This window comes from Myxococcus xanthus (assembly GCF_006402735.1).
Taxonomy (GTDB): domain Bacteria; phylum Myxococcota; class Myxococcia; order Myxococcales; family Myxococcaceae; genus Myxococcus; species Myxococcus xanthus_A.
On the sequence record NZ_CP017174.1, the window covers coordinates 5,464,443 to 5,579,785 of the forward strand.

At 66.8% G+C, this 115,343-nt stretch carries 97 protein-coding genes, 1 tRNA gene and 1 pseudogene (2 of these 99 cut by a window edge); 39 read left to right on the forward strand and 60 right to left on the reverse strand.

Features of this window, described 5'->3' with window-relative positions:
• The 6 genes from BHS09_RS22330 to BHS09_RS22355 all read right to left on the reverse strand — a co-directional run.
• Positions 1-1,578, reverse strand: the start of a protein-coding gene (locus BHS09_RS22330; RefSeq protein ID WP_140798896.1) for a flagellar motor protein. The gene continues 2,019 nt to the left of window position 1, outside the view; 1,578 of the gene's 3,597 nt are visible here — the first part of the coding sequence; the start codon lies at positions 1,576-1,578; its stop codon lies beyond the left edge, outside the window.
• A complete protein-coding gene (locus BHS09_RS22335) occupies positions 1,575-3,476 on the reverse strand; it encodes a hypothetical protein (protein ID WP_140798898.1) in 1,902 nt (633 codons plus the stop codon). The genes BHS09_RS22330 and BHS09_RS22335 overlap by 4 nt, the downstream gene beginning before the upstream one ends.
• 36 nt (positions 3,477-3,512) lie before the next feature.
• Positions 3,513-5,174: a TolB family protein gene (locus tag BHS09_RS22340; protein WP_237079763.1), complete on the reverse strand. Its 1,662-nt coding sequence runs from the start codon at positions 5,172-5,174 to the stop codon at positions 3,513-3,515.
• Between the two features lie 248 nt (positions 5,175-5,422).
• Entirely contained in the window at positions 5,423-6,385 is a 963-nt protein-coding gene (locus BHS09_RS22345; protein ID WP_140798900.1) for a FecR domain-containing protein, read from the reverse strand.
• Between the two features lie 39 nt (positions 6,386-6,424).
• Positions 6,425-8,272 carry a sensor histidine kinase gene (locus BHS09_RS22350; RefSeq protein WP_140793043.1) on the reverse strand — a complete coding sequence of 616 codons (1,848 nt, stop codon included), beginning with the start codon at positions 8,270-8,272 and terminating at the stop codon, positions 6,425-6,427.
• The gene (locus BHS09_RS22355; RefSeq protein ID WP_140798902.1) at positions 8,269-11,598 is read right to left on the reverse strand and encodes a response regulator; all 3,330 of its coding nucleotides are present in this window, start codon (positions 11,596-11,598) and stop codon (positions 8,269-8,271) included. The genes BHS09_RS22350 and BHS09_RS22355 overlap by 4 nt, the downstream gene beginning before the upstream one ends.
• 196 nt (positions 11,599-11,794) lie before the next feature.
• Here BHS09_RS22355 and lexA point away from each other — a divergent pair, with 196 nt between their 5' ends.
• On the forward strand, positions 11,795-12,463 hold the full coding sequence (gene lexA, locus BHS09_RS22360; protein ID WP_090490846.1) for a transcriptional repressor LexA: 669 nt from the start codon (positions 11,795-11,797) through the stop codon (positions 12,461-12,463).
• 43 nt (positions 12,464-12,506) lie between these two features.
• Here the strand turns inward: lexA and BHS09_RS22365 are convergent, their stop codons facing one another.
• The 5 genes from BHS09_RS22365 to eno form a co-directional block, all read right to left on the reverse strand.
• Positions 12,507-13,649: a tetratricopeptide repeat protein gene (locus BHS09_RS22365; protein ID WP_140793047.1), complete on the reverse strand. Its 1,143-nt coding sequence runs from the start codon at positions 13,647-13,649 to the stop codon at positions 12,507-12,509.
• A gap of 15 nt (positions 13,650-13,664) precedes the next feature.
• Complete coding sequence (locus BHS09_RS22370; protein ID WP_140798903.1) at positions 13,665-14,786, reverse strand: hypothetical protein; 1,122 nt, start codon at positions 14,784-14,786, stop codon at positions 13,665-13,667.
• Positions 14,787-14,848: 62 nt separating this feature from the next.
• A complete protein-coding gene (locus BHS09_RS22375) occupies positions 14,849-15,784 on the reverse strand; it encodes a LysM peptidoglycan-binding domain-containing M23 family metallopeptidase (protein ID WP_140793051.1) in 936 nt (311 codons plus the stop codon).
• Positions 15,785-15,786: 2 nt separating this feature from the next.
• Complete coding sequence (surE, locus tag BHS09_RS22380; protein WP_140798905.1) at positions 15,787-16,575, reverse strand: 5'/3'-nucleotidase SurE; 789 nt, start codon at positions 16,573-16,575, stop codon at positions 15,787-15,789.
• A gap of 4 nt (positions 16,576-16,579) precedes the next feature.
• Positions 16,580-17,878 (reverse strand): phosphopyruvate hydratase, encoded by a 1,299-nt coding sequence (gene eno / locus BHS09_RS22385; protein WP_011554450.1) that lies wholly within the window; start codon positions 17,876-17,878, stop codon positions 16,580-16,582.
• A gap of 106 nt (positions 17,879-17,984) precedes the next feature.
• On the opposite strand from eno, the gene BHS09_RS22390 reads away from it, so the two are divergent.
• Positions 17,985-19,028, forward strand: coding sequence for an ADP-ribosylglycohydrolase family protein (locus BHS09_RS22390; protein WP_140800740.1), 1,044 nt, complete (start codon positions 17,985-17,987; stop codon positions 19,026-19,028).
• 99 nt (positions 19,029-19,127) lie between these two features.
• Here the strand turns inward: BHS09_RS22390 and BHS09_RS38905 are convergent, their stop codons facing one another.
• From BHS09_RS38905 to BHS09_RS22405, 4 genes are all read right to left on the reverse strand, one after another.
• Positions 19,128-19,304 carry a hypothetical protein gene (locus BHS09_RS38905; RefSeq protein WP_174258865.1) on the reverse strand — a complete coding sequence of 59 codons (177 nt, stop codon included), beginning with the start codon at positions 19,302-19,304 and terminating at the stop codon, positions 19,128-19,130.
• A gap of 413 nt (positions 19,305-19,717) precedes the next feature.
• Positions 19,718-20,143 (reverse strand): type II toxin-antitoxin system RatA family toxin, encoded by a 426-nt coding sequence (locus BHS09_RS22395; protein ID WP_140793056.1) that lies wholly within the window; start codon positions 20,141-20,143, stop codon positions 19,718-19,720.
• A gap of 41 nt (positions 20,144-20,184) precedes the next feature.
• Positions 20,185-21,150 carry a class II fructose-bisphosphatase gene (glpX, locus tag BHS09_RS22400; RefSeq protein WP_140793058.1) on the reverse strand — a complete coding sequence of 322 codons (966 nt, stop codon included), beginning with the start codon at positions 21,148-21,150 and terminating at the stop codon, positions 20,185-20,187.
• Between the two features lie 32 nt (positions 21,151-21,182).
• Positions 21,183-21,611 (reverse strand): acyl-CoA thioesterase, encoded by a 429-nt coding sequence (locus BHS09_RS22405; RefSeq protein WP_140798907.1) that lies wholly within the window; start codon positions 21,609-21,611, stop codon positions 21,183-21,185.
• Positions 21,612-21,709: 98 nt separating this feature from the next.
• Between BHS09_RS22405 and BHS09_RS22410 the strand changes: the two genes are divergently transcribed.
• On the forward strand, positions 21,710-23,323 hold the full coding sequence (locus tag BHS09_RS22410) for an alkaline phosphatase family protein (RefSeq protein ID WP_174260574.1): 1,614 nt from the start codon (positions 21,710-21,712) through the stop codon (positions 23,321-23,323).
• 157 nt (positions 23,324-23,480) lie between these two features.
• On the opposite strand, the gene nadC is transcribed toward BHS09_RS22410, so the two are convergent.
• The 4 genes from nadC to BHS09_RS22430 form a co-directional block, all read right to left on the reverse strand.
• Positions 23,481-24,365 (reverse strand): carboxylating nicotinate-nucleotide diphosphorylase, encoded by an 885-nt coding sequence (gene nadC, locus BHS09_RS22415; protein ID WP_140798910.1) that lies wholly within the window; start codon positions 24,363-24,365, stop codon positions 23,481-23,483.
• Positions 24,366-24,376: 11 nt separating this feature from the next.
• A complete protein-coding gene (locus BHS09_RS22420; RefSeq protein WP_140798912.1) occupies positions 24,377-28,285 on the reverse strand; it encodes a valine--tRNA ligase in 3,909 nt (1,302 codons plus the stop codon).
• 64 nt (positions 28,286-28,349) lie between these two features.
• On the reverse strand, positions 28,350-29,615 hold the full coding sequence (romR, locus tag BHS09_RS22425) for a motility regulator RomR (protein WP_140793067.1): 1,266 nt from the start codon (positions 29,613-29,615) through the stop codon (positions 28,350-28,352).
• 116 nt (positions 29,616-29,731) lie between these two features.
• Positions 29,732-30,547, reverse strand: coding sequence for a chemotaxis protein CheW (locus BHS09_RS22430; RefSeq protein WP_140793068.1), 816 nt, complete (start codon positions 30,545-30,547; stop codon positions 29,732-29,734).
• A 50-nt stretch (positions 30,548-30,597) separates the two neighbouring features.
• On the opposite strand from BHS09_RS22430, the gene BHS09_RS22435 reads away from it, so the two are divergent.
• Positions 30,598-31,971 carry a GGDEF domain-containing response regulator gene (locus tag BHS09_RS22435; protein ID WP_140798914.1) on the forward strand — a complete coding sequence of 458 codons (1,374 nt, stop codon included), beginning with the start codon at positions 30,598-30,600 and terminating at the stop codon, positions 31,969-31,971.
• 3 nt (positions 31,972-31,974) lie between these two features.
• Here the strand turns inward: BHS09_RS22435 and encC are convergent, their stop codons facing one another.
• Positions 31,975-32,367: an encapsulin nanocompartment cargo protein EncC gene (encC, locus tag BHS09_RS22440; protein WP_140793072.1), complete on the reverse strand. Its 393-nt coding sequence runs from the start codon at positions 32,365-32,367 to the stop codon at positions 31,975-31,977.
• A gap of 149 nt (positions 32,368-32,516) precedes the next feature.
• Here encC and sinK point away from each other — a divergent pair, with 149 nt between their 5' ends.
• Positions 32,517-34,034, forward strand: coding sequence for a hybrid histidine protein kinase/response regulator SinK (gene sinK / locus BHS09_RS22445; protein ID WP_161605166.1), 1,518 nt, complete (start codon positions 32,517-32,519; stop codon positions 34,032-34,034).
• Positions 34,031-35,134 (forward strand): signal integration modulator SinM, encoded by a 1,104-nt coding sequence (sinM, locus tag BHS09_RS22450; protein WP_140798919.1) that lies wholly within the window; start codon positions 34,031-34,033, stop codon positions 35,132-35,134. The genes sinK and sinM overlap by 4 nt, the downstream gene beginning before the upstream one ends.
• 176 nt (positions 35,135-35,310) lie before the next feature.
• On the opposite strand, the gene groL is transcribed toward sinM, so the two are convergent.
• Positions 35,311-36,954 carry a chaperonin GroEL gene (groL, locus tag BHS09_RS22455; RefSeq protein WP_140798920.1) on the reverse strand — a complete coding sequence of 548 codons (1,644 nt, stop codon included), beginning with the start codon at positions 36,952-36,954 and terminating at the stop codon, positions 35,311-35,313.
• 168 nt (positions 36,955-37,122) lie between these two features.
• Positions 37,123-37,479: a response regulator gene (locus BHS09_RS22460; protein WP_002639463.1), complete on the reverse strand. Its 357-nt coding sequence runs from the start codon at positions 37,477-37,479 to the stop codon at positions 37,123-37,125.
• A gap of 92 nt (positions 37,480-37,571) precedes the next feature.
• Between BHS09_RS22460 and BHS09_RS22465 the strand changes: the two genes are divergently transcribed.
• Positions 37,572-38,642 (forward strand): metallopeptidase family protein, encoded by a 1,071-nt coding sequence (locus BHS09_RS22465; protein WP_174260575.1) that lies wholly within the window; start codon positions 37,572-37,574, stop codon positions 38,640-38,642.
• On the opposite strand, the gene BHS09_RS22470 is transcribed toward BHS09_RS22465, so the two are convergent.
• Entirely contained in the window at positions 38,596-39,573 is a 978-nt protein-coding gene (locus BHS09_RS22470) for an NAD-dependent epimerase/dehydratase family protein (RefSeq protein WP_140798922.1), read from the reverse strand. The genes BHS09_RS22465 and BHS09_RS22470 overlap by 47 nt on opposite strands.
• A 46-nt stretch (positions 39,574-39,619) precedes the next feature.
• Between BHS09_RS22470 and BHS09_RS22475 the strand changes: the two genes are divergently transcribed.
• The gene (locus BHS09_RS22475) at positions 39,620-40,318 is read left to right on the forward strand and encodes a TetR/AcrR family transcriptional regulator (protein WP_140798924.1); all 699 of its coding nucleotides are present in this window, start codon (positions 39,620-39,622) and stop codon (positions 40,316-40,318) included.
• Positions 40,319-40,369: 51 nt separating this feature from the next.
• Positions 40,370-40,468: transfer RNA gene (locus BHS09_RS22480), tRNA-Sec, on the forward strand.
• Positions 40,469-40,746: 278 nt separating this feature from the next.
• Here BHS09_RS22480 and BHS09_RS22485 read toward each other — a convergent pair.
• The 10 genes from BHS09_RS22485 to BHS09_RS22530 form a co-directional block, all read right to left on the reverse strand.
• Complete coding sequence (locus BHS09_RS22485; protein ID WP_140798925.1) at positions 40,747-41,100, reverse strand: DUF2019 domain-containing protein; 354 nt, start codon at positions 41,098-41,100, stop codon at positions 40,747-40,749.
• On the reverse strand, positions 41,100-42,221 hold the full coding sequence (locus tag BHS09_RS22490) for a hypothetical protein (RefSeq protein WP_237079765.1): 1,122 nt from the start codon (positions 42,219-42,221) through the stop codon (positions 41,100-41,102). Before BHS09_RS22490 ends, BHS09_RS22485 begins: the two co-directional genes overlap by 1 nt.
• Positions 42,222-42,612: 391 nt before the next feature.
• A complete protein-coding gene (locus tag BHS09_RS22495; RefSeq protein ID WP_140798926.1) occupies positions 42,613-43,959 on the reverse strand; it encodes a hypothetical protein in 1,347 nt (448 codons plus the stop codon).
• A gap of 120 nt (positions 43,960-44,079) precedes the next feature.
• Entirely contained in the window at positions 44,080-45,339 is a 1,260-nt protein-coding gene (locus BHS09_RS22500) for a serine/threonine protein kinase (protein WP_140798927.1), read from the reverse strand.
• Positions 45,340-45,501: 162 nt separating this feature from the next.
• Positions 45,502-47,313 carry a serine/threonine protein kinase gene (locus tag BHS09_RS22505; RefSeq protein ID WP_237079766.1) on the reverse strand — a complete coding sequence of 604 codons (1,812 nt, stop codon included), beginning with the start codon at positions 47,311-47,313 and terminating at the stop codon, positions 45,502-45,504.
• A 10-nt stretch (positions 47,314-47,323) separates the two neighbouring features.
• A complete protein-coding gene (locus BHS09_RS40325; protein WP_140798928.1) occupies positions 47,324-48,286 on the reverse strand; it encodes a DUF2381 family protein in 963 nt (320 codons plus the stop codon).
• Between the two features lie 178 nt (positions 48,287-48,464).
• Positions 48,465-48,767 (reverse strand): hypothetical protein, encoded by a 303-nt coding sequence (locus BHS09_RS22515; RefSeq protein WP_140798930.1) that lies wholly within the window; start codon positions 48,765-48,767, stop codon positions 48,465-48,467.
• A complete protein-coding gene (locus BHS09_RS22520) occupies positions 48,764-49,216 on the reverse strand; it encodes a hypothetical protein (protein ID WP_140798931.1) in 453 nt (150 codons plus the stop codon). The genes BHS09_RS22515 and BHS09_RS22520 overlap by 4 nt, the downstream gene beginning before the upstream one ends.
• Before the next feature lie 12 nt (positions 49,217-49,228).
• Positions 49,229-49,762 (reverse strand): M15 family metallopeptidase, encoded by a 534-nt coding sequence (locus BHS09_RS22525; RefSeq protein ID WP_140800742.1) that lies wholly within the window; start codon positions 49,760-49,762, stop codon positions 49,229-49,231.
• Positions 49,762-50,046, reverse strand: coding sequence for a hypothetical protein (locus BHS09_RS22530; protein WP_140798932.1), 285 nt, complete (start codon positions 50,044-50,046; stop codon positions 49,762-49,764). Before BHS09_RS22530 ends, BHS09_RS22525 begins: the two co-directional genes overlap by 1 nt.
• Before the next feature lie 256 nt (positions 50,047-50,302).
• Here BHS09_RS22530 and BHS09_RS22535 point away from each other — a divergent pair, with 256 nt between their 5' ends.
• Entirely contained in the window at positions 50,303-51,502 is a 1,200-nt protein-coding gene (locus tag BHS09_RS22535; protein WP_140798933.1) for a hypothetical protein, read from the forward strand.
• Positions 51,503-51,590: 88 nt separating this feature from the next.
• Here the strand turns inward: BHS09_RS22535 and BHS09_RS22540 are convergent, their stop codons facing one another.
• The 17 genes from BHS09_RS22540 to BHS09_RS22620 all read right to left on the reverse strand — a co-directional run bounded on the left by BHS09_RS22540 (position 51,591) and on the right by BHS09_RS22620 (position 68,470).
• Positions 51,591-54,821 carry a hypothetical protein gene (locus BHS09_RS22540; RefSeq protein ID WP_237079768.1) on the reverse strand — a complete coding sequence of 1,077 codons (3,231 nt, stop codon included), beginning with the start codon at positions 54,819-54,821 and terminating at the stop codon, positions 51,591-51,593.
• A gap of 15 nt (positions 54,822-54,836) precedes the next feature.
• A complete protein-coding gene (locus BHS09_RS22545; protein ID WP_140798936.1) occupies positions 54,837-55,598 on the reverse strand; it encodes a hypothetical protein in 762 nt (253 codons plus the stop codon).
• Between the two features lies 1 nt (position 55,599).
• A complete protein-coding gene (locus tag BHS09_RS22550) occupies positions 55,600-57,978 on the reverse strand; it encodes a phage tail family protein (RefSeq protein WP_174260576.1) in 2,379 nt (792 codons plus the stop codon).
• A gap of 221 nt (positions 57,979-58,199) precedes the next feature.
• Positions 58,200-58,553 (reverse strand): phage tail protein, encoded by a 354-nt coding sequence (locus tag BHS09_RS22555; protein WP_140793746.1) that lies wholly within the window; start codon positions 58,551-58,553, stop codon positions 58,200-58,202.
• Between the two features lie 31 nt (positions 58,554-58,584).
• The gene (locus BHS09_RS22560) at positions 58,585-59,247 is read right to left on the reverse strand and encodes a hypothetical protein (protein WP_140798937.1); all 663 of its coding nucleotides are present in this window, start codon (positions 59,245-59,247) and stop codon (positions 58,585-58,587) included.
• Positions 59,247-59,672, reverse strand: coding sequence for a phage tail tube protein (locus BHS09_RS22565; RefSeq protein WP_140798938.1), 426 nt, complete (start codon positions 59,670-59,672; stop codon positions 59,247-59,249). The genes BHS09_RS22560 and BHS09_RS22565 overlap by 1 nt, the downstream gene beginning before the upstream one ends.
• An 8-nt stretch (positions 59,673-59,680) precedes the next feature.
• Positions 59,681-60,097: a hypothetical protein gene (locus tag BHS09_RS22570; protein WP_140798939.1), complete on the reverse strand. Its 417-nt coding sequence runs from the start codon at positions 60,095-60,097 to the stop codon at positions 59,681-59,683.
• A 36-nt stretch (positions 60,098-60,133) separates the two neighbouring features.
• Complete coding sequence (locus BHS09_RS22575; protein ID WP_140798941.1) at positions 60,134-60,553, reverse strand: minor capsid protein; 420 nt, start codon at positions 60,551-60,553, stop codon at positions 60,134-60,136.
• Positions 60,553-60,876, reverse strand: a complete 324-nt coding sequence (locus tag BHS09_RS22580; protein WP_140798942.1) for a hypothetical protein — start codon at positions 60,874-60,876, stop codon at positions 60,553-60,555. Before BHS09_RS22580 ends, BHS09_RS22575 begins: the two co-directional genes overlap by 1 nt.
• A complete protein-coding gene (locus BHS09_RS22585) occupies positions 60,876-61,532 on the reverse strand; it encodes a hypothetical protein (protein WP_140798944.1) in 657 nt (218 codons plus the stop codon). The genes BHS09_RS22580 and BHS09_RS22585 overlap by 1 nt, the downstream gene beginning before the upstream one ends.
• Before the next feature lie 90 nt (positions 61,533-61,622).
• Positions 61,623-62,036 carry a hypothetical protein gene (locus tag BHS09_RS22590; RefSeq protein WP_140793760.1) on the reverse strand — a complete coding sequence of 138 codons (414 nt, stop codon included), beginning with the start codon at positions 62,034-62,036 and terminating at the stop codon, positions 61,623-61,625.
• A gap of 11 nt (positions 62,037-62,047) precedes the next feature.
• Positions 62,048-63,136, reverse strand: a complete 1,089-nt coding sequence (locus BHS09_RS22595) for a phage major capsid protein (protein ID WP_140793762.1) — start codon at positions 63,134-63,136, stop codon at positions 62,048-62,050.
• On the reverse strand, positions 63,133-63,906 hold the full coding sequence (locus BHS09_RS22600; protein WP_237077393.1) for an HK97 family phage prohead protease: 774 nt from the start codon (positions 63,904-63,906) through the stop codon (positions 63,133-63,135). Before BHS09_RS22600 ends, BHS09_RS22595 begins: the two co-directional genes overlap by 4 nt.
• A gap of 95 nt (positions 63,907-64,001) precedes the next feature.
• Positions 64,002-65,330 carry a phage portal protein gene (locus BHS09_RS22605; RefSeq protein ID WP_140798947.1) on the reverse strand — a complete coding sequence of 443 codons (1,329 nt, stop codon included), beginning with the start codon at positions 65,328-65,330 and terminating at the stop codon, positions 64,002-64,004.
• A 26-nt stretch (positions 65,331-65,356) separates the two neighbouring features.
• Positions 65,357-66,772, reverse strand: a complete 1,416-nt coding sequence (locus BHS09_RS22610) for a terminase large subunit domain-containing protein (RefSeq protein WP_140798948.1) — start codon at positions 66,770-66,772, stop codon at positions 65,357-65,359.
• Complete coding sequence (locus tag BHS09_RS22615; RefSeq protein ID WP_237079769.1) at positions 66,765-67,148, reverse strand: hypothetical protein; 384 nt, start codon at positions 67,146-67,148, stop codon at positions 66,765-66,767. Before BHS09_RS22615 ends, BHS09_RS22610 begins: the two co-directional genes overlap by 8 nt.
• 608 nt (positions 67,149-67,756) lie before the next feature.
• Entirely contained in the window at positions 67,757-68,470 is a 714-nt protein-coding gene (locus BHS09_RS22620; protein ID WP_140798952.1) for a sigma-70 family RNA polymerase sigma factor, read from the reverse strand.
• 551 nt (positions 68,471-69,021) lie between these two features.
• Between BHS09_RS22620 and BHS09_RS22625 the strand changes: the two genes are divergently transcribed.
• Both BHS09_RS22625 and BHS09_RS22630 read left to right on the forward strand, forming a co-directional pair.
• Positions 69,022-71,322, forward strand: a complete 2,301-nt coding sequence (locus BHS09_RS22625; protein ID WP_140798954.1) for a virulence-associated E family protein — start codon at positions 69,022-69,024, stop codon at positions 71,320-71,322.
• A 33-nt stretch (positions 71,323-71,355) separates the two neighbouring features.
• Positions 71,356-72,669: a PD-(D/E)XK nuclease family protein gene (locus BHS09_RS22630; protein WP_140798955.1), complete on the forward strand. Its 1,314-nt coding sequence runs from the start codon at positions 71,356-71,358 to the stop codon at positions 72,667-72,669.
• 3 nt (positions 72,670-72,672) lie between these two features.
• Here BHS09_RS22630 and BHS09_RS22635 read toward each other — a convergent pair whose 3' ends face one another.
• On the reverse strand, positions 72,673-73,044 hold the full coding sequence (locus BHS09_RS22635) for a hypothetical protein (protein WP_140798956.1): 372 nt from the start codon (positions 73,042-73,044) through the stop codon (positions 72,673-72,675).
• A 284-nt stretch (positions 73,045-73,328) separates the two neighbouring features.
• Here BHS09_RS22635 and BHS09_RS22640 point away from each other — a divergent pair, with 284 nt between their 5' ends.
• The gene (locus tag BHS09_RS22640) at positions 73,329-75,164 is read left to right on the forward strand and encodes a DEAD/DEAH box helicase family protein (protein ID WP_237079770.1); all 1,836 of its coding nucleotides are present in this window, start codon (positions 73,329-73,331) and stop codon (positions 75,162-75,164) included.
• Between the two features lie 164 nt (positions 75,165-75,328).
• On the opposite strand, the gene BHS09_RS22645 is transcribed toward BHS09_RS22640, so the two are convergent.
• Positions 75,329-77,176, reverse strand: a complete 1,848-nt coding sequence (locus BHS09_RS22645) for a DEAD/DEAH box helicase (RefSeq protein WP_140798958.1) — start codon at positions 77,174-77,176, stop codon at positions 75,329-75,331.
• A gap of 724 nt (positions 77,177-77,900) precedes the next feature.
• Between BHS09_RS22645 and BHS09_RS22650 the strand changes: the two genes are divergently transcribed.
• From BHS09_RS22650 to BHS09_RS22660, 3 genes are all read left to right on the forward strand, one after another.
• Entirely contained in the window at positions 77,901-78,431 is a 531-nt protein-coding gene (locus BHS09_RS22650; RefSeq protein WP_140798959.1) for a hypothetical protein, read from the forward strand.
• Positions 78,432-78,580: 149 nt separating this feature from the next.
• Entirely contained in the window at positions 78,581-80,524 is a 1,944-nt protein-coding gene (locus BHS09_RS22655; protein WP_237079771.1) for a DNA polymerase I, read from the forward strand.
• A gap of 93 nt (positions 80,525-80,617) precedes the next feature.
• Positions 80,618-81,154, forward strand: coding sequence for a hypothetical protein (locus tag BHS09_RS22660; protein ID WP_237079772.1), 537 nt, complete (start codon positions 80,618-80,620; stop codon positions 81,152-81,154).
• A gap of 360 nt (positions 81,155-81,514) precedes the next feature.
• Here the strand turns inward: BHS09_RS22660 and BHS09_RS22665 are convergent, their stop codons facing one another.
• On the reverse strand, positions 81,515-82,576 hold the full coding sequence (locus BHS09_RS22665; protein ID WP_140798962.1) for a site-specific integrase: 1,062 nt from the start codon (positions 82,574-82,576) through the stop codon (positions 81,515-81,517).
• Between the two features lie 754 nt (positions 82,577-83,330).
• On the opposite strand from BHS09_RS22665, the gene BHS09_RS22670 reads away from it, so the two are divergent.
• The 3 genes from BHS09_RS22670 (at position 83,331) to BHS09_RS22680 (ending at position 86,276) form a co-directional block, all read left to right on the forward strand.
• Positions 83,331-84,251 carry a nucleotidyltransferase domain-containing protein gene (locus tag BHS09_RS22670; RefSeq protein WP_201800537.1) on the forward strand — a complete coding sequence of 307 codons (921 nt, stop codon included), beginning with the start codon at positions 83,331-83,333 and terminating at the stop codon, positions 84,249-84,251.
• Positions 84,252-84,253: 2 nt separating this feature from the next.
• Positions 84,254-84,907 carry a Cap15 family cyclic dinucleotide receptor domain-containing protein gene (locus tag BHS09_RS22675; RefSeq protein ID WP_140798963.1) on the forward strand — a complete coding sequence of 218 codons (654 nt, stop codon included), beginning with the start codon at positions 84,254-84,256 and terminating at the stop codon, positions 84,905-84,907.
• A gap of 808 nt (positions 84,908-85,715) precedes the next feature.
• On the forward strand, positions 85,716-86,276 hold the full coding sequence (locus BHS09_RS22680) for an ATP-binding protein (protein ID WP_269467612.1): 561 nt from the start codon (positions 85,716-85,718) through the stop codon (positions 86,274-86,276).
• Between the two features lie 62 nt (positions 86,277-86,338).
• On the opposite strand, the gene tnpB is transcribed toward BHS09_RS22680, so the two are convergent.
• The 3 genes from tnpB to BHS09_RS22695 form a co-directional block, all read right to left on the reverse strand.
• The gene (tnpB, locus tag BHS09_RS22685; protein ID WP_201800538.1) at positions 86,339-86,704 is read right to left on the reverse strand and encodes an IS66 family insertion sequence element accessory protein TnpB; all 366 of its coding nucleotides are present in this window, start codon (positions 86,702-86,704) and stop codon (positions 86,339-86,341) included.
• A gap of 4 nt (positions 86,705-86,708) precedes the next feature.
• Positions 86,709-87,023, reverse strand: a complete 315-nt coding sequence (gene tnpA, locus BHS09_RS22690; protein ID WP_140798964.1) for an IS66 family insertion sequence element accessory protein TnpA — start codon at positions 87,021-87,023, stop codon at positions 86,709-86,711.
• Between the two features lie 205 nt (positions 87,024-87,228).
• Entirely contained in the window at positions 87,229-88,656 is a 1,428-nt protein-coding gene (locus tag BHS09_RS22695) for a P-loop ATPase, Sll1717 family (protein WP_140798966.1), read from the reverse strand.
• A 1,062-nt stretch (positions 88,657-89,718) separates the two neighbouring features.
• Between BHS09_RS22695 and BHS09_RS22700 the strand changes: the two genes are divergently transcribed.
• Complete coding sequence (locus BHS09_RS22700) at positions 89,719-90,885, forward strand: serine/threonine-protein kinase (protein ID WP_140798967.1); 1,167 nt, start codon at positions 89,719-89,721, stop codon at positions 90,883-90,885.
• A gap of 22 nt (positions 90,886-90,907) precedes the next feature.
• Here BHS09_RS22700 and BHS09_RS22705 read toward each other — a convergent pair whose 3' ends face one another.
• Together BHS09_RS22705 and BHS09_RS22710 are read right to left on the reverse strand one after the other, a co-directional pair.
• Positions 90,908-91,255: a helix-turn-helix transcriptional regulator gene (locus BHS09_RS22705; protein WP_020479164.1), complete on the reverse strand. Its 348-nt coding sequence runs from the start codon at positions 91,253-91,255 to the stop codon at positions 90,908-90,910.
• Positions 91,256-91,391: 136 nt separating this feature from the next.
• A complete protein-coding gene (locus BHS09_RS22710) occupies positions 91,392-91,643 on the reverse strand; it encodes a helix-turn-helix domain-containing protein (RefSeq protein ID WP_225887801.1) in 252 nt (83 codons plus the stop codon).
• Positions 91,644-91,843: 200 nt separating this feature from the next.
• Here BHS09_RS22710 and BHS09_RS22715 point away from each other — a divergent pair, with 200 nt between their 5' ends.
• The 4 genes and pseudogenes from BHS09_RS22715 to BHS09_RS39935 all read left to right on the forward strand — a co-directional run bounded on the left by BHS09_RS22715 (position 91,844) and on the right by BHS09_RS39935 (position 95,620).
• On the forward strand, positions 91,844-93,796 hold the full coding sequence (locus BHS09_RS22715; RefSeq protein ID WP_140798970.1) for a serine/threonine protein kinase: 1,953 nt from the start codon (positions 91,844-91,846) through the stop codon (positions 93,794-93,796).
• Between the two features lie 39 nt (positions 93,797-93,835).
• A complete protein-coding gene (locus BHS09_RS22720; protein ID WP_257792158.1) occupies positions 93,836-94,732 on the forward strand; it encodes a DUF2381 family protein in 897 nt (298 codons plus the stop codon).
• Between the two features lie 87 nt (positions 94,733-94,819).
• Positions 94,820-95,033 (forward strand): annotated as a pseudogene (locus tag BHS09_RS22725) (DUF2019 domain-containing protein); the annotation flags it as partial.
• Between the two features lie 455 nt (positions 95,034-95,488).
• On the forward strand, positions 95,489-95,620 hold the full coding sequence (locus BHS09_RS39935) for a hypothetical protein (RefSeq protein WP_257792112.1): 132 nt from the start codon (positions 95,489-95,491) through the stop codon (positions 95,618-95,620).
• Positions 95,621-95,709: 89 nt separating this feature from the next.
• On the opposite strand, the gene BHS09_RS22730 is transcribed toward BHS09_RS39935, so the two are convergent.
• Positions 95,710-95,946: an NADAR domain-containing protein gene (locus tag BHS09_RS22730; RefSeq protein ID WP_201799734.1), complete on the reverse strand. Its 237-nt coding sequence runs from the start codon at positions 95,944-95,946 to the stop codon at positions 95,710-95,712.
• 22 nt (positions 95,947-95,968) lie between these two features.
• Positions 95,969-96,427, reverse strand: a complete 459-nt coding sequence (locus BHS09_RS22735) for a hypothetical protein (RefSeq protein ID WP_237079774.1) — start codon at positions 96,425-96,427, stop codon at positions 95,969-95,971.
• 961 nt (positions 96,428-97,388) lie between these two features.
• Between BHS09_RS22735 and BHS09_RS22740 the strand changes: the two genes are divergently transcribed.
• The 15 genes from BHS09_RS22740 to BHS09_RS22805 all read left to right on the forward strand — a co-directional run.
• Positions 97,389-102,293: an eCIS core domain-containing protein gene (locus BHS09_RS22740; protein WP_418763960.1), complete on the forward strand. Its 4,905-nt coding sequence runs from the start codon at positions 97,389-97,391 to the stop codon at positions 102,291-102,293.
• Positions 102,294-102,296: 3 nt separating this feature from the next.
• Positions 102,297-103,046 (forward strand): hypothetical protein, encoded by a 750-nt coding sequence (locus BHS09_RS22745; protein ID WP_140798975.1) that lies wholly within the window; start codon positions 102,297-102,299, stop codon positions 103,044-103,046.
• Positions 103,043-104,053, forward strand: a complete 1,011-nt coding sequence (locus tag BHS09_RS22750; RefSeq protein WP_140793165.1) for a pentapeptide repeat-containing protein — start codon at positions 103,043-103,045, stop codon at positions 104,051-104,053. The genes BHS09_RS22745 and BHS09_RS22750 overlap by 4 nt, the downstream gene beginning before the upstream one ends.
• A gap of 151 nt (positions 104,054-104,204) precedes the next feature.
• A complete protein-coding gene (locus BHS09_RS22755; protein WP_140793168.1) occupies positions 104,205-104,798 on the forward strand; it encodes a Pvc16 family protein in 594 nt (197 codons plus the stop codon).
• Positions 104,795-105,526, forward strand: a complete 732-nt coding sequence (locus tag BHS09_RS22760; RefSeq protein WP_140798976.1) for a carboxypeptidase-like regulatory domain-containing protein — start codon at positions 104,795-104,797, stop codon at positions 105,524-105,526. The genes BHS09_RS22755 and BHS09_RS22760 overlap by 4 nt, the downstream gene beginning before the upstream one ends.
• 56 nt (positions 105,527-105,582) lie before the next feature.
• Positions 105,583-107,955, forward strand: coding sequence for a phage tail sheath family protein (locus BHS09_RS22765; RefSeq protein ID WP_237077349.1), 2,373 nt, complete (start codon positions 105,583-105,585; stop codon positions 107,953-107,955).
• Between the two features lie 18 nt (positions 107,956-107,973).
• Positions 107,974-108,429: a phage tail protein gene (locus BHS09_RS22770; protein ID WP_140793174.1), complete on the forward strand. Its 456-nt coding sequence runs from the start codon at positions 107,974-107,976 to the stop codon at positions 108,427-108,429.
• Positions 108,430-108,457: 28 nt separating this feature from the next.
• Positions 108,458-110,029: a phage tail sheath protein gene (locus tag BHS09_RS22775; protein ID WP_140798977.1), complete on the forward strand. Its 1,572-nt coding sequence runs from the start codon at positions 108,458-108,460 to the stop codon at positions 110,027-110,029.
• Complete coding sequence (locus BHS09_RS22780) at positions 110,026-110,505, forward strand: phage tail protein (RefSeq protein WP_140793178.1); 480 nt, start codon at positions 110,026-110,028, stop codon at positions 110,503-110,505. Before BHS09_RS22775 ends, BHS09_RS22780 begins: the two co-directional genes overlap by 4 nt.
• Positions 110,506-110,511: 6 nt before the next feature.
• Positions 110,512-111,633 carry a CIS tube protein gene (locus BHS09_RS22785; RefSeq protein ID WP_140798978.1) on the forward strand — a complete coding sequence of 374 codons (1,122 nt, stop codon included), beginning with the start codon at positions 110,512-110,514 and terminating at the stop codon, positions 111,631-111,633.
• A gap of 3 nt (positions 111,634-111,636) precedes the next feature.
• Complete coding sequence (locus BHS09_RS38910; protein WP_174258868.1) at positions 111,637-111,810, forward strand: hypothetical protein; 174 nt, start codon at positions 111,637-111,639, stop codon at positions 111,808-111,810.
• Positions 111,811-111,921: 111 nt separating this feature from the next.
• The gene (locus BHS09_RS22790) at positions 111,922-112,905 is read left to right on the forward strand and encodes a phage late control D family protein (RefSeq protein ID WP_237079775.1); all 984 of its coding nucleotides are present in this window, start codon (positions 111,922-111,924) and stop codon (positions 112,903-112,905) included.
• On the forward strand, positions 112,902-113,600 hold the full coding sequence (locus tag BHS09_RS22795) for a phage baseplate assembly protein V (protein WP_140798981.1): 699 nt from the start codon (positions 112,902-112,904) through the stop codon (positions 113,598-113,600). The genes BHS09_RS22790 and BHS09_RS22795 overlap by 4 nt, the downstream gene beginning before the upstream one ends.
• Positions 113,594-115,138: a hypothetical protein gene (locus tag BHS09_RS22800; RefSeq protein ID WP_237079776.1), complete on the forward strand. Its 1,545-nt coding sequence runs from the start codon at positions 113,594-113,596 to the stop codon at positions 115,136-115,138. The genes BHS09_RS22795 and BHS09_RS22800 overlap by 7 nt, the downstream gene beginning before the upstream one ends.
• A gap of 7 nt (positions 115,139-115,145) precedes the next feature.
• A protein-coding gene (locus tag BHS09_RS22805) for a GPW/gp25 family protein (protein WP_140793188.1) crosses the window boundary here: on the forward strand, positions 115,146-115,343 show its beginning. Its footprint extends 204 nt past the window's final position; only the first 198 of its 402 coding nucleotides appear in the window; it begins with the start codon at positions 115,146-115,148; its stop codon lies off the right edge, out of view.

Below are 115,343 nucleotides of genomic sequence, written 5' to 3' on the forward strand. Positions count from 1 at the left end.
CCGCAGCTCCACGCGCACCAACTCGGAGCCCTCCGCCACCGATGCCGCGCCCAGGTAGTAAAGGCTTCCGCCCGTGGCGCGCAGTTCCTCGTGCGCGGGCACCGCGGACACCTGCCGCACCGGGTCCGTCAGGCTCCCGCCAAACGCCTTCACGCCCACGCGCGCCGCCTCCTCGCCGGCATGAACCTCCGCGTAGGGGCCGAAGAGCGGACGGTGATAACGGCCCACCTCACGGTCGTGAAGCTGCGCGCGATAGGTGCCCAGGCCCGCGCGGCCGTGCTCCGCGTGGCGCGCCTCAAACCGAAGACGTGCCTCCGAGGCATTGGGCGTCAGTGACACCGAGTCGTCGCCCCACTCCGCGGGCGCGAGGTCCGGGTCGGCGGCGCGGTCGAAGCGCTCCGGCATGCGCGGGCGGAGCCAGTCCGGCAGGCTGGCACCGTTCAGCGTGCGGCCATCCGTGTCGCGCAGGTCCAGCTCGCCCACCAGGTCCACCGCGCCCAGCCGGAGCTCCGCGTGAGCAGAGCCTCGTCCCCGCAGCTGCACGTCGCCATTTCGCGGCGCATAGGTGGCCTCCAGGTCCAGCAGGCCCACGGCGAAGGGGCGTACCGCGGCGGCAATCTCCAGCGTCTCGTCACGAGGCGGAGCATCCGGCAGCGACAACCGCACGGGCACCTGGTTGCGCCCCGGGGACAGCACCACCAGGACATCCACACGGCCTTCGGGCCCCACCACGACTTCGCCCTCGGGCGTGCGGACGCGCGTACCCACGGGCGCCTCGACCTGCACGCGGGAGGCGCCACTGGCCGCGGGCGCGTCACGGCCCGCGGGCATCTGGAGCGTGGCGAGGGGCAGCATCGGTCTGGGGGCCACCAGCCAGCCGCCGTCACGCGGCACCACGTCCACGCGCTGGCGGTACAGGCGCACCGTGCCCTGGGCCCCCGTGGCGGTGATGGAGAGTTGGTTCTCTCCCGCGACGAGCGGCACCTGCGCCTGCCATGCGCCCTTCGCATCCACCTGGGCCGCCACACCCGACACGGTGACGGCGTCGCCCGCGGAGGCCTGTCCTGCGACACGGAAGCGCACGACGCCCTGCCCTGGCGCGACTTCCGCCATGGGCGGTGCCTCGGTAAAGGAGAGCCGCACGGGCGCGGCTTCCACCGGGATGCTGCGCACGGCGAAGTCCTGGAGGACGACGGCGCCCCAGGGAACCTCGACCGTCGCCGCCTCCGGGCTGACCCGGCTGGAGACCGGCAACGAGCGCGTATCCACCTTCAACCGCTGACGCCCTGGCCGCAAGTGCAGCCCACCCACCGCATCCGGCACGCGGGCATCGACGCCGGTGATGTGGAAGCGGCCCCGCGCGTCCGTGCGGACATCGCGGCCGGTGGTGAGCACCAACCGCACGTCTGGCAGGCCCGGCTCCTCTGCGCCGCACAGCCCATCGCCGTCCACGTCCTGGCACACCCGGCCCGCGATGGTGGAGGCCTGCGACGGTGTGTCCTGCGACAGCGCCTGCGCCCAGGTGCTCAGCGGCACCAGCATCGCGGCGGCGAACAGGCAGGCCAACATGCGCATCATGGGCGCACCTCGGCCAACGCCGTGACGCCCGTGGCGACATCCGCGACGGAGACACTCACCGGTCCCAGCGCTCGCACGGTGAAGGATGTGCGCCCCTCTTCCACCCGCTCTTCGGCTCGCTCACCACCTGTCAGCGAGACGAACACCTCGCGCCCGGTCAGCACCTTCCCGTTCGCGTCCTCCACCCAGTACGTCACCCGAGTCCCGCTCACCGTGAGCCGCACGTTCACTGGAATCTCAGGTGCCAGTCGCACGCGCTGGGACGCGGCGGACGACACCAGCGGGCGCTCCAACGGAAACACAGGCCCCTCCGAGCCCAACACGTGAACCGTCCGCGTCAGGCCCGTCCACACGCCGTGCGAAATCTCCAGCGTCCCCGGGCGCGCGGGCCCCAAGCGCACCGCGCCGTCCGTGCCCGTCGTCACCTCGCGGCCATCCACACGCAGCGGCTGTCCCGGCACCGGCAGACCCGCCAGGTCGGACACGCCCGCGTACAGCTCGCCCTCGGCCCGCCACACAGTGATGCGCGCCGGCTCATTGCCCGAAGGCCCCCACGCGCGGGCACGCAGGTCCACGTCCGTCGCTTCACCCGTGGCCGGCGGCGCCCAGGCGCTGACAAAGGTCCCCGGCCGCGGCTCCTCCACCGGAGCGAAGGTCCCCACCGGTGCGCTCAGCTCCACCGTCGCACCCGGCCGGGGACGGTCGAAGGCATCCCGCGCCGTCACTTCCACACGCGTGCGAGCCCCGTGGTGAACCAGCGCTTCACCCAGTTCGAGGCGGGTCGTCGCGACGGGCCCCTGCACCAACTCCAGCGCCGGAGACTCGCGCGAGCCAGGTCCTCGCTGGGGCCACGCGACTTCGATGTGCTCGTCGCTCACCAACTTCCGCGGCGCGGTGTAGCGCCACTCCAGCAATCCTCCCGGCGCGCGCGCGGGGCCGCGCAAGGTGCCGTGGCGGACCTGCGTCGTGACGCGTGCATCGTCCACGGGCTGGCCCATGGCATCACTCGTCGCGCAGACCAGCCGGGCCTGGGACACGCCGTCCGCGGGGAGGCGCTGCGGCTGAAGCACACAGGCCAGGCCATCGGTGGGCGGCAACCGCAAGTCAATGGGCATCCGTCGCACGTTGCCCACCTTGTCCACCACCCGCCCCTGCCCGATGCGATGTCCGGGCGGCACGATGATGGGCACCCGGAAGCGGCCGTCATGCCCGGCCACCGCCGGACCGAACGTCTGGCCCGCGATGTCGATGGCAATCTCGGCGTCGGGCTCCGTCGTTCCCGGAAGATTCACGGACGCGGCCAGCGGAACGAGCACGCGCCCGTAGGCCCCATGCACCGACTGCGGACTGGGCCACGCGGAGAAGGCCACCAGGATGGCCACTTCGGGGTAACGCGTGTCCGGCAGGACGTAGCGCGCGCGATACGTGCCCGGCCCCGTCCGCTCCAGCCCTTCCACACGGCCCACGCTGACCCGCACCACGGGGGGCGCGCCGCTGTCATCCGGAGTGCCATCCGGCCGGACCAACCGGACGGTGAGCTGCGCTTCCGTGTCCTTGCCCTTCACGGGCGCGGGAGGCTCCAGCGCCAACCGCACCTCGGCGGCCGGTGGCCCCAGCACGTAACGCGCTTGGGCCGCCAGTCCATCCACGCTCGCGCGGACCACGACGTCACGCGCGCCCGGACGCGGCGTCACCATGAACGTGCGCAGCGGCGGCTCCGCGGTGTCCTCGCGCAGCTCCGCGCCGTCTGCCTGCACCGAAGGCTTCCCCATCGGAACCGGACGGCCCGCCGAATCCTTGCGCACGAGTGCCACGGGGAATCCATCCGGCGCCACGGCGGACGAAGGCCCGAGAATCTCGAGCGTGTCCGCCCAGGCCGGGGCACACAGCAGCAACAATCCGAAGAGGAGAAACCGGTTCAGGGCCGAGCCAGTCTACAGGGCGCGGTGGCTGTGCCGAAGCCCCTTCCGTATCCGCGCGCTCGGACGCAGCCAGCACGCCAACAACAGGATCACCCCGGAAAGCGTCAACGGCCCGCCGCCCGTGCTACAGCCCCGAAGCCCTGTGTCACGCACTGGCCCCTCGGGCACGAAGGTCACCGGCGACACCGTCGAGGACGAAGATGACACCGGCTTCAACGCATGCCCCGGAATGACGCGGGCCCCCGTGGATGTGTCCGCCACGGGCTGACACACGGAGGGGGGACCGTAGACGCGAAGCCGGAAGGCACTGCCGGGCTTGCCAGAGATGAGCGCCGCCAGCGAGTTGTGCCCATCCAGCGGCGCGCGCGTGGCCACCAGCGGCACCCCCTGCTTGAAGCGGGACGGGTCCACCAGCTCGCGGCCGTTGATCCACACCCAGCCCGCGGTGGTGTCCTCGCCGTTGTAGCCGTTGTCCACGCACAACACGCCCTCACCCGTGCCAGCGAACCCGAGCGCCACACCGTTGGGCTGGCCACTGGTGCGCGCCACCTCCAGTGCCGCCAGCAGCGGCCAGGTACCGGGCCGCGCGCAGACCTCCGCCGGGGATGGCGTGTCCACCGCCGCGAGCTTGCAGCCAGGCTTGTCATCCAACTTGAAGGTGAAGGCATGGACGTTGAAGTCGCCGTTCTCCGAGACGGTCCACACCACGCGCACCGAGCCATCCGCGTCCACGCTCAGGTCAGTGAGGCTCTCGTTCTCCGGTGTCTCGGTGATGGCGTAGAGCGTCTCGGTGCTCAAGTCGTAGAGCACGATGTCGAAGTCGTTCTTCACCGGGTCCCTGCGCTCGAAGGCAATCAGCGAACCGCTGATGCTGGGATTCGCGTCCATGCCCGGCAGCGCCAGCCGCTGCTCCGTGCCGCCATTGAGTGGCTTCCAGTAGATGTCCCGGTCCGTCACGCCATCGAGGGTCCGCGTGCTGGCGTAGACGGCGATGTCCCCGTTGGTGTCCGGCTGCGACTCCTCGCCCTCGCTTCCCGTCAGCGCTTGCGAGCTGAAGCCGTTGGCACTCCGCCGCGCCTGCCAGATGTCGCAACGCAGGCCCTGCTCATCGCACTTGGCCCAGACCACTGTTGAGCCATCCGGCGACACCGCGGGCATGCGGTCCTGGAACGTGTCATCCGTGAGCCGGGTGAGCGAGCCCTGGTCCAGGTCATACACAGCGATCTCCGGCTGCGACGTCACGCCGGTGTAGCCGAAGTCCTGCCACGCCACCGTGCGGCCGCCAATCACCGCGGAGCGCCGGCTGCTGCCCGCCTCCGGTGCCAGCTCACGAGGCGCCGCGTCCACGCCCACGTCGAACGTGTAGATGGCGCTCGAAGTACTCACGCGCGTGAAGACGATGGTGCCGTCCGAGATGTCCGACACGAAGTCGAACGCGCCCCCATTGGGGATGGCCGCGTCCACGGAGGTCCGCAGGTCGTGGTAGCGAATCTCGCTCGTGCCGCGGGACTCGTTCGTATAGGCGACCAGCGGTCCGCTGACGTGCGGGTCCGTCTGGTCACCCGGGCCGCCGGCCACCACGTGCAGGGTGCCCGTCAGGGTGCGGAGCTCCGGTGTGGAGGCGAAGGCGAGCGGGGAAAACAGGCAGCAACTCAGGGCCAGTGTCCGCAGCATCGGATAGGACCTCCCGGGGGTTCCGAAATGAAGACCCATGCCCCGCCCAAGGCGCAGTGGGCCCGGAACCCGTCCGGTGCTGACTTCCCACGGCGGTCACGGCCGGCCGTACTTCAGGCCCCGCGGCTTTGCGCACCTGGGCTTTCGCCCGGGATTGCCCTTGAACAGGAATGACTCCTCCCGGAAGTGTAGGGAGGCCCCTCGCTGTGGGTCAAGGCGAACACCCGCTCGCACCCACGGCTGCTGGGTCAGTCGTCGCCCGCCTGATTCCAGATGTTCTCGGTATCCGTCTTGAGCGGCGGCGGCGTGGTGTCAACGACGACGTCCTTGCTGTCCTTCTGTCGCATCCGCCCCACGCCATAGGCCTGGACATCGACGGTGTTGCGGCCTTCGCGAAGAACCACCTTTCGCTGGAAGTTTCCCTCCGCATCGGACTTGACGCTGACGCCATCCACCTCCACGCGGCTGCCCGGTGACGTCTGCCCGCGCACGACAAGCTCACGCTCGCGGCGGGTGCGCTCGCTGGGCCAGTCCACCTTGAGCAGGAGACTGGTGGGGATGGGCGACGGTTCCGACGGCGCCTGCCCCGGGCGGACGACGGCCTGCTGTCCCGCGCGGACGATGACGACCTTGCCCTGACCGAGCAGCGTCACCTCACCATCCCGCGTACCCACCGCCACGGTGCCGTCGCCGTTGTTGCTCATGGTGAAGGCACCGGCCTGCTGCAACGTGGCCTTGGCGTCCGCGTTCGCCGCCTTCACCTCGAAGGTGTGACGCTGCCCCGGCCGCACGACGGCGGTGGCCATACCGCGCGACAGGAGGATGCGGGAAAGCGACTCGGTCAGCTCGTCCACGGAAATCTCCGTGCCCGGGTCCATGTGCACTTCCACCGCCTCGCCGCCAATCAGCATGGCGTACGAACCGTCATCGGTGCGCACGCGCTCATCCCGGCGCAGCGCCATGCCCACCGTGGCCTCGCGCCATGAGCCGTCCGTGTTCTGCACCTCCACCTTGCCGGACACCTGCGTGAGCTCCAGCACCAGCGGCTTCTGCACCACGGGCGCCTCGACGACGGGCGGCGCGGCGGGAGGAGGCGGCGGCGGAGGTGGCGGGCGCAGGAAGACGAACCACCCCACTGGCAACGCCGCGAGAATCAGCACGAGGCCAATGAAGAAAGGCGCCTGACGGCGCGATGGGCGGGAATCAGCCATGGGCAGCCTCGTTAGCTATCACAGGCCCCCCGAGGGGCCTCACGCCTTCGGCAGCTTCACGGTGAAGCAACTGCCCTGCTCGACTTCCGAGCGGACTTCGATGCTCCCGCCCGCTTCCGTCACCACACGCCAGGCCACGCTGAGTCCCAACCCCACGTTGGACCACACGTCCTTCGTCGTGAAGAAGGGCTCGAAGATGCGCGGGCGGACGTCGGGGGCAATCCCCTTCCCCGTGTCCTCCACCTCCAGGAAGCCGAAGCCGTCGACTTCGCCCGTGCGCAGGGTGAGCCGCTTCTGGGGTGAGTTCAGCATCGCGGTGCGCGCGTTGGACACCAGCGCCAGCACCACCTGCGACAAGTGCCCCGGGTCGGCACGCACTCGCGCGAGCCCGTCTCCCAGCACGCTGGTGAGCGCCACGCCATCGCCGCGAAGCTGGTGCTCAGTGAGGCTGAGCGCGTCGCGCACCACCGCGTTGAGGTCCACCGGCCGCAGCTCCGCGCGCTCGCGCTGCTGGGAGAAGCGCAGCAGGTTCTGGGTGATTTCCTTGCAGCGCTTGGCGCTCTGCTCGATTTTCCGCAGCGACTCCAGATCCGGGTCGGCGGCGCCTCGGTCGAGCATCAGCAACTGCACGTTGCCGAGGATGCCCGCCAGCGGGTTGTTGATTTCGTGCGCCACGCCCGCGCCGAGCTGCCCCACCGCGGCAAGCTTCTGCGCCTCCACCAACTGCGCCTGGGCCGCCTTCAGGTCCGCGGTGGCCTCTTCCACGCGAACGCGCAAGTCGTCGTTCCAGCGCAGCATCCGGGCACGCGCCGCCTCCAGCTCCTCGCCCATGCGGTTGAAGGTGGTGGCCAGCTCGCTCAGTTCGTCCTGGCCGGAGACCTTCAAGCGCGTGTCCAGCTCGCCACGCCCGTAGGCCTCCGCGCCGCGCACCACCTCCGCCAGCCGCACGTTGAGGCGGCGCGTGAAGAGGGCTCCCAGCCCGAGCAGCACCAGGAAGGTGGCGCCAATGGACAGCAGCACCGTGCGCCGCATGCCGTGCACGGGCGCCAGCGCGGTGGACTCATCCACTTCCACCAGCACGTCGAAGCGCATGCCATGGGGCACGCGCGCCACGCTGACCCGCCGGGCCGGTGACTCCACGCGGAAGCTGCGCACCCGCTCTGTCAGCGGCACCGCCGGGGCCAACAGGTGCGCGCTCAGCGCTGGCGCCAGTGCCTGGCCCCGACGCTCCGGCGCGGTGCTGGCGAGCACGCGCCGCTCCTCGTCCACCAGGTCGATGCGCCCCAGCCCTTCGCCCAGGCGCCTGCGCAGCACCGCCTCCAACGGATGGAGCACGACCTCCGCGACAGCGAAAGGCGCGCCGTCGCCTTCCGCCAGCTTCACCGCCACGGCGACCGCCGAGCGCCCCTCGTCCGAGTGCACGTACGCGCTGCCCAGCGCCGCCTGGCCCTTGCCGCCGCCTCGCAGCGTCTGCACGGGTATGGAGCGCACCAGCCGGTCCAGGGACTCCGGAGCGAAGGCCGGGTGCCCGTCGATGGCCTGCGCACGGAAGACGGGCGCGCCCAGGGGACGGCCCTCCGCGTCCAGCTTGAGCACCGCGCTCACCGCGGGAGACTGGCCGTAAAGCAGCCGCAGCGCGCCCTGCGTCTCCGCGTCGCTCGCGGCCTGCCAGTCGATGAGCTCCGCCGAGCGGGCCAGCGCGTCCACCACCTCCATCATGGTGGCGCCCACGGACTCGGCGGTGGCGACCGCCTGCGCGCGCTGCTCCGCGTCGATTCGGGCGGCCAGCTCGGCCTCGGCGCGCGAAAGCAACAGGAAGCCGACCGCGGCCAGGGGAAGCACCGTCGCGGCGAGCATGAACAGGACGAGTTGCTGGTAGAGCCTCATCCGGCCACGGAGCGTACCACCCGCTCCTGGTCACTGCGCAGGAAGACGGAGCCCGCAATCGCCTTGGCGCGCTTCTTCATGTCCGCGGCGCGCCGCGCCAACTCCGCGTGGTCCTGCGTTCCGTCCGTCATCACCGCCACCACGGACACGCTCATGATGGGGAACTGCCGCTTCTCCCCGTAGCGGTCCTCCGCCTCGATGTGGCCGCGCTCCCGGTCCTGCCGGTCGTAATAGAGCGGGATGATGCGGTCGAACGTCTCGATGGCCTTCTGGCAGATGCGGTCCACCGACTCCGGCGAGGTGATGAAGACGAAGTCGTCACCGGCCACGTGTCCCAGGAAGTCACCGGGCGCGCCGTCCTGCGCGAACACCTCGCGCATCAGGTCGCCCGTCTGGCGCACCACGCCGTCCGCCTTCGCGAAGCCGTAGTAGTCGTTGTAGGCCTTGAGGTTGTCCAGGTCCAGGTAGCAGAAGGCGAAGGGCCGGCGCGTGGAGAGGCGCCGCTGCACCTCGCGCTCGATGGCGGTGGAGCCCGGCAGCTGCGTGGTGGGAGAGGCCGACAGCTCCTGCTCCTTGCGCCGCATCACGCTCTCCACGCGCGCCCCCAGCTCCAGCGCGTCGAAGGGCTTGGTGAGGTAGTCGTCACCGCCCAGCTTGAGCGCGCGCACCTTGGAGGACGTCTCCGCGCGGGCGGAGATGAAGATGACGGAGATGTGGCCACCGGCGCTCTCCGCCTTGATCTCCTCCAGGAAGACGAAGCCGTCGCCGTCCGGCAGCGTCACGTCCAGCAGCACGACGTCCGGCCGGCGCTCGCGCAGGGAGCGGCGGCCCTCCTCGATGGAGCCCGCCAGCGCCACGTCGAAGCCGATGTTCTCCAGCACCTCGCGGCAGATGGCGGCGATCTTCGTGTCGTCGTCCACCACCAGCACGCGGCCGTGCGCCGGGCCCTGGCGGCCGCGCACCAGCGAGTCCACCGTGGCCAGCAGCTTGTCCGGCGCCAACGGGCGCACCAGGAAGGCATCCGCGCCCGCGCGGAAGGCGCGCTGACGCTCGTCGAAGGCGGACGACACCAGCAGCGGCGCGCGGCGCGTCTCCGGGTCGTGCCGCAGGATTTCCGCCAGCCGCAGCCCGTCCACGTCCGGCAGGCGCACGGACACCATCACCGTGTCGGGGTCATACCGGCGCGCGGCGGACAGGCCGTCCTCCGCGTTGAAGGCCAGCCGCACGTCGTAGCCACGCCCGGTCATCAGCGCCTTCGCGATGAAGGCCACCTCGGGCTCACCATCGATGACCAGCACCCGGCCCCGGCTGTCCTGCCGGCGCGGGAGCTGGATGGCGTCCGCCACGTCGTCTCCCCGGCGCAGCTCCGGCGGCGGCTCGGTGGGCAGCACCACCATGAAGCGCACGCCGTCCGTACACGGCTCACACCAGATGCGGCCGCCGTGGGCCTCCACGATGTTGCGGCAGATGGCCAGGCCCAAACCGGTGCCTCGCACGGTGCGGTTGGCCTTGGTGCGAGCCTGCTCGAAGCGGTCGAAGATGCGCTCCAGGCTCTCCTCGGCGATGGGGTCTCCGCTGTTCCAGCAGGACACCACCACGTAGCCCGGCAGGCTGGAGGTGGCGTGGATCTCCACCCGCACTTCCCCGCCCTCCGGGGTGAACTTCACCGCGTTGTTGAGCAGGTTGTTGAGCACCTGGTCCAAGCGGTTCGGATCCGCCAGGACGCGCAGCGGATGGCGCGGCAGCACCGGCTTCACCATCACGCGCTTCTCGCCGAACGCCGGGCCGTACTTCTCCACCACGCGCTGGACCAACTCGTCGAGGTACGACACCTCGAAGTTCATCCGCAGCCGGCCCTTGGCGAACTTCGACAGGTCCAGCAGGTCGTCCACGATGGCGTTGAGCTTCTCCGTGGAGTCCCGCGCCAGCGACAGGTAGCGGCGCTGCCGCTCGTTGATGTCGCCGGCCATGAAGTTGAGCACCAGGTCCAGCGCGCCGGAGATGGACGTCAGCGGCGTGCGCAGCTCGTGGCTCACCATGGAGACGAACTCGTCCTTGCGCTCCTCCAGGCGCTTCTGCTCGGTGATGTCGCGCAGCACCACGCACACGCCACGCAGCGTGTTCCGCGCGTCCGTCACCGGCGTCACCGTGGTCTGGACGTGCCGGTCGAAGAGCTTCACCTCCTCGCGCAGCACCTGCCCGCCGCCGTACTCCCAGCCGCGCACCAGGTGGAAGGGCTGGAAGCCCAGGCGCTCCTCCATCAGCCGCGTCGTCTGCTCCTCGGGGTTCTCCCCCGCGTGCAGCAGCCGCCGCGCCGCCGGGTTCATCACCACGATGTCGTTCTTCTCGTCGGTGAGGACCACGCCGTCGGCCATGGACTCCACCATCCGCTCCATGCGGTGGCGGGCTTCCTCCTCCGCCGAGCGCAGGGACTGGATGGCGTCCGCCGTCTGGTTGGCGAGCACGTCCAGCAACACGCCGTCGTCCTCGGAGAAGGCGTCCGGCTTCTGGCTGAACAGCGACAGCATGCCCACCGGGCGCCCACCGGCGACCAGGTTCACCGTGAGCTGGCTGGGGTAGACGGACGGCGCCGCCGCGTCCTGGGTGGTGGTGCCCGCCACGCGGGTGATGACGCGGTCCTCGGGCAGCAGGAGGCCGCTGCTCTTGCGGTACGCGCCGAGCATGGACTCCTTCACGCCCAGCAGCGCCTTCTCCCCCACCATGCCCTGACAGCGCAGCCGCAGCGTCGCGCTGCGCGCCTCGTCCGGAGCGATGAGCGCCGCGCCGCAGTCGTACGGCAGCACGCGCGCCACGGCGATGAGCACTCGGTCGATGATGTTGTCGTAGCTGGCCGGATCATTCGCGCTGGCGCGGCTGACCTCGTACAGGACGAAGAGCGCCTCCACGCGCTGGTGGAGCTGGCGGATCAGCCGCTCCTTGTCCTTGCGCAGCTGCGTGTACTCCACCGCGTTCTTCACGGTGATGAGCAGGTCGTTCACGTCCCAGGGCTTGGTGATGTACCGGTACACCTGCCCCTGGTTGATGGCCGCGATGATGTCGTCCGGGTGCGTGTACCCCGTGAGCAGCAGCGCGGTGACGTCGAAGCCCTCCGCGCGCGCGGTGGCCACCAGCTCGATGCCCGTCATCTCGGGCATCCGCTGGTCGGTGATGAGGACGTCCACCGACTCCTTTCTCAGGATTTCCAGCGCGGCGGAACCGCTTCGGGCCGTGAGGACGCGGTACCGGCGCTGGAACATCCGCGTGAGGATGTCCAGGACGTCGGCCTCGTCGTCGACGAAGAGCAGCGTGTGGCGGAGCTCGGACAAAGCGGAGGAAGTGTACGTCGAGTTCGTCCCCCCACCTCAAGAAGTGAGAAACAGGACGGAACGGGACACACCGCGAGTGTGCAGGGTGACACCGGACGAGTTGACTCTACACGTCTGTTCAGGGAGAGTGACACTGAAAGCCTGTTGCCTGGGGGGAACGACTCCCCGGCAGGACGGCAGATGAGTGAGGGAGCGCATGGAAGAGCTCACGGAACGCCAGCGCGAGATTCTCAGCTTCATCGTCAAGGAGACGGAGACCCGGGGCTTCCCGCCGACGATTCGCGAAATCGGGGAGCACATGGACATCCGCTCGACGAACGGTGTCAACGACCACCTGAAGGCGCTGGAGCGCAAGGGTTACCTGAACCGGGGCGAGCAGCAGAGCCGCTCCCTGGTGCCCACCAAGCGCGCCCGGCTGCTGCTCGGCCTGGGGGCGCGCAAGGACTCGGGCATGGTGGAGATTCCCCTGCTCGGCAAGGTCGCCGCCGGCGCGCCACTGCTGGCGCAGGAGAACATGGAGGACTCCGTCAAAATCGACAGCTTCCTGCTCGGAGGTGTGAATGGCCGCGAGGTCTTCGCCCTGCGCGTGAAGGGGCAGTCGATGATTGACGACGGCATCCACGATGGGGACTACCTCTTCGTGAAGAAGACGCCGTCCGCCCAGCCGGGTGAAATCGTGGTGGCCCTCATCGAGGACGAAGCCACGGTGAAGCGCTACTACCCGGAAGGGGACCGCATCCGCTTCCAGCCGGCCAACGCCACCATGCAGCCCATCTACGTGAGCCGCGCGGAGTTCCGGTCCACGATGATTCTGGGTCAGGTGGTGGGCGTGTACCGCAAGCTCCAGGGCGGCCGCACCCCGTAGTCCACCCCACCCGTCCCGGGCCGTTTCCTGGCCCGGGCGTGGCTCAAGGGCACTTCTTGAGGGTGGCGTCAGCCGCGGTCGCCCGCGCGCAGGCGGCCTGCAGGATGCCGGTGTCCTTGAGTTCCCGCGCCAGTTGGGCGGTGGCGACGTGCAGCTCGGCGTCCTTCGCGTGGTCCTGCTCCGCGCTGAGGTTGGCGAGGATGCGCAGCGCGTCCGGCTTGCGGTCCATGGTGGCCAGCAGGCTGGCCAGCTCCCGCAGCTCGCGGATGTCCTGGCCGGACACGGACTCCAGGGCCGCGGACAGCTCCTCCTTCGCGGCCGAGGCGTCCTTCATCCCCAGGTAGATACGGGCCAGCGCCACGTGGACGATGGCGCGGTCCTTCACACGCAGGGACTCCTTGTACGCGCTGATGGCGTCCCCGGGCTTGTCCAGCTTCATCTGGATTTCGCCGACGAGCTCCCAGAGCGTGGGATCCCGGGGCGAGCGGCTGGCGGCGTCGCGGTAGGCGTTGGCGGCCTCGGTGAGGTTGCCGGAGCGCACCAGGGCGTCCCCCAGGGTGGCGAGCACGTCCGCGGTGTGGATGCCGTCATCCACGGCCTTCTGGGCCGCGGCCAGCAGCTCCGGGTAGCGCTGCTTCGAGGACAGGACGTCCAACGCGCGCATGATGAGCGCGGACTTCTGCTCCGGGGAGGGCGCCGCGTTGGACGCGAGCGTGAAGTGCAGCACGGCGGCGTCGTGGTCGCCCTTCTTGAGGTCCAGGTCGCCCAGCGACTCCAGGGCGTTGAAGTCCTTGGGGAAGAGGGACAGGGCCTTGCGCAGCGAGCTCTGGGCTTCGACCACCTGGCCCAGCTGGGTCTGGATGAAGCCCAGGCGGCTCCAGTTGGTGGAGCGCTTGGGCTCCAGCTTGAGGGCGGCCTCGAACTCGGCGGCGGCGTCCGTCAGCCGGCCCATGGAGAGGTACACCTCGCCGCGCGCGGCGGGCAGGCGCGGGTCGTCCGGGGCAATCTGCTTCATGGCCTCGAAGGAGGCCAGGGCGGCGTCGAAATGGCCCTGGAGGTACTCGGCGGTGCCTTTGACGTAGAGGCCCTCCGCGTGGTCCTTCGGTTTGACGCGAGGCGTCTCGTCGTCACAGCCCGACAGGGCGAGCAGGGCAATCAGGGAGAGGGCGCGCGGTCGCGGGAACATGAGGGGCTCCGAGGCTCAGAAGTGGTACGCGATGCCTGCGTTGAGGTCCAGGTTGAGGCCGTCTCCCAGCTTCGATTCCGACAGCCCCAGCACCGCCTGCGCGACGTTGGTGCCCAACTCGACCTGGAAGCCCACCGAGCCGGCGATGAGGTACTCCAGGCCCGCGAAGCCCACGACGGTGGGCAGCGGGCCGGTGGACTGGAAGATACCGAAGTCACCGAAGGACAGCTGAACGCCCAGGCCGAACCCCCAGTAGGGCCGCAGGGACTTCTCCACGTTGTGGTAGTGGCGCGCGCCCACGACGCTGGGCAGCACGTTGAGGCCACTGCGCACGCCGTCCTGCGTGGAGCGCACGTAGCTGAAGCCCACTTGGAGGAAGCCGACCCATTCGGGGTGGAACCAGTAGCCCACCTCGATGTCGCCGCCTGGGTTCACCGTGGACAGCTTGTCGATGAAGTTGTTGTTGACGCGCAGGCCCAGCATCAGGCCGCCGCCCCCCGTGCGCGAAGAGCCCCCCAGCAGCGGGCGGGCCGCCACGGATTCCTCCGGCGGGACGAGCGCGGCGAAGAGCTGGTCGGAGACGGCCTTCGCGGTGCGCAGCAGATCCTCCGCTTCCGGGGCCTCCGCGCGAGGCCGGGCCAGGATCCGCCCGCCCGCGGCGTCCAACAGGTTGGCGGTGAGCAGGTACTTGTCGCCGAAGCGGTCCAGTCGGCCGGCCACGACGTAGCGAGCGCCGGTGAGGGCCACGAGTTCCTGGAGGCAGTCTCCCCGGTCGCACGTCTTGAGGCCCTGGAGTTGCTGCTGGCGCTCCTCGTCCAGGGCGGCCTCGATGTCCCACTGCGAGAGGACTCGCAGCCGCGGCGACTCCGCCAGCCGCGAGGTGATGAGCGAAGTGACGCCCGGCGCCGCGTCGCGGCCTGCCTCGTTGGCCTCCAGCATCAACACCGCCACGACGACGGGCCCGGCCGCATCGGCCGTGCTCGCCTGGACCGCAGCGGCCTGTGACACAGGGGCTGGCGCCTGGGCATGCGCCGCCGAAGCCAGCAAGACGAAACAGGAGAGCCACCAGGACACGAAGCGCGACACGGGCCGACACTCTACCTTCACCCGGGCCCGGCACCGAGGCCCAGACGTCATACGACGTAGCGCCCTGCCCCACCGCCCGGAGCAGGAAGGCAACCGGGCCCGCGCCGCCTCGCCTACGAGGAGGGCATCGGCCCCAGATAGTCGAGCGGGTCCACCGGCTTTCCGTCCAGGCGCACCTCGAAGTGCAGATGGGGCCCGGACGTCCGGCCCGACTCGCCGACGGTGGCAATCACCTGTTCGCGGCGAACCTTCTGCCCGGTGCGCACGCGCAGGTCGCGGTTGTGCGCATACAGGGTAATCAACTTGTTCGTGTGCTCGACGATGACGATGTTGCCGTAGCCGCGCTGCTCGCCCGCGTAGAGCACCGTGCCTTCCTGCGCCGCCTTCACGGGTGTGCCAGAAGGCGCTGCCAGGTCGATGCCGTCATGCGGTTCCTTCCCCTTCTTCCCGAAGCGGCCGTACAGGACGCCTCTTAGAGGCCAGTCGAGCTGCCCCTGCGTGGCCACGCGCGGCGGGCCCGTGGCGCTCGCTGGACGCGACAGGGGCCGGCTGCGCGACGGAGGCTCCTCGCGGCGGCCCGCGGTGGGCACGCTGCGCCGCGACTCCGCTGACGTGGAGGTCCGAACCGGCTCTGGGTCCGCCTCCGCCAGGGCACGCACGGGCACGCCGCGCTCGACGCCGGGGATGGTGAGCTCCTGCCCCACCGCCAATGTCCACGGCGCCTTGATGCCGTTGGCCGAGCCCAGCTCCTCCACCGTGAGGCCGTAGGTGCGGGAGATGCGGTACATCGTCTCGCCAGCGGCCACGACGTGGCGCGCGGCCACCAGCTCCGGCTCGGCGTGGACGCCCCGCAGGTTGAACGGCAGCGGCGTGGTCCGCTCGGCCGCGTCGGTGACTACCGCCGCCTCGCCCTCACGCGAAATGGCGTCCAACCCCGTGTCCGTCCCGGCCACGGAGGATGCCCGGGTGCCCACACAGCCGCTCAGCAACACGGCCAGGAGGAACACCCGGAGCGCCCCACGCGCTCGGCTGGACACGCACGGCGCCAACGCTAGGCACCGTCCGGTTCATGCCGGTTGAAGCCATCGACCTGCCACCCGGAGAGGTCCGGGAGCCGGCCATGGTCCGTCAGCTCGAAGTGCAGCGGAGTGACGGAGACGCGCTTGTCCCGGAACACGGCATTGCAGTCGCTGCCCGGGATGTCCTCGTGCTGGTAGTCGCTACCGCCAATCCAGTAGTACTTCCGGCCACGAGGGTCTTCGTTCTCCACCACCTCGAAGCCGTACGAGTGACGGCCCTGGCGGGTGATGGCGTAGCCCTCCGGCTCCACGCCCCCGGGGATGTTCACGTTGAGGAGCATCCGCGGCGGCAGGGGGCGCGACAGGGCGCTGGACACCAACGAACGGGCGAACCGGGCCGCCGGCGCGAAGTCGAAGTTCCGCCGGGCCACCAGGCTGAAGGCAATGGCGGGCACGCCCAGGAGCGCGCCCTCCATCGCCGCGGCCACCGTGCCGGAGTACATGATGTCTTCGGCCAGATTTGCGCCGTGGTTGATGCCGGAAACCATGAGTACCGGGCGATCATCCTTCAGGAGATGGTTGATCGCCAGATAAGCGCAGTCCGCGGGGGTTCCGTCGACGGCGAACCACCGCGCCCGCATCTCCTTGATGCGCAGCGGCCGGTGCAGGGAGATGGCATGGGAGGCGGCGCTCTGCTCCCGGTCGGGAGCCACCACCCACACCTCCCCCAGGGGGCTCACGGCCTCGACCAGCGCCTGAAGCCCCTCGGAGAAGTAGCCGTCGTCGTTGGAAACCAGGATGCGCTTGGGCTTGTCGCTCACGGGCTCACTTCTTCTGGTTCAGGGCGCGGAACACCGACTTGCCAGCGTAGCGGGCCGCGGCCCCCAGCTCGCCTTCGATGCGCAGCAACTGGTTGTACTTGGCCACGCGATCGGAGCGGGACGCGGAACCCGTCTTGATCTGCCCGCAGTCCAGCGCCACGGCCAGGTCGGCGATGGTGGTGTCCTCCGTCTCGCCGGAGCGGTGGCTCATGACGGACGTGTACCCGGCGCGGTGCGCCATGCGAACGGCGTCGAACGTCTCCGTCAGGGTGCCAATCTGGTTCACCTTCACCAGGATGGAGTTGGCCGTGCCCGTCTCGATGCCGCGGCCCAGGCGCTCCACGTTGGTGACGAAGAGGTCGTCGCCCACCAGCTGCATGCGCGAACCCAGCGCGTCGGTGAGCTTCTTCCAGCCCTCCCAGTCATCCTCCGCCATGCCGTCTTCGATGGAGATGATGGGGTAGCGCTCCGAGAGGCCCCGGTAGTACTCGAGCAGGCCGGTCGAGTCGTACTCCTTGCCCTCGCCCTTCAGCTTGTACTTCTTGCTGCCCTTGTCGAAGAACTCGCTGGCCGCCACGTCCAGGGCCAGGAAGAGCTGCTCACCGGCCTTGAAGCCCGCCTGGTCAATGGCCTCCATGATGAGCTTCAGCGCCTCTTCGTTCGCCGGCAGGTCCGGGGCGTAGCCGCCCTCGTCGCCCACGCCCGTGGCCAGCTTGCGGCCCTTGAGAATCTTCTTCAGCGCGTGGAACACCTCGGCGCCCCAGCGCAGGCCCTCCGCGAAGGAGGACGCACCGGCGGGCACCACCATGAACTCCTGCACGTCCACGCGGGTGTCCGCGTGCGCGCCGCCGTTGAGGATGTTCATCAGCGGCACCGGCAGGGTGCGCGCCTGCACGCCGCCCACGTAGCGGTACAGCGGCAGCCCGTGCGCGTCCGCCGCGGCGCGAGCGGCCGCCATGGACACCGCGAGGATGGCGTTGGCGCCCAGCTTGCCCTTGGTGGCGGTGCCGTCCAGCTCCAGCATCCGCTGGTCCACCGCGAACTGATCCGCCGCGTCCATGCCCACCAGCGCGGGCGCGAGCACGTCGACCACGTTCTTCACGGCCTTCTGCACGCCCTTGCCCAAGTAGCGATGCTTGTCGCCGTCGCGCAGCTCGATGGCCTCGTGCTCACCGGTGGACGCACCGGACGGCACCGCGGCGCGGCCACGAGCGCCCCCGGCAAGCTGGACCTCCGCCTCCACGGTGGGATTGCCACGGGAGTCGAGCACTTCGCGCGCCAGAATCTGAGAAATCTCGGTCATAGGCGGCCGTTTCTAGAAGAGCCCTCCGGGCCGGGCAAGCGTGCTCGCGGCCCGTGCTGCTACAGTGTCCACCCGTCGAATGCCCCCGCCCCAACGCCGCCCCACCTTGAAGGGGCCTGACCCATTGCTCGCTCAACGGCGCCGCGGCGCGCTGCTTGGCATGGCCGTGGGCAATGCCCTGTCCGTCCCCACCGCGCACCGGCCCTTCATGGCCGTTCCGTTTCCCAAGCAGGCGGAGGGGCCCTACATGAAGCTGATGGGCGGCGGTCCGCATGAGCTGCGTCGCGGCCAGGTGACGGAAGAGGTCCAGCTCGCGGCCTGCCTGAGCCACAGCCTCCGGTCCATCAAGCGTTACGACGCCGCAGACGCACTGCGTCGTTACCGCGCCTGGCAGCCGCACGCCTTCGACGTCAGCGAGCCCATGAAGGAGGTCTTCGAGGACTGCCAGACGTCGGGCTTCCCGCCCCTGGGCGCGGGCATGCGCGTGTGGCTGCGTGCGTACCGGAAGCCCGCGGACCCGGGGAGCCTGGCCCGCGCGGCGCCGCTGGGCGTGTACCTGGCCGGTGACGCCCACGCGCTCACCCAGGCCTCGCTGGAGGACTCCGCCCTCACCCACTTCGACCCGCGCTGCCAGCTCGCCTGCGCGGCCTTCAACGCGGCCATTGGCCATGCCGTCACCCATGGCGCGGGCCTCAAGGCCGCCGACCTCATCCCCGCCGCGGAGTCGGGCCTGCTGCTGGCCGGCGCGGCGCTCGGGCGTTCCGCCAGTGACTACGTGCAGGAGGTGTCCTTCGCCGCGTCGCTCCTGCGCGAGGATCTGGCCATCGCCCAGCAAGAGGACCCGATGCTGTACGGGCCGGAGTTGCAACTCCACCGCCCCCTGCACGCGGTGCGCGTCGCCTTCCGGCTGGCCTTCTGGGAGCTGCTCCACGCCCCCAGCGCCGAGGCCGCGCTCCTGGACGTCGTCCACCGGGGCGGCGACACGGAGGCCCACGCCACCATCACCGGCGCGCTCGTGGGCGCCTTCCATGGCGAGCAGGCCCTGCCCGAGGAGTGGCGCAAGCAAGTCCTGGAGGCCCTGGCCACCGTCAAGGGGCCGCTGTGGGATGTCTACCACCCCCGGCACCTGCTGGCCCTGACCAACGCCTGAGGGCTCCTGAATGCGCGAAGCCCGCGGGGCCGTCCTGGGAAGGACCGCCACCGCGGGCTCGGGGACACACTGGCGCGGCCGTCAGGCCGCTCGCCAGGGTCAGGCCAGCAGGTCGATGACCACTACGCCCCGCTGGGGCTTGTCGTCTTCGGTCTCCGTGCGGCGACGAGGGCGGTCATCCGGCACGGGGAGCGGAAGCTCCACCACCGGCCTGTCGTGCTCCTCACGGCGGCGCTCACGGCGCTTGATCTCTTCGATGATGAAGGCGTCGAGCATGGGTATTCCGTCTCCCTCAGCCTACGTACCCCGATGTACGCCCATCCCGCCCCAATACCATTTCCATCAATATCAGATGCAAATTAAGAACCCCGGTTCTTCGCTGGGTACGTTGCAGCCATCTCGCACGGTTGCTCGTCTGCCACCCGACACCCGGACCAGGGCACCCAGGGCAGAAATGTCGTGGAGGCCGAAAATCCCGTGGGGATGGTGTTCATTTTAATGCCCTCGAAGCGGCCCGCAAGCGGACCGTCCCATGGGCATACTCCCCGTATCCAGCGTCGCAAGCCCCTTCGAGTCGGCCTCGTCCGCCCGCCTGCTGCGACGCGCGGATCATCCGGGTCCCCGAAGACTCCTGGCGGCCGGCGGGCGATGGTGGAGTCGCCCGCCCGGAAGCCGCCCGGAGGCGTGGTTCAGGGCGCCTCGAAGCGGCGCTTGAAGGCGTCCAGCATCTTCGGCAACGAGGTCTCCACCAGCGCGGAGACGACGCTCTTGGGCACCAGCGCGCCCAGGGCCATCTCCACGGTGTAGGTGGCCTTCGTCTTGCCCTCGCCCGCGGGCTCCAGGACCCAGCTGCCCTGGTTGTCCTTCATGAACTCGCCCTTGATGTAGGACCAGGACATGCGGGTGGGCCGCTCCTCCGTGACGTGGATGGAGTAGTTGATGGTCTTCACCACATCCACCTTGTAGTGGACGTCCACCGTGTTGCCCTTGCGGTTCTCGGTCCGGATGCCCTTCACCTCTGAAAGGAACTCCGGGTACCGCTCGTACTGGGTGATGACGTCGAAGACCTTCTCGATGGGGGCGTTGACGATGATGGTTCGCGAGGCGCCAGGCATGGGTGTCTCCAGGGGGCGTGAGTCAGGGTGGGAGCTGCGGCCTAGAAAGCGTACCCCGGCTTCTTGTCGAACTTGTGCACCGACTGGATGAAGCGGACGGTGCCCGTCTTGCTGCGCATGACGACGGAGTGCGTCTCGCATCCACCGCCGAAGAAGCGCACGCCCTTGAGGAAGTCGCCGGTGGTGACGCCGGAGGCGGCGAACATGACCTCGCCCTTGGCCAGCTCCTCGGCGGTGTAGATCTTCGAGATGTCGGTGATGCCCATGGACTTCGCGCGGTCGATTTCGCCCTGGTTGCGGGGAACGAGCCGGCCCTGCATGTCACCGCCGGTGGCGCGGATGGCCGCCGCGGCGATGACGCCCTCGGGCGCGCCGCCGATGCCCATCAGCACCTCCACGCCCGTGTCCTCGAAACACGTGGCGATGGCGCCGGCCACGTCACCGTCCTCGATGAGCCGGATGCGGGCGCCCGCCGCGCGAATCTCCTTGATGAGGTCGGTGTGACGCTCGCGGTCCAGCACCACCACGGTGAGGTCTTCCACATAGACCTTCATCTTCTCCGCGATGGAGCGGAGGTTCTCCGTGGGCGTCTTGCGCAGGTCGATGGCGCCCCGGGCGCGCGGGCCCACGGCCATCTTCTCCATGTATGTGTCGGGGGCGTTGAGCAGCCCGCCCTTGCCCGCCATGGCCACCACTGCGATGGAACCCGGACGGCCGTAGGCGCACAGGTTGGTGCCCTCCAGCGGGTCCAGGGCGATGTCCACCTCGGGCGCACCCTCGCCACGCTTGCCCACCTTCTCGCCGATGTAGAGCATGGGCGCCTCGTCGCGCTCGCCCTCGCCGATGACGACGGTGCCATCAATCTGCAGCGCGTCGAAGGCGCGGCGCATGGCGTCCACGGCGGCCTGATCCGACTCGTCCTTGTTGCCGCGGCCCATCAGTCGAGCGGAGGCGATGGCCGCCATCTCGGTGACGCGCACGACCTCCATTGCCAGGTTGCGATCCATGTGTGTGTGCTCCTTGCGTATGCCGGAAGGGTTCAGGTGGAAGTGGAAGAGCCCGGGGAAGGCTCGGTCGTTTCGAGCAGCCGGATGAGGGAGTCCGGCAGCCGCGTCGGCTTGCCGTCCCGCCCCACGCAGGCGTGACGGGTCATGCCGGTGCAGAGCAGCGTGCGTGGCGCACCGTCACGAAACAGCGCGTAGGTGAACACGATGGACGCTCGGCGCAACTCGCTCACGGTGGTTTGGATGACCAACAGATCGTCGTAGCGCGCGGATGCCTTGTACTGGCAGCTCGCCTCGGCCACGGGTAGCAGGGCACCAGAGCGCTCCAGCTCGGCGTAGCTGCCACCCCGGGCGCGGAAGTACTCACTGCGCGCGAACTCGAAATAGCGGAAGTAATTCGCGTAGTAGACGACACCCATCTGATCGGTGTCGCCGTAGATGACGCGAAGACGGGCCTCGACCATGAAGCGGGCGACCCTAACAGCGCGATGTGCGGCGTCCAAGCAGTGACACGCGTTGTTGGTTGCTTCTCACCATCCCGGCGGGGATGGTTCTCATCCCAATGATTCGCGCACTTGTCCTCGCCGTGGCGCTGGCCACCCTGCCCGCTTTTGCCCGACCTCCCAGGCTCACGCTCGTCATCAGTGTGGACGCGCTCGGCAGCGACGTGCTGCTGCGCAACCGCCCTCGGCTGAAGGGCGGCCTGGGCCAGCTGCTCAACCAGGGCGCGTACTTTCCTTATGCGCGCTACGGCTATGCCGAATGCCGCACCGCGCCCGGCCACGCCACCCTGTCCACGGGCGCCAACCCCTGGCGGCACGGCATCGTGGACAACCGGTGGGTGGACCGCTCCACGATGAAGCGCGTGATGTCCTTCGCGGACGCGGCACACCCAGTGTTGGAGGTGCCGCTGAAGCCGGGCCAGGACTCCGGCCCCGCGCACCTCATGGTGGAGACGCTGGCGGACCGGCTGCGGGTGACGACGCAGGAGCGCGGCAAGGCGGTGGCGTTGGCCATCAAACCCCACGCGTCCATTGCCCTGGCCGGGCGTGCGGGACAGGCGTGGTGGTTCGACAAGGGCGAGGGGAAGTTCGTCACCGGCACCTGGTACACCAAGGAGTTCCCGGCGTGGCTGAAGGCGCTGAACGCGCGGAAGCTGCCGGAGGCGTCCTTCGGCAAGAAGTGGGAGCTGATGCGGCCGGCCTCGGAGTACGTGGGCGAGGACGAAGGCCTCGCTGAGTCGGACGTCTACGGCCTGGGCCGCACCTTCCCCCATCCGCTGGACGGCGGGCTGCCGTCGCCGGGCCCGACCTTCTACCAGGCGTTCGCCGTCTCGCCGGACTCGCATGACCTGCTGGTGGAGGCGGCCAAGGCGGCCATCGCCGGAGAGGGCCTGGGCCAGGACGACGTGCCCGACCTGCTGGCCGTGAGCTTCAGCGGCACGGACCTGGTGTTCCATGAGTACGGGCCGTACTCGTGGGAGATGCAGGACACGCTGCTGCGGCTGGACAAGGCGATGGGCAACCTCATCGCCGCGGCCGAGCGCGCGGCGGGCGGACGGGGCAACCTGGTCATCGCGCTGTCCGCGGACCACGGCGGCGCGGCGATGCCGGAGCAGTGGGCAGCCAAGGGGCTTCCCGCGAAGCGGGTGACTTCGGCGGAGCTGGCGGAGGGCCTGACGCAGGCGCTGCGACAGCAGTTCGGCGGCGACGTGACGGCCACGCTCGAACAGCTCGACGTGTACCTGGGCGGTCAGACGCACCAGGGAGGTGCGGTGGACTCGGCGGTGCGACGCGCCGCCGCGGCATGGCTGGCGAAACATCCGTCGGTCATCACGGCCGTGGCGAATGATGACCTGTTCACCGCGCCGGACACCGCGGGCTACCTGACGTCCATGCGCAAGAGCTACTACCCCGGGCGCAGCGGCGACGTGCTCTTCATGATCCGGCCCTTCCACCTGCTCCACTACATCCCCACCGGCACCAGCCACGGCACGCCGCACTCCTACGATTCGCAGGTGCCCATCCTCTTCGCGGGCAAGGGCGTGAAGCCGGGCATGTACCTGGAGGAGATTGACCCGGTGGACTTCGCCCCCACCCTGTCGGCGCTGATGGAGATGGGCATGCCGGCGTCGGCGGAGGGCAAGCCCCGCGCGGAGGTCCTCACGGGCAAGTGAGCGGTCCTCACGGCCGCGAGCGGACACGCGCGCTGAGGGCGCCGTCCGCCGCGGTCCGTGCGTAGTGAAGGGAGGGCTCCGCGCGTCCAGGCAGAGAGTGCCGGGACGCCCTTCGACGCGGAGGCGCTGGAGCCAGGAGCGCCTCCGTGTCAGCGCGCTACGCCGGCTTCGGCTGCTTGCTGCGCGCGGGCCGCTTCGCCGCGGCGGTGATTTCCAGCGACAGGTCCATGGCCCGCGCGGAGTGCGTCAGCGCGCCCATGGACACGAAGTCGATGCCCAGCTTCGCCAGCCGAGGCAGCCGGTCCAGCGTGACGCCGCCCGACACCTCGAGCGGGACGCGGCCCGCCGCCAGCTTCACGGCCTCGCGAATCTGCGCGTCGTCCATGTTGTCGAGCATCACCACGTCCGCGCCGTGCTCGATGGCCTCCGCGAGCTGCTTGAGGTTGGTGACCTCGATTTCAATCTTGGTCAGCCGTGGCCCGTTGAGCTTCGCCCGGCGCAGCGCCTCCGCGATGGAGCCACCCACGGCGGCGATGTGGTTGTCCTTGATGAGGACGCCGTCGAAGAGGCCGAAGCGGTGGTTGGAGGCACCGCCCATGCGGACGGCCTCCTTGGCCACCGTGCGCATTCCCGGCGGCGTCTTCCGCGTGTCCAGGACGCGCAGATTGGAGCCACGCACGGACGTGACAGCCTGCTGCGCCAGCGTCGCGATGCCCGCGGCCCGCTGCACGATGTTGAGCGCGGTGCGCTCCGCCGCGAGCAGCGAGCGCATCCGGCCATGACAGCGCGCGGCGACCATCTTCGGTTTGATCTCCTGACCGTCGCGGCGCAACAGCTCCACCTCGACGTTCGGGTCGACCGTCTTGAAGACGCGGACGAAGGCATCCAGGCCCGCGAGCACCAACTGCTCCTTGGCGACCAACTCCGCGCTGCCCTCGTAGTCAGGAGGGATGAGGGCCTGCGAGGTGACGTCACCCGCCGCCCCCAGGTCCTCATCGAGTGCGAGCGCGATGAGCCGGTCGAGGTAATCCTGCTGCTGCACGTCTCCTCCTGCTACCGCCGGGCCTTTGCCCGCGCCTTGGGTTTCGCCCCGGTGCCCTTCTTCGCCGCCGCCTTGCTGGCGGGGGCCTTCTTCGCGGGAGCCTTTCGGCCCGCCGCCTTCTTCACCGGCTTCTTGCTGGCGGCAGCGACCTTCTTCGCGGCCCCCTTCTTCGTGGCAGCCTTCTTCGCGGCGACCTTGGCCGGAGCCTTCTTCGCAGCGGCCTTCTTCGCCGCGCCCTTGGCAGGCGCCTTCTTCGCGGCGGCCTTCTGGGCCGAAGCCTTCTTCGACGCAGCCTTGGCCGGAGCCTTCTTGGCGGCGGCCTTCTGAGCCGAAGCCTTCTTCGCCGCGCCCTTGGCCGAAGCCTTCTTCGCAGCGCCCTTCTTGGCGGCGCCCTTCGCGCCCGCGGCCTTCGTCACAGCGGCCTTCTTGCCCGCGGCCTTCTTCGCGGGACGCGCCTTCGCCGGAGCGGCAGGCTCCTCGTCGGAAGCGGAGACGGCCTCCACCACCGTGTCCTTCGCGATGGACGACGCCTTCTTCACGGCGGCCAGGGCGGCCTTCACCACGGCCTTCGCGGTGGAGGCCACCGTCTGCTCAGACTCAGCGGCCTCCTGCTTGGCGGCGGCGGGCACCTCACGGGCGTCGCCACCGGCGCGCGCCGTGTTGAACTCCCGCATCGCGTCGTCGACGAGGCCCATGCTCATATACGCCACGCCGAGGTCATGATGGTCGGCCGGAGACAGGCCTTCCTTCGTCCCCGCGCGCAGCTTCTCCAGGGCCTCCTGCACCTGGGGATCCGCGGCTTCGGTCACACCGCCCGCGGCCTCGAGCTCGTCCTTCAACTCCTCCGCCAGGTCGACGTTGCCCTCTGCTTCCGCATCCGGGGCGACCTTCACCTCGGCCGGAACGGTGGAAGCCTCCTCCTCCTCGGTGGACTCGGCGAGCGTCTCGTATTCAGTGCCCCCCTCGACCGGAGGCCGCGTCTCTAATGAAGCGGCGCTCTCGGGCGGCGTGATGGGCTCGGTCGCGACGTCGGCTTCGGTCGCGATGTCGGCCTCGGTCGGCTCAACGCTTTCGGTCGGCGTGCTGCTCTCGGACGGCGGCGCTGCGGGCATGGCGGGCTCCGGGGCAATGCGCTGCAGATGGTCCTGAAGCTTGGCCTTGCGCTCCTTCAACTCCTCCACGCGGGCGCGGTCCTTCTCGACCACGTCCGGGGGCGCCTTGGCCACGAAGTTGGGGTTCTCCAGCTTGCGCAACACACCGGCGGCCTCCTGCTCGGCGCGCGCAATCTCCTTGCGGAGGCGGTCGCGTTCCGCGTCCAGGTCGATGAGACCCGCCAGCGGCACGTAGATTTCCAGGTTCGTGCCCACGAAGGCGGCGGCCTGCGGCGGCTTGGTGCCGGGCGCGCCAATCTCCACCTCGGACAGGCCGGCCAGCGGCATCAGGTACGCGCGCCAGCGCTCCAGCAGCTCGCGCGTGCGAGCGTCCGGGCTCTGCACCACCGCCTTCACCTTGGTCGCGGGCGACAGGTTGCTCTCGCCGCGGATGGTGCGCAGGCCTTCGATGGTGGCGATGACCGGGGCCATCTCCGCCTCGGCGGCCTCGTCCACCAGGTCCGCGTCGGGCTCCGGGTACGACGCGATCATGATGCTGTCCACCGACCGGGACATCGGCAGCTTCTGCCAGATCTCCTCGGTGATGAACGGCATGAACGGGTGCAGCAGCCGCAGGATGCGATCCAGCGAGTACACCAGCACCGCGCGCGCGGAGTCCTTCGCCTGCTCATCGGTGCCGTAGAGCGAGCCCTTGGCCAGCTCGATGTACCAGTCGCAGAACTCGGCCCACAGGAACTGGTACAGCGTGGAGGCCGCCTCGGCGAAACCGTACGTCTCCAGCGAGGCGCGGGCCTCGGTGGTGGCGCGCTGGAGCCGCGAGAGAATCCAGCGGTCCGCCAGCGTCAACGGACGCTCCTTCAGCGGACGCTCATCCAGCGTGAACTCGCCCATGTTCATCAGGGCGAAGCGGCTGGCGTTCCACAGCTTGTTGCAGAAGGCCTTGTAGCCAGCCATCCGGTCCATGGACAGCTTGATGTCCCGGCCCTGCTGGGTGAGCGACGCGAGCGTGAAGCGCAGCGCGTCCGCGCCGAAGGCAGGCATGCCCTGCGGGAACTTGTTCCTGAGCGTCGGCTCAAGCTTGTCCGCGGGGGCGCCGAGGATGACGTCCAAGGGGTCGATGACGTTCTTCTTCGTCTTCGACATCTTCTCGCCCTTCTCGTCGCGCACCATCGCGTGCAGGTACACGGTGCGGAAGGGCACATCCCCCATGAAGTGCAGGCCCATCATCATCATCCGGGCGACCCAGAAGAAGATGATGTCGTGGCCCGTCTCCATGACGGACGTCGGGTAGAACGTCTGGAGGTCCGGCGTGTTGCGCGGCCAGCCCAGCGTGGAGAAGGGCCACAGCGCGGACGAGAACCAGGTGTCCAGCACGTCCGGGTCCTGGATGAACGTGGCGCCGCCGCACTTCGGGCAGGCCGAGGGCTGCTCACGCGCGACAATCGGCTCCGCGCGTGCGAAGTCCACGCCGCCCACCTTCACCGTCGCGGCGTCCAGCGGCAGGTCGGTGTCGTCCCCCAACCGAGGGCTGCACGCGGTGCAGTAGTACGCGGGAATCTGGTGGCCCCACCAGAGCTGGCGGCTGACGCACCAGTCGTGGATGTTGCGCATCCAGTGGAAGTAGGTGTTCGTCCATGACTCGGGGACGAACTTCGTGCGGCCCTGCTCCACCGCCTCGATGGCCGGCTTCGCCAGCGGTTCAATCTTCACGAACCACTGCGGCGACAGGCGCGGCTCCACGACCGTGGCGCTGCGCTGGCACGTGCCGACGGACAGCTTGTGCGGCTCCTCCTTCTCCAGCAGGCCCTGCTCCTGGAGGTCCGCCAGCACCTGCTTGCGCGCCTCGAAGCGATCCAGGCCGGCGTACTTGCCGGTCTCCTTCGTCATCCGGGCCGATTCGTCCAGGATGGACAGCATCGGCAGCTTGTGACGCAGGCCCGTCTGGTAGTCGTTGAAGTCGTGCGCGGGCGTCACCTTCACCACGCCGGTGCCGAACTTCGGATCCACCAGCTCGCCGTCCGCGATGATGGGAATCTCGCGGCCGCTGAGCGGCAGCACCACGTGCTTGCCAATCAGGTCCTGGTAGCGCTCGTCCTCCGGATGGACGGCCACGGCGGTGTCGCCCAGCATCGTCTCCGGGCGCGTGGTGGCCACGGTGAGCGTGCGGTCGCTGTCCTTCACCGGGTAGCGGATGTGCCAGATGGAGCCGTTCTTCTCCTGGTGCTCCACTTCCAGGTCGCTGAGCGCCGTGCGGCACGAAGGACACCAGTTGATGAGCTTCTGGGCCCGGTACATCAGGCCCTCTTCGTACAGCCGGACGAAGACCTCGCGCACCGCGGCGGAGGACTGCTCGTCCATGGTGAAGCGCTCGCGGCTCCAGTCCAGGGATGCGCCCAGGTAGCGGTGCTGCTCGCCGATACGGGCGCCGAACTTGCCCTTCCACTCCCAGACGCGCTCGAGGAACGCCTCGCGGCCCAGGTCGTGGCGGCTCTTGCCCTCCGTCGCCTTCAACTCCCTCTCCACCACCATCTGCGTGGCGATGCCTGCGTGGTCCGTACCGGGGAGCCACAGGGCGTTGAAGCCGCTCATCCGCTTCCAGCGGGTGAGGATGTCCTGGATGGTGGCCGTCAACGCATGGCCGATGTGCAGGCTGCCCGTGACGTTGGGCGGCGGCAGGACGATGGAGAACGGCGGCTTGTCGGAGGGCGCCTCGGCGCGGAAGTAGTTGCGCTCAAGCCAGAACGCGTAACGCCGGGCCTCGACCTCGGTGGGCTCGTAGGCCTTCGAAAGTTCAGTGGTATCGGTCATTGAAAACGGCCGGCCCCGGAGACCGGGGCCGGCAAAAGGTCAGGAGGTTACGGCGCCAGGCGCCTCAGTGCTGGGTCTCTCGGTCCTTGATGAGCCGCTCGAGCTCCTCTCGGATGATGGTCTCCGCCAGCTGCGGTACCACCTCCCAGGCAATCTTCTCGATGACCTCGCGGGAAGCCTTCGAAAGCGCCTCGCGCAGCAGGGCCTCGCCCCCATCCGCGGCAGGCGCACGGGCGCTCGCCGGCCTGGCCGCGACAGGCGCGGGGGTGGCGATGTCCAGCGAGATCTCCTCCGCGTCACCCTGGTCGGGCAGCGAGTCCTCGATGCTGATGGACGGCTGGGCCGCGGCGGGCGCGGGCGCCCCCAGACCGAACGGATCCCTGCCCCGCGCGGCGGGCGGCGGCGCCGCCCCTGGAGGAGGCTGCGGCGCGCCAACCGGAGGACGCGAGAAGCCACCCGGCGCGGGACCACCCGGCGGAGGCGGCACGCCCGGACGCGCCACGGCGCCCGGCGGCATGCCCGGACGCGGCGGAAGGCCCGGCGCGGAACCACCCGGCGGAGGCGGCACGCCCGGACGGGCGCCCGGCGGCATCCCAGGTCCCGGAGGACGCGCACCCGGCGGCACGCCCGGGCCGGGAGGACGCGCCATGCCCGGCGGCATCCCAGGTCCCGGAGGACGCGGCGCACCCGGCGCACCCGGCGGCGGCATGCCTGGGCCGGGAGGACGCGCCATGCCCGGCGGCATCCCAGGTCCCGGAGGACGCGCACCCGGCGGCGGCACACCCGCACCCGGCGGCGGACGCGGCACGCCCGGTCCCGGAGGCACACCCGGACGAGCCCCCGGCGGCGGAGCGGGACGAGCCCCCGGCGGCGCGGCGGCGGCGACGGGCGCGGGCGCCGCGACGGGCTGAGGAGCCGCGTGGCGCACCTGCGTGGCGGCCGACGCGGGCATCGTGTTGGACTTCTGGCCGACCAGCGCCTTCACCTTGTCGAGCAGCACCTGGCTCTCGAAGGGCTTGGTGACGTGGTCATCGGCGCGGGCGGCGCGGGCGCGATTCTCGTCGAACGCCTCGAAGGTGCCGGCCAGCAGCACCACCGGGATGCCCTGGGTGGCCGGGTCGTTCTTCAGCGCCTCGCAGACCTCATAGCCGCTCTTGCCCGGCATCATGACGTCCGCGAGCACGACGTCCGGACGCAGCTCGCGAGTGCGGGAGATGGCGTCCAGCCCGTTGTCCACCGCGGTCACCTGAAAGTCCTCGGTCGCGAAGATCATCCCGATCACCTTGCGGATGGTGAGCGAGTCATCGGCGACCAGCAGATTCTTGGGCATCGGTTCGGGCCTCGGGGAGCATCCACTCCCCTGAATTCGTTGGTGATTCCCGCCGCGAGGGTTGACTCGCGGCAGTCTGACAAGTGGGGCAGCTTACGAGTTGCCCTCTGGGACGATCAAGAAAACATGCGTTGCAGGTCCAGGAACGCCACAGGCTCGCTCAACCCAGGAGCGCGGAAGCTGCCCGCGGTGTCGTCCGGCTCGAAACGTTGCATGACGCCGAGCACTCGCGTGGCCGTCAACCCCACGTTCCGCCCGGCCAGTTCCGTGAGGACGATGAAGGGCTCCGGCACGGGCGATTCCCCCAGCAACGCGGGGACCGAGCAGACAGGCCACAGCACCTGATCATGCGGAAAAATACCGGCCACCGGTCCGCTCTGCACGGGCAGCACGCTGAAGGCCTCTCCCCGGCTGATGACCTGCGACACCAGGCCCAGGGGGACGCCGAACAGTCGGCTCTGGGACTCGAAGACGAGCGCCCGGTCCGGAGCCGCCTCCGCCCAGTGCACGGGCCGGGCGGCAACCGCCGCAGACATCGAACCCACCCGGTGCGGCAGCGCCTCCGCGATGAGCTCCAGGTACAGCCGCGACTTGTGCAGCACCGCGCCCCGGCTCAGCGGAGCCAGCGAGTCCGCCAATCCCGGTGGCAGCAGGAAGAACGGCGCGCGGGCCACGTCCGCCACCTCCACCACGGAGCGGACGCGCACCGCCAGGGTGGGACTCACGTCGAGCACCACCACCATGCCCGGGCCTTCCTCGGGCGGCCCGCCCAGCAGCGCGCAGAGGTCCTTCACCTCCAGCACACCCCGCAGGCTGCTGCCGTTGGCGCCCGGCATCGCTACTTCCATGACAGACGTCGCTTCCACGGCGTAACGGGTTTCCCCGGCCTCAACGAGAAGGCAGAGCCGACGGCCGCTTTCGAAGGGGGACACGGGGGCCGACCCTAGCAGCGTTCCATCGGTTGATGCTAAGCCGATGGGAGATGGCGCGAATCCTCCTCGTCGACGACGAAAAGATCGCCCGCACCCTGTACGGCGACTACCTCACCGCCGTGGGACACGCCGTCACGGCGGTGGGCACGCTACAAGAGGCGAAGGAAGCGCTCGCAGGCGACCGCTTCGACGCGGTGGTGACGGACCTCATCCTCCCCGGTGGCGACGGCATGGAGGTCCTGCGGCACGTGCGGGAACATCACCCGGGCGTGGAGGTGGTGGTCATCACCGGCCTGGAGAAGGTGGACCCCGCCGTGCGCGCCATCAAGAGCGGCGCCGCAGAGTACCTCGTCAAGCCGGTGGCCCCGGAGGCCCTGCAGCACGCCGTGCGCCGCGCGCTCACCACGCGCGACCTGATGCAGGAGAACGCGTCGCTGCGCCGCCACGTGGCCATGCTGGAGGCCGGGCAGCGCATCGCCACCACGTTGGACCGCGAGAAGCTGGCCGCGGTCACCGCCAGCGCGCTGCAGAGCATGGCCTCCGCCAGCGCCGTGGTGCTGCTGGAGCGCGACTCCGCCTTCGCGCTGCGGCGCCACGGCACCAGCGGCCTGTCCACCGCGCTGGAAGAGCCGCTCATCGCCGAGCTCATCGAACGCCTGTCGAACGAACGCGGGCCGCGCGAGTTGGACGGCCTGGACGCGCCCTTCCCTCGCGCCGTCTCCTTCCCCGCGCTGGAGGGTGAGGCCGTGCTGGGACACGCGGTGCTCTTCTTCGGCGGCACGGGCGCGGAGTGGGCGGGCGAGACGGCCAGCTTCCTGGTGCGCAACTGGGCGCTCGCGCTGCGCAACCTCGGCCGCTTCGCCGCGGTGGAGGACCTGGCGTACGTCGACGACCTCACCCGCCTGTTCAACACCCGCTACCTGCACCTGGTGGTGGACCGCGAGGTCCAGGACGCGCTCCAGTCGCAGCGCACCTTCAGCCTGCTGTTCCTGGACCTGGACCACTTCAAGTCCATCAACGACACGCATGGCCACCTCGTGGGCTCCAAGGTGCTGGTGGAGGCGGCGCGCGTGGTGAAGGGCTGCGTGAGAGACCACGACGTCGTCGCGCGCTACGGCGGAGACGAATACGTGGTGGTGCTGCGTAACACCGACTCCGGCGGCGCGCTCAAGGTGGCCGAGCGCATCCGGCGCACCATGGAGACGCACAACTTCCTGGCGCGCGAAGGCCTGTCGCTCAAGCTCACCACGTGCATCGGCGTGGCCAGCTTCCCCGAGCACGCCCAGGACAAGGCCACGCTGTTGGACCTGTCGGACCGGGCCATGTACCGCGGCAAGCGAGGCTCGCGGAACGTCGTCTACATGGCGGCGAAGGACCTGGAGGCTCCACCGGCCGAGCGCCGGCAGGCTCACTCCGCGTCTTGACGGTTACCGGCGCAGGCTGCCGACGGTGAGGCGCTTCTCCGGGGTGACGTCCGCCGGAGCCGGCGCCGCGCCCTCCTTGCCCACGGCCTCCACGGCCTCGTGCGACGCTCCGGAAGTGATGAGCCGGTACTTCTCCACGGCCTCCTTCGCGTGCGCGGCCTGCTCTGGGTCCAACCGGGCGATGAGCTCCCAGAAGAGGGCGGCGTGCTCGCGCTCCTCGTCCATGACGTGCTGGAGGATGGCCTTGGCGTCCTCGTTGTCCGTCGCGTCGATATGGGCCGCGTAGAGGTTGATGGCGTCCAGCTCCGCCTCGATGTTGAGGCGGATGGAGCGGGCCAGCTCGGAGTCCGTCATCTTGCGGGGAACCAACGAGTGGAACGGGTTGGTCTGCGGCATGAAGGCCCTCCCGAGGCCGGTCGCGCGGTATCCGGGTTTCCGGACGGCGTGACGAGAACGCGGCCAGCATCCGCGCCGGCACGGTCCGGGTCAACGGATTCCCTCCAGGTGCGTTGCGTACAAGCGGTTGCCTCCGTCATGCTCGTCACATGGAAACACCCGCGCCGCTCGCCCAACTGCTCCAGGCCGTGGAGGCAGGGGACCTGACGGCCGCGCGAACAGCGGCGGCGGCACTGCAACGTGCGGGAGCGCACACCTCACAGCTGGCGGCGGAGGTGCTGCACGAGCTGCGACAACCGCTGCTCGGCGTGAAGGCCTACGCGCAGCTCCTCGCGGAGGACGGCGCCGCCCCCGGGCCCCTGCGCCTGCTGCTGGCCCAGGTGGAGCGGATGGAGCAGATCGTCTCCGACTTCATCCGCCTGTCGAGCGAGCGGCCGGCGTCTCAACAGCGCCTCTCCCTGGCGGCCCCCATCTGGGCGGCGGCGAAGCACTTCAGCATCAACCCGGACTCCTCGCGCATCTCCCTGGAAGTGGAGGCCCCGGAGGACATCACCATCCAGGGCAACGCGCGCCTCATCGAGCAGCTCACCCTGAACCTGCTCAACAACGCGCGCGACGCCATGGCGGGGCGCGGCCGGGTGAAGGTGGTGCTCACGAAGGAGGGCCCCTCCCCTGCCCTCTACGTGGCGGACTGGGGTCCGGGCATCCCCGAGGAGCTGCGAGCGCGCATCTTCGAGCCCTATATCACCGCCAACAAGCGAGGCACCGGACTGGGCTTGTCGGTGTGCCAGCGCATCGCCCGCGAGCACCACGCGCGCCTCGAGCTGGCCCCGCAGGGCGTCATTCGCGACGTCCCGCCCCCGGCCACCGTGTTCCGCGTGCTCTTCCCCGCGACGGACGCGCCGCCCACGCAGAAGCACCGGGTCCTGGTGGTGGATGACGAAATCATCATCCGCATGGTCTTCCGCGACCTGATGGGCAAGGAGTGCGAGATCATCGAAGCGGAAAGCGGCGAGGAGGCCCTGGACCTGCTGCAACAGGCGCCGGTGGACCTCATCGTCACCGACAAGAACCTGCCCGGCATGTCCGGCCTGGAGCTGGCGCAGCAGGCGCGGCGGCTGCACACGGACTCGCGCGTCATCCTGATGACGGGCTACCCGTCGCTGGTGACGACGCAGCAGGCGCTGGAGCTGGGCGTGGTGGACTACCTGCTCAAGCCCTTCGACGACATCCGCGAGGTGCGCGCCCTGCTGCGCTCCACGCTGGCCCGGAAGCCCGTCCCCGCGCCGCTGGAGACGAACCCCGCGATGCGCCGGGTGGACGTGCTGGAGGACAACCCGGCGGCGGCGGCGCAAATCACCCACGCCCTGTCCCTGGTGGGACTGGAGGCGCGCATCCTGACGACGACGGAGCTGGCCGCACTGGAGCCGCCCGCGGGCGTGGTGGTGAGCTGGGACTTCACGCCCGCCTACGGGCGCAAGGCGCTGGAGCTGGGCAAGGCGCTGGCCCAGGGCGCTCCCTTCGTGGTGCTGGCCGAGCACCTCACCATGGAGACGGCGCTGGAGTCCCTGCGTGCGGGCGCCGCCGCGTGCCTTCCCAAGCTGATGTCCGACGCCTCGGCGCTCAGCCGAGAGCTGAACCGCGCATTCAAACGAGAGACCCCATGAGACTCGCGCTCCTGTCCGTCCTGCTGCTGGGTGTGGCTTGCTCCTCCGACAAGCCTCCGACGCAGGACGGGCCGGACGCGGGCCGTGGCGACGCGGGCACCGGAACAGACGACGCGGGCACCGGAACAGACGACGCGGGCAGCGGCGACGCGGGTTGCGAGCCGCTGGCCTCGGGGCCGGGCACCCCACTGCTCACCGGGTTGAACACGCCCCGCAGGCTCGCGGCGGACGAAACGGACCTCTACATCGCCGAGTCCCACTCCCTGAATCCGCAGCAGCCCCAGCCGGGCCCCGGGCGGCTCCTCCGGCTGCCACGCGCGGGCGGTGACGCGGTGTCCGTGGCCACGGGATTCCGGGCGCCGGATGCCATCGCCGTGGTGTCGGACTCCGTCTACGTGCTCGACCTGGACGGGCTGTGGCGGGTGGACAAGGCGACGGGCGCGAAGGACGCACGGCCGCTCGATGCCACGGTGAACAACGTCACCATTGGCGGCACGGAGGTCCTGCCCGCGCGGATGGGCGACCGGGACGTGGTGGTCATCGCGACGTCGCACCGCCGGCTGGTGCGCGTGGACGCGTCGGGCGGCAACCGCCAGGAGCTCTACGCGGGCACGGGCTACACGCAGGTGCGCGGAGCACGCGTGCTGGGCCAGGACGTGTGGTTCCTGGTCGCCGCGGGAGAGAGCCCCGGCCTCTACAGCGTGCCGCTGGATGGCAGTGCCCCGGCCACGTTGCGCGACGGAAGCATCACCGCCGGCACCTCGTTGGAAGTCACGCCCACGCACTTCCTCGTCACCGAAGGAGGCAGCGGGAACGGCCGCGTGCTGCGCCTGCCACGCGAGGGCGGCGCGGCGGAAGTCGTGGCCACGGACCTCCAGGGGCCCGCCTTCCCGGTGGAGCTCAATGGCACGCTCTACTTCAAGGACGTCAGCACCGGCGGCACGGACTTCCTGCGCCGCGTGAGCACCTGCACGTCCGGCGCCCTGGAGCCCGTGGGCCCAGAGGGCGTGGGGCCCGGGGGCCTGCTGGTGGACGGCGACACCCTGCTCTACACGTCACAGGAAAGCGGCACCGGTGGCTTCGTGGGCCGAGTGCCCTGAGCACGGCCGGCCCCGGGTTCGCGGCACGGGCCGTGGCAACCACCGTCCCTGTCACCTCCGAAGCCGGCCCCGCTGAAACGACAACGGCCCCGGCGCCTCGCAACGAGGCATCCGGGGCCGTCCACCACTGAGTTCCAGATGGCCCGGGACTCACGTCCCGAGCCCTCCGGAGCGGCTCAGTAGTCCATGTCGTCGCCGCCGTAGTCCGGCATGCCGGAGCCAGCGCCGCCGCCCTTGGACTTGCCCTTCGGGCGCTCGGCGACCATGGCCTCGGTGGTCAGCAGCAGCGAGGCGACGGAGGCGGCGTTCTGCAGCGCGGTGCGCTCCACCTTCGTCGGGTCGATGACGCCGGCCTTCTCCAGGTCCTCGTAGACCTCCGTGCGGGCGTTGTAGCCGAACGCGCCGGTGCCCTCGCGGACCTTGTTGATGACCACGGCGCCCTCGACGCCGGCGTTGCTGGCGATCTTCCGCAGCGGCTCCTGGAGCGCACGGCGGATGATGGCCACGCCGAAGTCCTGCTCACCGCCCAGCTTCAGCTTCTCCAGCGCGGGCAGCGCGCGGAGGTAGGCCACGCCGCCGCCAGGGACGATGCCCTCTTCGACGGCCGCGCGGGTCGCGTGCAGCGCGTCCTCGACGCGGGCCTTCTTCTCCTTCATCTCCGTCTCGGTGGCCGCGCCGACGTTGATAACGGCCACGCCGCCCACCAGCTTCGCCAGACGCTCCTGGAGCTTCTCGCGGTCGTAGTCGCTGGTGACGGTGTCAATCTGGGTGCGGATGAGCTTGATGCGGCCTTCGATGGTCGCCTTGGTGCCCACGCCGTCCACGACGGTGGTGTTGTCCTTGTCCACCGTGACGCGCTTGGCGCGGCCCAGGTCGGTCAGCGTCAGCGTCTCGAACTTGTGGCCCAGGTCCTCGCTGACCACCGTGCCGCCGGTGAGGACGGCGATGTCCTGCAGCATCTCCTTGCGGCGGTCACCAAAGCCGGGGGCCTTCACCGCGCACACGTTCAGCACGCCGCGGATCTTGTTGACCACCAGGGTGGCCAGGGCCTCGCCCTCGATGTCGTCGGCGATGATGATCAACGGCTTGCCGGAGCGGGCCACCTGCTCGAGCAGCGGAATCATGTCCTGCATCGACGAGACCTTCTTCTCGCTGATGAGGATGTAGGGGTCGTCCAGGACGGCCTCCATCCGCTCGCGGTTGGTCACGAAGTACGGGGACACGTAGCCGCGGTCGAACTGCATGCCTTCGACCACGTCGAGCGTCGTCTCGAGGCCCTTCGCCTCCTCGACGGTGATGACGCCCTCCTTGCCGACCTTCTCCATCGCGTCCGCGATGATGGCGCCGATGGTCTCATCCCCGTTGGCGGAGATGGTGCCCACCTGGGTGATGGCCTTCTTGTCGGCGGTGGGCTTGGACAGGCTCTTCAGCTCGCCCACGACGACCTCGACGGCCTTGTCGATGCCGCGCTTGAGGTCCATCGGGCTGTGGCCGGCGGCCACCAGCTTGAGGCCCTCCTCATAGATGGCGCGCGCCAGCACCGTGGCGGTGGTGGTTCCGTCGCCGGCCTTGTCGGAGGTCTTGGACGCGACCTCCTTCACCATCTGCGCGCCCATGTTCTCGAACTTGTTCTCGAGGTCGATCTCCTTGGCGACGGTGACGCCGTCCTTGGTGATCGTGGGGGAGCCGAAGCTCTTTTCGATGACCACGTTGCGGCCCTTGGGGCCGAGGGTCACCGCGACCGCGTCCGACAGGGTGCGGACGCCGCGCAGGATGGCCTCACGCGCGGACTGATGGAAGAAAATTTCCTTCGCTGCCATCGCAACCTCCTGAATTTACTGGGGGATTTTACTGGTACGACACGGGCCGTTAGCACTCGGCCATGGCGAGCGCCAACATAAGGGCCGCCCGAACGATGTCAACCAGGAAGGGTGGACGTGTAGGCGAGCGGACGGCCCTGAGCACCCTGTCGGGCAGGGCGCCGTGGGCTACTGCGCGAAGCGGACCAGGGTGAGCAGTTGGCCCATGTCCAGGGGCTTGTGGAGCGTCAGCGCCACGCCCTTGCGCAGGCCGCGGTCCGTCACCGAGCCATCCTCGCTGCCCGTCATCAGCAGCACCGGTACGCTCTGGAAGCGGGGGTCCGCCTTGAGCATCTCCGTGAACTGGATGCCGTCCATATGGGGCATCACGTAGTCGGTGATGACCATGCTGACCTGGTTGCGCTCCAGCACGTCGAGCGCCTGGAGCGCGTCGGACGCCGAGTAGACCGTGAACCCATGCATCTCCAAGAAGCGAGAGAGCATCGTGCAGAGTTCGAGATCGTCGTCGACGACAAGGATGTTCACGGGACCGAGCGCCGCACCAGGACGGGCGAAGGAACGTAGCAGCCGTGCGCGGCGTTGACAACGAAGTGCACGGCTTCATATGTCGCGGCCCCATGGGGACGCGGACGTCGAAGCGAACGGGGGCGGGCGGGATGGAGGCGCTGGACGCGGCAGCAGAGGCCTTCGAGAGGGGTGACTTCGAGGCGGCCCTGGCCGCCGCCGACCGGGTCCTGGCCCAGGCCTCGGACGCGCTGGACGCCCTGCACCTGCGCGCCGCCGCCCTGGTGGAGCTGGGCCGCCTGGAGGAAGCCGGCCGGGCCTTCGGCGCCGCGCTGAGGGTGTCCCCGGACGACCTGGAGGTGCTCCTGGGCACCGCGGACCTCCTCATCTGCCGCGTGGGTGAGGACCGGGAGGCCGTGGAGGAAGGCCTGGGCTTCTGCGCGAAGGGCAAGCGCCTGGCGCAGAAGGCCGGCGACGTGGAGGTGCTCTACGAGTTCCTCCTCCTGGAGGGCATGGGCCTGAACCAGGTGGGCGACTGCCGCACGGCCCTGGCGAGCCTGGACGCGGCGCTGGGGCACATGCCGCGCTCGGTGGACGCGCAGCTGGAGCGGGGCATCGCCCTGTTCGAGCTGTGCCGCTTCGACGAGGCGAAGGCCGCCTTCGACAAGGTGCTGAAGGACACGCCCGACGAGGCCTGGGCCCACCAGTACCAGGGACTGCTGGCGGAGCGCCGGGGCGACGAAAAGGAAGCCCAGCGCCGCTTCGCGAAGGCCCAGGCGCTGGTGCCGACGGAGTTCTTCCCGCCGGTGGAGCTGGGCGAGGCCGAGTTCGACCGCGCGGTGGAGGCCGCTGTGCAGTCCCTGCCCGGCCACGCGAAGCAGTACCTGGACAACGTCACCATCGCGGTGGAGGACCTGCCGGCGGACGAGGACCTGCTGGGTGAGGACCCTCCCCTGTCACCGAGCATCCTCGGGGTGTTCCGTGGCCTGGCGGTGGGCGAGCGCAGCGTGACGAACGCGTTCGACCACGTCCCCGCGTCCATCGTGCTGTACCAGAAGAACCTGGAGCGCTTCGCCCGCAGCCGCGAGGAGCTCATCGAGCAGATTGGCATCACCGTGATGCACGAGGTCGGTCACCTCATGGGACTGGATGAGGATGACCTGTGGCAACGGGGGCTGGACTGAGCGCCGCGAGCGTCTGGCGGATGCCGTCGCGGTACGGCGTCTTCCGGATGTCGCCGAGCAGCGCCCGCAGCGCCGAGTCGTCCATGATGACGGGCGAGGTGTGCAGGTAGTGCATCTCTCCCAGCTCGCGCATGAACGGGCTGAAGAGGCCGAGGAGGCGCACCATTCCCGGCCCCAGCGCGGAGTACTTCGCGGGGTGGCCGGCCTGGGCGTAGATGTCCTCCACCAGGGCCGCCTGGGAGGTGACGCCCGCGCCCCCGAGGTTCCAGAAGCGGCCGTAGGCGCCCGGCGAGTCCATGAGCGCCGTCACCGTGGGGCCCACGTCGGGCACGTAGACGAACTCGTGGGGCATGTCGATGGGGCCGATGAGCTGGGCGCGCTTGCCCTGTGAGGCGGCGACGAAGGCGCGGTGGAGGAAGCTGTTCTCCACTCCTGGGCCGTAGAAGTCCGGGAGGCGGAGGATGGTGACTTTGATGGAGCCCGCCTTGTCCGCCGCGAGCAGCAGGTCCTCCTGAGCCTTGCGCAAGCGGCCCTTGTTGGTGTGCGGCACGCGAGGGTGGGACTCATTGACGACGTCCGTGCGCGGCCGGCCGTAGGGGTACACGCTGGCGATGAAGACGATGCGCTCCACGCCCTCGGCGATGGTGGCGTCGAGCGTGCGCTTCATCAGCACGGGGTGGAGGTGGAACTGCCAGTAGGGCACGCCGACCAGGTAGACGAGCGTCTGGACGCCCCGGGCCGCGGCCTGGATGGAGGCCATGTCGTCGGGATTCCAGGTGACGATCTCCGCCTGCGGGTCCGCCCCGAACTCCCGCTGCAGGCCCTCCCGGGAGCGCCCCACCACGCGGTAGCCCCGCCCCTGCCCCCGCAGCGTCTGCGCGATGCTGTGTCCGACGACGCCCGAGGCGCCGAACAACGCAACCGTGCCCATGTCCTGCTCCCTTTTCCGAACGGCGAGTGGTTTGTGAACACCGTTCATGAACACCGTTCATCTACTGCTGGCCGTTCAGTTGGTCAAGGCCTACACTGGGAACATGGGGATTGCGGAGCGGAAGGAGCGACAGCGAGCGGAGCTGCGCGAGCAGATTCTGCGAGTCGCCCGGGACATCGTGGTGAAGGAGGGCTTCCCTGCCCTCTCGATGCGCAAGCTGGCGGACGCGGTGGAGTACGCGCCGGCGACGCTCTACCTCCACTTCGAGAACCGGGAGGCCATCGCGAAGGAGCTGTGCGTGCGCGGCTTCCAGGACCTGCTGGCCATGCTGGAGCCCGCGGCCCAGGTGGAAGACCCGCTGGAGCGCCTGCCCAAGCTGGCGGAGGCCTACGTCCGCTTCGGCCTGGAGCACCCGGAGACGTACCGGCTGATCTTCATGGAGGACGCGAAGCTCTCAACTGCACTGTTCGGGGACCACCCGGAGGGCGCGGGGCCGAGATCCTTCGGGGTGCTGGTGCAGGTCTTCGCGGACCTCCTGGCGGCCGGGAGGCTGGAGGAAAGCACGAAGCCGGAGCAGCTCGCGGAGGTGCTGTGGGCAGGGGTGCACGGCATCGTGAGCTTGAGGCTCACGTGCACGGGGTTCCCGGGCACGCCCGCGGAGGAACTGACGCAGGTGCTGGTGACGACGCTCGTGAAGGGCTTGCCGGGGTTGAAGGCGGAACGGGCGCGGACGAAGGCGCGGTGAGCCCGCGGCCCTGGGTTGACGGGGTCCGGAGGGTCCGGCGTAATCGCAGACGGTAGGGCCTCCGGACCTGGTGGCCGGCCCGGTCTTCAAAACCGGTGAGGGGCGCCGAGAGGCGTCCCTGGCGAGTTCGATTCCCGTGCCCTACCGCCAACAATCCCCAAGAGTTACGCCCCCTTGCTGCCCCTTGGCAGCGGAGGACTCGTCCACACGCGTCCAGACGAGTCTACCTGATGTCGTTAGCACGTCGTTAGCGGAGCGGACTCTCCCAAGAATGGCTTGGCCTGGGTTGAGAGGGTGGCGCGACAGGTGACTCGGCCCCTCTTGGTTCCTACGGTCGGGACTGGAGCGGCTTCAACAACCCCGCTCGGTCCAGTAGCTCGCGCACTCGCTCAGCCAGCACCACATGATCCGGGTGCCCGCTGCCGGTGCTACTCCGGGTCAAGGGCCCAAGTTCCTTCATCCCACCGCTTGAGGGCTTCCTGAGCCTCAAATGGAATGAGCCCCTCCCCCTTCGCGGCCTCTTCGAGCACGGCCCTCGCCTCGGCGGTCTTGTAGCGAAGCAGGAGAGCAGCCGCAGCGGTTCTTACGTCCATCCGAGGATTTGCGAAGAGCGTTGCCAAAGCATCACGGCCTGCGTTGCCGTGTGCCCTGAGACGATCAAACGCCGCAAGCGATTTGTCCGCGTGTTTGTTCCCGGTTCTCGCGTCACCACGCATGATCGCCTCGGTCTGCGCGACGGTGTGATGCGCAAACTCCGCTACCAGTTTTCCAAGTGCGTCCATCACCAAGCACCTTTCCGGACGTTGTCGAGAGCCCGCAGCCCGAAATCCCTTTGAGCCTCGAACGACTGACTACGCAACCAGTCTCGTACAGTCATCGTCCTTGACCCGGTCACTCGATACTGAATCGACGAGTAAAGCGCGCTGACCTTAGTGTGAAGCTCCTTGTCGAGCGCGACGATGTTCTCCGTATTGTGGATCGCCTTCGGGCCGAACCTCCCCACATTACCGTCGGTCTGCTCGACGATGTGATGCCACTCCTTCCCCGGTCCTGCGGGGCCCATCGCTCGTTTGAAGGACTTGAACGACGAGTAGGACTTCATGCCGCCAGGGCCAGCGGGTGGCGTCGAATTGGAGCCGCCTCCCTCCCCTGCCCGCTGAAGGATGATGGCGGCTCCTGGCCCACCGCTCAACACCGCAGCGGCACGCCCCACCGGCACCGCCGCGCTCTCCATGGCGAGCACACCTCGGGCGGACAACGCGAGCACTGGCACTTCCGCCGTGGCGAGGGCTACCCCCTCCAACGTGCGCGTCGCGGCTGACACCGTCCCCCATGTGGCAATGAGGTTCGTCACCAACTTGGAGACGGCTTGCACCTGCTCGCCCCTGGTCATGTACCGGAAGCGCTCTAGGTATTCGGGAGACGACTCCAGCAACGCCACCACGGCGGCGGGCATTTCCCGGAGTGCCGCGAGGTTGTCCGCTGGCGACGTCGAGAAGAACTTCCCCACCGAGAGGGCGAGCCCGACGAAGGCTTCTTCCGCCCCATCCAGCGTGCGACTGATGACGTCTGCATCGTCGTGGACGTCCGCCAGAGGGAAACCGCTCTCCTCCCGCAGTTCGTCGTTCAGCAGGCGGAAAACGCCCGTGCGCCCGTCATAGAAGCGGCCCAGTTCGAAGCCACGGGCGCGGAAGGCCCCGTCCTTCCACTCCACGTCCCCCACCCGTTGCTGCGTCCTTCCGGTGCGCACCCACGCAATGCGCCCGTCAGGCCGTAGCACCGCCAGGTGCTTGAAGCGCTCCACCCGGCGTTCCAACTCGGCCCTCGACACCTCGCCAGTGGCCAGCACTTCCCGCAGCATGAAGCCCACCGCGAGGCGTGAGGGGAACTGGCTCAGCGTCACGTCCTTCCCCAGCAGGGGTCCGAGGAGTCGCGCAGCATGGGTTGGGGTCAGCGAGCCTCCTGCAATCGGGCGCGCGTCCCGTTCCTCAACGCCCGCGCGCGAAAGCAGCGCGTCCCATGCATCTGCCCGCGCGGAGCGACTCGGGACGGAACCGCCCACCGCTGGCGACACGGTGCCCGCTCCCGTCGCGTCATCTCTGGGGACTCGGCGGCGATTGAGCCGAGCCGATTCGTCGGGCCCTGCCACGCCGAGCAGCGATGAAGGCGCAGGGAGGGGCTCCACAAGCGACGCACTGCTACGAGGCGCGTTGCTCATGGGGCGAGCCTGGGCCGTGGTGGGGACCAGTGTGGCGTATCCAGTGGTCAGCACCGCCACCACCCACAGCAAGGCGTTAGCGCGCATTGTCCACCCCCAGGCCCACCGAGGCGAAGGCCCCCGGCAGCAGCGTCCCTTCCGCAGTGGGGAACAGCAGCGTGCCTCCCGTCCCCATCGCGTAGAGCTTCCCGCCCAGGAATCGCCAGCGCACTTCCGCCGCTCCCAGGTAGCGCGCCCCGGGCTGCCCCATGCCCACGCCCAGGCCCTTCAACGCCACTTCCAGGCTGCGCTCGAAGAGCTGCACCGCTACGCGCCCGTCGACATCGAAGCGCCCCCAGGAGAACGCCTCCGCGCCCAGCGACAGCTTCAAGTGCCTGTTGAGGCCCCCATAGCTGACGGCGTCCCAGCCCACCACCGCCTCGCCATAGGCCGAGTAGCCATCAGGAAACGTAGCATCCGCAAGCGGCACGTCATCCGGGCCCGCAGCCTTGAAGCGCGCCAACTCGTAGTCAGGACCGAAGAACCCTTGCCGGAAACCGCCTTGCTGACGCCGCACCTCCAGGCGCAGGGTCATGTCCAGCGTCGAAGTCACGGCGTCCGCGCCCACGCCCACCACGGCCCCCCACGCGCCACCCTCACCAGGACGACCGCCCCATCCCCCAACCACGAGGGCTTCAAACCCTGGACGCACCAGGACGACCGCCGTTGCGTCCAGGTGTGCCAACGTCACCGATGGCGCGCTTCCACCCGCTCGCCCCCAGTCATGCACGGCGGACAGCGCCAGGGTGTAACGCCCCTGCTGCCTGGGCTTGCCGAAGAGGATGTGCTCCATGTCCAGGGCGAACTCCGCGCCCATCAGCCGCGCGCCCAGCACATCCGAGACGAACGCTTCCGTGTAGAGGGGCCCCAGGGTGCCGGTGAGGAAGCCTCCTGCCGGGTGGTAGTCGGGATTCGCGCGGTTGGAGTAGCGGCGGACCAAATGCCCGGTGAGCAGGCTGTAGCTGTCCAGGCCACCGAACCACACCCCCAGCGGCGCGTTGTCCGAGCCGAACTTGAGGCCACGGACAAGTTGTCCCCAGTCCGAGAGAGAGTCCCAGTCCTCCCGCCGCACGAGGCCCGCGCCCTCGCCACCCCCCCACAGGCGAAAGCGCACGGGGGCGCCCACGTTGACGCCGAACTCGGGGCCACCGTCGATGATGAGGGTGGGCTCCACCTGGATGAAGCCATCGTCACCACCAGCGCCTGCGCGAGGGAGGAACGCAAACGTCGTCGCCTCCAGGCGCGTCAGGTAGTTCCACCTGCGCGAGGGCGAGGCCGGTGGAGTGGACGGCGGCTCTTCCTCGGGTAAGGGAGGCTCCGAGGTCCATCCCGTCATCGGCAGCATCAACAGCAACGCGGCAATCCAGCTTCGCCTTGTGCGCATACACGCCTCCTGTGCGTGCCCCGAAATGAGGCACGAGAAACACACGTCTCCCGGTCGGCTCATCGACTTGAGTCGGGCCGGTGGTGAATCAGCAGTAGTGAGGGGAAAGAAGTGCCGACGTCAGACAGTCGGCGGCGGCTTCACAGCGGGGCGAGGCTCGGGACGCGGGTTTGTCGTCAACTCATCCTCGTTGCGCGGCTCGGGCAGGGTGTCCTCGTCGTTCGAATGCGTCCGCCACCCGGTTGGAACGAAGCCGCCCTCGTCGTCCCTGAGGTCCAACTCCTCCATCGCTTCGCCCGCGTCACAGAGGGCTTTCTCGACCTCCATCACGGCATCGTGCGGGCCATAGGGGAGCAGTTCAGCCATTCTGACTCGCAGCGCCTTCTCCAACTCATCCGCTGACGCGAACCGTTCAGAGGGATTCCGCTTGAACAGTTTGTGGAAGATAGCGCGAAGCTGCTCCGGCAAGCCCTGCAACGCCGCATCCACGTCCTCAGTGCGGTATGCCATCGCCCAGCAGATGGCATCTTCCGCCACTGAAGTCAGACCCGCATCCATGCTTACATTCGCTGCCCTCAGAATACGGCGTCGCTCCTCATCGGACAGTCGCGCGTCCAAGTCCGACATCTTCATGTTGCCCGGGTCATAGAGATGCCGCCCCGTGGCGAACTCCAGCAGAGTCAAACCTAGCGAGAATAGGTCCGCGCGCCCGTCCACCGAATCTCCCAACAAGACTTCAGGCGCGGAGTAGACGACGTCACCCTTGGGACGCGGAAGCGACGTCGCCACTCGCCCCGCTAATCGAGAGAGCGCAACACCAAAGTCCGTCAGCTTCACGCCACCACGGGGCGTGAGACGAATCCGAGTCGGGTTGACGTCGCGGTTGACGATGCCAAGAGGAAAGCCCGCGTCGTCCGTGCGCTCGTGCGCATAGGCCAGCGCCGCCGCGACCTCCGCGAACACATATAGGGCGAAGGGCTCCGAGAAGTAGCGCCCGCGCGCCTGGGCAATGGCAAGCAACGAGTCCAACGTGAATCCATCGACACTTTCGCTCGCAACGCAAAGCCCCTGCTTTATCTCGAAGAGACCGTGAACGCGGGCGATGTTGGGATGTTGGAGGAACTGCGCGAGCCTGACCTCCTCTTCCAGACGGATGCGGGCGCGCTGGTACTTCTCCGGCAGGGGGGCTCCGCTGGGAAGCGCCACGTACTTCACAAGGACTTTCCCCTGATAGCCGGCAGGAGTGCGGGGACGCGCGTAGAGGGTTCGCTCTCCATTGCGCCCCTCCCCAGCTAGAATCTGAAAGAGGAAGTATGTCGTGTCCCCTTGGGAAAAGAGGACCACGCCCTCAGCGAACTGAGGGTCGGAATCACCAGACATGAATGAGGTCTCCTGTTGCTCTTCCGCGAAAGCTCTCGCGCGAAGACAAACAAAAGCTACCCTCAGCCACGTCCGACGTGAACGACGTCACAGGTCGCGAACTGCCCAAAGCCGCCGAATGGCTAAAAACCACAAAACGTAAGCCTTCTTTACGAATCGGGACTATGGCCAATTTTTTACAGCGTATCCGTACATGCTTCGATTGAAAGAGACGGTTCCCGGGTGGGGGCCCTCGTCCGCTTCCTCAGCTCCCTTCTCACCAATGGAGATGCAAACAGGGTAGGTGCGCCCATTCGGCAATTTCGCCTCAGTGTAACGAGCCAATAAAGCACGCCCGCCCGTCCACACTCGCCCCTCAAGCACTGTCCCGGTAGGGAGTTCCCGAATCCCGTCGCGAACAATGCCGCGCACCGGGCCATCAGAATAGAAGCCTTCTTCACCCATCGCCCCGGGCTGATTCTTGTCGATGGTAACCACCACCGAATCTCCCTCCTGCAACCGAAGCAACTTGAACATGGCCTCCCTTGCCTCGGAGGGGCACGCACTTGGACCGGGACGCACCTGGGAGTTGCCGGGACACCCCATCTGCAACGCAACGGCGGCAGTGGCAACAGCGCACTTCTTCAGGAACTCCGCCCGGCCGCCACTGGATACAGGGGCCTTCATGGCCGGAGACTCGGACGTATTGGCGACGATAGGGGCACGCTTCACGGCGGGGCTTTCCTTCTTGACGGGAGCTTGAGGGGGCAACGCTACCCCAGGGGAGGATGTTTCAGGCGCAGGAGAAACGATGCCGGATCTCAGGGGCGTACCGGCATCCTCCTGCGGGGAAACTACGTTCAGCAGGGCTCTAGTTCCGGCATCGCGCTCTGTGGATGACTCGACAGCACTCTTCATGACTGGCTCCTGCCCAGCCCGTTTCGACGCGAAGAGGCCCACCAGGGTTGCCACAGCGAGCGTGGCCCCCAACACCCCCAGCATGGCGCCTCGGCGCGGGCGGTTCCTCTTGACTGCCTCGTCCGTTCCCGTCGCAGGGGTAAGCAACGGCTTCGCGGCGAGAGTGTGGAGCGGAGTCACCCACTCGGGGCCCGTCTCTTTCACGAGGGCCGCCAATTCTCGCCGCACCGCCTCGGCCGTGGGAGGCCGGTTCTCGGGCTTACGCGCGATGAAGCGCATCACGGCGTCGCTCAGCGCACCAGGAACCCGCGCATTCAACGCCCGAGGGTCGGGCGGCATCAATCTGCCCTCGACGGGCGCCTTTACGGAGTCACTCGCGGGCTGAGGCGCGGTCAGCACATCGAAGAGACACACACCCAGGGCATAGACGTCGTCCGTGACTTTGAACTCGTAGCGAGCATCTCTGTTGTCGCCATTCTCGCGAAGGAAGCGGGAGGCTTCGGGAGAGCGGTAGCGGCGCGTCCCAGGAGGAAGTGGGGCGTCCGTCAGGTCTTCCGCGTGGGTGTAGTCCCCCGCACTGAAGTCGATAATGAACGGCTCGTTGTCTGAGGCGCGCACCATGATGTTGTTCAGCTTCAAGTCGCGGTGGAAGACGCCGCACCCGTGCATGTAGTCCACGGCGGCCGATAGCTTCACAAAAAGGCGAACGACCTCCTGCGCGGTGGGATGTACCCGCTCCACCCATTCGGCCAACGTGTAACCATCTACGAAGTCTAGGACAACATAAAGCCAGCCATTTTCAAGGTCGGGCCAGCGCCCATGGGCGCGAGGTGCAATGATATTCGGATGGCGGAGGTGAACGAGGCATCCCAGCTCACGACGCAGTCGCGCATCTGCCTTTTCTTCGTCCCCACTCGCGGCGCGGTGCATCGCAACCTTCATTGCGTAATGCTTGCCGTTCATCTCTACTTTGTAGACGGCGCCATATGCGCCAGCGCCAACCAACTTCACGACGCGCCAGCCATGAACCAGATGGCCGGGTGGAAACTGTGCTGGATGATGAATAGCAGTCAGCATAGCGCGTCCATTAAAACGCTATCTCGGGAACGAGCACCTGTGAGTGCCCATCGCCATCAAGCAACTCCAAGGAGCACGTTTCTCCCGGTTCCCACGAGGGCACTTCGGTTTCGACCACAAGCAAGCCAGCTCCCCCAGGCTCGAACTGAGGCATCCCTGAGCGGACACTTATCACTCCCAGGCCAATCCCGCTTTTGGAGTTCACAATCCGGGCCGTTTCTGGACGCCAGGATTTCTTTCCAACATTCCGAACCTTGACACTTATGGCCGCCCACGTCGGGGCTCGAAAGCTCGTCGCGGACTCCCCAATGAGGGCCCTCTTGTGACCTTTTTCCTTTGAAACCTTAATGCGGCTTGTGCGCACCCATCGATGGTCCAACACCCCAGCTAGGATCAGCTCCGCAGGGCCACCTGAGCTACGAACCGCCCGAAGAGCATGAAGCTCATCCGCCTGCGCCTTGACCTGGGCGCGCATCTCCGCCAGCTCAGCGTGCAGCAATTCGACGGAATCTTTCTGACGAAAGACTTCGACACGCGTATCCACCTCGGACGCATGGGAGACCAGGGCCAGAACCCCGCGTTCCTGTGTCAAGCCACCGGCAAATCGCACGCGAAGCCCCAGGCGCTCTCCCGGTTCCACGTCTACGGCAGGCTCCAACACAAGCGAGCGGTCCCCAGCATCCACCAGCCGAAAGCGCTCGCGCCCCTCCAGTTCCACGGAGCCACGATCAAGCGGAGCGTCAAAGACGAGCGTGGTCAGGACCCCCGCCGCGACTCGAAGCTCTGGCACAGGGTCGGAGGGAGCGCCCGATAGGGCTACACGCCGCGCCCTACGCTCGCGTGAACCAGAAGGGGGCTGCGCCGAAGCAGTGAGCCCCAACAGGACCGTAAGGATGGCAACGGGTCGAAGCAACGCAGACTCTCCCGCGTTGACCCTACCAAACCCGGAAGTCTCCATCGTCGGGAAAAGCATCCGATCCAGTCAAGCCCAGACTCGCCACCAACCCTCCCGCATCCCTCTGCGACTCCCACAGGGCCCTTGGCACCCACGGGTGGACTGTGCCTTAGTCCCTGCCGGGCGGCTGTGGTGAGTACGCAGATCACGGCGTCGCGAGGTCCCAGACCAACCGCGCCGATTCCACAGCCGCCCACTATCGGTTCGCGAGCCTCGCAACGGCGAACCCGGCCCCCAGCCCAGCAAGCAGGGCCACGATGGCGACCGTGAAGGACACGTCCCCGGCCTGCTGGCGTAACGATTCGTTCTCAGCGCGCAGCCGCTCAATCTCCGACGCGGTTCGAATGCAGCGGCTCTCCGACAGCCAGCAGCCGCCCTCCACCTCTACGGCTGCCGTATCTCCGTCCGGGAAGAGCTGAGCGCGCTCGACGCTGACGACGTCCGAGCCCGACGCGGGAAGCGCGAGCAGCAAGGCCAGCACGAGCGCGCCGAGCTTCACTTCCCGCCCCGGGAGTCGAGCTGCTCAAGCACGGCAATCGCTGCGGCTTTCTCCGCGACCTGCCCAGCGGCAATCGCGCCCGCCAACTCGGCGCGGGCAATGGCGGCGCTCCCGAACAGAATCCGCTTGATGATGGTGAAGCCACCAGCGGCCGTCAGGGCAACTTGCAGCGCCGTCAGCATCAGCGCCAACGAGAACGGCGCCCCCGCAGCGAGCGCGTTCGCTACTGCTCCAGCGAGGGAGACGCCAAGCACGAGGACGGCGCCGCCCCTGTCGGTATTGAAGAACGGGATGAACCCGCCACCGAATCGCCGCAGCAGGTAGACGAGCACCACCACCACCAGGGCGGCGAGCAGCGCGTAGTTCCGGCTCGTCACGGCATCGAAAAGAAGGCGCGCGAACTCCTCGAACTGCTCGGGGTTCGGCCCGACTACACCAGCGTCAACCATGTTGCCTCCGGGTTAGAAGCCCAGCCGTTCCAGTTCGGCCGCGAGCTTCGGGTTTGCTGCACGCCACTTCGGCGACAGGCGCTCGGCATTGAGGCGGGCCCACACGTCGGCGAGGGAACTCTGTTGGACCAGGGCGCGAAGCGGCGTGAGCTGAAGCGCGCTCACGTAGCCCGGCCACTGCACATGGGGGAAGTCGCCGAACCGGCCGCCCCATACGAGGCCCGCCTTCGTGGCGTCCTCGCCCAGCACGCGGTAAGCCGACTCGCGCCAATCCGGCTGAACGCCAGGTCGCGGGCTCGCGTCGCAGACGGAGTCGAAAGCGAGCCCGTAGTTGTGGGCGGACAACCCTGGCGGTGCCGCCTTGCCGCCCTTTCCCGCCAAGTACAACCGACGCAGCTCGGCCTGTTCCGTCAGGTCCCGGAAGCCATGCGTCGCGACGTAGCGCACCCCACGGGCCGCACAGCGCGCGATGACCTCCATGAACACCGCGACGAACGGCGGATAGACGCGGTCAAGGTCGACCCGCTCGAAGTTCGCATGGGTCATCACGAGCCCCGCCCGCCCGACTGGGTCATGCGAAGCAGCTCAAGCCCGACGGTCTGCCGGACCTGAGCGGGAAGGCCCACGCTGAACTCGTCGCGCCACCGCCGCAGGGCGCCCAGCTCCACGGCCAAGGCGTTGATGCGCTCGTCCTGCCGCGCGACCTTCTCGACGAGGGCCCGAATCTCCCCGACCAGGGACTTCGCGGCCCAGGTGAGGACGCCGACGCCGGCCGTTCCAAGCAGGGAGCCGACTACGAGCTGAACGGACTGAGTCTCTTCTGCGGTCACAGCGCCACCGGGTCGAAAGGGTGCCCCCGGTAAATGCGTGCGACTTCTAGATGTGGCTCACAGAGCGAACGCCAGCCCCCTGAAGTGCACCTCGCGGATACTCCACCGCAGCCCTATTGCCACAAGGCAGGGTTCAATGGACGCGTCGCCCGTGCCATGGAGGCGCAGTCTCGATTCCAATTTAGCACACATTACTGCAAACTGAGTCCGAGGACCATCCGGCTTCCACACCTTCAATCAAGCAACCACCGAACATATGGCAACCATCGAACAGGCAAGAGAAGTTCTACGCGGCCTCACAAAGGCCGTCGTCATATCCGAGGGCTCGACTTTCACATTCACAGTCGGCCCAAGGACTCAAACATACGCCATCTCAAGCGACTCCATCGATCAATACCTCTCAAAGAGAAGCGAAATCTCAAGAATCGCCGAAACCCAGCTCTCAATGCCGGGCTACTACGAACACGTTGTCCAATTCGAGAACCCAACATTGCGACGACCTGACTCCTCTCTCACGCTCGAAAGCGCCGACGGGAAGACGAAGATCGAAATCGGCGAACCATCACTACTCTTCTGCCTATCATTGACGGACACCCAAGCCCTCAACAGGGACTTACAGCGACGGCTTCACGGCCCACCAATTTCTCGGCCTGGCGCAAAGAGCATCACCGACTACTTCAGATTCCGCACAATCAAGATCTCGACATCTCCCGACACGGCCCTCGGCCGCGCGCCCTCCCGATTGCACGAACTCGCCGAGGCTGCGGCATTTCACTTTGCATATGGCAATGGAATCTCCATCTCCTTTGCAAAGTCGTGGGCACGAACGTACTACTGGATTGGCCGCAAGAGTACCGAGCAAGTACAATTCCCACTTCGCACATACAATTCTGAGCTCATAGGCTACCACAGTCTAGCACTCGGCACCGACAGCATGTTCTTGAGCTACCTAGCTCTCTATAAGATCCTAGAGTATTTCTACACATCCGCCTCGGAGAGCGTGCTTCACCAGAAGGTGAAGGCGCACATCATCAATCCAGACTTCTCCCACACGAAAGCCAAGAAAATCAGAGATCTCATAAAAATCATTCGACAGTTCGACACAAGACTAGATGAGCTTTCGGCACTCAAACTTGTTCTTGCGGAGCATTTTGACAAAACCGAACTGCGTCAATGGATTGAGGAGCACGAGACAAACAATTCCCCGCACTTCACCGAAGAGCGAACCATACTTAACCGCTCCATGCGAATTGACACCAGTGACAATACGATTATTCCCAACATCGCAACACGTATCTACACGATTCGCAACGCCCTTGTTCACAACAAAGAGGGTGAGGTTGCCCGTTTCGTGCCCTATTCGGGGCAGGAAGAGGTTCTTCAGAAGGAAGTACAAATCCTCCTTTTCCTCGCCGAGCAGCTAATTATCAAAACAGGGAAAGACATTACACACTAGCCCAAAACACCACTTCATTGAAACATGGAGACCCACGGCAATCGCATTAAACACTTGCTCGTTCTAGAGAGACTGAGACCAAACAACGCTAATCGCGGGGCTTGAGGTTGTGCGCCAGCAGCCCGTTCACGATATAGGTCATCGCGAAGCGAACGGTGATCCTCATCACGTCGCCGAAGTCCCGTGGCTCGACACACGCCACGCGCCCCGGAGCGGCACCATCAATTGTCTCTCCGGGGTGAAGCGCATCAGTGCGAATCCAGCCGCGCTCGAAGGTCCGCCAACGATGGTCCGGCGTCACGACGAGCACACGCCCATCCGTCATGGTGAGCGTGCAGCGCGCCGCCTGATGCCTGCTGACGTGCGTCACCTCGAAGATGCCGCCATCTCTCTCGTGCTCGTGCATGGTGAGCACTCGCATCCCAGGCCGGAGCATTTCGGCAGACACCTCCGCGCCGTCGGCGAGCAACACCGGCTCCCACGGCGCGACGCAGGTTCCGTGAGTACCGCCGCCACCTCCACCGCCGCCCGTCGGCGTTGAAGCGGGCCCCGTCGCACTACGCACCATGTTGACGCCGTAGTTGCTCGGCGGGAAGAACCACCGCTCGGCGCTGTAGCCGCTCGCGTTGTGGAGCCGCACCTTCAGGTAGAGCAGCTTGTTCGAAAGCGAGTCCCGCAGCCGGTTGAACCTGTCGCCGTACATGAAGGTGAAGCCAGCGCTCGTCGCATTGCTGGCGTCGCCGTCTACCGCGCCGTTCTGGTACTTGCGGTCAGCAAGTGGCACCGACGTCCCATAGAGCCACTGGGGCTCGTTGCTGTCGCTATACGCCCAGTAGAACCCCACCTCCAGGAAGCGCAGCGCATCGAGGTTGTCGCTCACAGCCTGGGGCTGAATGACGGCATGGTAGTGCGCCCAGGTGAAGTTCGCCGCGCCACCAGCAGCCCCGGCAATGGCGTAGCCCTCAAGCACCTGGATGTTCAGCCGGTCGATGTTCGGCACGCCCTCGTTGTTGCCTCGGTAGTAGATGCGGCTTCCCGTGTCGGCGAGGGCCTGCACCGAACGGAAGAAGCCGTCGCTCAGGTAGTAGCGCCCCACCTGGACGTTGTTCGAGGCCACCTTGAGCGTCGTTCCTACGTTGTCGAGCTTCGCCCCGGCCGTGGGGATGCCGCTGCCGTCTTCGGCGTAGTTGGACGTCTTGAGGGTGTTCGCCGCGAGCAAGTCGAAGGTGACCATCTTCCGCATGGAGACGGCATCGAAGTAGAGCCGCTTGCCCACGTCCGCCGCCGCCACCTGGGTTTCCCAGAAGAGCTGAACCCCCGTGCAACCGGCCGGGCACGTCCCCTTCACGGTGACACGCTGGTACGTCGTTCCAACCTGTCCCAGAAAGACGCCTGTATTCTGGCCCGCGTAGACGCCGCTTCCGTCCTCCCACAGCAGGTGAAGGGTTCCCATGCCCCCGACGGTGACGGACGACGCCTTGACGTAGACCTCGGCGAAGAACTCGTCCCCAGGGGAGCACTTGAGCCGCCCGCCTGGAACCTCCGAGCCATAGCCGCCCGTCCAGCTCAGGCCCGGCCACGCCCCTGTGTTCGTCAACTCCACCCGGCGCACCCAACGGCCCACCCGGGCATTCACAGGGTCCTCGACGAGCCTGTCACCATCGGGCGACTGCCCCACGGCGCGAATGCCCGCTTCGTTGTAGCCGTTCGGAATGAGGTTGTCGGTGGGCGGATACAGCAGGTGCTGGAAGCCGACCGCGGCATCGCTCAACGACGCGCCCTCAAGCTGCTTCGGCGTGACGGCGAGCTGAGGCGACGCGTTCCCTCGATTGCCGAAGCGGTCCCGAGGCACCACGCGCACGAAGTAGGTCGCCCCCGGCATCAGGTCAGCTACTCCGAATGCCGTCGTGTCGAACGTCCCGCGCAGAGTGGAGCTGCTCGGCGTGAAGCCGCTCGACGTCGAAACGTGCAGTTCGTACCCCGAAGCAACTGGACCACTCGAAGCCGGGGTGAGGGACAGTGAGAAGCCATTCACGACGGCCGTTACGTTGATGTTCAGCGGAAGCAGCGGCGGGGACGTGTGCGCGGGCTCGCCCAGGCCGGGGCGCGTGTCCATCTCCAGCCACATGGAGATGCCGAAGGAGGGCTTCCCGCGCGTTGTAAGCGTGGTGCGTGCGTCTCCCTCCGTCGAGAAGACGTGGCGGAACCCGGTGACTGCCAGGTTCTGCGCGTCCGAGTAGTGAACGCCGTTGGGGAGGAACCGGTAGAGGTCGCCCAGTTCCACCGGCAGGAAGAAGTCGAGGTCGATTTCCTGGTCGGCGAGCGGCTCGCACAAGTCGGACAGGGCCGCATCCGCCATCCTCCGCGCTTCAACGTCGCGGTCGATGTTGCTCGAAGCATCCTCGGCAATCTGCATGTAGCGAACGCCGTAGGCGGCCTGACTCGCGGCATCCTCAACGACGACGCTCTTCGTCTTCGCATGCCCTGCGACGTCCAAGTCGCCCGCGTCCGAGAAGACGACCTCCACCCTGTTGCGGACGTCCGTCCTGCTGACGGCGAGCTTCGCAACAGCGCGATAGTCGTCCGGGCCGAAGGTCCACGCGAGCGGAGGATTCGTGCGAGTGGGCTCGGAGAACGTCAACGCGAATGTCCCGCTCGACTCGCGCCAGCGATAGCGCGCCTGCCAACCAATCTGTTGAGCCAGGTCCCGAACGGCGTCCAGGACGCTCGCCTTCTTCTGGGCGAACTCATGGAGCATCCACCCAGGAGACGCCGGGACATGCAGCAGCGCATCCGCCCCGTTGTCCGTCAGGATGGCCTGCATCACGCCCTCGACGGCAACGCCCTGGGCGTCGTCGTCCCCGTAGGCCCGCTCAACCTCGATGAAGGTATCCTGGAGCCGTCCCCCCAAGTCACGCCCTCGGAAGACGAGCTGTTCACCTGCGAAGTCGACTTCGTCGATGTCTCCATGAAACAGCGTGTGCCACTCGCTCTCGCTGGGCGACATGGCGATGGGCGAAACCGCAGCCTCGACGGTGAACTCGCGCCCTGGTCGGATGAGCTGCCCGCTTACGGCATTCAGCTTCGAGTCGGCCCGGAGCGGGGCCACGCTGAAGAGTTCAATCTGCCGCTTGAGCGTCACCGTCGCGACCGAAACGGGCTGGTCAACGTCCTCGTCCACCTCGACGGCGTCGAGAAAATCGCGGCCTTCAAGCTGGCTCAGATTCCGCCACGTCCCCGCGTCGTCGAGCACCTTCACCCGAACATGGGAAGCGTGTCCGGCCGGGCTCGTGAGCGCTGCCAACCCCTGAGACGACATGCTGCGCATGGATTCCTAAACCTCTCGCAAGGTGAATTCAAGCCGCTCGCCAATGACGCGGGCCCCTTGGTGGATGAATTCGACGAACTCGCCGTCCCGCACTTCGCCAAGCACCTTCGCCTCACCGACGCAGAAGGCCCCGCCTGCCGTCAGGTACGGCAACGCGCTCCAGGCGCGAGCCGAGTGCCACAAGGCCACTTCCGGAACCCATGAGTCAGGAGCCATGAACGGCAGGCTGACGACGTCGTCGAAGCGCCGCAGGTTGAGCGCCCCCGTCAAAGACAGGGAGCCACTGGAGACGATCAGCCCGCCCGCGCTCGCCGAAGCCGTCCCCTGCATCCAGCGCGCCCCATCGCTCCGGTTGATGACCTGGAGCCAGACGCCCCCCGCCGCGTCGTAGAGGTGGTGCAGCGTCGTCCAGCGGGGCCCGAGTTGCATCGCCCAGGCGCAAGACACACCGATGGGCAGCTCGAACCCGCCACCAAAGCGGGCACCTTGGAAGATGCCCCCCGTCGCAATCGATGAGGCAAGGCCCCGGCTCGTGAAGGTGTCGCCGTCGAACGCGAGTGCATGACCGTCCCCGGCAATCAGCCCACGGAAGGCCAACGCCTCGACAGAAGACAGAGGCCCCGTCTTGAACTCCCACTCCTGGCGCGTCGCGCGGCGCCCGAGCCGGTAGACGCCGCTGAACGAGCGCGAGTCGACACCGATGCTCACCTGCCTACGCCGCCCCTCGACAACGGGCACGGTGATGCCATTCAAGTTTAGGAAGGGCATCTCAATACCTCCCATTCAGCCACTCACCGTTGCCGCGACGTCGGCCCGCTTCGCGCTTCATTTCGATGTAGACCTGTCGCGCTGTCTCGGCGGGGTCATGCGCGGCCTGAATCACAATCTGCCCAACGCTGACGTTGCCGCCGCTCACCGGGACAGCAGGGCTCGACGTGACGGGCGATGCACCATGAGGCCGCTGCGGCTGGCCCGAAACCGGGTCCTGTGCGTTGAACCGCGCAAGCGCCACCTTGAAGCCGGATGGAACATTGGTGAGCGCCTCGGTTGCCTTCTTCGTCGCGTTGGCGTTCTCCCACTGAGCGACAGCGGCTGCTGAATTCGCAGCGGCCGACTCGTAAGTCGTATCGCGCAGCGTGTTCAACGCCCCGTCGACCTGGTCCATCGGGACTTTCATGCTGTCGAGTCCCCGCGCCATCTTCTCGAAGGCGCCCCCTACGAGCGGAATCTTGCTGAGCGCACGGAAGACACCGGCAATGAAACCGATGATGGCGTTCCACACCGTGCCTACGCCCTTCACGACGTAGAGGATTCCCATCGCCACGACTCGCACGACGGAGAAGAATGCCTTCATGATGGGGCCCGCGAGCAGCGCCAGCGGCTGAGTCAGCGCGACGAGAATCTGTCCCAACACGGTGATGAGCGGGGCGAGTCCCTGGAACAGCGTGCCGAGCACCTCCAGCACTGGGGCAATCGCCTGAAGCGGCGCGAGCAGCATTTCGAGCACCGGCACAATGGCGTCGAGCAGCGGCGCCACCATGTTGAAGGCGGACGCGAGGAGCGGCAGCACCGGGGCCAGCACGCGGCCGATGGCATCGGCAACGAACTGGATGAAGCCCGCCGTCATCTGAATCAGCGTGGCGAACGTCGAGCTTTGCGCGAGCAGTTCGGCGACAACGGCGATGACGCCGCCCCACACGCCTCCAACCATCATCCCCTGCTCGAAGCGCTCGAACAGCTCGTAGAGCCCACCCATGGCCTGCGTGAAGCGGCTCGTGAGGGAGCGCTTCGCTTCGTCGACGGCCCTGGCCAGCGCGTCCGCGAGTTCCTTCGCCTTCTTCCGGGCAACCTGCTCGATGACGGCCGCGACGTTGCCGACGCTTGCGAGGAACTCCTTCGCGTTGAAGTTCCTAATCTGGACGCGGCCCGCTTCGATTTCCGGCCCGGCGGACGGCGTGCGCACCTTGCCCTTCGGCCCGCCGAGCATGTCGTCGAAGACGCCGCCGAACTTCTCACGGAGGAACGCCGCAGCGTCACCGCCAAGCAGCTTCACGCCATCGAAGGCGTAGCCCGCGCCGTAGGAGACGTCCGCCCAAACGGAAGCGAAGCCGTCCTTCAACTTGCCGAGTGCGCCGTCGGCGAAGCCCTTCAGCCCTCCGAGAAGCGCGTCGCCGTTCAGGTCCTTCAACCCCTCAAGCGAGGCCGCGACGCCGTCGAGCTTGAGCGCGCGAGCCAGCGGCGCCGCCATGCGTGCCAGGTTGCGCACCACGAAGGCGAACGTTTCGAGCTGCCCGCGTGCCCACGTCCCAACAATGGCCCCAAGCCCCGTGAAGAGTTCCCGGAAGAAGGCCACCGCGCGGCCAGCAACTTCGGTGACGCCCCACCAAGCAGACACGAACGCATCGCGCATGCCGGTGCTCGCGTCGTTCCACGCCTTGTAAAGCGTGCCCGCGAGCATCACGACGCCTGCAACGGCGAGCGCGACGGCGGCCAGAGGCGCAGCCACCACGAAGATGCGCGCGGCGGCATTGCGGAAGGCCGCGGCAAAGCCCGCGTCGACCTGCTCAGCCCCCTTCGCCACTTTCTTTAGGTTGCCTTCAACAACGGGCGTCTCCCCACGGACGAAGCCGGAGAAGCGCACGACGGCCTTTCCCGCGCCGTCCAGCGCAGGGACGACAACCGTACCCACAATTTCGGCAGTGCTCTTGACGACGCCAGCGGCAGTCCCCAGCGCGCCACCCGCGAGCGCTGCCGCAGTCCCCCACACCAGCATGGTTCCGACGGACTGCTTCACCGACGGCTCTAGCCGTTGGAACCAGCCGAGCGCGTGTTCGAGGACTTCGGAGAGTCTCTCAATGTGCGGAAGAATCGCTTCGCCGATTTCAGCGAAGACGTTGGTGAAGACAAGCTTGATTCTGTTGAGCCGCTCGGTGACGCCGCTATCGAACTCAGCCACCGCGGCAAGTGCGCTGTACAGGCCCACGCTGAACAGCGCGCCGATTCCGCCAATCTTCTTCCCGAGCTTTTCGACTTTGTCGGCCGTCTGCGCAACGTCCGCGACAACGCGCCGCATGGACTTGGAGAACTCGCCGACGGCGGCCGTGACGACGACATACAAGTCGCCAACTTTCAAACCGCCGCCAGCCATGACGAATCACCTCTTGCGCAAACGCCGAATGGATTGCTGGCCCGGCTGCGACGCGCCTGGAGCCGGTTGGTTGGAAGAGCGCCTTTCGAGTTCGTCAGCCTCTCTTCGCGCATAGGCGACGAGCCCGACGACATCCTCGTAAGGCATTTCACGGACTGCGTCGGGCGGCAGTTTCAGGAGAGAGGCAACCCCGTAGAGCAGGCTCGCTTCGGGGTCGCTGTCTATTTTCCCCGCATCTTCTCTTCGCTCACGTTGAAGACGTCCGTCAGGTCCGTCGCGAGGTCTTCAAGCCACGACTCGTCGAGCAGCTCGTCGATGTCGTTGACGGAGAACATCGGGCGGCCCGTCTCCGCGTCGTGAAGCACGCAGACGGCGATGCGCCCCAGCATCCGCGCTCCGGCCCGGTCTCCCGTCGGCTCGTTCTTCTCCGTCATCTCCCCGGCCTCGCGGGCCTGCTCAATCAGCCGCAGCCGGTCGCCCATCGTCGGCTTGATGATGTTCACCTTGACGCCGTCCACCTCCACCGACTTCAGGACGCGACGATTCTTCGCAAGCAGCTTGTGCTTGTTCGACATGGACTCTCCTTTGGGTGTGAAACGAGACAGCTCAGGGCGAGCCGTAGCCCCAGGCGAAAGCGGCGCCGTCCTGCGACTGGAAGGCGAAGCCGAGGAACTTCACGGTGTGCTCGTAGAGGGCCCCGGGCGTTAGCTTGTGGGACAGCTCAGGCACCTTGACCCACGCGCGGAAGACTTGAGCCCCGGATGCCTTGCCAACTTCGATGAGCAGCGGAGTCCCTTCAGCCAGCGCTTCAACCTCGAGCTCAGTGAGGGCAAGCCCCGTCAACTCCCCCGAGAAGTCCCGGAGCGACACCGAACGCCGCTTGTAGTCGTCCCCCATGACTTGCAGCTCGACGACGTCGTTCGTCACCGTGAGGGAGATGGAGCGCACCAGGGCGAGCGGATGGACGGGCAACGCGTAGCCCGAGACGCGCACGAGGGCCGACGGGCCGGGAGCGCTGGCGAGGTGGACGTCGCCGAAGAGCGGGTCGACGTAGGCGTCGACAGGTGTCCAGGCGTCGGCATCCCCGTTGGGGGAAACCTCGACGAACACAGGTGCTCCCGGATTGAGTCGGCGAAGCTCCGGGTCCGCGATTCGAAACTCGGTCCCCGTGAAGTCGGGCGCGGGCATGGACACGGCTTCGGCTTCGAGGAACTCGGCAGGTTCTCCAGCGACAGACAGCGAGCCGACATGCGCAGCGATGGCGGCCATCAGACGGCCACCGGGGCGCCGTTGCCCAAGAGCTTGCAGGTGAACTCCACGACACCACCCGGAGTCAGCTTCTCGTCGTAGCTGTTGACGACCATCGGGATTCGCTTGCCCCTGGAGCCGGCCGATGCGCTGGGGTCGAAGATGAACGTCACGTAGACGGTGCTCCCGTCGTCGCGCGCGTCACGCAGCACGGACTGCGGCGCGTCGCCCTCCATGAAGTGTCCCGACAGGTCCGCGCTGGTGTCCTTCAGCGTCTGGACGCGGGACTTGTAGCCCGAGCCGCCGAGGTAATTCGTCTCGACGAAGTCGCCCGTCTCGCTGAGCGACGCATCCGTCAGGCCGTCGACGCGGTCAGCGGACTGCGTGGCATTCGTGTCCGAGCGCACGGAAACACTGTCGAGGTGAGCAGCAACAGGGGTGGACATGCGAATACCTACCGGCTCGGGAAGAGCCGCGAAAGCGTGGCAAGAATCTGGGCGGCAACCGTCTTGCGGAACTTCGCGCGCCCCCGACGGGCGGGCTTGCGCAGGAAGTGGACCGGCGTGGCGAAACGTTGCTCGCCCCAGTGAAACCCTTCGTGGATGGCGCCTGCGGCTTCGTGGGCATACCCAGCCGTCGCGGTGACGCTCGCCTTCGCGTCGTTCCGCTCCGGGCCGTCGATGAACCCGGACGTGCTGAGCGGCGGCTTGCCGTCCGTGTCCCGAGCGCCCACGGGCACCAGGGCGCGGCTCGCCTGGAGCACCGTCGACGCGTGTTCGCGAATCAAAGGCGCCAGGTCGGCGAGTACGGGCCGCTCTACCTTCCGCAGCTTGTCGAGCAGCCTGAAATCAAGAGCAACTTTGAGTGGCATTGCTCCCGGTAAATGCGTGCGCTTTCTCGCCGTGGCTCACGCGCCCATGTCGATGAAGGAGGCATCCACGGTGAAGGTCCACCAGTGGCGGTCGCTTCCGTCGGTGCCGATGTAGTTGGGGCTGCCTTCGTCCACCTCAATCAGCACGTAGGGCGCGGCGCTCGCGAGGTGGAGCACGTCGAGAGCCGCGAGCGCGAGCGCCTGTCCCTCCCGGAAGCGCTCACGGGCGGAGCGAACGCGGACCTGCGAGGTAACGGTTCGGTACGTCTTGCGGCCCCCGCCGATGTAGCTCTGCGGCGGGTCGCCTCCGGTTTGCAGGACGAAGCAAGCAACGTCCGGCACCGAGGCATCGTCGTCTTCGAGCGTCGGGCCGAGAAACAGGTTGGCCCCGGCGCTCAGCCCGAGGCCCCCAGCGGCGAGAATCGTCGCGAGGTCGGCAGCAGTGTCGCGGGCCATTAGAGCCAGACCTTCCGGTAGCGCAGGACACCCGCCCCGTCGACGTGCTCGTCAACGGCGGCAGGGCGACGGGCGTGGTTGAAGTCGGTGAGGTCGTCGCCCTTGAACCAAAGCCGGTGGCGCAGGGTGACGGGTGCTTCGGTGTAGACGACGAATGAAGCGACGAACTCGGCGCCGTTGGCGTCGCGAATCAGCTTTCGACTCGGCTGGATGCGCGCGGGAGCTTCCTGGATGGGACCCAGCAGAGGAGTCCCCCAGGCGTCCCGCCCGATGACTTCGGCGTAGCTCACTCGCTGGCGGAAGAGAGAAGCGGGCCCGCTCATCAACTGGCCCTCCACAGGACATGAGGCGCGACAAGCAGCTCGGTGCGGGGGCTCGCAAGCCGCTGGCCTGCGCTTCGCTCCCGGTAGCTCACGGACCAATCCCCGAGACTCTCGCTGGACACGTCGGAGTCACGCCCCCTCCCCCGGTACAGCGCGCAGGCTTCGAGGATGGCGGCCTCTTCGACTTCGGCGGGCAGGGTAACGGGCCCCTGGGGGGCATCGAGGGCCACTTGCCCCGGCGTCACGTAGCCGCCCGTGTACGTCACCGCCAGCGCATCGGGGCGCCCCTGCCGCATCTCGACGGTCAGGGTGACGAGCCCGCCTACACGCGCCGTCACCGGCCAGAGGCCAGCGAGGCGGTAGAGAAGGCCCCCCGCCGCGAGGTCCCCGGCAAGGGTGTAGGCGGTGGCGTCGAGCAGCTCGCCCCCTTCCATCACCTGGAGGACTTCGACGAGCGGCGGACGGCTCAGCAGCACGTAGGGGCGGCCGTAGCTGTCCGGGTACTCAGTAACCGTGGCCCGCTCGAAGGCCCGGCCGCACAGCCTCGCGATTGCACTGCTGGCGGCAGCGACGCAGCGCTCGACGTGCGAGTCGGAGGGCACGCCCAGGTCGGCGGCCACGGTAGCGGCAAGGCAGAGGTCAGTCGGGCGGGCCATGGAAGGGGCTCAGGACGGCGTAGGAACGACGAAGCCGGGGCCCCCAGGGGAAAGGGAGCCCCGGCCCGGGAAATGAGGCATGGCGCGGCGCTAGGTGGCGGGAATCTCGTCCGGCCCGCACAGGACAATCAGGCTGGAGGCGCCCAGGGTGGGAGACGTGCCCCCCGTGAGGGCCACCGTCTCGACGACTCGGAGGTAGCGCTGCGCCGTAGGGAGCCGGACGTTGACCCGGGCCACCGCGTTTGCCGTCGTCAGCGGCGCGATGGCGGCTTCGGACAGGTCCGTCCATCCGTTCTGGCCATCGGCGCTGTCCTGGAGCTTCGCAGCCAGCGACAGCGCTGTCGGGGCGCCCGTAGCTGCCCCCGTCGAGGCCGTCAGCACGCACGAGTCGAAGCTGAAGCGGTCGACAGCGGCACTGTTTCGCGTCCCCGCGCTCACTGCGGCGGGCACAGTCCCGGGGCGAATGCCGACGAGCACGCCCGCGTCGGTGGAATTGGCGTTCATGGTGGGGCCTCTCAGGTGTAGGTGATGGAGCTGAACGCCTTCGGCTGGCGGACCTTGAAGTCGCCCTTCACGATGGCGCGAACCGTCGTCTCGTCGTACTCGGCGCGGACGTCGTGTTCCGACAGGATGAGGTCTTCGTCGATGCCGTAGATGAACTGTCGCCAGTCCGCCGAGAAGGTGATGCGCGACACCGGTACGCGGGTCGTCATCACGAAGGGGAAGCCGCGAATCGTCCCCCGGTCGAGCATCTCCTGGCGGAACACCCAGACGCCGGAATTCTGGAGCTGAAGGAGCGCCGTCGCCCGCGTCGGGTGAAGCACCCACGCCGCGTTGCCCATGCGCACATGCGCCGTCAGCGGCAGTTCGACGGCCTTGTCGATGTCGGCCAAGTAGGCCGCTGCCGTCGTCCCAGTGGAAGCGAAGGTGTGCGCGGCGTCGAGCTGAGCGAAGAGCCCCTTCGGCGCGGCGCCCGTACCGTCCCCGTTGAAGCCCGCGTCGTCCAGGCCATCGGCCACCGTCGCCCGGATGTCCTCGCCGACGCCCGCGTCACCCACGCCCGGCGTGCGCAGCAAGTCGTTGCTGATGTCGGTCAGCACCATGCCCTTGTGCGCCTTGAGGACAATCTTCCCGTACTTCGGCGCGCTCTTCGGCACCGTCTCGCCCTCCCCTACCCACTTGAAGACGGACGTCCCGGTCTGCTTGCCCATGTGCAGCTCGCCCTTGAATGTCTGGGTGCGCACGCCCAGCTTGAGCATCGCCGCGTCGGGACGAAGGAACTCAATCACTTCGCCGCTCTGCTGGATGGGCACCAGCACACCGGCCGAGTCGAACTTGCTGAGCTGAACGGCCTTCTGGACGTCGGCGTTGCCGAAGCGCTTCGCGGCGTCGACCAGTTCGGCAGCTCCGGTGCGGCGGCCCGCCGCGATGACGCTCTTCGCGAAGGCACCGAAGTTCTCCGTGCTCGCGTAGACGCCAGTCCCGCGCGGCGCGTTGCCCGGCTCAGCCCGGCCCGGGGCGCTTCGAGCGGCGGCGTCCATCAGCTCTCGCGCGACCTCGGGGCCGAGCGCCTTCACCATCTGTGCGATTTGCTCGCGAGTCATTCCTTCACTCCTCGGATGTAGCCCTTGAATGCCTCGACGAAGCTCTTCGCGGCGTCGGCGGCGTTGAAACCCTTCGTCTCGTCTTCGTCCTCGTCGGGCTCGCTCTTCTGCTCGTCCTCGACGTCTTCCTCACTCGTCGACTTCGATTCGTCCTCGACGTCTTCGTCGTCGGGCTCGCTCTTCTGCTCGTCCTCGACGTCTTCGTCGGTCGACTTCGCTTCGTCTTCGTCGGTCGACTTCGCTTCGGCCCGTGCGTCGAGCAGCTCGACAACGCGCGTCGCAATGCGTTCAACGAGGTCGTCGGGCGCTTCGTCCAGGGACTTCGAGCGCACGGCCCGCGAGTTTCCCGGAATCGTCACGACGGAGACTTCGAGCAGTTCCTGTGCGTCGCAGTCGTAGCCGCCGCGCTCGTTCTGCCGATACTGGCCAGGGAGCATGAGGTAACGGACGGAAACGGCATTCAGGATGCCCTTTGAAACCTTGCGTTCGACCTTCTTCGCGAACTCGTCTTCGTCGTCGAATTCGATGTCCACCATCAGGGCGTCGCCCTCGACGTAGACGCGCCCCTTCCCAATGGGCAACTGCGGCTCAGCGCCCGTCATCGCGGCGCTCGCCCCGTCGTCGTGGTTGTAGAGGACGACGCCATTCGCGTTGTAGCCGTCCACCCGCCAGCCTTTGACGTTCAGCCGGTCCGAGTAGCGGTCGAAGTCGCCGTCACTCGCTTTGAACTTGAAGACGCGGCGTCCGCCAATGGACTCGACGGCGCTCAACGTCGCCGCGTCCTTTCGAACGGCGCTCAGCCGCAGGGAGCGCGTAATGGGTCCAGTCATGCACCCGGTAAATGCGTGTGACTTCTGCGAATGGCTCAGCCGTCCTTCGTCGCTTCGGCATTGGCCTCCGCCGAGCTGCCTTCGACGGGCGTCGGCGTCTCGCCGGGCTCGTTGGGCTTCTGGCCCGGAAGCAGCTCCGCGAAGCCTTGCCGCTCCGGATGAGGCTTGAAGCCCGCTTCGACTCGCCACTCGTCGAAGGTGAAGGCGCTCGGGAGCGTCCCCATCACCCGCAGCCGGTGCTCACGGTCGGCAGGCACGGGGGAGTCGTAGGAGAGAAGCACGTCGTCTTCGAAGCGGGGTGCCAGGTGCTTTTGCATCGAGGCCAGGAAGACCTCTGCACGCGGCTTCGTCGCCTGTTCGGCAAGGTGCTCCCGCGCCGCGTAGCTGGTCGCCTTGTTGCTGCTCGTCACGTCGCCCACAATCTCCGGCGGCACCCGGTACACCATCCGCACGAAGTCCATGAGGAAGCGGCGCAGGTCGACGAGCTGCATGTCGCGGAACGGCGTGTCGAGCCGAGCAAACGTCGTCCGCCCGCTCGTAATCATCACCCGGCCTGCGTTGGCGGGGCCCCCGTACTCACGCGCGAGCGACTCTTTGAAGGCCCTCGCGGGCCCGGCCTGCGACTCGTTGAAGCCCTCAATCGCGATGACGGCGCCCGGGAGCATGTTGTTGAAGAAGGCGTTCTTTGTGAAGCGCGCGGCATGCTCGTCCGTGTCGACTTCGTCGCCCAGCGAGTAGGCGATGCCGATACCGCGGCCGAGCGGGTCAGCCGGGTTCAGGCGCTTCACGTAGATGACGCTCGCCGCAGGCAGGAGGAACGTCCGTCCGCCAGCGGCCACCGTGTATGTGCGCTCCGACTTCGGCTTGCTCAGGTCCGGCAGTGCGAGGACGCAATCGGGCGGCACCGGCCACAGGCCCACGGGCACGCCCGCCAGCTCTTCGACGACGGCGAAGAACTCGCCCGTCAAGTCATAGTGAAGACAGAAGAGCTTCGCGAAGTCGCGGCCCGTCATGTAGTCGTTCGGGTCCGCCAGCAGCCGCAGCAGCGGATGGTCGGGCAGCTCCACCGCGTCCCCCGTCTCGACGAGCGACTTCAACCGCTCCCGGCGCACGTCGCCACAGGCCCGCCGCAGCGACACGTCGACCAGCGTCTTCCGCGTCGTAGGGTCCTGCCGCGTGAAGGCCCGCCACGTCACGTCCGCGAAGGCATCGCCCACCGTGTCGACGATAGTGCCGAGCCACGGCATCTCGGCGTAGGCCGCGAGCAGCGCGGGCACCTCCCGGCGCGGCGGGGCCGAAGCCCAGCGGCTCAGCTCTAGCCCCGTTCCCTTGCGCTTGCTGCTCCCGCGAAACGCGGCGCGCATCCTGTCCAACATCCCCATGGAGAACCTCACACCGCAAAGAACTGTTCGACGAAGACAAGGTCGTGAACGCCCCAACAGAAGGCGTCGGCCCTGTCGTCGCGACGCCCGTTGATGCCGGTGAACTTGCTGAGCTGCGCTTCGAGCTTCGGGAACGTCCCGACGAACTCGACGCGGCCCGCTTCGGCCAGGGCAGACACCGGCTCGGCGCGCTTGCTCTTCGCGCTCGTCGCCCGCACGGGCTTCACGTTGACGCTGACGCCCATCTCGCCCGCGACGGTGCTGATGAGCGTTTCCACCATCTCCCCGCCCGTGTTCACCTCGACGACGAGCGCGTCGCATCCCCATTCGAGATAGGCCCGAATGGCCGTCGTCGCCCACTCGCGGGGACTGGCCCGGCGCGACAGGTCGGCCAGCACCGAAACGCGCTTGAGCGGCACCCCGTCGGCCCCGAAGAGCACGCTCGACTTGCACCCCTGCACGATGATGCCCGTTTCGTCCGAGCCGGTTTCGCTCGTCGGGCTTGGGTCCACGCTGACGATGCGCCTGTCGAGCTGCTGCGCGTACTCGTGCGGGTCGGCCTCCACACGTCCCCACTTCGCCGAGCCGAAGATGGCCCCGGGCACGTCGAAGAGCAGACGCCCGAGAACCTCTTGCTGTCCCCAGCGGGTGTTCGCCAGCGCCCGCATGTTGGCCACGGCCGACGGCGCCAGGTTCGCGAAGTTACTCAGCGAAGAGCCAGTGCGAAGCACCACGCCCGGCTTGAGCTCCTGCGTCTCCGCGTTCGCGAAAAGCAGCTCCTCAATCTTCTTCAGTGGGCGCGGCGTCCCGGTGAGGAGGAGCTGCGGCGGGTCCTCTCGCGAGCCGATGCGCAGCACTAGCGGCAATTGGTCGACCGCCGCCATGTCGTGTTTCCACGAAGCAGGCTCGTCGCCCCAGCCCCATCCAGCATTCGGCCCGCGCAGCCGGTCGGGCTTATCCGCCGAGTAGCAGATGGCATAGACGCCGTTGGGCCACGTCACCCGGCGCTTGCTGGGCTCGTACTTGGGCGTGAACCAGGGGGGCGACAGGGCGAGGATGCCGGACGCCCCGCGAATCATCGTGTCGCGCACGTCCGCCGCCGTCGGGCCGATGAGGGCCCCGACGCTCTTCGCCTGCCACGCCTTTTTGATGACCCACCGCGCGCCGCACCACGTCTTCCCGAAGCCGCGTCCGGCCATGACGAAGCACGTCGAGAACCTGTCCGGGGGCGACTGCTCGCGCCGCGCCCAGAAGTCGAGGTCGTAGACGAGCAGCTCGACTTCCTTGTCGTCGAGCCCGCCGAAGAGCTTCGCGAGCTGAGCGCGGGAGCCGGCCGTTTGCACCATCCGGGACGCGGGGGACTCGTGCGGCGCGAGTCCCTCGGCGAACTTCCCCCAGGCGCCCTTCGACAGAAGTCTACGCATCGCTCGCCCCCGTGTCTTCGAGCTGCTCGGACGTGGCGGCTTCGGCAGGGGCGGAGGCGGGCAGTTCGTCCGGGAGGAACTTCCCCAGCCGGTCAATCAGCAACTCGCGCAGGGCGGCAGTGTCGGCGGACTGGTCCTCGGGGCTCTTCGCCTCGACGTTGTCGCGGCGGCCGTACAGCTCTGGGAAGCGGCGGCTCAAGAGCCACTGGACGTGCTTGGGGTTCGTCGTCGCGGCGGCCTGGAGCGTCTCCGTAGCGGACTGCATGAACTCCGCTTCGGCCCGGTTCACTGCGACGAAGAACTCGCGGTAGAGCCCTCGCGGTTCGCTCGCGCCACGGTGGAACCAACGGGAGATGGTCTGCTCGTCGACGCCCACGAGGCCAGCCGCAGCACGGCGAAACAGGCCCGACCTCAAGTGGTCGCAGATTAGACTTTGAACCTCGGGGGTCAGTTTGGTCGGTCTAGCCACACACGGTAAATGCGTGCGGTTTCACGGACTTTTTCATGGGGAGCGCCCAACAAAACGCACCGGCCCCGGTTTTTTATCGAAGTTTTTCAAACGTGTGGGACCGCCGAGCAAGCCAGGAATCCGCCGCAGACAGAAAATCCGAGCCGGGGGGCCCCTCCCAGGCCATTTCACTCCGGCTGCAATCCCATTCCACATGCAGTGACTGTCATTGCATGGCACGAATTCGCGCGTCACACGCAGGCACAACGATACACCGCGCATTCCAGCTACGGCGCCACCCGCCATCGGGTGCCTGTCGCTCGACAACGGCTAGCCTTCCTTCACCCCGCCGGAGCTGCACGCCGCACAGGTCGCAACGAGCGCCGTAGAAGTTTCGCCGACGCGTGGCTTCCACGTCCGCACATGCCGCGTGTCGAGCGCCGACGGTGCGCTCGTAGGTGATGACCTCGCCCCGTTCGATGGGCAGAGAGCACGCGGCACAGAGCCCCCTTCGGTTCGCGACGACGACGGGCACGCTACATCCCCAGGGTGGCCATCCGCTCGCGCAGTTCGGCCAGCGCACGCGCGAGCATCCGGTCGACTCGGCTCTTCGGCGCGCCCCATGCTTCCGCCACGGAGCGCACCGACTGCGCCGGGCGGTTGAGGCCGAAGACGCGGGACACCAGCTCTCGTCGCTCGGGAGACAACTGCCTCACGGCCTCGAACACGAGGGCTCGACGTTCCGACGACAGCAACTCCGCCTCGGGCGTGTCCCCGTCGGGCTCCAGGCACGACATCTCGCGGAGTGCGGACTCCAACTCGTCGACCCACGAGTCATCGGCCGAAGCACCGTCCGAGAAATGAGACGGTATGTCCATGCGGTGGACGCGGACGACGTTGCCTTCGTTGCTGTGGATTGAACGCACGGTGCGACGCTTGTGCGCGCCGTCACTCAGGTGGACGTCGGTGCCGTGCATGCGCGCGTACTGTTCGCAAGCAGCCCGAGCCCGGAAGTAGGCAACCTGGCCGAACGACTGACGCCCCCTCGTGGCGTCGTACTTGGACACTGCGCGAAGCACCGCCATTGCGGCAACTTGCGAGAGGTCATCAGGCGACAGCGAGCCCGCGATGGGCAAGAGGGCCCCGACGATGCGGCGGATGATTGGCCTCATGGAATCGAGCAACTCAGCGGACAGTCGTCGCTCCAGCGCGGCGTTGCCGCTCTCGCGGGCCGACAGGATGCGGGACACGAGTTCGGATTGCCGGGCCGCCCGGAGGCCATACTCACTGTGTGAAACATGATTTTTCGTGCTTCCCTTGCGACACATTGCTGCGTGAGACATCGCCCCAACAGAAGCATGCCGCATGCCGACTACGCTCGATTCACAGACAGTCTCAGCCACGGCGCCTCTACGCTCTCGCGGTTGGGCTGCGCGTCGACGCCCCATCGGCACGCAGTCGTTCTCCGCGTAAATGCGTGTGGCTTCCGCGAATGGCTCGGCGCGAGCGCCCCGACAGTGCGTCAGCGGGAACAAGGCCGAAAAGGTCTCGCGTATATATCCCTAGGACATGCTCATCTCATATGCGTACACATCCCCCTTATTCTTACTCCTACATCTTCTTTGGCTTAGGGAGTTATACAGAGGGGGTCTGCCGACTTGATGCTTGCCAGCGCGAACAAAAATCCGCCGCGTGAGCCACCGCCAGAATCCGCACGCATTTACCGGGGGTGACTACAACACACCAACTTTCCACGCCGCGCCCCCCCGATGCCGCCCCCCTCGCCCGCCACGGCGCCCCCGTGCGCGTCGCGCTCTATGAGAACGCCCAGGACATCGCCCCCAAGGGCGTCGACCTGTCCTGGCCCGAGCTGTCAGCAAAGCTCACTGCCCACCGTCGCAGCCAGTGCCCCACGTCCCCGTGCGTCCGGGGCTGCCCCGCGAAAAATGGCCCCGCCTGGAGCCCTGTCGACATCGTCGAGCGACGCCGCTCGGAGAACGTGCGCGCCGTCACCGTGGCCGTCTTCGACCTGGACCACCTGACAGCGGCGCAGCTCGCGTGCCTCGACGCCGTCGAGCGCCACGGGCTCGCCTTCGCCGTCCACTCGACGCACAGCAACCGCCCACCCGACGACTACTGCCTGCGGCTGGTGATGCCGTTGTCCCGCCCCGTGCTGCCGCGCGAGTGGCCGTCCGTGCGCGAGGCCGCAATCCGCGTGCTCGGACTCCCCGCCGACCCCGCCACGAAGGACCTGGCGCGCATCTACTACCTGCCGGATTCGCCCGTGGGAGTCGAGCCGTTCGCCCTCAGTGGCGAGGGAGCGCCCTTGGACGTCGACGCGCTGCTCGACGTGGCCCGTTCGGGGCTGCCCGCCCATGCCCAGCCATCCGCGCCCGTTGGGGCGCCTGCCGACCTCTACGAGCTGCGGGCCCTCCTGCGGCGCATCCGGAAGCCCGAGCACGTCGCCATCATCCGCCGAGCCCTTGCCGGTGAGCCCCTGGCCCCCGTTGGCGGGCAAGACAACGCCCTGAACGCCCTCATGTCGTGCGCCGCCTTCGTCCTGCCGCTCAGCACGCCCGAGTCGGCCGTCGTCGAGCTGTTCCGCGCGTCCTTCGGCGCCACGGACTGGCGGGAAGGGACGGAGCACCTGTGCGAGCAAGCCCTCTTGAAGCTGCGTCGTCACCGCGAGCGACGGAAGGCCCGTGACGAGGGACGGCTCGCGGAGAACGAAGCCATCTGGAATTCGCTCGGCGGCAAGGCCCCGGAGGCTCCCTCACCGGACGAACCCGGCAGGGAGGAAGACGCCCCCAACCCCGACGACTGGATGAGCAAGCTCGCGCTCGACCCGGGCAAGGACGGCACGAACAAGATTCGCAACAGCGAGGCGAACGTATTCGCCGTGCTGCTCAACTCCCCCGAGTGGCGCGGCGTGCTCCGCTTCAACGAGAGTACCAAGCAGCTTGAGATTGAGGGCGGGCCGCTCGGAATCAATCCAGACCTGGAGACGCTCGACGTGCTCGTCGCCAACTGGATTCAGCAGAGCAGCTACGGCCACCTCGGCTTGCGTCCCAAGGCGCTGACTGTCTCGCAGCAGATTCTCGCCGTGGCGAGGCGCAACAGCTATGACCCCGTCGCCGAGTACCTGGGGGGACTCGTCTGGGACGGCACGCCGCGACTCGACGGCATGCTTGCCACGTACTTCGGCGCGAGGGGTGAGCCTGGATACCTGCGGGCCGTCGGCGCGAAGTTCGCCATCTCCGCTGTCGCGCGTGCCCTGCGCCCCGGGAGCAAGGTCGACACCGTCATGATTCTTGAAGGCCCCCAGGGGCTTCGGAAGTCGACCGCGTTCCGCATCCTCGGAGGTCGCTACTTCACCGACGCGTACATCGACGTGACGAACAAGGACAGCGCGATGCTGGCCTCTCAGTATTGGCTCATCGAACTGGCCGAGCTGACCACCTTCCGGAAGTCCGAAGACCAAGCCCTCAAGGCATTCATCACCAGGACGGAAGACACCTACCGGCCGCCCTACGGACGCACCAACGTGAAGTCCCCGCGCCGCTGCGTGTTCGTCGGAACCACGAACGAGGATGACTACCTGAGAGACCCCACCGGGCATCGGCGTTTTTGGCCGGTGAAGTGCAGCCACATCGACACGGATGCCCTCGCAAGGGACAGGGACCAAATCTGGGCGGAAGCAGTCGTGCGCTTCCAACAAGGCGAGTCGTGGTGGCTCACGTCTGAAGAAGCGGCGGGAGCCGAGCAGCAAGCCGCCCTCCGCGCAGAGAACTACGGGGACAGCCGGAAGGAAGTCATCTTGCGCTGGCTTCTGGAGATGCCCGCCGACAAGCGCCCCAACGACGTGACGATTCTCCATGTCGGCGTCGAAGCATTCGCCCTTCACCCCGCCCAGGTCGACCCGCGCATCTCCCGAGAGATTGGGGCGGCCCTGAAGGCGCTGCACTTCACCCGTGGCCAGCGTCGGATGGGGGACGGGACTCGGCCGCTCGTCTACTACGTCCCGGATGAGCTGAAGAACGCGCCCATGGAGAAGCGCGGCGAGCGGCATGCTGGGTTTGGCCCCCCTGCCGGTTACGGGTGAGCCACTCGCGGGAACCGCACGCATTTAGAGAGGGTGACGCCTCCCGTCGACCTCTCCAAGCACGGCCCTTCGGTGATTGCCGGGGTCATCCAGCGCCTGAGCGTCTCGCAGCTCAAGCGCCACAAGCTGTGCCCACGCGCATGGTTCTTTCAGAAGGTCATGCGCGTCCCCGAGCCCAGCACGGGAGCGCAGCAGGTCGGCACCGAAGGGCACGCCCAGCTTGAGCATTTCCTTGCGACGGGTGAAGACGTCCTGGGCACGTTCGCGAGGTCAGGCGCCCATCTATTGCCCACGCCCGGCGCTGACTTGCTCGTCGAGCAGCCCCTGAACGGTGAACCGCCGCTGACGGCAGGCGGTATCCCTTTCACCGGATTCATCGACCTCGTAGACGCTCGACGGCTCGCCTCTGACGGCGTCCTTCGCATCACCGACCACAAGTTCACCAGCAACGTCGCGACGAATGCCGCGAGCGCTGAGCAGCTCGCCGACGCCGACACCGAACCCGGCTTGCAGATGGTCGGCTATGGCGCGTGGGCGCTCAGCCAGGTTGAGCGCTTCCCGGGGCTGCGCACGCTGGAGCTTGAACACCTCTACTACCAGACCCGGGGACAGCGCCTTGCCGCGTCCGTCGTCGCAACGGTGCCCGCCGAGCACGTCGAGCGCGAGTGGCAGACAAAGGTCGAGCCCCAGGTCGAAGCGATGAAAGAGCACGCGCAAGCCGCCCGCGCTTCCGACGTGCCCGCGAACTACGGCCCCGCCTGCGCCAAGTACGGCGGGTGTCCATTCATGGCGAAGTGCCTCACAGGAGAGAACAAGACGATGTCCCTGCGTGACAAGCTGCTCAACAAGGTCCCCACCATCGACGCCGCGGTCGAGCGCGACGCCCCGGAACTGCCCGCCGTTCTTCCCCCGGACGCGCCCACACCTACGCCAGTGCAGACGGCCCCAGAGGTCGCCCAGGCCACTGAGCAGCCCGCGCCGAAGCGTCGCGGTCGCCCTCGCAAGGCGGCCGAGCCCGAGCAGCCCAAGGGCGAAATGCGCGTGCTCTTCGTCGACTGCATCCCGACGACCTTCGACGGACCGAAGCCCGAGTCGCTTACGAGCTACGTCGACACCATGCATCGCAAGGTGGCCGAAGCAGGCGGGGTCGACGACGTGCGCTTCGCGGGCTCCGACTCGGCGCTCGGATTCGGCAAGTGGCGCGGGGCGCTGGCAATGGCGGCGCGCGCCGAGCTGCCCCCGCCCGGCGCCTACTTCGCGCTCGGGGTCGCCCAGTCGGAGCTGATGCAGGTGATTGTCGAAGCTCTCGAAGCCAACTTCGACATGGTCGTTCGAAGTTTTCGCTAGCGCCTATGACGGAACGCCCGCCTTAAGCGTCCACCACACCAATTCGAGTGAACGGCCGGACTCCCCCAGAAGGTCTTGGAAGGTGATCACGTCGCTTCGTTCCACGACGACTCCGTACTCCCCTTCATTTCGCGAGGTGAAGCACTCAAAGCGAAAGAGGTCTTCTGACGGGGCGTCCAGTCCTGGGAGAACCATCCAAATCTCCCACTGTGACGTTTCAGCAATCTCGATCATGGGGGCGTACTTGGCCCGGCTCAGCAGCCGGTAATAGCACTCCATGAACGAGTCAGCCGAGCGAAGCGCTTCACCCTTTCGGCATTTGGTCTTCAGCCAATGAGGCAGTGCGCTGTACGCGCGGCGCAGCTTGTCATGCACGTCCGTACTCTGGGGCCCTTCGGGAAGTGAGTCTTTCGTCATCCTTCGCGCTCTAGCGAACTGGCAGCCCAAGTCAATGGGCAACCAAGAACACACATGACCTGGAAGGTCACTCCTCAACCCAATAGGTCAGTCGCACCAAACCACGCACCTCTCCCTTCATGAGACTTCTTCATCGACTCCACCCGGGCGCGGCGACTTTCGCCGAGCGCCCAGCCACCGCTGCGCCCACAGCTTTCGCAAAGCTCGCTGGCGACCGTTCGACTATCGCGAAGGGGCAGCCCGTGGGCTGGTCGCCAGACCTTGCACGGGTGCTCAGCCTTCCGCGCCGCGACCTCGCGAGCACCTACACCGATGCAGACTTCGCCGCGTTGGAAGCCGCGCTGCGCGCCCCTGCCGACACGCGTTGCACTTGCGAGACGCTCGGGAAGCGGTGCCCGTCCGCGTTGCTCCCCATCCAGCGCCTCGCCCTCTTGGAAGCCGCGCGCACGGGTGGTTTGCTTGCTCCCATCGGCACCGGCCATGGAAAGGAGTTGACCTCCTTCCTCACCCCCATGGCGATGCCCGGCTGTCGCGTGGCAGTCCTCTTCATCCCCGCTAACCTGCTGCCGCAATTCGAGACTGAATGGGCTTACTACGGCGCGCACTGGCGCCTGCCCAACCTCGCAGGGGGCCGCTGGTTTCGGGCGGGCCTGCCGGTGCTCCACGTCGTTACCTACAACAAGCTCTCAAGCCAAGAAGCCACGGACCTCCTGGAGCGCATCCGCCCGGACTTGGTCATCCTCAACGAAGCCCACAACCTCAAGGACCCGAGGTCCGCGCGCACTGGGCGATTCCTACGTTACTTCGAAAAGCACCCACGGACGCGCCTCGTAGCACTCTCCGGAACCTTCGCCTCGAAGAGTATAAAGGACTACGCGCACCTTTCGCGGCTGGCGCTCGGTGAGGGTTCGCCCCTGCCGCTGGCCCACCACGTCGTGGAGGAATGGGGGACAGCCCTAGACCCGGGCAAGGTAGTGGCCCCTCCTGGCGCGCTGGAACGGCTGTGCGAGCCAGGGGAGCACGTCCGCGAGGGCTTTCAGCGCCGCCGCAACGCGACGCGGGGCGTGGTGGCAACAGAAGAGAGCGCCCTGAACAAGCCGCTCATAATCCGTCCGCGCTACCCGGGCCCCGTTCCCGCGCAGTTGCTCACCCTAATCGACCTGGCGCACGCGGGCGAGCGTCCGGATGGGGAGCAGTTTCAAGAGCAGCTCCAGTCCGTGGCCTGCGCCCGACAGTTGTCCTCCGGCTTTTACCATCGCTGGCGCTACCCGAGAGGCGAGCCTCCGGAGTTGATCGAGAAGTGGTTCGCGCAGCGAAAGGCATGGAACAAGGAAGTCTGGGAGGAACTGAAGGGCAAGCGTCGTGAGCACCTGGACTCGCCAGGGCTGCTCACCAAGGCGGCCATCCGCGCGCATTTGTCACCACCCTACGAGGGCGATAAGCCCGTCTGGCACGCGGCGACGTGGCAGGAGTGGGCGGAAATTCATGCCGCCGTGCAGCCCGAACCCCAGGCCGTTTGGGTGTCGGACTTTCTCGTGAAGGACGCGGCGGAATGGGCTCGCTCGCGGGTGGGCATCGTCTGGGTTGAATATCCGGAGCTAGGTGAACGCATCGCGAAGGCGGCGGGTGTGCCGTTCTACGGAGGAGGAAAGGCGGCGTCCGAGGCCATCCTCAGAGAGACAGGAACGCGCTCCGTGGTGGCAAGTATCAAGGCACACGCCACAGGGAAGAACCTCCAGCAGTTCTCACGCAACCTTGTGGTGACGCCGCCTTCAGACGGCGCCACCTGGGAGCAACTCCTCGCGCGCACGCATCGCCCCGGCCAACAAGCCCCATGCGTCGAGGTGGACGTGTGCTTACACACACAGGACTACGTCGAGGCCTTCGCGGCCGCACAGGAACGAGCGCGATTCATTCAACAGACAGACGGACAGCGCCAGAAACTACTGTCCGCCAAACTCGATAGCGAAATCAGGCTTCAGTCCCGCTCCGAACGATATCTCTCGGCAAGGCCTTCTCAGAAGACGCCTCACCAGAGTCAGGCTCCATTCTTCGAATCTCAACGAGCTTCTCGATAGACTTTCCAATCATCAAATCCGCACAGGCTCGACAATAATGCATCCAACTCCGCCCGTTGCGAACTTTCAGTCGCACATCCCCCTTCTTAATCTTGTGCTTTGAACTAGAGCGGCACTCATGAGCCCTTACGGCCGCATCAACCTCCATCCGAACAACCAACAGCTTAACGCGACCCATCAAAGACCTCACTAACAGCGGCCGCAACAAGTCCATCAAACTCCTTCTCAATTTTGTCCAACTCCGCTCGCGACAACTCATTCCGCTGATTTGGACCCCTACCCACAGCCGCATTGATGGCACTATCTATGGCAGCCTTCACCACAACGAGATTGCTTCTCCCAATCCTCCTTGTATCCAGCTCACGGCCTTCTGGGTTTAATCCTCGCTCACCCAAGACCCTAGCCGCCGCACTCTTCGCACGCATATCAAGGCCACTGCGCTTAGCCTGCCTCTCGCGAACCCTTGTCGTCGAAACTGGCTTCAAATCGCGCAAAGGCTCGTCTGCAGTGGGGTTCAACTGATGAAACGCGGCGGCAATATCCTGGGACGTATACCCCCGCTGCCGCAAGGTTCGCAGGGCCTCAAGCGCAACATCATCTCGCAGCAACGGAATCTCTTCCAAATGCACATCGGTCTGCGCCCGAATTTCAATCTCAGAACCGTCATCGCCGAGCACCGGGACGATCTCCCTCTCGGGGCGCGGGTCACCAGGATCGAGTCCCTCAAGCGGCAACAACTGATCAAAATAACTCTGATCGGCCCCAGTAAACGCCTGAAAATCAGACCACCTATTGGCAATATTTGCGCCCGCATGAAAAACAACAACCCCCTGATTCACAGCATCAAGCGGTGCATTCTGCTTCACAACTCGCATGATGCGTCCAACAAACTGAACAAAGGGAGATAGATTACTAAACACACTAAAGACTGCAGCTACCGCCAAGAAGGTATGATCGAAACCCTCTCCCAACTTGCGCACCTGGACAATCACTTCAATCTGATGCCGTTCAAGCTTGTTCATGACGCGTTCATTGGCTGCGCCACCCTCAAGCGAATGCACGTAATCAGCATTTCGACCACGAGCTCTATATGCCTCGACAATCTGACGGCAGTGCTCAAAATTCAGCGCAGATGCAATTATCTTCAGTCTCGACTCGCCGCTCTCTTCCTTCAGCCGATCAAGCTCCCGAATAGAAGCATCCACTATCGTATTTAGAGTCTCACTGGAGGTGACAATGCTTCGCCTAAAGTCCGCATCTTGTTCACCAAGACGCCTGACATCGTCCAGACTCACCTCAATCTCTCGTCCATCTTCGCGGCGCACATACTTCAATGTTCGCGGATTGAGTTGCAGCGCCCTTAGCCGCTTTACATAGCCATCCTGAATGGCGCGAAATATCGAGTACGAATAAAGAACCTTTCCAGCCATCACTTGGCCGTCAGCACGAAGAGGAGTCGCGCTGAAATTCACAATGCTCGCGCCAGAAAATTTCTGCTTCAACATCGTCCAGCTATCGGCAACGCTATGATGCCCCTCATCAAACAAAATAAGATCAAAGAAATCATTCGACAGCCCTCTTAGCCACCGATTATTCTCTCCGCCCTGTAGTTGCTGGATATTAGTTACGACGACGTGCGCCTCCTCCAGATCTGACCTATTTACGGTATCCCCCTGGATATAGACGGGCTCTGGATATGGCCCCTGCGGGAGAACTTGACACTTTTTATAGAACATCTCATCGCGGCTTGAGTCAAAGTCCCTCGCCAATTGTTTCGCTATCGCCAATCCAGGAGCAACAACAAGAACTCGTCGAGCGCCAAATGCGAAAGGCGCCAGGGCAATACACCCTGACTTTCCGCACCCCACTGGCAAAACTATCCCTACCTCTCGATCCTCCCCCATGAGACCGGACGCATATTCAACAAGCTTTTGGTACGCCTCTTTCTGAGGAGTCCTGACATAGACATTGCCGTCAAGCTGAAGTTCGAATTCCTGAAATGGATTACTCATGATATCGCCAAGCCCCCAGCAATCGCTCGCACATCACCCATGCCTCGCGCAAAGCAAGCACAAGTATTCGCGACTCGTCAACTGGCGCCCGTAGCGGGCCTCTGAAGCCCCGGAATAACTTCGCATCGCCAAGGTCTCTACGCTTGGCGGTATCAATCACCCCAACGGGTCGCCATGGACCCGGGCATGACACTTTCCCGGGCACAGCAGATTGGGCCATTTCCGGAAAGTGTCCCCACAAAAGAAGGAGAGTACGTCCCTTCGACGTCCCGCCACTCAAATGGGAACACGGGACATGAGGAACGCAGCACTCGCACGAATCGCCCCCGCCCAGGCCGCCCTCGGCGCGGAGGACCTCAAGGCTGGCCGCTATCGCCTAGCGCCTAGCGGTGCAGTCCATCCGCACCAAGGACGGCATCAAGGACCTACCTGCCATCGCTGAATTACTGGTGGTGACGTCGGAACGGACCTTGCTACCACAGGAACAACCCGGACCAGCTTCGTCGCCCCCACGCATGCTCTCTCAATTTTGAGCCGGCTCTCAGGGAGCCTGATTTGAAGGGCCTCTTCCCGAGAGAAGGCGCCAAAGGCGGCGTGCGACTGTGCTTCGCCTCCTGCGACTGGCCTGTGCTCCTGCTATCGAGCCACTCCCAGAATCCGCACGCATTTACGTGGGGTCAGCGCACTCCCTCGCTGACGCAACCCGTCGAAGGACCCACGTAACATGAACAACGCACTGACGAAGATTGCCACCGCTCAGGCCGCAACTGGAGGGCGCTATCCGCGCTTCGGTCGCTACCTTCTTGAAGTCGAGGTCATCCGCACGAAGGAGGGCTTCAAGGGCGACTCGGCCATCGCCGAGCTGAAGGTTCGCGAGTCCGAACCCCTCGCGGGTGGCGAGTCTCCGAGCCGACCGGGCGAGACGGTCGACTACGTCGAGAACCTCAGTGACCAGAAGAAGGGCGGCGGCGGGCGCTTCAAGTCCTTCCTGATGACGCTGGTAGGAGCCGACGAGCACGAGTTCGCCAATCCGGCCGCCCTGAAGAAGTTCTTCGACGAGAGGCAGGCGGGCACGCACCTCCTGATTCGCTGCGAGGTCTTCCCGAAGCAGCTCCCCGCGAAGGAAGGCCACGCCGGGAAGGTCATCAGCGGCTATCGCTGGTCGCACGTCGAGCTGAACGACGAGCAGCTCGCCCAGGTCGAGCACGCGCGCAAGGCGAGCAAGCTCCCCGTGCTCACCGACGCCCTCGCCTGACACCGGGCGGCGACTGACGGCGCTCTTCCGTCGGCGGATGGCCCACGACACGGGCCGCTTCCCCATTGCCAAAGGCGTCCTTCGTGAGTGTCTGGTCCTTCGACACGGAAACGTGGCTGATTCAGCCCGGCTTGCTCGCGCCCCCTCTCGTGTGCGGCAGCATCGCGGCGGCAGCTCCAGGCAGCGAACGACTGCTGGACAAGGCCCAAGCCCGGCAGTTCTTCCGCGAGGCCATAGCCGCGTCTGACACGCACCTTGTCGGCGCAAACCTCGCCTACGACCTGGGCGTCATGGCGGCGGATGACCGAAGCCTCGTGGCCCCCATCTTCGCGGCGCTCGAAGCAGGTCGCCTGCATTGTGTCCAGATTCGCGAAGCCCTCATCGACATCGCGCGGGGCCTTTACGGCGTGGACCCGTCGACGGGCCGGAAGCTCGACGATGACGAAGGCGCCCGTTACCCGCTCGCGCTTCTCGTGCAGCGCCATCTCGGGCTCGACATCAGCGAGGACAAAAAGAATCCGAAGGCATGGCGCCTGCGCTACGCGGAACTCGACGGCGTCCCTGTCGAGCGCTGGCCGACGGGAGCCGCTGCGTACCCGAAGCGCGATGCCCGCTACACGCTCGACGTCTTCTTCCGGCAGGAAGCCGTAGCCCGGGAGACGCCTAACGGCGGCAACCTACATGCCGAAGCCGAGCAGATGCGCGCCGCCTTCGCGCTCCACCTCGCTTCCATCTGGGGACTCCGAACGAACGGTGACTCGGTAGCCGTGCTGCGGGAGCGGGTGGAACGGGAATGGGGAGAGAACCGGGCCAAGTTCCAGGCGGCAGGCATCTACCGGGCCGACGGCTCGAAGGACTCGAAGCGCCTCGCGGCGCTCGTGACTGCCGCCTATGACGGGCAACCGCCCATTACCGCGCCCAGCGACCGATTCCCCGACGGCCAGGTCGCGACCGACCGCGACACGCTGCTCGGTTCGGGCGACGCGTTGCTTGAGAACTTGGGCAAGGGCGGACGCGTCGACAAGTACAAGTCGACCTACCTGGACGTCGTCGAAGCGGGCACCTCGCTCCCCATCAATCCGCGCTTCAACGTGCTCGTCAGCACCACGCGCGTTTCGAGCGACTACCAGCAGCTCCCCCAGAAGGGCGGCATTCGGGAGGTCCACGAGGCCCGTCCCGGCTTCGTCTACTGCTCGGTCGACTACGGCGGGCTTGAGCTTCGCACCATGGCTCAGCGGGCCATCTGGGAACTCGGCTTCTCGAAGATGGCCGAAGCGTTGAACAGCGGGCTCGACGTCCACACCCTTGCCGCGGCCGAATTCCTCGGGGCGAGCTACGACGAGCTGCTTCCGAAGGTGAAGGCGAAAGAGCCCCTCGCGGTCGCCTTCCGGCAGCTCGCGAAGATTCTCAACTTCGGCAAGGGCGGCGGGATGACGGGCGGCTCGCTCGTCTACAACGCACGCGCGAAGGACCGGGTTTCCTTCTGCCTGCTGGCGAAGCGCGCAGACGTCTGCGGTGTCGAGCGCGTCGTCATCACCGTGCAGCGCAAGCCGAAGATGGTTTGCCGGGCCTGCGTCGAAGTCGCCAGGGAACTGGACACGAAGTGGCTCAACGCGTGGCCCGAGCAGCGCGAGCTACAGCACCGGGCGAAGTCGCGCACCTACGGGGGCGGGGTCGCCGATGTGATGATTCCGGGGGCCAACATCTTGCGCGGCGGGTGCGGCTATACGCAGATTCTCAACACGCCATTCCAGGGGCTCGGCGCTGTCGGGTGCAAGCTCGCCATGTGGCGCGTCAGCCGCGAGATGTACGTCGACCGTCGCTCGCCGCTCTACGGCTCGCGACTCGTCCTCATGGTGCATGACGAGCTGATTAGCGAGTTGCTCGCCGATGACGCCCAGCGGATGCACGACGCGGCCGAGCGCAAGGCGTTCCTGATGCGCGAGGCGATGAAGGAGACGACTCCCGACCTGGCACCGGCAGTCGAAGCCGAGCCTGCGCTGAGCCGCATCATGTCGAAGGACGTCGCCACCGTGCGCGACAGCTCCGGGCGGCTGCTCGTCTGGGAGCCACTCTCGAAGCGCGCGGCCTGAACCACGCCCGAAATCCGCACTCATTTAGGGAGGGAACCCTTTCCCTTTTTGGTGCAACGGATGACCCTGTCCCCCACCCCGCGACACCTCCTCGTGGCGCTCGACCCCGGGCTTCGCGAATGTGGCGTCGCGCTCTTCGACCTGGACTCGGGCGAGCTGCTCGCGGCGGCCATGCCCACGAATCCCGAGCGGAAGGCCCGTGGGCTTGCGGCATGGTCTCACATGGCGGGAGCGGTCGCCGCGTTCGTCTCGTCGCTCCTGGAGCCTCTCAGGGCCGCTGGCGTGGCGGTTTCCGTCACCGTCGCGAGCGAGTGCCCACAGGTCTACACAGCCGGGAAGAGCAAGGGCGACCCGAACGACCTGATTGAACTCGCGGGCGTCGTCGGCCGGGTTGCTGGTGGGCTCGGCGCGGCGAATGAGCACAGCTTCCTGCCCCGTGAGTGGAAGGGAACGCTCGACGGCGACGTCATGGTCGAGCGCATCAAAGCGCGCCTCGGCGAGCGCCCCCATGAACACCTGCGGGTGCAGCTCCCGCGCGCCCAGGACAAGCACCACAACGTTTGGGACGCCATCGGCATCGGCCTGCACGTCGTCGGCCGACTCGCGCCCCGGAAAGTATTCCCGAGGTGAGCGCGCATGGCCTTGCTGTTCATCCCGTCGGAGCTCAAACCCGACAACTACCGAATCAAGGGCGCGGCTCTGGTTGCCCGGTGGATGGGAGCATGACCGACCCACGACTTGACGGCCCCGCCATCACAATTGCCCGCGCGGCTGAGCTGCTCCATTGCAGCCGCGCCCGTGTCTTCGAGCTGTTGAAGCAAGGGCGACTCGTTCGCGCCCCTCGCTTCGGGCGGGAAACGACCATCGTCACGGCTTCGGTGCTGGCGGCCCTGAGAGTCGAGCCGCCGCCCCGTAAGCCTGTCCGCCGCAGCGCAAGTCGCAGCATGGCCCGCGCGACGGCACTGCGCGCGGTGCCGCTGGACGGCGACGTTAAGCCGCCTGCCGCTCCTCCCCGCTAACCTCGACAGGGTCGCTGGGGTGCTCCAGCCGCAGGGGGAACACAATCATCAGTGGCACTTGTACCCCCTCGTAGAAAAGTTTGGTCGTCCGCGTGTTCAGGTGCCCCATGACCGCCGCGACCGTCTCAAGCGGCACACCTCCTTTCGTGGGCTTCACGACACTGCCGCACTCGGAAGACCACGTCGCGAAGCAGTGCCGCAGCTCTCCGGGGTGGATGCGTTCAATCTTCCCCTCGGGGAACTGCTTCTTGAGGCGTGCTGCCGCGTAGCCGAGGCACTCATGGACGGTGCTGCGACTCGGGGATTTCTTGCGCGCTTGAAGTCGTCGCGCCGCCGCAAACCCCTGGGCGTCCAGGCTGACGATGTGAACCTTGCCGTTCTTGTGGCGGAACTTCACTGTTCCCTTGATGCCGCACGGGTCATCCACCTCGCGCAGTTCGCCGGCCCCCGAGGCAATCCGCGCAATCTCCGAATCGTGCATGCCCGTCTTCGCTCGTAGGCAGAGAACATCCCGAACCGCCTGACTCTCGATAGCGGCGTAGAAGCGCTCGACGAGCGCCATTGGATACCCCTTCTCCCGCTGGCCCTTCTCTGCCACTGAAGGCGGCACCTTGAGTTCCAGCGTGGGGTCCTCGGACGGATTGAGTTCGTCCTCCTCCCGCAGCCACGCGGTCAGGGTCTTGAGGGCGATGATTCGGCTCTTCTTCGCCGTCTTCCACACCTTGAGGAACTTGCGCAGTTCCCGGAGCTGAACCTTGCGCAGGTCCCTGCCGCCGAGTGCCTCGCCCCAAGCCGCGAGGTAGTTTCGAACATCGCGCCGGTACTCCCTGCTGAGGCCCCGTTCGGTTAGGTGCGCCATCAGTCCCGCGAGCGTGCCCTCGTCGATTCGGACCGGCGCATTATCTGCCGCCGCCTGCCGCCTCGTTCGGTAGCCGTCCGGGTTGCGCTCCCAGAGTGCCAACTCGGCCAGCGCCTCGCGCTCGCTAGCAACGTCCAAGGCGACGACCCGGCGCTGTCGCTCAATGACCCACACCCGCCTACCCCGGGCCTCGCGAACCCGACCGCCTGCCCACTTGCCGACCCACTTCGGTGCTGTTCCCACATAGACTCCGTCGTTAGCGCGTCGTTAGCGCGTGCCTTCGAAGTCCTAAATGAGTGCGTTTTCCCTCGGTGGCCCGGCTGGTCCGAACTCGCCTTCAAAACCGGTGAGGGGCGCCGAGAGGCGTCCCTGGCGAGTTCGATTCCCGTGCCCTACCGCCAATCTCCCTAAAGAGTTACAGCACTATTTTAGCGATCGATTGACGCGTCAGTAGGAGCCTGACGGTAACCGCCCTTCGTTCCAGCCGATACGAGATCATTGGCCCGCGCGGTGGTCGCACCGAAGAGGAGCGCACTGTGGTCCGCAACGAGTCGCTGCCTCCGTCGCCGAGGCCGGGCTAGCGCTACCCCGCATCGCCGAACCAACGAAGAAGGGCGCGGGTAAGGATGAGTAGCTTCGTAGGACTGCCCAGGTAAGTCTGCGGCTCCACCGGATATCATCAGGGTCGATGGAGCCGCCTGAGCCTACGGGCCTCTGAATAAGAAGCACTGCGCCCCACCTGCATTGTCAGCGGGCATTGCGCACCAAAGCCGAGGTATGATCGCAGACTTGGTGCACTCATCGATTTGGATGCGAAGCCCAAAGGCTTCAATCGGCAAGGAACCTTGGTTCTCAAGGCCACTGCTCGCTCATGCACACTCGAACAAATACGCTGTCGATGACGCAATTATAAGGGGAGGGTCCGCACGTGCTCTTGATTAGGAAACGCGATTGGGAATCCACGTTTCGGTTGTGGTCGAAGCCTTCGAGCGACACCGAGCAAGAAAAGTGCGAGAACGCGGAGCGAATGATCCGCGAGGCTCTCGACGAGAGTGAAGCTCTGGCCGGACGCACGATCGAGGTGATCCCACAGGGCTCGTACCGGAACAACACGAACGTCCGGCTAGACAGCGATGTGGACGTCTGCGTGCGGTGCATGGATCCGTTCTTCCCCAACTATTCCATGGCATCTGGAGTGAGCGCGGAAAGCCTCGGAAACGTCCCTTCTGAGTACACGTACGCGCAGTTCAAGAACGAGGTGGAAGCAGCCCTTGTGGCCAAGTTCGGTCGGAAGGGTGTCAGTCGTGGAAAGAAGGCGTTTGACGTTCATGCCAATAGCTACCGAGTTGATGCAGACGTGGTCGCAACGTTTGAACATCGCCGGTACACACACCAAGACGAATACGGAGGCTGGAACTACATCTCGGGCACAGAGTTCATGCCCGACGATGGCGGAAGGGTTGTGAACTGGCCACACCAGCACCACAGAAACGGCGTTGGGAAGAACCGTCTAACTGGCAACCGATTCAAGTATCTGACCCGTGTGCTCAAACGACTGCGTAACGAAATGCACGAGAACGAGATTGCGGCTGCCGCTCCCATCCCATCCTACTTGATTGAGTGCTTAGTCTGGAACGTCCCGAACGACAACTTCGGACACGAAGAGTACGTTCGAGATATGCGCCATATTCTCGCCCACACCTATAATGCGACGCTGACTTCTGATTCGTGCAAGGAGTGGGGAGAAGTGAGTGAACTGAAATATCTGTTCCGGAGCAGCCAGCCGTGGACAAGGGAACAGGCCCATGCCTTTCTCGATGCCGCTTGGAACTACATTGGCCTTGACTAGCTATGCTCTCCAGAATCCAGACAGCGTTCCTGATTGGCATAGCGGTCATTCTATGGGCCGCACTGCTGCTGCTGCATGGAGAACCGGTGGCTTGGCGGTTCCTTGCGCCGTTCTCGTCCGTTGTATCAGGGCTTCTGCTCGTCCTTCTGGTGTTCGACAAGTGGTTGTGGAAGTGGCGCCACCTCCATCCGTGGTTGGTGCCCAACCAGAACCTGAATGGAACATGGCGGGGCACGCTCCAAACAAACTGGCAGGACCCACGCTCTCTCCAGCGACCTGGTCCTATTGAGGTGTTCGTTATCGTCCGGCAGACTTACTCGACCGTAAGCGCGCGATTGCTCACGGACGAATCTGAGTCGGATCTGCTCGTTGGGAAGTTCGTTGTCTCGGAAGATGGCGTTGCCGATCTTCTCGGCATGTATCGCAACACCCCCAAGCAGTCTCTGCGCACCAGGAGCCCGATCCACCACGGCGCATTCAGACTCAGGCTCGAAGGGACCCCTGTGATGACCCTCGCGGGAGAATACTGGACGGACCGTAACACAATGGGAGAACTGCGTCTCACTGAGCATGTGGATGCCAAGGCTCACGGCGTCGAGCACGCCCGAACACTCTTCGTCCCTCCCCCAACGGCCGGTTCAACCGCACTGCCTTAAGTGACGCGTCCGAATCATGATCGTGGCGGTCACTGCTTCTTCATCTCGGAACCGGCGACTTTCCGAAGCACGGATGAACGAGCGTCGGTCCCTGTTTGATACCGGTGCCAGTCGCTGCGATCGGGCAAAGGGGCCGCCATTAACAGTACAGGCATGCAGAAGACGGCCGCACGCCGGGTACTCGCCCGGTACCCATGGCGGGGCGACGCCCCCGGACTCAGGCGAACTCAAACCAGGACCGCATTGAAGAAACGCGCTACCCCCGAATTGGCTTGATGATTCGAAGTCCGCTGCGTCTGCCAATTCTGCCACTCGTGCGTGTGATGCCCGCTCCCTGGTGTACCCATACCACCTCCCTTCCCTCGCAAGAAGCCGCTAACTCGGAAGTCCAGAGGCATTCTTGGGAAATTAACCAGGTCGCCCGCCCCCCTTTGGCAACCGCAGCACGGCCGATCTATGCTGTAGGAAGTGGGGGCTACGCATGGACGACGGCGCGACTGATGTGATTCTCCACATCCTGAGCCCCCCCTTTGAACATCTCTCCCCGAGGGAAGAAAGGGCTGCTGGCTGGCGAGCAGGAGTACGCGGCAAGGGGCTGCTCCGTCGGCATGACCTGGCCCCTGTGCGGACGGTAGCCCCTTGGCCACTGTTGGCTTGGGGGTTCTACCGTCATGTTCGAGGCCATCGTGGAGCGCTTCCTTGCTCAGAGTCCACTCACTGTCATGGCACGGGTGGCGCTGGAGCGTGCCTGTGACGCGGCGTGGGTCGATGCGGCTACGGACACGCGCGCGGGCTCGCAAAGACTCAGGTGATCGAGCTGTCCACCTCGAAGTGGGCGGCGGACAAGCAGAATGTCCTCCTCACCGGGCCCACGGGCGTCGGCAAATCCTTCCTCGCATGCGCCCTGGGCCAGAAGGCGTGTCGGGATGGCTACTCGGTGGTGTACCGCCGGGCCTCACGTCTCTTCGATGAGCTCGCCCAGGCGCGCGCCGATGGAACCTACGCGCACGTGCTCAAGCGCCTGGCCAAGGCCCAGGTGCTCATCCTCGATGACTTCGGCCTTGAGCCGCTTGGCGCTCCGGAGCGCAAGGAGTTGCTCGAAGTCCTGGAGGACCGCTACCAGCTCGCGAGCACCGTGGTGACGTCCCAGCTCGAGCCGAAAGACTGGCACGCCGTCATCGGCGACGCTCGCCGATGCCATCCTCGACCGTCTGGTCCACAACGCCAATCGCATCAAGCTGGGCGGAGAGTCCATCTGGTACGTGGAGACAAATTTGACGAAGGGCCGGAAGCAGGCCAAGGGATGAACCACCCAGCGTCGCTGACGCTCCGACCGCTCGCCATCAGCCGAAATCGCTGCTCGGCTTGAGCCGGAACGAGTGCTCACCATGACCGGAATACGCAGCCACGTCGTGTCCCAGGCCGGGTGCCTTACGTGCCCGTGCGCCCGGGAGGCGTCCAGGCGGGCTGGCGCTTCACCTGGGCCACGTCGATACCGTCCAGCAGCATCGTCAGCTGCGTGGCATCCAGGTGCACCACCTGCGCGTCCGCGTCCACCGGCGGCAGCCGGAAACGTCCCGCCTCCAACCGCTTGCACAACAGCACGAAGCCGCCTCGGCTCCACGTCAGTACCTTGATGCGGTCGCCTCGCCTGGAAACGAAGGCGAAGAGGTGGCCTGAGTAGACGTCCTCACCCCAGGCGGTGCGCACCAGCGCCATGAGGCCGTCGATGGACTTGCGCATGTCCACCGGCCCTGTGGCCAGCACCACCCGCACCGCAGCTGGGAGGGCAAACACCGCCTTACCGCCCCAGCTCCGCGACGAGTCGAGCCACGTACTCGACGTCGGTGCCCACGGAGAATCTCACCCGCGCCCCGCTTGCCGTCACCACCTCCAGCACGGACTCGGCCGCAGCGGGCGCCATCGACACCTCCACCGGCAGGGGGCGCACCGACTCTGCCTGGCTGCCACGCTGGCGTCGGCGCCGGTACACCCACGACTGCAATGTACTCAGCCGCACGCCTCGCCGCGCGGCGAACTCCTTCTGCGTCAGCCCGCTCGCCTCGAAGGCTTCAGCGACCCGGAACCACTCCTGCTTCTCCTCCGGCTTCGACATTCACCCCAGGGTCCACCTCGACATCTACCCCTGCAATGCATCGCGGCACGCCGCTCGCCGGACAAATACGGACTTCAGTAACCGACCGATGGCCGCCGTGCTGAGCAGGAGGTGAGCACGGCGGTTCTTTCCGGCATGCGACGACCAAGTCCAGATGACTGGAAGCATTTGGTGGTGGAGTTCGAGACCAGCAGACAAATACATATCAAAAAATCTTAAGCTTTCCACGATACGACGGGTGAACCTCCCAAATCAACCCATCATCAACATTCACCGATGTCATCAAGAGCGTCGGGCGCTCATCATAATCAATGAAGACAGGATTTGCCGACACATCCGTCCGCCCCTGAATGAACCCTGTCCTAAACAGAAAATGAGCAAGCGTCATCGCATTCACCTCCTCCCCCCCCTCAACTGAGGGCAAGTTCAAAGCCCCGACGCGAGAAACATATGCATTCATTATTCGCTTCAGCAGCGCAGGAGTTGTATAGGTTCTCTCACCCTGAGAAAAACTCTCAACCAATCGCCTAACATCCGAATATTGATGGGCATGCTCCTTGCTAATGTCATCCAATCTCAACCCACCAAACTTCGGCATCACGCCATTAATGCACTGCAAATCAATTCGCGCCTTCTCCAAACGAACCGCATCCTCCCCAGCCAAACGACACAACTGAGAGAGCCACCGAGGACGCTTTGCCGCAAGTACGTTAACAACCTGCAAAGGCGACACTTGCGCTCCTCCCCATAGAATGCGGTGCGAAAATGCCATATCAATCAGCTTTTCCTGATCGCGCAAATGGCTCAATGTCTTCGCAACCCCCCCATTCGGATAGTTGCGCTGAAAATAGGCCAGAATCTTCTTTCCGAGAATATTCCCAATCTCCCCTCTCGTCCACTTTATGTCAGTTATGTATTGCTCACACTTATCGAGATCTTCACTATCCCGAAGAACAGGCCACACATCAGCACGGACAGTCGCTCGAATCCGCAACCCCTCAACGAGTTGCACAATACGGCGACACGCAGAAAAGAACGCAGAGGCCTTATTCTTCATCTTCTCCGTGCTTACGAACTTTGCATCAATATCATCGACCAACAGCCAAACCATCGGATTGCGACCAGGCTCCATATAACGCCTAAGTAGTTGCAGATTGTCCGGGGAGGCGATTTTCTGAAAATCTACCGACTTATTCTTGAGCCGATCTACCAATGAACCAACAAAGTTCCGACCACGAAACCCAGCCAACTCTGCTCCCTCGACCATCATTATTTTAGTATCAGTCCCTGCCCAACCGATTCTACTCCCTAGTTCCACATTCACCCTGGCACAAATCACCTGCTGCCACTGGTTGACAAGGACAGCCGGATCATCGGATGAAAACTCACCAAGCCCAGTCAAATCCGACCCCGTAACGGATATCACTATCGCATCAGCATCTTTCCTGAGATCATAACCGAGCTTTGCAAGCAGAGCAGACTTCCCCATCCCCTTACGCGCACGAGCAATTCTAAGCCTCTGCCTAACATCCCAGAAAACATCAAACGCCGCTCCCTCGACAAAATAAGATGCGAGAACTTCTGGTACTTCGTCCTCGCCAGCATCGTTTCCAAACAACAGCGGATCGGACAAGTCGACTCTCAAGAAGACCTCCCAACTCAAGAGAATATTTATCGTAGAATACTACAATCTACCCTCACCTCAACCACACCGTGTGCTGATCTAGCGCACCTTGCGGGGTTCCGCCCATGTGAATCTCAAGTCTCTTACCAAGCAGAACTTCTCTCACAATGACCACCAATGCCCCCTCTGCGCACGACGAGTCCTGTCGACAGCAATGCCATTCCAGTGCCCTGATTCCCTACAGTCGCAGACTAAAACGTACTCTGCGAGAGAGATAGTGCCTGCGCATGGAAACGGATTGGTGATGGTGTCGCCACCGACTCCAGGAGAGGACCTGGGCGAGGGATGTCAGGCGACAGAAATTTCTGTCCCTTTACGTCCCCCCTTAAATATCTGTCCCGCTAGGAAGGAAGGGATGCTGGCTGGCAATCCGGTGTACGCGACAGGGGTTAAACCGTCGGCATTCCCTGGCCCCAGTGCGGACGGGCCGCCGCATAGCCACTGTAGGCCTGGGGTTTTACCGTCATGTTCAAAGCCATCGTGGAGCGCCCCCCTGCACAGAGTCCACTTACTGTCATGGCCCAGGAGGTGCGGGAGCGTGCCTGAGAAGCAGCGTGGCTCGACGCGGCGTTCCATGAGCACCGGGGTCGGCACTATGACCGCGAGTTGCTGTTCTGCGACATCGTTGACCGAATGAGATTGGTGGTGCTGGGCATGCGCCCCCTTTCTGCATGCGACGGCGCAGCGGCATCGCTAGCCAGTCTCGGTTCAAGCGCGCTACAAAAAGGTGAACCGGACCGAGTCGGCAGTTCTCAGGGCGCTGCTGCGTGGCTCATACGCTTGACTGGCACCGGTGCGCTGCGCGATGGGCCAAGGGGACGCGAATTGCGAGGGGATGGCCGTCCAGTGAAGCCGCCCCCTAGGAGTGCTTGTAATACCCTGGGGGTTTATGAATAGTAGACCATTGACCGCACTGCGACCGGCCCCGTCTCCCGCAGCCGAGGCCTACAGGGCGCCGGGACGCCCGTGCCAGCGCCCGCTGCGCGTCTCAATCCCACCAGGAGGCCGCCCATGACCGATGACCGCACGCCGACCCACGAACCACAGAGCGAGGAGCCGCCGCCAGAGAGCAGCTCCGACCTGGAGCGCGCCCGCCCCCTGCTCCGGTTCACCATCGAAACCACCACGTACGCGGCCCTCCGCACGCTGGAGCGGCGGGGCAATGGCGAGGTGGTGCTCCTGGCCGAGCGTCACCTCCCCCATGGGCTCGCCGGGCACGTCACCATCAAGCGCCTGCGCAACCCCGCCTCCTTCGAGCGCTGCCAGCGGCTCATCGAGGAGGTCCAGCTCGCCTTCCGCCTCCACCACCCGGCCATCGCCCAGGTCCATCACCTGAAAATCCACGCCGACAGGCCGCACATCATCGCGGAGTACGTGGACGGCCCCACGCTGGACACCGTCATCAGCCTCGCCACCATGCGCGAACGGCCTCTCTCCGCAGCCTTCGCCCTCTACATCGCCGCCGAGATTGCCGACGCCCTCCACCACGCGCACACGCTGAGGGATTCGGAGAACCGGCCGCTGGGCATCATCCACCGCGACGTCGCCCCCCGGAACATCCGCGTAGCCCGGAGCGGCGAGGTGAAGGTGACGGACTTCGGCGCCGCCTACTCGCTCATGGTGGGCCGGGAGGAGACGCCGGGCCTCCTGCTCAAGGGCGACGTGGCGTACGCCTCGCCCGAGTACCTGCACCGCAAGCCCATGGATGGCCGGTCCGACATCTTCTCGCTGGGCTTCGTCCTCATGGAGATGCTGACGTGCAAGCACCTCTTCGACCTGGAGGACGCGCAGGCCCCCATCGCCGCGCTGGACGTGAAGACAGAGGAGGCGCCCTCTGTGCCCCTCACGCAGATGATCGCGCTCGTCAGCCGCTACCGCCCCGAGGACGTGGAGCACGCGATGGCGGGCCTTCCGGACGCGCTCAAGGCCATCATCCACAAGGCCCTCCAGCGCAAGCCCTCCGAGCGCTACACCTCGGCCGCCGAGCTGCGCGATGCCCTGCGGGCGGCGCTCGCGGCCCAATCCCAGCCCTTCGGACGGAAGGAGGCGGCTGAGGAGCTGGCGCGGATGCTGTCGGAGGCCTCCGTCCTGCGCGACCGGGTGGAGCTGGACGAAGCGGGCATCTTCCCCGAGGGACTGGACGCCGACGAAGCAACACTCGCGCCGAACACGAAGTGAGCACGGGCGGCCGGGCGACGCTTCAACGCAGCAACACCTGGGCCACCTTCACGAGGGCGTCGAGCTGCTCCTCGTCCATCTTTCGCGCGAGGCCGGTGAGCTGCCGCAGCCTGGGCGCTCCGCCCGGGCCTCGCGCTCCCTTCCCCTCCTCCGCGTCCGCGAGCCCCAGCAGCTCGTCCGAGCCGATGCGCAGCACCGCGCACATCCGCAGCAGCGTCTGCACGCTGGGCAGCATCTTCCCGCGCTCCAGGCGGCTGTAAACCATGTGCGCCAGGCCCAGCTTCTCGGCCACCTCCGCCTGCGTGAGCCCGAGCTGCGTCCGGGCCTCTCGGGCGGCACTTCCAATGCGGGTCGCCAGTTCTTCGTTCATGCGTCGAGGTACCAGGAACACCGAGGACCCCGTCTGCCGCGGGCAGGAGGCCCGCGACTCGGGAACGCCCTTCCTGCCGCATCTTGGCGGCCGTGTCGATGCGCGACGAGCCCCCTGTCACACGGCACTGCCCCACCTACCGGCCGGCCCCCTCGGGCGCGGGAAACGCCAGGCCCTCGCCGCTCAGGAGGAGGTCCACGGAGACACGAAGGACGCCGCACAGGTCCACCAGCGTGGGGAGGCTGGGCAACAACCTGCCGCGCTCCAGGCGACTGAGCACCAGCGTCGGCACGTGGATGGCCTCGGCCACCTGGGCCTGCGACAGGCCCGCTCGATGCCGGGCAGCGCGAACCTGGGTTCCAATCCGCTGGGAGAGCTTCGCGTACATGAAGAGACCTGGGAAAAGAGGAGAATGCCGCGGGGACGGCACTCCGAGCATATACCTTAACAGGTTCAACCATGGTATCCGTCCAAGGTCTATGCTCCTCCCACGTTGCTTCGCGGGGGGGAGCTCTCACGAGTTCCATTGCCCGTTGAGCGCATGTCCAGGAACGCCGAGCCCGTACGCCCCGCCGAAGGAGAGGACTCGTGAGCCCGCGTCTGCATCCCGTCGTGCCCCCGGGCACGGACATTGGCGGGTACCTGGTGGAGGAGCGGCTGGGGGCCGGGGGCTTCGGCGCCGTGTACCGCGCCCGGCGTGGAGAGCGGAGCTCCGCGCTCAAGCTCATCCCGCTCTGGGGGCTGGCCGAGTGGGCGGAGCGCGAGGTGGCCATCCTCCTGCGGCTCAAGCACGCCAACCTGGTGCGCATCCGTGGACACGGCCAGTGGCCGGACGAGGCGCCCCAGTCCTTCTTCATCGTCATGGACTACGTGGAGGGGCGCCGCCTGGACGTGTGGGCCACGGAGGAGAACCCCTCGGCCCGTGAGGTGGTGCGCAAGGTGCTCGGCGTGGCGCGCGGGCTGGGCGCCGCGCACCGGGCGAAGGTGGTGCATCGGGACTTGAAGGAGAGCAACGTCGTCGTGCGCGACTCGGACGGCGAAGCGGTGGTGGTGGACTTCGGCGCGGGCGGGTACGAGAGCGCCCCCAGCATCACCGGCGGCGTGCTCCCGCCGGGCACCCTGGAGTACCGCGCGCCCGAGGCCTGGCGCTTCCAGCAGGAGCATGGAGACGAGCGTGGCCGCTCCTACCAACCCGGCCCCGCGGATGACCTGTACGCGCTGGGCGTCGTGCTCTATTGGCTCCTGACGGGCAGGCAGCCCTTCCTGCCGGACGAGGCCGAGGGCGTGGAGGCCGTGCTCAACCGCGCCCCCAGACCGCCCCAGGCGCTCAACCCGCGCGTCCCCGGGGCCCTCGGCGACGTGTGCATGCGCCTGCTGGCCAAGACGCCCGAGGAGCGGCACCCCGACGCCGACACGCTGTGCGCGGAGCTGGAGTCCCTGCTGGCCCAGGCGGACGAAGCCTGGGACGTGGAGCTCTGCGACGCCCATGGCGCGGACACCGCCACCACGCTCGCGGAGGCGCCGCAAGCGGTCGAAGACGAGCTGGCGCAGTGGCTGAAGCGGCGCAAGGCCCGGCCTCGTCGCGGGCCTCGTCCGCCACGAGGTGGGGACGCATACGAACCCGATGCAAACGCGGTGGCCATCCCGTTCGAGCCGCCGCCCGCGGCACGCGCCGGTCAGTCCAAGGCCCTGCGCATAGCGGCCTGGATGGCGCTCCTGGTGATCTTGATTGTGGGCGGGCTGGTGCTCGCGCGCGGACTGATGCCCTCCTCCCCTCCTGCCGCACGTCACGGGATGGCGCCCCATTCCCATGTCACCGTGGGCTCGCCCCCCGGCGGTTCCGCGTTCGTCCCCGCGTCCTGGACTCCCGGTCAGGAAGTGGCGGCACTCTGGAGGCCACTGGAAGCTGACGAGGCCGCAGGCCCGCTCGATGGAGCATCCACCCTTGCGGCCGTCGCCGTTCCCGCGACGTATTCCAAGGAGAAGGCCTCCGTGAAGATGAAGAAGGACACCGGCATGCTCCCCCAGCCCGAGCCGCAGCGCCTCCGGGGCACAGCCGCTGGCAAGGCGATTGGCCTGGGTGTCGCGGCCTGCCTTTCGATGGCATGTCCTGGTTCCCAGGTGCGCCCGACGCCGCCTCCCGAGGACTGTCCTCCCGGGGCCGTTGAGGCCATGGAACAGCTCGGACTTTTCGCCCCCGGACTTGAGCTTCCTTTGACCACCTTCGCCCTGAGCCCCGGCAAAGACGCGGGGTTCGTCAAGGTCCGCGAGGGCGTGACGACGGTTCGCATGGTAGCCCATTGGGGACGCATGCCTTCGCAGACCCTGTTCTCCGGGCAGCTCCTCGTCGGCCCGGAGCGGGTCTACGGACGGCTCACCGAGGCGCGTACTCCCGAGAATGAGCGCATCCCCGTCTGTGTGCAGTTCGTCGAGGCACAGGACGCCCGCATCGGGCTCCTGAAGCGAGAGCCCGTAAGTGACCCCAGCAGCGCCATCGTCTACTTCAGCCTGGACTTGAAGGCCGTGCGCCGCTTCGAGTGAGGACCGACCGTGCCCGCGTCACCTGTCGCCCTTCTCGCGGTGCTCATGCTCCTATCTGGAGCCGCGACCGCCCAACCGTCTTCCACGGCCGCGAGCCCCGAGGTGCGCCGTGTCGAACTCTTGGCGGAGCCATCCGAGGCGATGCCGCCCACCGAGGTCCAGATAAGTCCGCGGGTGTCCACCACCTTCGAGTTCGATGCCGCCCTCGATCCGGCGAAGGTCGTACTCGAGGGCGAAAAGCGCTTCTCGCTCGTGGACCTCGGGCGGAGCACGCTCCGGCTGGTGCCATCGGAGCAAGTCTTGCCCGGCGAGCGCCTGCGGCTGACGGTGCTCTTCCAGGACGGTTCGGTCCCCCGCGGTGCCGCCTTTGTCCTCGTCACCCACCCCGCGCGTGCCGAGCGACTCATCGAGGTGTGGCGTCAGCCACGTACGGCGGAGTCCTACCAGCAGGAGGCGATGGCGGCCCGCGCGGAGACCCAGCAATGCCACGAGGAGAACGCGCGGCTGCGCGTGGAGCACGAAGGTCCAGGCGGCATCGCGGGTCTCCTCGCCACCGGCATCATCAAGGAGGAAGGCGTCGATGCGAAGTTCATCCTGGTCAACAAGGAGCTCCACCAACATCCAGGCAATGCGGCCCGGACATTGCGTGCATGGAGCTATCGCGCCCCTGCCCGCGTGGCCATCTCGGTCGAGTTTGAGAACCTGGATGCTGCCAATCCCTGGTCTGCGGAAGGCGCATCGCTGGTGAGCAGGACGGGCGCATCGCTGAAGATATTGACGGTCTGGCAGAAGGCCCCCATCACTCGCGCTCCGCGCGGGCGCGTCGTGGTGGAGGCGGAAGCGACGCCGGATGCGGCCCGAGGCACGTACACCCTGAAGCTGTGGGGGCCGGGCGGGCTGCGCGCCATCACGCTCTCCGGCGTGACGTTCCCGTAGGCACGCCCACAGCCTCACTCACGCGACCCAGCGCCAGAAGGGCTCCGTTGGGCTGCTGGCCAATGAGAACGTGAGGAAGGGGGTTATGGAAACACAGGGCGTGATGCCCTCCTCGTCCTGCTCAAACATGAGCGCTTGAATGTGCGCGTCATGGCCGCCGCCCATCTGCTCCGCTACCGGACGACCGAGGCGAAGGCGGTGCTGGAGGAAGCCGCCAAGGGCAAGGGGCTCGTGCCCTTTGAAGCCGGGCAGGCATTTGAAACGCTGGGAAGAAGGAACCTGGGCACTCGATCCGGAGTAGCCCGCATCGCATGGACGGATGGACCGTGGCCTTGTTCGTGTCCGAGGAGCTCAAGAGTCCCTGGAGCGTGCGGGCATCATCGGCGCGAAGTTCACGGACGAGACCGGCCCCAATGCAGCCAAGGGCGCCTGAACCCTGCCGTCCCCACCCTCGTACCTACGCCGGATTGGAACGCCGGCCGCACTCCCTTGGAATGCGTGGGCACTGGGAGGGCCGCACATCGTCCTCTCGCTTTCGGAGTCCGGCAGGGTGGCCGCGGTCCGCCTGGGCAGCGCGTGAAGTTCTGGAGGTTCAGGTCATGGCTGACGGCTCCCAAATCCTCAACAGCATGCCCGTCATCGCGGTGCTGGGACGCAACCCAAACACATATCAAGGTGGACGCGAATTTAACGAAGACTCGTAAGCAGGTGAAGTGACGGGACGTCCCAGCGTCACTGACGCTCCGACTGCTCGCCATGGCCGGAACGGCTGCTCGGCTCGAGCTGGAATGGGTGCTCACCATCACCGGAATACGCATCAAGGAAACGAAGAACGTGCGCATCTGGGACGAGTTGGAGGAAGCGCGCAAGTCCGGCGAGGCGCGCTGAGCGCCCCCGCCACGGCCTTGAGGCCGGACGTGACACGAGAACGGGGCCGGAAGCCGCTGAGCGTTCAGCGGTCTCCGGCCCCGTTACTTTCAGCCCCCAGGCTGCGCGCACTCGCGCAGGAGGGAGCGAACCTCCATCAGCAACTGCCCGAGCCGGTTCTTCCCGGTGCCCGCGGAGCCGCAGCCCCAGTAGTGCTCATCGGTGGTCTTCTCGATGAGCTGCTCGTCGTGGGTGGACAGCAGCTCCTCGCGAGCGTCCGCGTGCGTCTCGAACTTCGCGAGGACAGCCCGGCTAGTGCTCCTTAGTTGAAATGGAGTTCCTGACATGACCTCGCAGGGAGCCCAGGCTTCACTGGTAGTCGGCCCACTGCCTGTCATTCGGCGACGAGTTGGTCGAGCGCGTGAACGTCGCGGTCTTCCCCACCGCGTCCGCATAGCCGATGGTCCGGTCCAGCGTGCAGAGAAGCGCGTCGTTGCCGTCCACCTTGAGGCCTTGGCAGGTCATCAGGTCGCCGAGCTTCAACGAGCCTCCACTGACACTCCAGACGCCGGTGCGTTTGAACATGCGGGAGAGAGGAATCTCGGCGGTGTAGCCATTTGAACGCACGGTCCCCGCGCCCTCGGCGTAGTAGAGGATGAAGCTCTTGTCCTGCTTCAGATAGGCGGTCGCGGCGAACAGGTTGATGCCATCCCGCTGGGCGGGGAACGCAACCGCGCCACCCGGGGCGCCAGCGTATTTCTCATAGGCGAACTGTGCGTAGTACTCGCTCGCGGGCCTGCCATTCACCGTCGTTTCCGTGACAGGCACCTCCTCTCCATTTCCATCTCCATCTCCGTTCGGATTGGACGGCTCCGAGTCACCTCCACAAGCAACGAGAAGGGCCCCGAGGGAGAGTCCAGCAAGCGCGCACGGCCAACGAATGAACGACGTATTCACAGGATGAGTCCTTTGATCCGAGGGTTTGCTCTCGCGAGCTGCGGCCCTGAACTCGCGGCCCCAACAGCGCGAAAATGCCGACGAGCACCCGCGAGCGCCGTCGGCCCCCATGGGACCGCGCATACGGCGAGTTAATTCACGTGAAACACACCACTCGGACGATTTCACACTTTGAGAATTTGAAAGGAGGGAGGCGACTCCTGCACGCGCGCGATGAGCAGTCTTCGAGGCAAGCCAGCCGGAATCGTGGCCCAAACTCCTTCAAGCACTCCACTCATTTGCACTGAAATCACCTCCAATGATTCGTCGCGATCCCAGCGGCAACAAGGTTCCAACCATCCCCCTCTATCCGCAAGTAGGCGTAGAGCATCACGACGTCGTCGCGGGGCTCGTTGAAACACTGAGACGTGTTAGAGACCTGCTCCAAACTGCGTCTGCGTGAACACGCTCCACCCGCGCCCCAGCATGCTCCGGCTGCGTCAATTCCAAACCTGCCAGGTCGGATTGGGATTCGCGCCGACGAAATCGACTGCCCCACCGGGCTCTCACAGTCGGCTTCAGTTCACGACAGCGCCACCCATTGACACTGACAGTGAACCCATGAACTCCTCCGGTATGAATCACCAGGGGGCGCGCATCCGTGAGCCGAGCGACGTCAAAGTCGGTACGCCGGAGTGAGTCGACCCGGCCTTCGGATTCATCCAGACGTCCTGAGAGCGCGCCGTCGGAGCGGTCTGCTCCTGGCGTTCCCGCCTTCCTGCGCGGGCGGCCCGGCGAGAGTGGCCCAGGCGCACGCGCCCGCCCCAACTCCTCATCGGGTGTCCCGCGTTACATGCGAGGTGGATTGGCGTCCCCCCTCGGACCTCCGGTCCAGGCGAAGTGCGCGGCGTGTGAGTCCGGAGGCGGCCCGTGCGCTGCGTGCGGGGAGAAGGACGCGGTGCAGCCTCAGGCGGCCGGAGGCACCGTGGAGTCACGGCCCGCGGCCATCCAGCGCGAGGCCCATGCAGGTGTGAAGGATGCCAGCGCTCCCCTTCCCCATTTCGTACAGCTCCAGCAGGCGTTCGGCCGCCATGACCTGTCAGACGTTACAGCCCGTGTGGGAGGTGATGCAGCGCTCGCGAGCGACCGGATGGGAGCCCATGCCTTCACGATGGGCAATCGCATCGCCTTTCGTGGCCCACCCGACCTGAGACTGGCGGCACACGAAGCGGCACACGCTGTTCAGCAGCGCTCCGGCGTACAGCTCCATGACGGCGTCGGTCACCCAGGAGACCCCTACGAGCGCCAGGCGGATGAGGCCGCTGACGCCGTGGTCCGAGGCGAAACCGCCGAGCCCATCCTCGACCGGACGGTGGGCCCCTCCGGTCCTCCGGTGACGGGAACGTCTCCGAGCGCAGCGCCCGTCCAGCCCTTCCTCGCAACCAACGTCCACCGCCTCTTCGAACCGCCTGCGGCACCGTCCCGAATGCCCAGGCCGCGAGGTGGCGGTGGCACCTCCAACGGCGGTTCGCGCGAATCAACCGAAGCCCGCGCGGCCCAGGATGGACAGTCCACCGACAGCGGCTCGGGAGCCGCTGGAAGCGCGCTTGGTGCCGCGGCGGGCCCCGCGACGGATGCACTGACTTCCGGTCCAGCAGAGCCGACGAGCGACACGGCCGCCCCTCCTGGCGGTACCGATGGCGCACAGGCCTGCGTGGGCGGAGGCCCCCAGAGCGCAACCTGCTACACGGAGGCCATTCAAGAGCCCGAGGTGGCGCCCGAACAACAGCCTCCCGAGCCAGCGCCCACGGAGTCGCAGGAAGCCGCATCCAGCGTCAGTCCCGATGCCGAAGAGCAGGACAACTGCCCCATCGAGGAAGCCATCTCCGAGCAGGCGCCCTCCTCAACAGAAGCCGCGGCGCCCGCGCAGTCCACGCTGGAAAGCAACGCTTCCGCCTCCGAAGCCGGTGAAGCTTCCGCGGAAGGGGCCCCCACGGGTGACGACGCGGCCTCACTGTCCTCGGAGGCATCTGGGGGTAGTGGCGGAGCCCCGGCGGAAGACACTGCGAATGAGGCCGCTCGTGCGCCGCTGGACGAAGCCATCGCCACGACCGAAGTCCAGCGGTGGGATGCCGTGGCAGCGCATGGCAGTGCGTCCGCCTCGCTCGCCAATGCCGGGGCAGGTGCCATTTCGCTCCGAGGCGGCGTGCAGTTCGTCCCAGCGCCGGGTGCGACCTCGGCGGACGACGCGCGACGTGTTGACGCGAACTCACGCGCGGACGCGTTCTTCCTTCAGGCGGCCAATCGAATCGAGGACGCGGTTCTCCTGACGCTGGATGATGTTCCAGCCCGCATCGGTGCGCTCGCCGAGACGTACAAGAGCGCGATCTCCGCCTCCATGGAGGAACAAAAGGCGGCCATCAGCGCCAGCGTGGAGCAGGCACGCGTCGCCGCCACCGCACAGGCCGAGGGCGCCCGCCAGCAAGTCCTGTCCGAGCATTCGACCACCGTCTCCACCATCCACTCGGAGACTGACAGTGCGCTCGAGTCGCTCCGGGCCGTCTACGACTCCGGAGTGCTTCTCGTTGACGAGCAGGAGTCCGGCACGCTGGACAGCGTCAACTCCCTCTACGCCCAGGCACGCATTGCCCACGAGGCACTCGGTCCGACAGTGGGCGATGAGTGCATCCAGCTCGGCGAGGAGTACGCGGAGGAATACGAAGGCTGCAAGATCAACAAGAAGGACAGCTTCTTCGCGGGCTATCTGACCGATCGCCGCGCCGAGGCCCAGATGAAGGCCGCGCGCGAGACGGCCAAGGGCTATCGCAAGAGCCTGGTGGACACGGCCACGAAGCAGGCCGGCGAGGCGATGAAGGGGCGCCAGCGGGACCGCTGCGGCGTCATCGCCGCCGCCCGCCGTGCCCGCGAGACGCTCGACACGCAGTACGAGCAACTCGTCACCGCGCTCGAAAGCAGCCGGACACAAGCCCTGACGCAGGCGGAGACCACGCGCGACTCGATGATGGCCTCCGTCGACTCGGCCTTCATCGCCGAGTTGGCCCGACTGGACCGCCACGAACACGACCAGCGCCAGTCCGTGAATGACACGGGCTACCTGCAACAGAGCCTCATCGAGTTGGCGGCCTTCGCCTCGGCGACGTCCATCCAGAACGCCGTGACGGGCGCCATCGACACCCTGGTGCAGGCGCTCACGGGCGTGCGCGACCTGTTCGCCAGGCAGTCCGCTCCAGAGGGCGAACACCTGGAGCGCATCCTCGGGCAAGCCATGGGCGGGCTTGAAGGTGGGCTGGATGGCCTCGTCTCCCAGGTGGAGCATGGAGCCGCCGGCGCCCTGGAGCGCGTGGACGGCGTGGGAAACCAGGGACTGGAGGCCATGCTGCGGCTGGGCCAGTCCTCCGAGGAAGCGACAGCGGCCCTGGTCGATTCCTTCACGGCTTCCATGGGCGCATTGGCAGCAGGAGCGACCACCAGCTTCGGCCAGCAGCGCGACGCGTTCACCACGCAAGCACAACAGGTGGCTTCGGACGGAGCCTCCGGACTGGAGACCGTGGCCACCGGCTTCCAGACGACCTGCACGACGATTCTCACCCACGTCGAGAGCGCACTGGTGGACTCCGCGGACGCGCTGGAACAGAGCCTCCGCGCCTCCAAGGCGCAGCTCGACTGCGACATTCCCGTCCAGGCACAAACGGCGGCGTCGAAGGAACAGCCCGCCTGGAAGGGCGTGCTGGCGGTGGTGCTCATCATCGCCATTGTCATCGTGGTGGCACTGGTCGTGGGCCCGGCGGTCATTGGCGCGGTGGGGGCGGCGGCGAGCGCGCTAGGCGCCACCGCGGCAGCCGCGACCATTGGAACCATCGTGGGTGGTGCCATTGTCGGCGCGGCGACGTCGGCCGCCATCCAGGTCCTCAACAACTGGGCGTCGGGCGAGCGCCTCATGGCGGGCGTGGGCAAGGCCGCGTTGATGGGCGCGATTGGCGGCATCGTTGGCGCGGGTGCGGGCGCCATCATCCAGAACGCCGTCAAGAACGTGGCTCTTCAGTTCGTGGCCAACATCGCCGCAGATGCGGTGCTGGAAGTCGCCACCCAGCTCATCACGGGCGAGTTCTCCTGGAATGCGCTGGGCATGTCGGTGCTCATGTCCGTCGTCACCGGCGGCTTCGGCGAAGTCCCTCGCATCAAGCGCGTTCAGCAACGGTGGATGGCTCGCGGCGCGGGCGTCGTGCCCGGCTCGAGGGCCCGTGCCTTCCGCGAGTCCATCGCTCCCCGGCCTCCAGCGGAGAGCGAGGCCGTGACGACCGTAAGTCCCCGCCCCGAGGCCGAGACCGACAGCACTACGACGGCACGTCCCGAGGCTGACGCTGACGCCAGCACGACGCCACGCCCCGAGGCAGAAGCGCAAGCCACGAAGACTCCGCAGCCCGAGGATGGGGCAGCCACGCAGTCTACGCCCCGCGCAGAAGACATTGCTGAGACCGACTTGCCCCCCCGCTCCGAAGCCGATGTCGAGCCAACTGATCTCCACTCGGAGGTCGGAGCAAGTGCACCTCCACGCGCTCAAGCCGAAGCGGAATCCACCTCCCAGGGCGCCGCGTCCAACACTCCCGGAAAGAAGAGCGAAGACAATCTCGACTTTTACGAAGACATCGAAACGAACCCGAAAGGCAGAGCACAACAAACGCTCGGCTGGTCCGGAGACATCCATTCTCCGACTTCAAGTTCACCGCATCTTGACTTCATCAAGGGCGGAATAGACTTCATGGAGAGCATCTCCAATGGGATGCAACACCGACTCGACATGCTGCTCCACCGGTCTCACCAATCCTATGAGCAGCACGTGGCACGCATCAATGAGCAAATGGCTGCGCTCGTCAACGACCCCATCACGCAGGCCAGACTGGCCTCGCTGCGCAAGAACTACAAAGCCAATCAAGCAGAAATCCAGCGCATTGAGGCCGACATTGCCCAACAATACGAAGCGCTAAGGCTCAGTCGCTACCAGGCGGGAAAGGCGCGCGAAACGCGGTCGGCGGCGAACAAGCAACCTGCAGAGAAGGTCATGAGCGAGTTGCGCACCGCACTCCTCGGTGCCGACAGTCCGGCCGCGGCGGCCATTGCAGCCAAACCAACCTTTACGGAGAAGGGCCTCAAGACAATCCATGACTTCGGCCGCACCGAAGCCGATATCCGCGCCGACATCGCCGACCATTACCGCATGACGGGCAACGCCCCAGATGACGGCATGACCATCACCAAGCTCGGCGGCCCAATGGATGTCCGACCGGAATACTATCACGCGCCTAATTGGCTCAACGTTGGCGCATCCCCCTCCTCCGGGAAAATACACCACGAACTGGGCCACCGCATCGAACATGTCGATCCTGTGGTCTCGACCGCGTCGAAGTCTTTCGTTGAAGCGCGAGCCAGACGGTTCGTTCAGCCCGGCGATCCAATTCACACGGAATCCATCAACAAACTCACCGATTCTACGGATTACAAGGCGAATGAATTCGCCCATGAAGGTGGGTTCTTCCACAAGTACGTCGGGAAAGTCTACCCAGGCCCAGAGACGGAGGTCGTCACCATGGGGCTCGAGCATTTCGAAAACCCGAGCACCATGGTGGCTCTCTATCGCCAGGACCCAGAGCATTTCTTCTATGTCTTGGGTGTCATTCAACGGACCCGAGCACGGGCTGGCTTCCCGGCGACCACCTCGACTGGTACGGTAGGAGACTGAGCCATGTTCCGCTATCGATTGGTCATTCCGTCGTCCTCGCCATCCGTCTCCGCCCAGGATGAAATCGTCGTCAGCCTGAACGCGGAGTACAAAGATCAGTTCGTGCCCCTTCAGTTCGAGGGACCTGCCGCCTCCATTGAGGTGGTGCACCGGGCGATCGTGGACGCACGTGGGTACAAGAAGCGGGAGTTGAACCTCAAGGCCAAGCTCATGCCTGTCGACCTCGTAGCGGCCATGAGCAGCGCCCACATGCAGCCATTCAAACCGCAGCTCATCGAGGGAGAAGACATACTCTCGCGACGAAGCCCTCCCAACCAGAGCACCGAGGAGCTCACCCGTAGCTTCGGGAGCCAGTTCGCAGGCTGGTTGGTCGTCGACCTCCCTGGCCCCGTGCAGCCCTCGAGTTACGAGTGGGAAATCCTCATGACGTCGCTGAACGAGACCCTCTTCGAATGGTCTTTCTGGCGCCCCAAGCACGAGTCCCAGGAACAAGCCGCCCGTGCCCTGGTCGGCCCCCTCAGCGAAGGGCTGGCCCACGAGACGATGCGCTTGAGACACGTGTATGAGAGCCGCCCCGTTGCGCGGCGTCTCGTCCCCCCCGCGTTGACACCTGAGCAGGCGCACGAAGTCGCCAGTGTCTTCGTCGAAGCGTTCGACACCGCGGGCCCCGGCGATGATGGCGCCGCGGCGCTCATCGTCCGGCTGCATGAGAAGCTCAATGCACTCGGACTCATGAGCCGGAGAGAGACATGACCGCCAGCGCGCGCGACATCCTCCACGCCCTTCTCCAGAAGAAGGCTCGCGCGCGGGACCTTCAGCTTCACAGTACGGACCTCACTGGCGCCCCACTCGACGGACTGCGTGGAGACGGCTTGGACCTGGGCCAGGCCAACCTCCACGGCGCGAGTCTGCGCGGCGCCCAGCTTTCCGCCTGTTCGCTGGAGCGCGCGGTTCTCGAGGAAGCCGTGCTGGAAGGTGCGACACTTCGGCAGTGCCGGCTCGATGGCGCCGACCTGCGACGGGCTCGGCTCTCCGAGGCCCGCCTCGAGGACAGCTCCGCGCGCGGCACGGACCTGTACCAAGCCGACCTGCGCAAGGCCCGGCTCTCGGAGACATCGTTCTCACGCGCCATCCTCCGCGAAGCCGTTCTCGACGGCGCGGAAGGCGTCGGCGTGGAGTTACGGGGCGCGGACCTCACGGGCGCGTCACTCGTGGACGTGCGGCTGGACGAGGCGGACTTTCGCGGCGCCGACCTGACGGGTACCAACGTGTCAGGCGGAAGCTTCCGCCACGCGGACTTCCGAGGCGCCATCGTGGACGGCGTGCAGTGGACCGGGTGCGACCGCACCGGCGCCCGCTTCGATGCGGAGGACGCCACCCCGCCGCGCTCCCAGCCCAGCGATACGGGCATCCCGCCCAGCGCGCCCGAGAACTTCGATGCCCCTGCGATGGCCACCTGGCTCGGAAACCTGATGGAGCACGCGCTGCGCTCCGCGCCAGGCAGTGTGCACGGCGCAGCCACACGAGGCCCTGAGACACCCGCCGAGTTGTTACAGCTCCTCGGCTCGCTGCAGCAGGACCTCGGCGCCCGTGGCGTTGAACTCCCGGACCTGACCGCACGCGTCCAACCGCTGCTCTCCGCCCTGGAACAGCGAGGCGATGAGCCGCCCGAGGAATGGAAGGCCTTGCTCGAGGGGCTTGACGCGAACGCCGAAGACATCGTCCGCGCGCTGCTCGACCGGCTTCAGGCACCTCGATAGGCATCTCCCACCGTCTCAACAGGTCTCAGATACTTCACCCACCGCATGAGGTGACTTGACTCAACGTGGATATTTCGACACCATATCCATACTCGAAGGCGAATCTCATTCACCTTTAGAACATACACGCGGTGCACTTGGGGGGACCAACGTGGCCGGCTTTTCCGCCATCTATTCGGTAGGCGATTCGCTGGTCTCATATCTGAGACACGCCTACGAGTTGTCTCACGAGCCCGAAGGCCTGCCCACGTGCCGTTTCGAGCTCGTCCCAAGCGGAAAGATGGCTGGAAGCGAGACAAACACCCCTCCGGTCGAAGTCCCAGGCGTCACCCTCTTTCTCTATCGCGTCGCCGTCAACGAGCACCTGCGCAACGAGCCACGCGCGGAAGCGCCTCCGCCGCTCGCGCTGGACCTGCATTACCTGCTCACGGTCTGGGCTGAAAACGTCGACGACGAGCACCGCATCATGGCCTGGGTCATGTTGCAGCTTCACACGCACAATGCGTTGAGCGCCTCGGACCTGTCCCCCGTGGGCGTCTGGCGCCCGGACGAGCTGGTGCAAATCATCCCAGCGGAAATCCCTCAAGAAGACATCTTGCGGATGTGGGATGCCTTGCGGCGCCCCTATCGCCCTTCCGTTACGTACGTCGCCCGTGTCGTCTGCATCGACGTGCAGGGCAAACCCGCTGGACGACCCGTGGTGGCGCGGCGCTTCGACTTCACGAACGAGGTGCCCAGGTCATGAGGCTCGAGCGCACCGAGAGCCGCGCCCTGGCCGCCATCCGCTTCCTCGACGCGGAGACGCAACGCCCCCTCTCGGAGCCCATCACCATCGCGGGGCAAGGCCTCCGCTTCGCTCGCAACGTCCGCGGGCTGCACGTGGTGACGGACGCGCCGGGCTTCTCCGACTACGCGGCGAGCTTCGAGTTGCCGGACCCGCTTCCCGCCGCAGCCGCCTTCACCCTGGTGGCGAGCGACCCCACTCGCCGCTATCTGGCCCGGAGCTTCACGCTCGAATTGCCACGAGACGCGACGGCTCCGCCCACGGGACAGCCGCTCCCACCAGACTCCGTCTTTCGCCCGGTCGACGTCACGCTCTACCCGTCGCCGCTGATGCGTCCGTCCGCGCGAAGTGCCGTGGTGCGGCTCCGTGTCGTGGACGCCCACGACAAGCCCCTGCCCGGCGCGCTGGTGTCGCTCGCGCTGGCCGACCCGGAAATCACGCGCTGGGGCCTGTCGAACGAGCGGGGTGACGCGCTCATCCTCGTGCCCGGCATTCCCATCGCGGACTGGAGCAACCCCGAGGCCCCCATCCACTTCACCTTCAGCCTGGCCGCGGCTTGGGCCGCCTCGACACAACCGCCCGACCCCGACGCGCTCTCCCTGGACTTCCACCCCTTGAGCAGCACCCTCGACGTCGCCGCCGGCGAAGAGGTCACCACCACCATCAAGCTCGATTGGGTCGAGCTCTGAACGCAGACCAATGACGGCGCGACCGCGCGCCACGTAACGAGAAAGTGGGGGCTCGCGTGCCTGAATATCTCGCACCCGGTGTCTACGTCGAAGAGACGAGTTTCCGAGCCAGGTCCATCGAGGGCGTCAGCACCAGCACCAGCGGCTTCGCGGGCCCGGCACGCAAGGGCCCCGTTTCCGGCACCCCGTCGCTGGTGACGAGCTTCCCCGAATTCGTCCGGCTCTTTGGTGGCCTCGCGGACCTGGACCTCACCGGCACCCAGGAGACGACCAACTACCTGGCGCACTCGGTCCGCGCTTACTTCAACGAGGGCGGCTCCCGCCTCTACGTGGCGCGCGTCTTCTCGGGGACGCCGGCCAACGCCACCGCTGGCGCGGACGTCATTCCCAACGCGGACGCGAACCTGCGCGCACGCTTCACCGCGAGGTTTCCCGGCCGCGCGGGCAACGGGAGCATCAGGGTCCGGGAGGTGCTCGCGCCCGCCACGGTCGGCGCCATGCGGCGCGCGCCCACGGGCAGCCTGGTCCGGCTGAATCAGACCGCCGCCTCGGCCGCGCGCGTCGTAGGCACCCTGCCCCCGCCCTTCAACATCCCCGATGGCACCACGCTCACGCTGACGTTCGACGGGAACACCGACGTCACCCTCACCTTCTCCGGGCGCAATGCCGAAGCAGCAGCGACGGCGGAGCTCGACCCCACGACGACGTTCCTTGAAGCCAACCAGACGCTCACCGTCACCCTTGGCGGACAGGCGCAGACCCTCACCCTGCCCACCGATACGCCGTTGACGCCCGCGGAGGTCGTGGACGCGCTCAACCGGCAACTCCGGGGTGGTTACGCCCGGCTCAGCGGCGCCGATGACGCCGCGCCCGTCGGCCGTCTCCTCCTGGGTACCGATACCCGCGGTACCGGGGCCCTCATCCAGGTCTCGGCCAACCCGCAGCTCAAGCTCGCCGCACAGACGGTCGACAACGCGGCGGACCCGCAGAGCAACGTGAGCGACCTGGGCGCGGTGTCCCTCGCGGACATCCAGGTACTCCTGGGCGCCAACGCCACGGCGTCCGTCGATGACAACAAGCTCGTCATCAGCCACCCGCTCCCCGGCGCCAGCCATTCGTTGGAGGTGGCCTCGGTGAGCTCCAGCGCGCTGGGCCTGGACGCGGCCACCTCGGAGCCCGGGACGGACGGCACGGCGGGGGTGACCTGGTGGCTGAAGCAGGCGAACGACACCTGGTCCAACGGCAGTGACACGTTGCCGCTGCCGAACGACACCGCGTCGCAGTTCCAGCAGCTGCCCGGGGACAGCCAGTTCGTCACGCTCACCGTCACCACGCAGGACGGTGACGGGCAGGAGCGGCTGTACGAAGGGCTGGGCGTGGACCGCGCCCATCCCCGTTACCTGGGCCACGTGCTCACCCCTTCTCCCGCCACGCTCTCCGAGCAGATGGAGCGGATGTACGCGTTCGAGGCGGGCAACGGCGTGTCCACGTTCGCCCTGCGCACGGCGCTGGCCGCGGGCCCCTTCACGCTCACCGGCGGTTCCGACGGGAGCGAGCCGAGCGCGGCCTCGTACGAAGACGCGTTCGAGCGGCTGGGCGGCGTGGAGGACATCTCCATCATCGCCGCGCCAGGCTCCTCGGCGTATGCGACGGCGCAGGCAGTGAGGCTCGGGCTCATCAGCGCCGCGGAGCGACGCCGTGCCTATCGCATCGCGGTGCTGGACACGCCGCGCGGATACGGGCCGCAGGACGCGCTGGCACTTCGCGCGCAGGTGGACTCGACCAAGGCCGCGCTCTACTACCCCTGGGTCGTCGTCGCCAACCCGCTGGCCGGGCCCGAGGCGGCCGATGTCCCTCGTGAGATCGCGCTTCCGCCGTCCGCCTTCCTGTGCGGCATCTACGCCCGCAGCGACATCGAGCGCGGCGTGTTCAAGGCGCCCGCGAATGAAGTGGTCCGTGGCGCGCTGCGCTTCGAGCAGGACATCCACTTCGCGCAGCAGGAGACGCTCAACCCACAGGGCGTCAATTGCCTGCGCTTCTTCCCGGGACGCGGCTACCGCGTGTGGGGCGCGCGCACCGTCAGCTCCGACCCGGAATGGAAGTACGTGAACGTGCGGCGCTACTTCAACTTCCTGGAGCGCTCCGTGGACGAAGGCACGCAGTGGGCCGTGTTCGAGCCCAACGGCGAGCGCCTGTGGGCCAACATCCGCGAGACGATTGGCAGCTTCCTCGAGAACCAGTGGCGCACCGGCGCGCTGTTGGGAACGGACCCGAAGCAGGCGTTCTTCGTCCGGTGTGACCGCACCACCATGGACCAGAACGACCTCGATAACGGCCGGCTCGTCTGCCTCATCGGCGTGGCGGTGGTGAAGCCCGCTGAGTTCGTCATCTTCCGCATCGGCCAGAAGACGGCGGATGCCCGGACCTAACGCAAAGGACTCGCCGCCATGCCTACCCGCCCCACGCCCTACGGCGCCTTCAATTTCGAAATCAGCTTCGACGGCACGTCCTTCGGTGGGTTCTCCGACGTGTCCGGACTCAGCACCGAAGTCACCCTCTCCGAGTACCGCGAGGGCAACGACCCGGAGAACCACGTGCGCAAGGTGCCCGGCGCCTTCAAGACGGGCGACGTCACCCTCAAGCGTGGCGTCGTCGACTCGCGGGCCATCTGGACGTGGGTGGAGGACGTCCGCCGCAACGGCCCGCTGGGCCGAAAGGCCGCCGTCACCATCCGCTTGCTTGACGAGGCGCGCAACCCCGTGCAGTCCTGGAAGTTGGTGAACGTCACGCCCATGAAGTTCACCGGCCCCACGCTGGCCGCCAAGGGTGGCGGAGACGTGGCCATGGAAGAGCTCGTCCTCGCCGCGGAGACGGTGCGGATGGGCTTCCCGGACGTGGACTGAGCGGAGCATCAGGGGGAGCTCCCGGGCCATGCGGCGACTGACCTTCGAAGTCACAGAGCGCGTGGCGCCCACCGCGCCCGAGCGGATGGACGTGGCCCTCTTCGTGGGCTTCGTCCGCCGCCGCCCGGGCGCGTCCGTGCCCACCGCGCTGTCGCGCTACCTGTTCGAGCAGGGGTGGATGACCGCCCCCACGCTCCGCGTGGACCCCAACGACCCGCAGGCCCCGCTCACCGACGTCCCCCTGCCCTTCGAGAGCTTCGCCGCCTTCGAGCGACTCTTCGACTGGCGAGCCCGCACCGGAACCGCTCCCGACGAGTTCACCGCCCTGGGAGCGGCGGTGCAGGCCTTCTTCGTCCAGGGCGGGCGCAAGTGCTACGTGGTGCGCATGGCGGACCCGCTCACTCCAGGGGCGGAACGCGCCACGCGGCTCGGGCGGCTGAACCTGCTGCTGCCGGGAAGCAGACTGCCGGCGCCTCCCGGCATGGAGCACTCCGCCTCCGCCGTGGACCGCACGACGTGGCACGGCGCGGCCCACCTGTTCGGCCTGCAGGACGTGTCCTTCCTCTGCCTTCCAGACCTGCCGGAGCTGGTGGCGGATGCGCCCGAGCCACTCCCCATCCCCCGCCTTCCACCCGCAGGCGCCCCCGGGTTCGTGGAATGCGCCACGCATGGCGCGGCCACCGGGTCCGAGTGGAAGACACCGGAGCGCGCGGCGCCTCGCTGCGGACTCACCGCCTACCTGGACTGGGCGGCCTTCCTCGCCGTAGTGGCCGAACTCCTCCGCGACAGGCGCCTGCGGGAGACGCACCTGGTCGCGGCGCTGCCGCTGCCCTCGACAAGCCTGGTCTTCGATACTCCCGCGGGCAAGCGCGCCGCGACGCAGGACCTGGGCGCGTTCCTCCATGCCAGCGGAGTGCTCACCCCATTCCAGAGCGCGTTCATCCAGCTCGCCTATCCGTGGCTGCGGACCGCGTCCTCGGAGGGACTTCCGGAGCGGCTGGCGGCCCCTGACGGGACGCTGACGGGGGTGCTGGCACGCAACGCACTGCTCCGCGGCACCTTCCGAAGCGCCCTGGGACTGGGGCTCGCGGAGGTACGGGAGGTCTTCCCAATCCCAACACGCCTGGACCAGGAACCGCGCGAGCCGGGTTCGCCGCTGCGCGCACTGGGCGAGCGCGTCACGTTGCTGGGGCCCACGCCCCGCGGGATGCAGGTGTTGTCCGACGTGACGTCCAGCCAGAGGGTCAGCCACCGTCAGGCTCCCGTGAGCCGGCTCATCTCCTCGGTGCTGCGCGCGGCGAGGCAACTCGGCGCGGACCTGACGTTTTCACCTTCCAACGAGGACACCTGGTTGGCGCTGCGCTACCGGATGGAGTCCGTGCTCGGCCGGTTCTTCGCGGAGGGCGCACTGCGAGGAGCGACGCCGCGCGAGGCGTTCTCCGTGCGGTGTGACCGGACGACCATGACGCAGGACGACCTCGATAACGGGCGGCTCATCGCGCTGGTGGAGCTGGCTCCCGCGGCGGCAATCGAACGGGTGCACGTCCTTCTCTCCGCGTTGGAGGGCGACGTGTCGCTCCAGCAGGAGGAAGCCGCATGAGCGGAGACCTCTGGCCCCTGCACACCTTCCGTTTCGAACTCACATTCCAGCCCGAGCCGCTGTCGGGCAGTGGCCCGGAAGAGGCTCCCGTGGACGGGGCCTTCTCCGAGTGCACGGGTCTGGAAGCCACCATGGAGCCCAAGGCCATTCGCGTGGGCGGCCACAACCTGGGCGCCGTGCAGCGCGCCGGGCCGGTGAGCTTTGGCACCGTGGTGCTCAAGCGAGGCCTCTCGTCGGGCGAGCGGCTGGCTCGCTGGTTCATGCGGGTGACGGGCGGCGACTACGGGTACCGGTGCACCGTGCGAATCCGCCTCAAGGCCCCGTCGGAGGACGGAGGGACCCAGACGGTGCTCACCTACAAGCTGGAGCGCGCCATGCCGGTGAAGTTCAAGGCGGCCGACTTCAACGCCCGCGCGACGGACGTCGGTATCGAAGAGCTGCACCTCGTGCACGAAGGACTCTCCCTCGAGGACTAGCGCGCCATGCCAGACACCACTCCCGAGAGCGCGAGCTTCATCAACGAGAGCAACGGCGAAGAGGTGCTGGTGCACTTCAACCCGAGCTCGCTCCAGTACACCGTCACCAACAAGCTCCAGAACGCCCAGGGCCAGGAGAACCAGCAGTTCGTCTCGGAGAGCAGCGCGAAGCTCACCATGGAGCTGGTCTTCGACACCACCGGCACGGGCGCCAACGTCTGCGACCACACGATACGCATTGCGCAGTTCATGGGCGCCAAGAGCCAGATTCCTCCGGACGTCACCTTCCGGTGGGGCGCCTTCGAATTCACCGGTCTGGTGGACACCTATCGGGAGACCATCGACTTCTTCGCGTCCGATGGCATCCCCCTGCGCTCGACCGTCTCGGTGGGCCTGACGCGGCAGCAACGCGTCTTCTCCAGGGGAGCCGAAGGCGAAAGTTCGCGGCAGATGGCCGCTGCGCGCAACCAGCCCATCTCGCGCGCCGTCGCGGAGCAGAACAGTGAAGACAATCCGCGCTTCCCCAGCCAGGACGTGATGACCGTCGACCCTTCCGTCCCGCTGGCCCCGCCCACCGCGTTTGCAACAGGCGGTGCCCTGAGCGCGGGCCTGGGGGGTGGAATCGGAGCGGGTGCCGGGTTCGGCGTTGGAGGTGGGTTCAGCGCGGGTGCGGGCGTTTCCGCCGGTGGCGCCTTTTCAGCAGGCGCCTCGTTCGGAGGCAGCGCCTCGTTCAACGCGGGGGCCATGGCGGAAGGCTCCGCTTCATTCGGGGCCAGCACATCCGCATCGAGCCCGATCTTCTCCGCGGGGGCGTCCTTCTCCGCTGGAGCCAACTTCCCCGCGACCACGGGGGCATCCGGCTCGGGTTGGACCGCGAATGCCTGGTCTGGCGCGCAGGCCTCCGCGGGCCTCTCCGCCACAGCAGGCGCGTTCGCGGGACTGCGTGCCGGTCCTCCTCGCACCTCCGTCCGAATGGAGACCGTGCGCTCCACCGGGCACGTGGACACCTACACCTACGAAACCACCGGAGACGGCCTCTTCGAACTCGGAGGACGCGCCCGGGTCACCAAGCCCCGCTTCGGCGCGACCCTGCCCCCCCGGGGCCGCCTCCGCTTCGAGGGAGATTGAGCCATGTCCATCGTCTTCGACGAGGTCCAGGGGTCCGTCGTCTCGGGCTCCACGCCAGACGCGAGCCAGCGCCCGACCGCGGAGCCAGCGCTCACGCCGCCTCCTGTGGATCCAACAGCGATTGCCCGCGCCATCCGGCTCATCACGCAACGCAAGGCCCGGCTCTTCGCCGACTGAGTCCGCTCCCCGTTCCCCATGACTGACGCCACGTCACAGCCAGAACATCACCGCCCCACGGTGCGCATCTTCGGCAAAGCCGACGCACGCGTGACCGGTCTGGTCAGCAGCATGCGGGTCGAGGAAGCCGAAGGCGGCCTGTGCTCGCTCGAGCTGCGCTTCGAGGCAGTCGCGCGCTACGCCGACACCGTGGCCGAGCAGGTCTTCGAGGACGAGCAACTGCTCAGGCTCGGGGCCCCCATCGGCATCTACACCGGTCCCGAGAGCGCCCCTCAGGAGATTTTTCGCGGCGTCATCACCGGAATCGAAGCCGTGTTCTCGCACGACTCCGCGCCGGAGTTCGTCGTGCTCGCCGAGGATGCACTGCAGAAAGCAAGACTCGCGCGGCGCACGCACGTCCACAGCGACATCACACTGGCAGAACTGGCGGAGAAGCTCGCCCGGGACCTGGGCCTGACACCCATCATCACAGGCCTTCGAGAGTCCCTGGGCCTCCAGGTCCAGTGGAACGAAAGCGACCTGGCCTTCGTGAGGCGGCTGCTGGCCACGCGGGATGCGGACCTGCAGGTGACGGGTGACGAGCTCCACGTCTCCGCACGGAGCGCGGTGCGCCGGGGCACCCTGGAGCTGACCCTCTACTCTGAACTGCGCCGGGTGCGCGTCACGGCGGACCTGGCGCATCAGGCCACCCAAGTCACTTGCTCCGGGTGGAACGCCATCCAGGGCGCCGTGGTCTCCGGCCAGAGCTCCGGCTCGCGACCCGGCCCAGGCGCGGGTCGTACCGGCGCGGAGTTGCTCCAGCAGACGCTGGGCCCTCGGACAGAGCACCTCGGCTCGCTGCCCATGTCCACCAGCGACGAGGCCACCGCCATCGCCAGGGCCGCCTTCGATGCGCGCGCCCGGCGCTTCGTCCGCATCGACGCCACCGCGGAGGGCACCCCCGCGCTCCGCGTGGGGACCCACGTGAGGCTCAGCGGCCTGAGCGCTCGCTTCGACAACACCTACTACGTGGTCCGTGCCAGCCACCGCTACGACACCCTCCACGGCTACGAAACGGACTTCGAGGCCGAGTGCGCCTTCCTGGGAGAGCCATGACCGACACCGCACACTCGCAGGAGCACCGCCTGCTTGGCGCCATGCTCGGTACCTATCTGGCGAAGGTCGTGTCCGTGGAGGACCCCGAACACCTGGCGCGCGTTCAAGTCCGCCTGCTCACCGCGCCCGAGGGCCTGGCCGATGCGGACGTGGCCTTGTGGGCGCGCGTCGCCGTGCCGTTCTCCGGCAGTGGCTGGGGCGCGCTCTTCCTCCCGGACAAGGATGACGAGGTGGCCGTGGTCTTCGCCGGCGGAGACCCTCGCCAGCCGCTCGTCGTGGGGGGCCTGTGGAACGGGAGCGCCCGTCCGCCGGAGACACCCGGTGGAAAGCGCGTGGACCGCTACGTCATCAAGGCCCGGAACGGCAGCCGCATCGCCATCGTCGAAGCGAGCGAGGGCACCGCGCAAATCACCCTGGAAGTCCCCGGAGGCGTGAGCGCCACGCTGAGCCAGTCCAGCGGGGGCGAGATCACGCTGGAAGCAGCAGGCAACACCGTCACGCTCGCCTCGCAGGGCGTCACCGTCCGGGCCGCGACCACGGTGTCCGTCACCGCCAGTGAGGTGGAGGTGAGCGCCGGTCAGGTCACGGTCAACGCGGCGATGTCGTCCTTCACGGGCATCGTGAAGTGCGACGTGTTGCAGACCAACTCGGTGATGGGCGTGACGTACACGCCAGGGGCGGGCAACGTATGGTGAGCCACCCCGTCAAGCTGCGCGGGCTCGTTTTCGACGGAGCCACCGGAGCCCCGCTGGCGGCCCAGCGCGGCGCTCCCGCGTTCATCGAGCGGCTGGACCAGGAGTTCGTTCAAGCCATCTTCGGCGAGCTCAGGTCCGAGGAAGGCCGCAAGGCGCTGGCGGGCACCTTCATCTCCGATGGGACGCCCAACCCCCAGGGGCTCAAGCTGCTCCAGCCCGTTCACGGGGTGTTCAACGTGGCCTTGCTGGAGGCCTGCTGCGACGTGTTCGGTGAGCCCCGGGTCGAGGCGACCCGAATCGAAAGCGCGGGGCTCGTCATCCGCCGCGTGGGAGCGGGCAATACGCGCGAGGCCTGGGTGCGGCGGGACGGCAAGGTCGCCGGCTGGGTCGTGCTCGACGGAGAGGAACAGGAGCGCGACCCCGACCCGAAACGGCGCGAAGGGCCCGCGGGCTCCGGTCCCGCGGACGTCCGGCGCGAGCTGCTGCGCCTCATGCGGGCCACCAGCCGGGACCAGGAGACCGTGACATCGCTCTTCATCGCGCCGCCCGACGCATGCGCCGCGGCGAAGCGCACCGTGCTGTACGGACTGCTCCAGGTGGCGAGCGGTGAAGCACCCGAGGGCGCATCCAACACAGGGCACGCTTTCGACGACGCGCAGGTGCGCAGCTTGCTGTCCCCCTACTTCGCCGCGGGAAAGACGGTGGATTGGACAGGGCTCGAAGGACTGTCGGTCACCTACCAGGACGTCGCCCAACGCAGATTGCCGCAGGCGAAGCACGACAAGCTCTCCCTGTTCATCGACTTCCTGCGTGGACTGGCCGCGGTGTTCGACGCCTTCCAGGTGCCCGCGCTCATGACGGCGATGAACCGCGTGCAGCTCGACTATGGCAACGGCCAGAAGCGGCCCGCGGGCACGGCGCTCGCCGGGCTGGCGGACGTCCTCGTCCAGGGGAAGACGGGCACGGTGGTGTTGCCTCGTTCGTGGACGCATCCCAATGCCTCGGATGCAGCCCAGATCCTCCAGGCGGCGAAGGCCGCCACCGCGCCGCGGATGCGGGACCTCATCCCTCCCGAGCGGCGCTTCGAGCGGCGTGGCTCGCGCTACGTCGCCAGGGCCTTCGTCCGGGTCCACCGCGAGGATGGCTGCCCACCCGCCATCGTCTGGAGCGAGGAGAGCGCCCCCTTCACCATCGCCGCCTGGCACGAGCGCGGAAAGCGGCCGCCCGTCCTCATCTCCCTTCCGTCACTCAAGGACCTGAGCGCCTTCAAGCCCAACGTCACCTTCCAGGTGCCGCCGGGGATGAACGAGCTGCTCAACAAGAATTCGCCGAAGGACTTCCTTGAAGGCTCAGCCAGTCCCCCCGCGGGTCAGGGCATCGGGTGGCTGTGTGGGTTCAACATTCCCATCATCACCCTCTGCGCCTTCATCGTCCTCAACCTCTTCCTGTCGCTGCTGAACATCGTCTTCTTCTGGATTGCCCTCATCAAGATCTGCATCCCCATTCCCGCCTCGCTGCGCGAGCGGTTCGAGGACTGACCGCGCCATGAGCCCGAAGCTTCCCGACAGGCGCCCTCCCGTGGGCTTTCCGCTGCGGCTCGTTCCGGACGAACGCGGCGAGCTGGCGTTTCCTTCGCTGGAAGCCAGCGTGCGTCAGTCCATCGAGGTCATCCTCCGCACGCGTCCCGGCGAGCAGCTCATGCGACAGGGCTTCGGCGCCGGGCTGGAGCGGATGATGGGGCAG

Coding starts and splice junctions, on each gene's coding strand:
- BHS09_RS22340 (WP_237079763.1), bottom strand. CDS start 5,174: ATGCTGCGGACACTGGCCCTGAGTTGCTGCCTGTTTTCCCCGCTCGCC.
- BHS09_RS22345 (WP_140798900.1), bottom strand. CDS start 6,385: ATGGCTGATTCCCGCCCATCGCGCCGTCAGGCGCCTTTCTTCATTGGC.
- BHS09_RS22350 (WP_140793043.1), bottom strand. CDS start 8,272: ATGAGGCTCTACCAGCAACTCGTCCTGTTCATGCTCGCCGCGACGGTG.
- lexA (WP_090490846.1), top strand. CDS start 11,795: ATGGAAGAGCTCACGGAACGCCAGCGCGAGATTCTCAGCTTCATCGTC.
- BHS09_RS22365 (WP_140793047.1), bottom strand. CDS start 13,649: ATGTTCCCGCGACCGCGCGCCCTCTCCCTGATTGCCCTGCTCGCCCTG.
- BHS09_RS22370 (WP_140798903.1), bottom strand. CDS start 14,786: ATGACGTCTGGGCCTCGGTGCCGGGCCCGGGTGAAGGTAGAGTGTCGG.
- eno (WP_011554450.1), bottom strand. CDS start 17,878: ATGACCGAGATTTCTCAGATTCTGGCGCGCGAAGTGCTCGACTCCCGT.
- BHS09_RS38905 (WP_174258865.1), bottom strand. CDS start 19,304: ATGCTCGACGCCTTCATCATCGAAGAGATCAAGCGCCGTGAGCGCCGC.
- BHS09_RS22395 (WP_140793056.1), bottom strand. CDS start 20,143: ATGCCTGGCGCCTCGCGAACCATCATCGTCAACGCCCCCATCGAGAAG.
- glpX (WP_140793058.1), bottom strand. CDS start 21,150: ATGGATCGCAACCTGGCAATGGAGGTCGTGCGCGTCACCGAGATGGCG.
- BHS09_RS22405 (WP_140798907.1), bottom strand. CDS start 21,611: ATGGTCGAGGCCCGTCTTCGCGTCATCTACGGCGACACCGATCAGATG.
- BHS09_RS22410 (WP_174260574.1), top strand. CDS start 21,710: ATGATTCGCGCACTTGTCCTCGCCGTGGCGCTGGCCACCCTGCCCGCT.
- BHS09_RS22420 (WP_140798912.1), bottom strand. CDS start 28,285: ATGACCGATACCACTGAACTTTCGAAGGCCTACGAGCCCACCGAGGTC.
- romR (WP_140793067.1), bottom strand. CDS start 29,615: ATGCCCAAGAATCTGCTGGTCGCCGATGACTCGCTCACCATCCGCAAG.
- BHS09_RS22435 (WP_140798914.1), top strand. CDS start 30,598: ATGGCGCGAATCCTCCTCGTCGACGACGAAAAGATCGCCCGCACCCTG.
- encC (WP_140793072.1), bottom strand. CDS start 32,367: ATGCCGCAGACCAACCCGTTCCACTCGTTGGTTCCCCGCAAGATGACG.
- sinK (WP_161605166.1), top strand. CDS start 32,517: ATGGAAACACCCGCGCCGCTCGCCCAACTGCTCCAGGCCGTGGAGGCA.
- sinM (WP_140798919.1), top strand. CDS start 34,031: ATGAGACTCGCGCTCCTGTCCGTCCTGCTGCTGGGTGTGGCTTGCTCC.
- groL (WP_140798920.1), bottom strand. CDS start 36,954: ATGGCAGCGAAGGAAATTTTCTTCCATCAGTCCGCGCGTGAGGCCATC.
- BHS09_RS22465 (WP_174260575.1), top strand. CDS start 37,572: ATGGGGACGCGGACGTCGAAGCGAACGGGGGCGGGCGGGATGGAGGCG.
- BHS09_RS22470 (WP_140798922.1), bottom strand. CDS start 39,573: ATGGGCACGGTTGCGTTGTTCGGCGCCTCGGGCGTCGTCGGACACAGC.
- BHS09_RS22475 (WP_140798924.1), top strand. CDS start 39,620: ATGAACACCGTTCATCTACTGCTGGCCGTTCAGTTGGTCAAGGCCTAC.
- BHS09_RS22485 (WP_140798925.1), bottom strand. CDS start 41,100: ATGGACGCACTTGGAAAACTGGTAGCGGAGTTTGCGCATCACACCGTC.
- BHS09_RS22495 (WP_140798926.1), bottom strand. CDS start 43,959: ATGCGCACAAGGCGAAGCTGGATTGCCGCGTTGCTGTTGATGCTGCCG.
- BHS09_RS22500 (WP_140798927.1), bottom strand. CDS start 45,339: ATGTCTGGTGATTCCGACCCTCAGTTCGCTGAGGGCGTGGTCCTCTTT.
- BHS09_RS22505 (WP_237079766.1), bottom strand. CDS start 47,313: ATGCTGACTGCTATTCATCATCCAGCACAGTTTCCACCCGGCCATCTG.
- BHS09_RS40325 (WP_140798928.1), bottom strand. CDS start 48,286: ATGCTTTTCCCGACGATGGAGACTTCCGGGTTTGGTAGGGTCAACGCG.
- BHS09_RS22520 (WP_140798931.1), bottom strand. CDS start 49,216: ATGGTTGACGCTGGTGTAGTCGGGCCGAACCCCGAGCAGTTCGAGGAG.
- BHS09_RS22525 (WP_140800742.1), bottom strand. CDS start 49,762: ATGACCCATGCGAACTTCGAGCGGGTCGACCTTGACCGCGTCTATCCG.
- BHS09_RS22535 (WP_140798933.1), top strand. CDS start 50,303: ATGGCAACCATCGAACAGGCAAGAGAAGTTCTACGCGGCCTCACAAAG.
- BHS09_RS22540 (WP_237079768.1), bottom strand. CDS start 54,821: ATGTCGTCTCAGGGGTTGGCAGCGCTCACGAGCCCGGCCGGACACGCT.
- BHS09_RS22545 (WP_140798936.1), bottom strand. CDS start 55,598: ATGCCCTTCCTAAACTTGAATGGCATCACCGTGCCCGTTGTCGAGGGG.
- BHS09_RS22550 (WP_174260576.1), bottom strand. CDS start 57,978: ATGGCTGGCGGCGGTTTGAAAGTTGGCGACTTGTATGTCGTCGTCACG.
- BHS09_RS22555 (WP_140793746.1), bottom strand. CDS start 58,553: ATGTCGAACAAGCACAAGCTGCTTGCGAAGAATCGTCGCGTCCTGAAG.
- BHS09_RS22560 (WP_140798937.1), bottom strand. CDS start 59,247: ATGGCCGCCATCGCTGCGCATGTCGGCTCGCTGTCTGTCGCTGGAGAA.
- BHS09_RS22565 (WP_140798938.1), bottom strand. CDS start 59,672: ATGTCCACCCCTGTTGCTGCTCACCTCGACAGTGTTTCCGTGCGCTCG.
- BHS09_RS22570 (WP_140798939.1), bottom strand. CDS start 60,097: ATGCCACTCAAAGTTGCTCTTGATTTCAGGCTGCTCGACAAGCTGCGG.
- BHS09_RS22575 (WP_140798941.1), bottom strand. CDS start 60,553: ATGGCCCGCGACACTGCTGCCGACCTCGCGACGATTCTCGCCGCTGGG.
- BHS09_RS22580 (WP_140798942.1), bottom strand. CDS start 60,876: ATGAGCGGGCCCGCTTCTCTCTTCCGCCAGCGAGTGAGCTACGCCGAA.
- BHS09_RS22585 (WP_140798944.1), bottom strand. CDS start 61,532: ATGGCCCGCCCGACTGACCTCTGCCTTGCCGCTACCGTGGCCGCCGAC.
- BHS09_RS22590 (WP_140793760.1), bottom strand. CDS start 62,036: ATGAACGCCAATTCCACCGACGCGGGCGTGCTCGTCGGCATTCGCCCC.
- BHS09_RS22595 (WP_140793762.1), bottom strand. CDS start 63,136: ATGACTCGCGAGCAAATCGCACAGATGGTGAAGGCGCTCGGCCCCGAG.
- BHS09_RS22605 (WP_140798947.1), bottom strand. CDS start 65,330: ATGCGCGCCGCGTTTCGCGGGAGCAGCAAGCGCAAGGGAACGGGGCTA.
- BHS09_RS22610 (WP_140798948.1), bottom strand. CDS start 66,772: ATGCGTAGACTTCTGTCGAAGGGCGCCTGGGGGAAGTTCGCCGAGGGA.
- BHS09_RS22645 (WP_140798958.1), bottom strand. CDS start 77,176: ATGAGTAATCCATTTCAGGAATTCGAACTTCAGCTTGACGGCAATGTC.
- BHS09_RS22650 (WP_140798959.1), top strand. CDS start 77,901: ATGAACAACGCACTGACGAAGATTGCCACCGCTCAGGCCGCAACTGGA.
- BHS09_RS22675 (WP_140798963.1), top strand. CDS start 84,254: ATGCTCTCCAGAATCCAGACAGCGTTCCTGATTGGCATAGCGGTCATT.
- tnpA (WP_140798964.1), bottom strand. CDS start 87,023: ATGTCGAAGCCGGAGGAGAAGCAGGAGTGGTTCCGGGTCGCTGAAGCC.
- BHS09_RS22700 (WP_140798967.1), top strand. CDS start 89,719: ATGACCGATGACCGCACGCCGACCCACGAACCACAGAGCGAGGAGCCG.
- BHS09_RS22705 (WP_020479164.1), bottom strand. CDS start 91,255: ATGAACGAAGAACTGGCGACCCGCATTGGAAGTGCCGCCCGAGAGGCC.
- BHS09_RS22710 (WP_225887801.1), bottom strand. CDS start 91,643: ATGTACGCGAAGCTCTCCCAGCGGATTGGAACCCAGGTTCGCGCTGCC.
- BHS09_RS39935 (WP_257792112.1), top strand. CDS start 95,489: ATGGCCGGAACGGCTGCTCGGCTCGAGCTGGAATGGGTGCTCACCATC.
- BHS09_RS22730 (WP_201799734.1), bottom strand. CDS start 95,946: ATGTCAGGAACTCCATTTCAACTAAGGAGCACTAGCCGGGCTGTCCTC.
- BHS09_RS22740 (WP_418763960.1), top strand. CDS start 97,389: ATGCGAGGTGGATTGGCGTCCCCCCTCGGACCTCCGGTCCAGGCGAAG.
- BHS09_RS22745 (WP_140798975.1), top strand. CDS start 102,297: ATGTTCCGCTATCGATTGGTCATTCCGTCGTCCTCGCCATCCGTCTCC.
- BHS09_RS22750 (WP_140793165.1), top strand. CDS start 103,043: ATGACCGCCAGCGCGCGCGACATCCTCCACGCCCTTCTCCAGAAGAAG.
- BHS09_RS22760 (WP_140798976.1), top strand. CDS start 104,795: ATGAGGCTCGAGCGCACCGAGAGCCGCGCCCTGGCCGCCATCCGCTTC.
- BHS09_RS22770 (WP_140793174.1), top strand. CDS start 107,974: ATGCCTACCCGCCCCACGCCCTACGGCGCCTTCAATTTCGAAATCAGC.
- BHS09_RS22775 (WP_140798977.1), top strand. CDS start 108,458: ATGCGGCGACTGACCTTCGAAGTCACAGAGCGCGTGGCGCCCACCGCG.
- BHS09_RS22780 (WP_140793178.1), top strand. CDS start 110,026: ATGAGCGGAGACCTCTGGCCCCTGCACACCTTCCGTTTCGAACTCACA.
- BHS09_RS22785 (WP_140798978.1), top strand. CDS start 110,512: ATGCCAGACACCACTCCCGAGAGCGCGAGCTTCATCAACGAGAGCAAC.
- BHS09_RS38910 (WP_174258868.1), top strand. CDS start 111,637: ATGTCCATCGTCTTCGACGAGGTCCAGGGGTCCGTCGTCTCGGGCTCC.
- BHS09_RS22790 (WP_237079775.1), top strand. CDS start 111,922: ATGCGGGTCGAGGAAGCCGAAGGCGGCCTGTGCTCGCTCGAGCTGCGC.
- BHS09_RS22795 (WP_140798981.1), top strand. CDS start 112,902: ATGACCGACACCGCACACTCGCAGGAGCACCGCCTGCTTGGCGCCATG.
- BHS09_RS22800 (WP_237079776.1), top strand. CDS start 113,594: ATGGTGAGCCACCCCGTCAAGCTGCGCGGGCTCGTTTTCGACGGAGCC.